This window comes from Streptomyces sp. NPDC020780 (assembly GCF_044334475.1).
Lineage (GTDB): Bacteria > Actinomycetota > Actinomycetes > Streptomycetales > Streptomycetaceae > Streptomyces.
Window position 1 is genome coordinate 1 of sequence record NZ_JBIRTB010000021.1, and the last position, 106,391, is coordinate 106,391.

81 protein-coding genes, 10 tRNA genes, 1 other RNA gene, 1 pseudogene and 2 riboswitches are annotated in these 106,391 nt (G+C 72.0%); of the genes and pseudogenes, 34 read left to right on the plus strand and 59 right to left on the minus strand.

The genetic code is table 11. The annotated features are described in order from the left end of the window. Window positions 1-371 precede the first annotated feature (371 nt). Window positions 372-929: a MarR family transcriptional regulator gene (locus ACH4VO_RS29510; protein ID WP_360995204.1), complete on the minus strand. Its 558-nt coding sequence runs from the start codon at window positions 927-929 to the stop codon at window positions 372-374. 142 nt (window positions 930-1,071) lie between these two features. On the opposite strand from ACH4VO_RS29510, the gene ACH4VO_RS29515 reads away from it, so the two are divergent. Next, the gene (locus tag ACH4VO_RS29515) at window positions 1,072-2,370 is read left to right on the plus strand and encodes an MFS transporter (protein WP_360995218.1); all 1,299 of its coding nucleotides are present in this window, start codon (window positions 1,072-1,074) and stop codon (window positions 2,368-2,370) included. A 19-nt stretch (window positions 2,371-2,389) separates the two neighbouring features. Here ACH4VO_RS29515 and ACH4VO_RS29520 read toward each other — a convergent pair whose 3' ends face one another. Beyond that, window positions 2,390-4,033, minus strand: coding sequence for a SpoIIE family protein phosphatase (locus ACH4VO_RS29520; RefSeq protein ID WP_360995201.1), 1,644 nt, complete (start codon window positions 4,031-4,033; stop codon window positions 2,390-2,392). Window positions 4,034-4,366: 333 nt separating this feature from the next. Next, the gene (locus ACH4VO_RS29525; protein WP_360995198.1) at window positions 4,367-5,857 is read right to left on the minus strand and encodes an NAD(P)/FAD-dependent oxidoreductase; all 1,491 of its coding nucleotides are present in this window, start codon (window positions 5,855-5,857) and stop codon (window positions 4,367-4,369) included. Window positions 5,858-6,189: 332 nt separating this feature from the next. On the opposite strand from ACH4VO_RS29525, the gene ACH4VO_RS29530 reads away from it, so the two are divergent. Both ACH4VO_RS29530 and ACH4VO_RS29535 read left to right on the plus strand, forming a co-directional pair. Beyond that, window positions 6,190-6,987, plus strand: a complete 798-nt coding sequence (locus tag ACH4VO_RS29530) for a helix-turn-helix domain-containing protein (RefSeq protein ID WP_360995195.1) — start codon at window positions 6,190-6,192, stop codon at window positions 6,985-6,987. Window positions 6,988-7,442: 455 nt separating this feature from the next. After that, window positions 7,443-9,476, plus strand: coding sequence for a sigma-70 family RNA polymerase sigma factor (locus tag ACH4VO_RS29535; protein ID WP_360995192.1), 2,034 nt, complete (start codon window positions 7,443-7,445; stop codon window positions 9,474-9,476). 260 nt (window positions 9,477-9,736) lie between these two features. Here the strand turns inward: ACH4VO_RS29535 and ACH4VO_RS29540 are convergent, their stop codons facing one another. Then, on the minus strand, window positions 9,737-11,848 hold the full coding sequence (locus tag ACH4VO_RS29540; RefSeq protein ID WP_360995190.1) for an asparagine synthase-related protein: 2,112 nt from the start codon (window positions 11,846-11,848) through the stop codon (window positions 9,737-9,739). Window positions 11,849-12,933: 1,085 nt separating this feature from the next. Here ACH4VO_RS29540 and ACH4VO_RS29545 point away from each other — a divergent pair. The 4 genes from ACH4VO_RS29545 (at window position 12,934) to ACH4VO_RS29560 (ending at window position 18,257) form a co-directional block, all read left to right on the plus strand. After that, window positions 12,934-14,439 carry a sporulation protein gene (locus tag ACH4VO_RS29545; protein WP_360995187.1) on the plus strand — a complete coding sequence of 502 codons (1,506 nt, stop codon included), beginning with the start codon at window positions 12,934-12,936 and terminating at the stop codon, window positions 14,437-14,439. 123 nt (window positions 14,440-14,562) lie between these two features. Further along, window positions 14,563-15,819: an L-2-hydroxyglutarate oxidase gene (gene lhgO, locus ACH4VO_RS29550; RefSeq protein WP_360995184.1), complete on the plus strand. Its 1,257-nt coding sequence runs from the start codon at window positions 14,563-14,565 to the stop codon at window positions 15,817-15,819. Then, complete coding sequence (trmB, locus tag ACH4VO_RS29555) at window positions 15,812-16,642, plus strand: tRNA (guanosine(46)-N7)-methyltransferase TrmB (protein WP_360995182.1); 831 nt, start codon at window positions 15,812-15,814, stop codon at window positions 16,640-16,642. Before lhgO ends, trmB begins: the two co-directional genes overlap by 8 nt. 148 nt (window positions 16,643-16,790) lie before the next feature. Continuing rightward, window positions 16,791-18,257 (plus strand): PrsW family intramembrane metalloprotease, encoded by a 1,467-nt coding sequence (locus tag ACH4VO_RS29560; protein WP_360995179.1) that lies wholly within the window; start codon window positions 16,791-16,793, stop codon window positions 18,255-18,257. A gap of 290 nt (window positions 18,258-18,547) precedes the next feature. On the opposite strand, the gene ACH4VO_RS29565 is transcribed toward ACH4VO_RS29560, so the two are convergent. The 4 genes and pseudogenes from ACH4VO_RS29565 to ACH4VO_RS29580 form a co-directional block, all read right to left on the minus strand. Next, window positions 18,548-19,588: a M23 family metallopeptidase gene (locus ACH4VO_RS29565; protein ID WP_360995177.1), complete on the minus strand. Its 1,041-nt coding sequence runs from the start codon at window positions 19,586-19,588 to the stop codon at window positions 18,548-18,550. A gap of 11 nt (window positions 19,589-19,599) precedes the next feature. After that, window positions 19,600-19,752: riboswitch (cyclic di-AMP (ydaO/yuaA leader) on the minus strand. 233 nt (window positions 19,753-19,985) lie between these two features. Then, window positions 19,986-21,143: a PP2C family protein-serine/threonine phosphatase gene (locus ACH4VO_RS29570; protein WP_360995174.1), complete on the minus strand. Its 1,158-nt coding sequence runs from the start codon at window positions 21,141-21,143 to the stop codon at window positions 19,986-19,988. Window positions 21,144-21,276: 133 nt separating this feature from the next. Further along, a pseudogene (locus ACH4VO_RS29575) lies at window positions 21,277-21,422 on the minus strand (TipAS antibiotic-recognition domain-containing protein); the annotation flags it as partial. Window positions 21,423-21,610: 188 nt separating this feature from the next. Then, window positions 21,611-21,684: transfer RNA gene (locus tag ACH4VO_RS29580), tRNA-Met, on the minus strand. Window positions 21,685-22,249: 565 nt separating this feature from the next. On the opposite strand from ACH4VO_RS29580, the gene ACH4VO_RS29585 reads away from it, so the two are divergent. Together ACH4VO_RS29585 and ACH4VO_RS29590 are read left to right on the plus strand one after the other, a co-directional pair. Further along, window positions 22,250-22,399 (plus strand): hypothetical protein, encoded by a 150-nt coding sequence (locus ACH4VO_RS29585; protein WP_360995171.1) that lies wholly within the window; start codon window positions 22,250-22,252, stop codon window positions 22,397-22,399. Window positions 22,400-22,561: 162 nt separating this feature from the next. Beyond that, the gene (locus tag ACH4VO_RS29590; protein ID WP_360995168.1) at window positions 22,562-22,783 is read left to right on the plus strand and encodes a hypothetical protein; all 222 of its coding nucleotides are present in this window, start codon (window positions 22,562-22,564) and stop codon (window positions 22,781-22,783) included. Window positions 22,784-23,236: 453 nt separating this feature from the next. Here ACH4VO_RS29590 and ACH4VO_RS29595 read toward each other — a convergent pair whose 3' ends face one another. Beyond that, window positions 23,237-23,875 (minus strand): TetR family transcriptional regulator C-terminal domain-containing protein, encoded by a 639-nt coding sequence (locus ACH4VO_RS29595; RefSeq protein WP_360995165.1) that lies wholly within the window; start codon window positions 23,873-23,875, stop codon window positions 23,237-23,239. A 177-nt stretch (window positions 23,876-24,052) separates the two neighbouring features. Between ACH4VO_RS29595 and ACH4VO_RS29600 the strand changes: the two genes are divergently transcribed. The 3 genes from ACH4VO_RS29600 to ACH4VO_RS29610 all read left to right on the plus strand — a co-directional run bounded on the left by ACH4VO_RS29600 (window position 24,053) and on the right by ACH4VO_RS29610 (window position 28,080). Further along, entirely contained in the window at window positions 24,053-25,534 is a 1,482-nt protein-coding gene (locus ACH4VO_RS29600) for an APC family permease (protein WP_360995162.1), read from the plus strand. After that, the gene (locus ACH4VO_RS29605) at window positions 25,534-26,658 is read left to right on the plus strand and encodes an alcohol dehydrogenase catalytic domain-containing protein (protein ID WP_360995158.1); all 1,125 of its coding nucleotides are present in this window, start codon (window positions 25,534-25,536) and stop codon (window positions 26,656-26,658) included. The genes ACH4VO_RS29600 and ACH4VO_RS29605 overlap by 1 nt, the downstream gene beginning before the upstream one ends. A gap of 87 nt (window positions 26,659-26,745) precedes the next feature. Then, window positions 26,746-28,080 carry an NAD-dependent succinate-semialdehyde dehydrogenase gene (locus ACH4VO_RS29610; protein WP_360995155.1) on the plus strand — a complete coding sequence of 445 codons (1,335 nt, stop codon included), beginning with the start codon at window positions 26,746-26,748 and terminating at the stop codon, window positions 28,078-28,080. 417 nt (window positions 28,081-28,497) lie between these two features. Here ACH4VO_RS29610 and ACH4VO_RS29615 read toward each other — a convergent pair. From ACH4VO_RS29615 to ACH4VO_RS29635, 5 genes are all read right to left on the minus strand, one after another. Beyond that, a tRNA-Lys gene (locus tag ACH4VO_RS29615) sits at window positions 28,498-28,571 on the minus strand. A gap of 93 nt (window positions 28,572-28,664) precedes the next feature. After that, window positions 28,665-30,203, minus strand: coding sequence for an amino acid permease (locus ACH4VO_RS29620; RefSeq protein WP_360995152.1), 1,539 nt, complete (start codon window positions 30,201-30,203; stop codon window positions 28,665-28,667). A 113-nt stretch (window positions 30,204-30,316) separates the two neighbouring features. After that, window positions 30,317-32,539 carry a DEAD/DEAH box helicase gene (locus tag ACH4VO_RS29625; protein ID WP_398441696.1) on the minus strand — a complete coding sequence of 741 codons (2,223 nt, stop codon included), beginning with the start codon at window positions 32,537-32,539 and terminating at the stop codon, window positions 30,317-30,319. A gap of 210 nt (window positions 32,540-32,749) precedes the next feature. Continuing rightward, window positions 32,750-33,322, minus strand: coding sequence for a hypothetical protein (locus tag ACH4VO_RS29630; protein WP_360995146.1), 573 nt, complete (start codon window positions 33,320-33,322; stop codon window positions 32,750-32,752). Between the two features lie 200 nt (window positions 33,323-33,522). After that, window positions 33,523-33,876 carry a metallopeptidase family protein gene (locus ACH4VO_RS29635; RefSeq protein ID WP_360995143.1) on the minus strand — a complete coding sequence of 118 codons (354 nt, stop codon included), beginning with the start codon at window positions 33,874-33,876 and terminating at the stop codon, window positions 33,523-33,525. 125 nt (window positions 33,877-34,001) lie between these two features. Between ACH4VO_RS29635 and ACH4VO_RS29640 the strand changes: the two genes are divergently transcribed. The 4 genes from ACH4VO_RS29640 (at window position 34,002) to ACH4VO_RS29655 (ending at window position 35,909) form a co-directional block, all read left to right on the plus strand. Beyond that, the gene (locus tag ACH4VO_RS29640; protein ID WP_360995140.1) at window positions 34,002-35,543 is read left to right on the plus strand and encodes a metallophosphoesterase; all 1,542 of its coding nucleotides are present in this window, start codon (window positions 34,002-34,004) and stop codon (window positions 35,541-35,543) included. 80 nt (window positions 35,544-35,623) lie between these two features. Next, window positions 35,624-35,696, plus strand: a tRNA-Glu gene (locus tag ACH4VO_RS29645). A gap of 39 nt (window positions 35,697-35,735) precedes the next feature. Further along, window positions 35,736-35,810 (plus strand) — tRNA-Asp (locus ACH4VO_RS29650). 22 nt (window positions 35,811-35,832) lie between these two features. Further along, window positions 35,833-35,909: transfer RNA gene (locus ACH4VO_RS29655), tRNA-Phe, on the plus strand. A gap of 37 nt (window positions 35,910-35,946) precedes the next feature. Here ACH4VO_RS29655 and ACH4VO_RS29660 read toward each other — a convergent pair. From ACH4VO_RS29660 to ACH4VO_RS29670, 3 genes are read right to left on the minus strand one after another with little or no spacing between them, the layout of a single operon-like run. Next, window positions 35,947-36,834 (minus strand): cytochrome c biogenesis CcdA family protein, encoded by an 888-nt coding sequence (locus ACH4VO_RS29660; protein WP_360995137.1) that lies wholly within the window; start codon window positions 36,832-36,834, stop codon window positions 35,947-35,949. Beyond that, entirely contained in the window at window positions 36,831-37,601 is a 771-nt protein-coding gene (locus ACH4VO_RS29665) for a DsbA family protein (protein WP_398441699.1), read from the minus strand. Before ACH4VO_RS29665 ends, ACH4VO_RS29660 begins: the two co-directional genes overlap by 4 nt. A gap of 57 nt (window positions 37,602-37,658) precedes the next feature. Next, the gene (locus tag ACH4VO_RS29670; RefSeq protein ID WP_360995133.1) at window positions 37,659-38,003 is read right to left on the minus strand and encodes a hypothetical protein; all 345 of its coding nucleotides are present in this window, start codon (window positions 38,001-38,003) and stop codon (window positions 37,659-37,661) included. Window positions 38,004-38,406: 403 nt separating this feature from the next. Here ACH4VO_RS29670 and hrpA point away from each other — a divergent pair, with 403 nt between their 5' ends. From hrpA to ACH4VO_RS29685, 3 genes are all read left to right on the plus strand, one after another. Further along, window positions 38,407-42,354 carry an ATP-dependent RNA helicase HrpA gene (hrpA, locus tag ACH4VO_RS29675; RefSeq protein ID WP_360995130.1) on the plus strand — a complete coding sequence of 1,316 codons (3,948 nt, stop codon included), beginning with the start codon at window positions 38,407-38,409 and terminating at the stop codon, window positions 42,352-42,354. Between the two features lie 202 nt (window positions 42,355-42,556). After that, window positions 42,557-42,631, plus strand: a tRNA-Asp gene (locus ACH4VO_RS29680). Window positions 42,632-42,768: 137 nt separating this feature from the next. After that, on the plus strand, window positions 42,769-43,140 hold the full coding sequence (locus ACH4VO_RS29685) for a DUF6274 family protein (protein ID WP_360995127.1): 372 nt from the start codon (window positions 42,769-42,771) through the stop codon (window positions 43,138-43,140). A gap of 616 nt (window positions 43,141-43,756) precedes the next feature. Here ACH4VO_RS29685 and bldC read toward each other — a convergent pair. Together bldC and ACH4VO_RS29695 are read right to left on the minus strand one after the other, a co-directional pair. Next, window positions 43,757-43,963 (minus strand): developmental transcriptional regulator BldC, encoded by a 207-nt coding sequence (bldC, locus tag ACH4VO_RS29690; protein ID WP_003949541.1) that lies wholly within the window; start codon window positions 43,961-43,963, stop codon window positions 43,757-43,759. Between the two features lie 840 nt (window positions 43,964-44,803). Further along, window positions 44,804-45,652 (minus strand): hypothetical protein, encoded by an 849-nt coding sequence (locus tag ACH4VO_RS29695; protein WP_360995124.1) that lies wholly within the window; start codon window positions 45,650-45,652, stop codon window positions 44,804-44,806. Window positions 45,653-45,828: 176 nt separating this feature from the next. On the opposite strand from ACH4VO_RS29695, the gene ACH4VO_RS29700 reads away from it, so the two are divergent. Both ACH4VO_RS29700 and ACH4VO_RS29705 read left to right on the plus strand, forming a co-directional pair. Further along, on the plus strand, window positions 45,829-46,920 hold the full coding sequence (locus tag ACH4VO_RS29700) for a Glu/Leu/Phe/Val dehydrogenase dimerization domain-containing protein (protein ID WP_360995122.1): 1,092 nt from the start codon (window positions 45,829-45,831) through the stop codon (window positions 46,918-46,920). Between the two features lie 452 nt (window positions 46,921-47,372). Further along, window positions 47,373-47,630 (plus strand): DUF3073 domain-containing protein, encoded by a 258-nt coding sequence (locus ACH4VO_RS29705; RefSeq protein WP_069171487.1) that lies wholly within the window; start codon window positions 47,373-47,375, stop codon window positions 47,628-47,630. A gap of 134 nt (window positions 47,631-47,764) precedes the next feature. Here ACH4VO_RS29705 and purM read toward each other — a convergent pair whose 3' ends face one another. The 8 genes from purM to purS all read right to left on the minus strand — a co-directional run bounded on the left by purM (window position 47,765) and on the right by purS (window position 57,079). After that, window positions 47,765-48,838 carry a phosphoribosylformylglycinamidine cyclo-ligase gene (gene purM / locus ACH4VO_RS29710; protein WP_360995118.1) on the minus strand — a complete coding sequence of 358 codons (1,074 nt, stop codon included), beginning with the start codon at window positions 48,836-48,838 and terminating at the stop codon, window positions 47,765-47,767. A 60-nt stretch (window positions 48,839-48,898) separates the two neighbouring features. Beyond that, the gene (gene purF / locus ACH4VO_RS29715) at window positions 48,899-50,425 is read right to left on the minus strand and encodes an amidophosphoribosyltransferase (protein WP_360995116.1); all 1,527 of its coding nucleotides are present in this window, start codon (window positions 50,423-50,425) and stop codon (window positions 48,899-48,901) included. Window positions 50,426-51,063: 638 nt separating this feature from the next. Further along, window positions 51,064-51,900, minus strand: a complete 837-nt coding sequence (locus ACH4VO_RS29720) for an META domain-containing protein (RefSeq protein WP_360995113.1) — start codon at window positions 51,898-51,900, stop codon at window positions 51,064-51,066. 38 nt (window positions 51,901-51,938) lie between these two features. Continuing rightward, a complete protein-coding gene (locus tag ACH4VO_RS29725) occupies window positions 51,939-52,736 on the minus strand; it encodes a sterol carrier family protein (protein ID WP_360995212.1) in 798 nt (265 codons plus the stop codon). Between the two features lie 520 nt (window positions 52,737-53,256). Beyond that, window positions 53,257-53,781: a winged helix-turn-helix domain-containing protein gene (locus ACH4VO_RS29730; protein WP_360995110.1), complete on the minus strand. Its 525-nt coding sequence runs from the start codon at window positions 53,779-53,781 to the stop codon at window positions 53,257-53,259. A gap of 105 nt (window positions 53,782-53,886) precedes the next feature. Next, window positions 53,887-56,136, minus strand: a complete 2,250-nt coding sequence (gene purL, locus ACH4VO_RS29735) for a phosphoribosylformylglycinamidine synthase subunit PurL (RefSeq protein ID WP_360995107.1) — start codon at window positions 56,134-56,136, stop codon at window positions 53,887-53,889. Then, window positions 56,133-56,813, minus strand: a complete 681-nt coding sequence (gene purQ, locus ACH4VO_RS29740; protein ID WP_360995104.1) for a phosphoribosylformylglycinamidine synthase subunit PurQ — start codon at window positions 56,811-56,813, stop codon at window positions 56,133-56,135. The genes purL and purQ overlap by 4 nt, the downstream gene beginning before the upstream one ends. Next, complete coding sequence (gene purS, locus ACH4VO_RS29745) at window positions 56,810-57,079, minus strand: phosphoribosylformylglycinamidine synthase subunit PurS (protein WP_307125834.1); 270 nt, start codon at window positions 57,077-57,079, stop codon at window positions 56,810-56,812. Before purS ends, purQ begins: the two co-directional genes overlap by 4 nt. A 365-nt stretch (window positions 57,080-57,444) precedes the next feature. Here purS and ACH4VO_RS29750 point away from each other — a divergent pair, with 365 nt between their 5' ends. From ACH4VO_RS29750 to ACH4VO_RS29770, 5 genes are all read left to right on the plus strand, one after another. Beyond that, window positions 57,445-57,780, plus strand: a complete 336-nt coding sequence (locus tag ACH4VO_RS29750; RefSeq protein ID WP_360995101.1) for an Lsr2 family protein — start codon at window positions 57,445-57,447, stop codon at window positions 57,778-57,780. Window positions 57,781-57,931: 151 nt separating this feature from the next. Beyond that, window positions 57,932-58,003: transfer RNA gene (locus tag ACH4VO_RS29755), tRNA-Gly, on the plus strand. 79 nt (window positions 58,004-58,082) lie between these two features. Next, window positions 58,083-58,155 (plus strand) — tRNA-Gly (locus ACH4VO_RS29760). Between the two features lie 466 nt (window positions 58,156-58,621). Continuing rightward, on the plus strand, window positions 58,622-58,762 hold the full coding sequence (locus ACH4VO_RS29765; protein WP_398441704.1) for a hypothetical protein: 141 nt from the start codon (window positions 58,622-58,624) through the stop codon (window positions 58,760-58,762). 22 nt (window positions 58,763-58,784) lie between these two features. Further along, window positions 58,785-58,857, plus strand: a tRNA-Gly gene (locus ACH4VO_RS29770). Window positions 58,858-58,902: 45 nt separating this feature from the next. Here the strand turns inward: ACH4VO_RS29770 and ACH4VO_RS29775 are convergent. The 6 genes from ACH4VO_RS29775 to ffs form a co-directional block, all read right to left on the minus strand. Then, window positions 58,903-59,832 carry a phosphoribosylaminoimidazolesuccinocarboxamide synthase gene (locus tag ACH4VO_RS29775; protein ID WP_360995209.1) on the minus strand — a complete coding sequence of 310 codons (930 nt, stop codon included), beginning with the start codon at window positions 59,830-59,832 and terminating at the stop codon, window positions 58,903-58,905. Window positions 59,833-59,936: 104 nt separating this feature from the next. Then, entirely contained in the window at window positions 59,937-61,400 is a 1,464-nt protein-coding gene (locus tag ACH4VO_RS29780; protein ID WP_360995098.1) for a N,N-dimethylformamidase beta subunit family domain-containing protein, read from the minus strand. A gap of 185 nt (window positions 61,401-61,585) precedes the next feature. Beyond that, window positions 61,586-63,568, minus strand: a complete 1,983-nt coding sequence (locus ACH4VO_RS29785; protein WP_360995095.1) for a hypothetical protein — start codon at window positions 63,566-63,568, stop codon at window positions 61,586-61,588. 435 nt (window positions 63,569-64,003) lie between these two features. Then, window positions 64,004-65,257: a phosphoribosylamine--glycine ligase gene (purD, locus tag ACH4VO_RS29790; protein ID WP_360995093.1), complete on the minus strand. Its 1,254-nt coding sequence runs from the start codon at window positions 65,255-65,257 to the stop codon at window positions 64,004-64,006. A gap of 327 nt (window positions 65,258-65,584) precedes the next feature. Beyond that, window positions 65,585-67,870, minus strand: a complete 2,286-nt coding sequence (locus ACH4VO_RS29795) for a DNA polymerase III subunit gamma and tau (RefSeq protein WP_360995091.1) — start codon at window positions 67,868-67,870, stop codon at window positions 65,585-65,587. 79 nt (window positions 67,871-67,949) lie between these two features. Beyond that, window positions 67,950-68,046: signal recognition particle sRNA small type (gene ffs, locus ACH4VO_RS29800), an RNA gene on the minus strand. 131 nt (window positions 68,047-68,177) lie between these two features. Here ffs and ACH4VO_RS29805 point away from each other — a divergent pair. Further along, a tRNA-Ser gene (locus tag ACH4VO_RS29805) sits at window positions 68,178-68,265 on the plus strand. A 90-nt stretch (window positions 68,266-68,355) separates the two neighbouring features. Here the strand turns inward: ACH4VO_RS29805 and ACH4VO_RS29810 are convergent. From ACH4VO_RS29810 to ACH4VO_RS29850, 9 genes are all read right to left on the minus strand, one after another. After that, the gene (locus ACH4VO_RS29810; protein ID WP_360995089.1) at window positions 68,356-68,670 is read right to left on the minus strand and encodes a hypothetical protein; all 315 of its coding nucleotides are present in this window, start codon (window positions 68,668-68,670) and stop codon (window positions 68,356-68,358) included. Window positions 68,671-68,713: 43 nt separating this feature from the next. Next, entirely contained in the window at window positions 68,714-70,576 is a 1,863-nt protein-coding gene (locus tag ACH4VO_RS29815) for a SulP family inorganic anion transporter (protein ID WP_398441717.1), read from the minus strand. 68 nt (window positions 70,577-70,644) lie between these two features. Next, on the minus strand, window positions 70,645-70,986 hold the full coding sequence (locus ACH4VO_RS29820) for a metalloregulator ArsR/SmtB family transcription factor (RefSeq protein ID WP_360995087.1): 342 nt from the start codon (window positions 70,984-70,986) through the stop codon (window positions 70,645-70,647). 247 nt (window positions 70,987-71,233) lie between these two features. Further along, complete coding sequence (locus ACH4VO_RS29825; RefSeq protein ID WP_360995084.1) at window positions 71,234-71,644, minus strand: VOC family protein; 411 nt, start codon at window positions 71,642-71,644, stop codon at window positions 71,234-71,236. A 10-nt stretch (window positions 71,645-71,654) separates the two neighbouring features. After that, the gene (locus ACH4VO_RS29830) at window positions 71,655-72,098 is read right to left on the minus strand and encodes a helix-turn-helix transcriptional regulator (RefSeq protein ID WP_360995082.1); all 444 of its coding nucleotides are present in this window, start codon (window positions 72,096-72,098) and stop codon (window positions 71,655-71,657) included. A 99-nt stretch (window positions 72,099-72,197) separates the two neighbouring features. After that, on the minus strand, window positions 72,198-72,812 hold the full coding sequence (locus ACH4VO_RS29835; RefSeq protein ID WP_360995079.1) for a glyoxalase: 615 nt from the start codon (window positions 72,810-72,812) through the stop codon (window positions 72,198-72,200). A gap of 183 nt (window positions 72,813-72,995) precedes the next feature. Continuing rightward, window positions 72,996-74,276, minus strand: a complete 1,281-nt coding sequence (locus ACH4VO_RS29840) for an LAETG motif-containing sortase-dependent surface protein (RefSeq protein ID WP_360995076.1) — start codon at window positions 74,274-74,276, stop codon at window positions 72,996-72,998. Between the two features lie 530 nt (window positions 74,277-74,806). Beyond that, window positions 74,807-75,508: a hypothetical protein gene (locus ACH4VO_RS29845; protein ID WP_360995074.1), complete on the minus strand. Its 702-nt coding sequence runs from the start codon at window positions 75,506-75,508 to the stop codon at window positions 74,807-74,809. Window positions 75,509-75,936: 428 nt separating this feature from the next. Next, window positions 75,937-76,761, minus strand: a complete 825-nt coding sequence (locus tag ACH4VO_RS29850; protein ID WP_360995071.1) for an alpha/beta hydrolase — start codon at window positions 76,759-76,761, stop codon at window positions 75,937-75,939. A 222-nt stretch (window positions 76,762-76,983) separates the two neighbouring features. On the opposite strand from ACH4VO_RS29850, the gene ACH4VO_RS29855 reads away from it, so the two are divergent. Next, window positions 76,984-77,580: a TetR/AcrR family transcriptional regulator gene (locus ACH4VO_RS29855; RefSeq protein WP_360995068.1), complete on the plus strand. Its 597-nt coding sequence runs from the start codon at window positions 76,984-76,986 to the stop codon at window positions 77,578-77,580. 110 nt (window positions 77,581-77,690) lie between these two features. On the opposite strand, the gene cobN is transcribed toward ACH4VO_RS29855, so the two are convergent. Continuing rightward, window positions 77,691-81,290: a cobaltochelatase subunit CobN gene (gene cobN / locus ACH4VO_RS29860; RefSeq protein WP_360995065.1), complete on the minus strand. Its 3,600-nt coding sequence runs from the start codon at window positions 81,288-81,290 to the stop codon at window positions 77,691-77,693. An 82-nt stretch (window positions 81,291-81,372) separates the two neighbouring features. Then, a riboswitch (cobalamin riboswitch) is annotated at window positions 81,373-81,447 on the minus strand. Between the two features lie 162 nt (window positions 81,448-81,609). On the opposite strand from cobN, the gene cobG reads away from it, so the two are divergent. Genes cobG through ACH4VO_RS29875 form a run of 3 tightly spaced genes read left to right on the plus strand, consistent with a single transcriptional unit; the run spans window position 81,610 to window position 85,129 of the window. Further along, window positions 81,610-82,911, plus strand: a complete 1,302-nt coding sequence (cobG, locus tag ACH4VO_RS29865) for a precorrin-3B synthase (RefSeq protein ID WP_360995063.1) — start codon at window positions 81,610-81,612, stop codon at window positions 82,909-82,911. Window positions 82,912-82,955: 44 nt separating this feature from the next. Next, window positions 82,956-83,582: a precorrin-8X methylmutase gene (locus ACH4VO_RS29870; protein WP_360995060.1), complete on the plus strand. Its 627-nt coding sequence runs from the start codon at window positions 82,956-82,958 to the stop codon at window positions 83,580-83,582. Beyond that, on the plus strand, window positions 83,579-85,129 hold the full coding sequence (locus ACH4VO_RS29875) for a precorrin-2 C(20)-methyltransferase (protein ID WP_360995057.1): 1,551 nt from the start codon (window positions 83,579-83,581) through the stop codon (window positions 85,127-85,129). The genes ACH4VO_RS29870 and ACH4VO_RS29875 overlap by 4 nt, the downstream gene beginning before the upstream one ends. 250 nt (window positions 85,130-85,379) lie before the next feature. Here ACH4VO_RS29875 and ACH4VO_RS29880 read toward each other — a convergent pair whose 3' ends face one another. Then, window positions 85,380-86,135, minus strand: coding sequence for a cobalt-precorrin-6A reductase (locus ACH4VO_RS29880; protein ID WP_398441710.1), 756 nt, complete (start codon window positions 86,133-86,135; stop codon window positions 85,380-85,382). A gap of 15 nt (window positions 86,136-86,150) precedes the next feature. Here ACH4VO_RS29880 and ACH4VO_RS29885 point away from each other — a divergent pair, with 15 nt between their 5' ends. Beyond that, complete coding sequence (locus tag ACH4VO_RS29885) at window positions 86,151-87,269, plus strand: cobalt-precorrin-5B (C(1))-methyltransferase (protein ID WP_360995054.1); 1,119 nt, start codon at window positions 86,151-86,153, stop codon at window positions 87,267-87,269. A 72-nt stretch (window positions 87,270-87,341) separates the two neighbouring features. Here ACH4VO_RS29885 and cobM read toward each other — a convergent pair whose 3' ends face one another. The 15 genes from cobM to ACH4VO_RS29960 all read right to left on the minus strand — a co-directional run bounded on the left by cobM (window position 87,342) and on the right by ACH4VO_RS29960 (window position 102,059). Then, the gene (gene cobM / locus ACH4VO_RS29890; RefSeq protein WP_360995052.1) at window positions 87,342-88,091 is read right to left on the minus strand and encodes a precorrin-4 C(11)-methyltransferase; all 750 of its coding nucleotides are present in this window, start codon (window positions 88,089-88,091) and stop codon (window positions 87,342-87,344) included. After that, window positions 88,088-89,362, minus strand: a complete 1,275-nt coding sequence (cbiE, locus tag ACH4VO_RS29895; protein ID WP_360995049.1) for a precorrin-6y C5,15-methyltransferase (decarboxylating) subunit CbiE — start codon at window positions 89,360-89,362, stop codon at window positions 88,088-88,090. Before cbiE ends, cobM begins: the two co-directional genes overlap by 4 nt. A 480-nt stretch (window positions 89,363-89,842) precedes the next feature. Next, window positions 89,843-90,589, minus strand: coding sequence for a discoidin domain-containing protein (locus ACH4VO_RS29900; RefSeq protein WP_360995046.1), 747 nt, complete (start codon window positions 90,587-90,589; stop codon window positions 89,843-89,845). A gap of 407 nt (window positions 90,590-90,996) precedes the next feature. Beyond that, window positions 90,997-91,563 (minus strand): phage tail protein, encoded by a 567-nt coding sequence (locus ACH4VO_RS29905; protein WP_360995043.1) that lies wholly within the window; start codon window positions 91,561-91,563, stop codon window positions 90,997-90,999. Between the two features lie 4 nt (window positions 91,564-91,567). Further along, entirely contained in the window at window positions 91,568-93,541 is a 1,974-nt protein-coding gene (locus tag ACH4VO_RS29910; RefSeq protein ID WP_360995041.1) for a putative baseplate assembly protein, read from the minus strand. Continuing rightward, window positions 93,538-93,972: a GPW/gp25 family protein gene (locus tag ACH4VO_RS29915; RefSeq protein WP_360995038.1), complete on the minus strand. Its 435-nt coding sequence runs from the start codon at window positions 93,970-93,972 to the stop codon at window positions 93,538-93,540. Before ACH4VO_RS29915 ends, ACH4VO_RS29910 begins: the two co-directional genes overlap by 4 nt. Before the next feature lie 6 nt (window positions 93,973-93,978). Next, window positions 93,979-94,263: a PAAR domain-containing protein gene (locus tag ACH4VO_RS29920; RefSeq protein ID WP_360995035.1), complete on the minus strand. Its 285-nt coding sequence runs from the start codon at window positions 94,261-94,263 to the stop codon at window positions 93,979-93,981. 52 nt (window positions 94,264-94,315) lie between these two features. Continuing rightward, window positions 94,316-96,223: a VgrG-related protein gene (locus tag ACH4VO_RS29925; RefSeq protein WP_360995032.1), complete on the minus strand. Its 1,908-nt coding sequence runs from the start codon at window positions 96,221-96,223 to the stop codon at window positions 94,316-94,318. Next, the gene (locus ACH4VO_RS29930; protein WP_360995029.1) at window positions 96,223-97,026 is read right to left on the minus strand and encodes a peptidase M23; all 804 of its coding nucleotides are present in this window, start codon (window positions 97,024-97,026) and stop codon (window positions 96,223-96,225) included. Before ACH4VO_RS29930 ends, ACH4VO_RS29925 begins: the two co-directional genes overlap by 1 nt. A gap of 4 nt (window positions 97,027-97,030) precedes the next feature. After that, window positions 97,031-97,468 (minus strand): phage tail protein, encoded by a 438-nt coding sequence (locus ACH4VO_RS29935; protein ID WP_360995026.1) that lies wholly within the window; start codon window positions 97,466-97,468, stop codon window positions 97,031-97,033. A gap of 34 nt (window positions 97,469-97,502) precedes the next feature. Then, window positions 97,503-99,242, minus strand: a complete 1,740-nt coding sequence (locus ACH4VO_RS29940) for a hypothetical protein (RefSeq protein ID WP_360995023.1) — start codon at window positions 99,240-99,242, stop codon at window positions 97,503-97,505. A gap of 29 nt (window positions 99,243-99,271) precedes the next feature. After that, complete coding sequence (locus tag ACH4VO_RS29945; RefSeq protein ID WP_360995020.1) at window positions 99,272-99,415, minus strand: DUF6760 family protein; 144 nt, start codon at window positions 99,413-99,415, stop codon at window positions 99,272-99,274. Beyond that, on the minus strand, window positions 99,412-99,858 hold the full coding sequence (locus ACH4VO_RS29950; RefSeq protein WP_360995018.1) for a hypothetical protein: 447 nt from the start codon (window positions 99,856-99,858) through the stop codon (window positions 99,412-99,414). The genes ACH4VO_RS29945 and ACH4VO_RS29950 overlap by 4 nt, the downstream gene beginning before the upstream one ends. After that, window positions 99,858-100,301: a phage tail protein gene (locus tag ACH4VO_RS29955; RefSeq protein WP_360995015.1), complete on the minus strand. Its 444-nt coding sequence runs from the start codon at window positions 100,299-100,301 to the stop codon at window positions 99,858-99,860. Before ACH4VO_RS29955 ends, ACH4VO_RS29950 begins: the two co-directional genes overlap by 1 nt. A gap of 216 nt (window positions 100,302-100,517) precedes the next feature. Next, the gene (locus ACH4VO_RS29960) at window positions 100,518-102,059 is read right to left on the minus strand and encodes a phage tail sheath subtilisin-like domain-containing protein (protein WP_360995012.1); all 1,542 of its coding nucleotides are present in this window, start codon (window positions 102,057-102,059) and stop codon (window positions 100,518-100,520) included. Between the two features lie 274 nt (window positions 102,060-102,333). On the opposite strand from ACH4VO_RS29960, the gene ACH4VO_RS29965 reads away from it, so the two are divergent. After that, window positions 102,334-105,909 carry a hypothetical protein gene (locus tag ACH4VO_RS29965; protein ID WP_360995009.1) on the plus strand — a complete coding sequence of 1,192 codons (3,576 nt, stop codon included), beginning with the start codon at window positions 102,334-102,336 and terminating at the stop codon, window positions 105,907-105,909. A gap of 13 nt (window positions 105,910-105,922) precedes the next feature. Continuing rightward, entirely contained in the window at window positions 105,923-106,270 is a 348-nt protein-coding gene (locus tag ACH4VO_RS29970) for a hypothetical protein (RefSeq protein ID WP_360995006.1), read from the plus strand. Window positions 106,271-106,391 lie beyond the last annotated feature (121 nt).

Sequence of the window (106,391 nt, forward strand, 5' to 3'; positions counted from 1 at the left end):
CGTGTCCGATTCCCGGTCGAAGCGGGTGTGCTTTCCAGTTCTTCGCTTTCGCGTTTCCCTTTCCGGCGATTCCGACTCTATCAGATCCTTTCGGGTCTGATTCCCAGTCAGCGGGGTCCGTCTTCCCGGCCGTTGGGCCGTTCCGACGCTCAAACTCTAGCGGATTCTCCCGGAGGCTCATAATCGGGCCTTCGAATTGAATTCCGGCATGCCGAAATTCTCCCCGGTGGGAGGTCGTGCTGAGTTTTGGTTGCCGCGTTCGCGGCGGGATCGGTCGTCGCGGATACGTACCGAGTCCGTGACAACTCGAAGAACCTTACGGACTGAGGGGAGCGGTGTCAACCCCGTCCTTCCGCCCCACCTCGGGCCGGTCAGTCCAGGTCGGTGAGCCGGCCGCCGGCGTCCGGCTGTGCGTGCTCGACGCGGCGCAGGAGCCTGGTGAGGATCTCACCCAGGGCTCCGCGCTCGTCGCCCGTCAGGTCCTGGAGGAGGTCCTCCTCGAACGCCGTGGCCATGCGCATGGCCTCGAGCCATTTCGTACGGCCCTCGTCGGTGAGTTCGACGATGACACGCACCCGGTTGTTCTCGTCCCTGTCCCTGGTGACCAGGGACTCGCCCGCCATCCGGTCGATGCGGTGGGTCATCGCGGCCGGGGTGAGCCCGAGGCGCTTCGCGAGCTCGCTGGGGCCCATGCGGTACGGAGCGCCGGCCAGCACCAGGGTCTTGAGGACTTCCCACTCGGTGTTGCTGATGCCGAGGGCGGCGAGCTGCCTGCCGTACGCCACGTTCATCCGGCGGTTCAGTCGGCCCAGGGCCGAGACCACCTGCTCGACCTGGGGGTCGAGGTCCTGGAACTCGCGCTGATAGGCCGCGATCTGCTCGTCCAGGCTCGGTTCCGGGAGCTCGGACTGCTCGGAGGTGTCAGACATGGCGGGCAGTATCGCACGCTGCCCGAGGCCATCGAAGTCCTTCAAGCTGTAGTTTTCACCTTCTAATTTTAATGCTAAAGTCTACGGGTTCGTGTTCTTCAACGTTCTTCGAGTCTTGAGGTAGGTGAGTGTGACCAGGGAGATGGGCGCAGCGCTGCGGCGGATCCAGACGGGGAGCGCGCTGAGCGCGTTCGGCCTCGGGTTCACCGTTCCGTATCTGTACGTCTACGTGGCGCAGGTCCGGGATCTTGGTGCGGGTACGGCGGGCGTCGTACTGGCTGTCTTCGCCATGGCAGCTCTGGCCGTTCTGCCGTTCACCGGCCGCGCCATCGACCGGCGCGGGCCGCTGCCGGTCCTGATCGTGGCGGCGGCCGCGGCAGCCGCGGGTGCTGCCGCGCTGGGTGTGGCGAGCAGTGTGACGACCGCCGTCCTGTCGGCCGCGGTGCTCGGCGCGGGTACCGCGGTGATGCAGCCGGCACTGGCGACGATGCTCGTGTGGTGTTCGAGCCCTACGACCCGGACGCGCGCCTTCGCCATGCAGTTCTTCCTGCAGAACCTGGGCCTCGGTATCGGCGGTCTCGTCGGCGGGCAGCTGGTGGACGTGGACCGTCCGTCGAGCTTCACCCTGCTGTTCCTGATCGAAGCGGCGATGTTCTTGGTGCTCGGCGTGGTCGCGGCCACCGTGCGCATGCCGCACGCCCCGTCCCTCACGGACGCCAGGCCCACGGAGGACGGCGCGCCGAAGGCGGGGCTGCGGACGCTGCTCTCCCACAAGGCCATGGTTCAGCTGTGTGTGCTGGGCTTCGTGATCTTCTTCGCCTGCTACGGGCAGTTCGAGTCGGGTCTCGCGGCCTACGGCACCGAGGCCGCCGGCATCGACCCGTCGACCCTGGGTATCGCGCTGGCCGCCAACACGGCGGTCATCGTCGCCGCGCAGTTCGTCGTGCTCCGTCTCGTGGAGCGGCGGCGGCGCAGCCGGGTCATCGCGTGGGTCGGTCTGATCTGGGCCTTCGCCTGGGTCGTGGCCGGGTACGCGGGCCTCGGACACGGCAGTCAGACCATGGCCACCGCCGCGATGATCTCGACGTACGCGCTGTTCGGGCTCGGTGAGGCGATGTTGTCGCCGACGGTGGCGCCGCTCGTCGCCGATCTGGCACCGGAGTCCATGGTCGGGCAGTACAACTCGGCCTTCGCGCTGGTGAAGCAGCTGGCCCTGGCCGTCGGGCCGGCCGTGGGCGGGCCCATGGGGGCCTCGCTGCACGGTCCGTACATCGTGACGTTCGTGCTCTTCTCGCTCGGCATCACCGCGCTGGCCCTCAGGCTGGGACGGCAGCTCACGCCCGTGCAGGACAAGCCGTCGCTCGCGGCCGCTCCCTCACGTGTGGTGGCCGTCTCCCTGCCGGAGAGCGAGCCGGTCACGGCGCCTGCCGCCGTTCACTGAGCCGGCGCTCCCGCGCGGTTCAGTCCGGGAGGGTGAATTCGCACCAGACCGACTTCCCGCCTCCCGGAGTGCGGCGGGAACCCCAGGACGAGGCGATCGTCGCGACGATGGAGATCCCGCGGCCCGCCTCGTCCGCCGGTTCGGCGCGACGGCGGCGCGGCAGGTGGTCGTCCCCGTCGGTCACCTCGATGATCAGCCGGCGGTCCGTGCGGCGCAGCCCCAGGCGCATCGGCGGGGTGCCGTGCTGCAGGGAGTTGGCCACGAGCTCGCTCGCGGCGAGAACCCCCAGGTCGCAGAGTTCCATGGGGAAGCGCCAGGAGGTCAGGACGCCGGTGGCGAAGGCGCGGGCGCGGGGGGCCGCCTCGATGCCGCCGAGCAACTCGAGGGAGGCGTTGTGGAAGAGCTCCGCGCTCGTCCCCGTACGCGCCGGGTGCTGCACCACGAGCACGGCGACGTCGTCGTCGTGCTCCGCGGTCACTCCCAGGGAGCGGATGAGCCGGTCGCAGACGACCTGGGGCGACCCGTTGGCGCCCGACAGCGCGCGCGCCAGGGAGGCGACGCCCTCGTCGATGTCCTCGCTGCGCCGCTCGACCAGGCCGTCGGTGTAGAGGACGGCGGTGGAGCCGGGCGGCAGGCCGATCGTCCCGGAGGTGTGGACCCAGCCGCCCGTGCCGAGCGGCGGCCCCGTCGGGTCCTCGGCCCGGTGGACCGTCCCGTCCTCGTGGCACACGAGGATCGGGAGGTGCCCCGCGGAGGCGTAGACGAGATGCCCCTCGTTGGGGTCGTGGACCGCGTAGACGCAGGTGGCGATCTGGCTGGCGTCGATCTCGGCGGCGAGGACGTCCAGGAGCTGGAGAACCTCGTGGGGCGGCAGGTCGAGACGGGCGTAGGCGCGGACGGCGGTGCGGAGCTGGCCCATGACCGCCGCCGCGCGCACACCACGGCCCATCACGTCGCCGATGACGAGCGCGGTGCGCCCGGCGCCCAGCGTGATGACGTCGTACCAGTCGCCGCCGACCGCCGCGTCCGTGCCACCGGGCTGGTACGTCGCCGCGATCCGCAGGTCGTCAGGCTGTTCGAGGTCCTGTGGAAGGAGGGAGCGCTGGAGAGTGACGGCCGTCTCCCTGTGCCGTCGTTCGCTGGTACGGAGCCGCTCCGCCGCTTCGGCGTGGTCGGTGACATCGGTGGCGTACAGGAGCACGCCCGCCTCGCCCTCGCCGGTGCCCAGGGGCGTGCAGGTCACGGTGTACGAGTTCCCGGCAAGGACCTTGCGGGACTTGACCGTACGGGATGTGCCGCTGCGCAGGACCTGGCCCAGGAGGGGCAGCAGGCTCAGCTCGGCGAGCTCGGGCATGGCCTCGGACGCGGGGACGCCGCACGGGCGGGGCCCGAAGGCCGCCTCGTAGGCGTCGTTGACGTAGGTGATGCGGTGCTCGGGGCCGTGGAGCAGAGCGACCGGGGCCGGAAGCCGGCCGAGGATCTCGTCGGCCGGAAGGACACCGAGGGAGGGGCCTGCCGCCGGGGCGCAGGACGCCGGCGGCGTGGGCACGGTCTTCGGCCGTACGGACTCCGCGCGGGCTGCGGGTACGGAACCCTGGTCGTCCCGCGCGGCGGCTCGACGCTGTGTTCCGGGAAGGCGGGCGCTCCAGCGCGTGAAGTTCACGGAATTTCTGGCCTCGTGTGTCGGTATGGTCCGCTCGGGCGAGCTGCTTCGTCCTGCTGGCGTCGTGCCGGTCCCCCGCCGGTACTCCTGCCGTGCCGGGGCACCAGGGCTGGGTCCCGGGGAGGCGCTGTGGTCGTCGCTGCCGGTCACTGGAGGTGACCGCCGGCCGGGTGACTCTGTGCAGGTGTGGCCACACCAATGGTCACACGCCCAGTGTGGCCGACCGTACTGACAGGTGCCGTACGGGATTCGTCCGGCCGCTGACATCCGGCCGTCGCCACGGGGGACGGGTGCGGGGCCGGGCGCAGGACGAGGACGCCCCCTGGCCGCTGTTCAGCCCGAGGATCTCGGCGGATCCTCCCCGGGTGGTTTGTCCTGCGGGTGCGCCCGGCGCTCCTCGCCCCCGGGGCGCCCCGGGGGCTGCTCGCTCCTGGGGTGCCCCACATGGGTGTGGCCACCGGCCGCGAGGGCGAATTCGGCGCGCGGGTGTTCGAGCGATCCGAGGGAGATGATCTCCCTGGTGAACAGCCCGGCCAGGGTCCACTCGGCAAGGACACGCGCCTTCCGGTTGAACGTCGGCACCCGGCTGAGGTGGTAGACGCGGTGCATGAGCCAGGCCGGGTATCCCTTGAGCTTGCGGCCGTAGACGTGGGCGACGCCCTTGTGCAGTCCCAGCGAGGCGACCGACCCGGCATGGGAGTACCGGTAGTCCTCGGTCGGCCGTCCGTCCAGCACGCGGACGATGTTCTCCGCGAGGACCTTGGCCTGACGCACCGCGTGCTGGGCGTTCGGAGCGGTTTCCGCGCCCTGCTCGGAGGAGGTGAGGTCGGGTACGGACGCGGCGTCCCCCGCGGCCCAGGCGTGCTCGACGCCGTCCACGGAGAGCGCGGCCGTACACCGGATCCGGCCGCGCGCGGTGAGGGGCAGGTCGGTGGCGGCGAGGAGCGGCGCCGGTCTGACACCCGCGGTCCACACCAGGGTCCGGGTCGGGAGGCGGGAGCCGTCGCTGAGTACGGCGATCCGGCCCTCACAGCTCTCCAGCCGGGTGTCGAGCCGTACGTCGATGTTGCGGCCCCGCAGTTCCCTGACCGCGTACTTCCCCATCTCCTCGCCGACTTCGGGCAGGATGCGGCCCGTCGCCTCGACCAGGATCCATCTCAGATCCGTCGGCTTGATGTTGTGGTAGTACCGCGAGGTGTAGCGCGCCATGTCCTCGAGTTCGGCGAGGGCCTCGACCCCCGCGTAGCCCCCGCCGACGAAGACGAAGGTGAGGGCGGCGTCGCGGATGGCGGGGTCGCGGGTGGCGGACGCGATGTCCATCTGTTCGATGACGTGGTTGCGCAGGCCGATGGCCTCCTCGACGGTCTTGAAGCCGATGCCGAAGTCGGCGAGGCCCGGGACCGGAAGGGTGCGCGAGACGGACCCGGGTGCGACGACGATCTCGTCGTACGCGATCTCGAGGGCTCCCGTGCCGTCCTCACCGGTGGCGAGCGTCGTCACTGTGGCGGTGCGCTTGGCGTGGTCGACGCGTTCCGCCTCGCCGATGACGATCGTGCAGTGCTTGAGGACCCGGCGCAGCGGTACGACCACGTGCCGTGGGGAGAGGGAACCGGCCGCCGCTTCGGGCAGGAACGGCTGGTACGTCATGTACGGCTCCGGCGTGACGACCACGACCTCGGCCTCGCCGCTCCTGAGTCTGTGCCCCAGTCTCCGCTGGAGTCGCAGCGCGGTGTACATCCCGACGTACCCGCCGCCCACGACGAGAATGCGCACCTTCGACCGGGTACCGGGGGCCGTCCCCCGGGAATCTGGAGCCATCACCATCCCATGACGCAACGGAGTCCGGTGTTTGTCCACAGGCCCGGCAAATTGTGTGACCGGAGCTCTTCGACGGGGTACGGCGGTCGGATCACCGCGAACCGCGAAGCGGCGCAGGTCAGATGCGGCGGGAGAGGGTGGCTTCGGGGGGCGAATCGGGGTCCAACCGGTCCTTGCTCCGATCGGGGGGCGCTCCGTGCGGAACTACCCTCTTCTGAATTGAGCCGGGCTCAACTATGTTCGTACCCCGTCGGGGTAGCGGATTCGGACGAAGATCCGCACACCGACTCACGCGGCGGGGAAGTCTCCGGGGGGAGACGTCATGACCGGGGGAAGTTATGCACATTCAGGATTTGCATGGGCAGAACGCTGTGGCCTCTGTTCCGGAGGACCACGGACGGCTGAGCCCCATGGGACTGGCCGGGGCGGTCGCCCCGGCGGGGAGCGGGGTGCGCTCGGCGCCGCTCCGGGTGGACGCGCAGCGCAATCTGGAGCACGTCCTGCGCGCCGCGCGTGAGGTGTTCGGTGAGCTGGGTTACGGCGCGCCGATGGAGGACGTGGCCCGCCGAGCCCGGGTCGGGGTCGGCACCGTCTACCGCCGATTTCCGAGCAAAGACGTTCTCGTGCGTCGCATAGCCGATGAAGAGACCTCCCGGCTGACGGATCAGGCGCGTTCGGCCCTGGGACAGGAGGACGAGCCCTGGTCGGCTCTCTCCCGCTTCCTGCGGACCTCCGTGGCGTCGGGTGCGGGGCGCCTGCTGCCTCCTCAGGTGCTCCGGGTGGGGGCCGACCCGGAGGTGCCGGACGCCGCACCGGGTTCGCCCGAGGACGACGGCGAGTCGCGGGTCCCGCTTCAGCGGCAGGCCGGGCAGCCGGAGTTGCCGCCGGTCGGGCAGCGTGCGGGCTCCGGGGTGCCCGACGACGACCCCGGTGCGGCCGAACTGCTGGAGGTCGTGGGAAGGCTGGTCGACCGGGCCCGCGAATCGGGGGAGTTGCGGCGGGATGTGACGGTGGCCGATGTGCTGCTGGTCATCGCCACGGCGGCACCGGCGCTGCCGGACCCCGCTCACCATGCCGCCGCCTCGGCACGCCTGCTGGACATCCTGCTGGAGGGTCTGCGGTCCCGGCCCGTGTAGGAGGGCGAGGCCGGCCGGTGAGCGGGGCGGGAGAGCCCTGGCCGGCCCCTGCCCCGGCCCCGGCCCCGGATCACAGGCCCTCGGTCACTGTCGGAACGGCCCGGCCTTGCCCGGGGCAGGGCGGCTGCGTCGCCCCGGCACTGCGAGCGGTTGCCGTGCCGGCCCACGCCGCTCGCTTCGTGGCGCGGGCGTGCACCGGCCGGTGGCACCGGGCGGCGGCCGGCAGCCGGCGGATGAGCCCGTGCCCGGCAGCGTCCCGGGTCGGTCCGCGGCCGCGTCCTGGGTTGGCTCACGGCTACCTCCCGGGTTGGTCCCCGATGGAGTGACGGCAGGCGCCTCCCGTACAGGAAAACCCTCGGACGAGTGGTTGCCCGGCCGGAGGGTTCGCTGTCGGGAGGCTCTGTGGCACTCTTGGCCGGTATTCGGGTCCGAGGGTGCACACGGGGGCTTCCGCGATGAGCGGTGACGCGCAACAGGAAGAACCGGCCGGTGCCGACGCCGCGGGCGGAGCCGCGGAGGCAGGCGTGCCGACCGCGGGCAGCCAGCCCGCTTCGGCCGGCGGTGGGCGGCCGGACCTCACCGACGAGGGCGGCATCGTGCTTCCGGGCCCCTGGCCGACACCTGGGGACGACCGCGTCGGCGAGACCGACGGAGGGCCCGCGGAGACCGGCATCGCGTACGCCGTGCCTCTCCAGCGGGAAGGGCGCCGGGGATCCACCGATACCGGCCCGTCCGACGCCCAGTTGATCCAGAGGATGCGTGCCGGCGACGACCGGGCGTACGAGGAGCTGTTCCGGCGCCACTCGGACGCGGTGCGCCGTTACGCCCGTACCTGCTGCCGCGACGCGCACACGGCCGACGACCTGACGGCTGAGGTCTTCGCTCGGACGTTGCAGGCCGTGCGCGGCGGGAAGGGGCCCGAGGAAGCCGTCCGGGCGTACCTCATGACCGCTGTCCGGCACGTCGCCGCCGCGTGGGCGAAGAGCGCCAGGCGTGAGCAACTGGTCGACGACTTCGCCGTGTTCGCCGCACAGGCCACGCATACCGCCGAGCTGTCGGAGTCCGACACCGTCGACCTCGGCGCCGATGTCCGGGCGATGCGCGAGGCGGACCGCTCGATGGCCGTGCAGGCGTTCCGCAGCCTCCCGGAGCGCTGGCAGGCCGTGTTGTGGCACACCACCGTCGAGGAGGAGTCGCCGAGCGAGGTGGCCCCGCTGTTCGGCCTGACCCCCAACGCGACGGCGGTCCTGGCCGTCCGGGCCCGGGAAGGCCTCAAGCAGGCCTATCTCCAGGCCCATGTGAGCCGGGCGCTGACCTCCGGCGGCGACTGCGCCCGGTACGCTGACCGGCTCGGCGCCTATGCCAGGGGCGGCCTCCGGAGCCGGGCCGAGCGCGGACTGCGCAAACATCTCGACGCGTGCGCGAAGTGCCGGATCGCCGCCGGAGAACTGGCCGGGGTGAACGCCGGGATTCCGGCCCTGCTTCCGGTCGCCGTCATCGGCTGGTTCGCCGCGGGCTACGCCGTCAAGGCGGCCGGCGTCGCGGCCGGGGGCGCGGCCGGTGCGGCAGGTGCCGGAGCGGCCGCGGCGGCCACGGGCAGCGCCTCCTCCGGGAGCACGGCCGGCGGGGCCGCCGCCGAAGGGCTCGGCGCCCCCGTGAAGGCGGGGATCGCCGCCGCGGTGGCCGTCGCGGTCGCGGCCGGGCTGGCGTGGGCCCTGGTGGGCGACGACCGCCCCGTCCCGGAGGCGAAGCAGTCGGCCGGGCCACCGGTGGTGGCACCCGCCGTACCGTCACCGGTTGCTCCGCCTCGGGAGAAGCCGCGGCGCCCCGCGCCGCCCGCCGCCCCGGCGCCGGAACCACCGCCCGAACCGGCCCCCGCCCCGACGCCCAGCCCCCCGCCCCCGGCCCCGGCGCCGGCCCCCGCGCCGACACGGTCCGAACCGCCCGCACCGGCCCCTCCGCCGGAACCGCGGCCCACGCCGCCTCAGCCCTCGCCGCCCTCGCCGCCCTCGCCGCCCACGCCTCCCGCGCCTCCCGCGCCTCCCGCACCGGAGGTCTTCCAGGTGAACGAGTTGGCGTACTCGGTCGCCGGGGACCACACCGGACCGGAGTTGGTGCTCGGCGAGAGCAGGGGCGTGTTCTGGCAGCGCTCCGGGTTGTCGATCGGCTCCACGACGTACGCGCACGGCGTGAGCATCCACGCCCGCTCGTCGGTCACCATCCGGCTCAACCGTCCGTGTACCCGGTACCGGGCGATGGTCGGCGTCGACGACATGACGAAGGGGCTCGGTGCGGTGCGCTTCTCCGTGTTCGGCGGGGACGGTGCGCGGCTCTGGGTATCCCCCGTGGTGCGGGGCGGCGACCCCGCCGTACCGGTGGACGTCGCCCTCGACGGCCGCCCCTCCGTCCGGCTCGTCGTGGAGCCGGCCCGACCGTTCGGCGGGGTCGCCCTCGCCGACTGGGCGGACTCGGTGATCAGCTGCCGCTGATCCCGCCCGGTGAGGTGGGCCGGAGGCCCGCGACCGCCCGCCTCGCGCGGTCCTGCCCGCGCAGGGCCGGCCCCACGCCCCGCTACCGCCATGGCCGGCAAGGGCACCGGGCGGGCCGGCCCGGCAGCCGCCTCGGGCGGGCCCACGACACCAGGCGCCGGCGGGACGGGGCGGGGCCAGTGCCATGGGCATGGCAATGAAGCACCGCGAGGATGGCCTCGAATGCCTCCGAGTGCCGGCGAGCGAGCGGGGCCCGGTCGTCAGGGCTGCAGGGTCCGGCGGGCCGGGACCACTCCGCCGGCCACCGCCCGTTGGCGCGGCGCCGCGGTGCCCGTCCAGCAGGTGCCTCGGCGGGTGACCAGACGGCGGAGCCACAGCTCGGTGGAGGCCAGTTCGGCCAGCCCGTCCAAGGGGAGGGGTTCGCCCTCGGAGGCCGCCCGCAGGGCCTTGCGTACGACGCGCGCCTCGATCAGGCCCGCGTCGGCCAGCAGCGGGGCGTCGAAGAGTGCCATCAGCTCCGGGAGCGCGGCGCGCAGCCCGGCGCGGCCCGCCGCGGCCGAGGTGGCCTGGGAGGGGGTCCCCCAGCCGGGCGGCAGGTCGTGGATGCCCGCCCCCGCGAGCACCCGGCGCAGGATCGCCGCCCTGGCCCCCGGCTGGACCCGCAGGGATTCGGGAAGGGCCCGGGCGGCCCGCACGACCTGGTTGTCGAGGAACGGGGCGTGCAGCCGCTGGCTGCGGATCTCCGCCGCCTGCTCCAGGATCCGCTGGCCGGCCGCGTGCCGGGCCAGCGCCGCACGGGCGCGGGCCTCCCCCGGCCGCTGTACGGAGGCGGGCCGGATCGCGGCCTCCTGAAGGCGTACCGATACTTCGGCGAGCGCCTCCCCCGTGAGCCAGCGCGCGGCCGGGCCGGGGCGTGACCAGGCCAGGGAGGCGAGCGAGGCGTCCGCGGGGGTGGCCAGGTCGGGTGCGTGGCGGTTGGCGCCGGGCAGCAGACCCGCCGCCGTCTCGAGTCCGGAGCGGTAGGACGTACGGGCCAGCCTGCGGGCGGCGCGGTACACGGCGAGTGGGACGAACAAGGAGTGCGCGGAGGGCCCTTCGGCGCGGGCGAGCGCGGCGACGGGCCGCAGGAGGTGGCGTCTGCGCCGGTCCATGAGGAGGTCGGCCAGGCGCGCGGGGTGCGCGTCGAGCACCTGGCGTGCCCCGTGGCCGACGAAGTGGTCGGCGCTCCCCGCTGCCAGCCGGCGGCGGTGGCGTTCGGCGACGATCAGGGAGGGCGCGGGTTCGTCGGTGAGCGGGCCGTTCTCCAGTGACGCGTAGGGCAGCGCCTCCTCGCCGGCCGCGACGACCACGTGGTGGAGGCGGGGGTTGGACGCGATGACGCGGGCGCGCTCCATCTCGTCCTCGAGGCCCTGTGCGGACAGGTCGTTGAAGGTGACGGCGAGCAGCCGCTCGCCGGCCCCCGTGCCGTGGCCGAGGACGGTGCCGGGCAGTCCCGGCAGCCCGGCGGCCAGCAGGGCGAGCGTGGCGGACGCGCTGCCGCCGGAGAGGTCCGCCCCGATGCCGGGTACGGGCGCTCCGCGGGCCGCGCGGCGGTCGGCGGGGCCCATGCCGGGGACGGGCCCGGGGTCGGGCGGCAGGGTCTCCGGGGCGTGGCGCGGGGCGGTGAGCCTGGCCCGTACGGCTTCGACCAGGGCGTCCCGTACGCCCTCCACGGCGCTCACCGGGTCGGTCTGGGGGGCCGCGACGGCGAGCGAGGCCACCGCCTCGTACCCGGTGACCTCGCGCGAACCCTCCCGGAGGATCAGTGCGTGGCCCGGCGGGACCCGCTTCACCCCCTCGTACGGGGTGCCGTTGCCGAGGGCCTCCGGTGTTTCGGGGCAGGCGAGCAGCGCGGCGAGGTGCCCGATGTCCAGTTGGGCCTCGATGAGGTCGGCGAGCGGGAGTGCGGCGGTGGCGTACGCGGTGCCGTTGGCCCACGGGGTGTGGAAGACGGGGCGGGCTCCGGCGAGGTCCCCGGCGACGGTGACGCGGCGGCCGATCTGGACGACGGCCGTGTAACTGCCCGCCCAGGCCGTGAGATGCCGTAGCGCTCCGCCGCGCGCGGCCAGCAGTCCGACCCGGAGCTGTTCGTCGGTGGCACCGCAGCAGCCGAGGACGGCGAGCCGGGCGGTGGGCGCGCCCTCGGGCGTGGCGGCCGAGATGACGCGGATCTCGTCCGGCCGCCAGTCACCCACGGCCCAGAGCGGATCCGGGTCCCCCCACAGGAGTTGGGAGCCCACGGGATGGACGGTGTGCTCCTCCCCGTGCCGCCCGACCGAGCCGACGGTGCCGAAGCTCGCGGCGATACTGCTCCACCCCACCAACCAACGCATCGCCGCCTCCACAGGCTGTGGACGAACCGGCGCGCCAGGACCCGGGAACGCCGCTGCGGGACATGCTGCCACGACAGCGACGCCCTGGAGGGGGTACGGGCGGCGCACACCGGATGTGCATGCGCCCCTGGCAAAGGCTTGGGTGCGGCACTCCGGATCTGCCGGCAAGAGGGCCGCCGATCCGGCGAGTTGTCCCGCAGGGGCTCTCCACCGGGCCCGTCGCCGTCCGCGCTGCGGAACCGACGTAATTCGGCCATAGTCGGCCGGGTTCCCGGAGCCTCGAACGACCGACGTGATTCAGCCATTCTTTGCTCCGCCGATGACCGCGCGTTTCCCCTCGGACGGGCCCGTCCGGTCCGGGAGAGCTCCGGCGCATCCCGCACCTGCCGGGAAGCCGGCAGGACGTCCGAGGACCCCGGCACGTCGGCCGGGGGCAGGGGGCCGGAGCCCTCGCGCCCGCCCCGCAGCCGGCCGGACACGGTGGTGGCCGGCGCATCCCCCCGGTGCGCCGGCCACCACGTCCGCCCCCTGAGCTGCCCTTCCGCGCACGGTCCGGGAGGTGTTCTTCACCTCCCGGACCGGTTCGCCGCCCGCGGGGATGGGGCGGCGGTCTCCCCCAGCCCACTGAGTCCAGTGCAGCGGGCCGACCCACGCGTCATCCATGGAAGCGCCGCCGCACCGGCCGGGGCAGAGCGCACGGCCGGGCGCACGGCCACACATCAGGTGCATGACGCCGCAGCCCAGCGCCGCGGGCCTCCGGCCCCGTGCCGCAGGCGCCCGCCCCGCGCTCCCGCGCGACTCCGCGACCGCTCCCGTGGACGCTTTCGGCGCGGCGGCCGACGACGAGGGCGCACTCCGCCCAGGTTGACGACTTTCCCGCCATACGGACGTCTGCCCCTTAACGGTAAGGATGCGGCGAACTACGCTGTGTTGACTGATGTTCTCAGCGGTGCGGCATATTCCACGGGGCTCGGCCAAATGCGTGTGCGGCCGGAGTGCCCGGGGCCGTACCGGGGGAGAACACGGTACGAATGCCGCGCGCCCCACGGTGACGCGGCGGCCGTCTGTGTGTCGAGGGGTGGCGCATGTCCAGGGAGCAACGCGGGCCGAACGAGAAGCTCGGCACGGTTCTCGCCCTCGCGGGAATCAGCAACGCCGGCCTCGCCCGGCGGGTCAACGACCTCGGAGCGCAGCGCGGCCTGACTCTTCGTTACGACAAGACGTCGGTGGCCCGCTGGGTCGCCAAGGGGATGGTGCCGCAGGGTGCGGCGCCCCACCTCATCGCGGCCGCGATAGGGGCGAAACTCGGCCGTCCGGTGCCGCTGCACGAGATCGGGCTCGCCGACGCCGATCCGGCGCCCGAGGTGGGCCTCGCCTTCCCCCGCGACGTGGGTGAGGCCGTACGGTCGGCCACCGATCTCTACCGGCTGGACCTGGCCGGGCGCCGGGGCGGTGGCGGCATCTGGCAGTCGCTGGCGGGTTCCTTCTCGGTGAGCGCGTACGCGACCCCGGCCTCCCGGTGGCTCATCACGCCCGCCGACTCCTCCGTCGCGCGGGATTCGACGGCCGCGCGGGCCGCGCTCCTGGGCGGGCAGGGCGCATCCGGGGCGCACGGGGGGACGCCTGGTGTGCCCCTCCAGCCGGGCCCGGAGACGGTGTCCGACGCCTCACTCCTGCGGGTCGGGCACAGCGACGTGGCCAAACTGCGCGAGGCCGCCCAGGACGCGCGCCGCTGGGACTCCAAGTACGGCGGCGGGGACTGGCGCTCCTCCATGGTCCCGGAGTGCTTACGCGTCGACGCCGCACCGCTGCTGCTGGGTTCGTACAGCGACGAGGTGGGCCGGGCCCTCTTCGGCGCCTCGGCCGAGCTGACCCGGCTCGCCGGCTGGATGGCGTTCGACACCGGCCAGCAGGAGGCCGCCCAGCGCTACTACATCCAGGCGCTGCGCCTGGCCCGCGCCGCCGCCGACGTCCCGCTCGGCGGTTACGTCCTGGCGTCCATGTCCCTGCAGGCCACCTACCGGGGCTTCGCCGACGAGGGCGTGGACCTCGCGCAGGCGGCCGTCGAGCGCAACAGGGGCCTGGCCACCGCGCGGACCATGAGTTTCTTCCGGCTCGTGGAGGCGCGCGCCCACGCGAAGGCCTCCGACGCCCCGGCCGCCGGCGCCGCGCTCAGGGCGGCCGAGAGCTGGCTGGAGCGTTCCCGGGCCGGGGACAACGACCCTTCCTGGCTGGGCTTCTACTCGTACGACCGGTTCGCCGCCGACGCGGCCGAGTGCTACCGCGACCTGAAGGCCCCCCGGCAGGTGCGGCGCTTCACCGAGCAGGCGCTGTCCCGGCCCACCGAGGAGTTCGTCCGCTCGCACGGACTGCGGCTCGTCGTGTCGGCGGTCGCGGAGCTCGAGTCGGGCAACCTCGACGCGGCCTGCGCGGCGGGGACGCGCGCGGTGGAGGTGGCGGGACGCATCTCCTCGGCGCGCACCACCGAGTACGTACGCGACCTGCTGCACCGCCTCGAACCGTACGGGGACGAGCCACGCGTGGCGGAGCTGAGGGAGCGGGCGCGCCCGCTCCTGGTCTCCCCCGCGTAGCGGCCCGGCGCTACGCCCCGATATGCCCGGACGGGGCAGCGGGCCGGCCGCCACGCCCCCGCTCCTGCGGGTTTGAGCCCGTTGTCAGTGGGTCAGTGCACTATCGGGGTGGGAGGTGGCGTGATGATGACGCACGCGGCGTACGACTGCGACGTTCTGGTGATCGGTGGCGGGATCGTCGGCCTGTCGACCGCGTACGCCGTCACGCGCTCCGCGCCGGGCACCCGGGTCACGGTGCTGGAGAAGGAGTGGGGCCCCGCCCGCCACCAGACCGGACGCAACAGCGGAGTGGTGCACAGCGGCATCTACTACCCCCCGGGGTCCCTCAAGGCGCGATACGCCGTGCGCGGCGGCGCGGAGCTTGCCCGCTTCTGTACGGAGCACGGCATCCCCTACGCCGTGACGGGCAAGCTGATCGTGGCCACGGAGAGCCGCGAGCTGCCCCGGCTGCACGCGCTGGTGCAGCGCGGCCGGGCGCACGGCCTGCCGGTCCGGGAGCTCGGTCCCGTCCAGATCGCGGGATACGAACCGCGGGTGCGCGGCCTGGCGGCGATCCGGGTCGCGACGACCGGAGTGTGCGACTTCCCGGCGGTGGCCGCGCGGCTCGCCGCCGAGGTGGGCGAGGCCGGCGGCGAGGTCGGATACGGCGCGGAGGTCGTCGCCGTGGACCGGCGCGCCTGGGGGGTGGCGGTGCGGACGGCCGACGGCAGGGTGGTCCGTGCCCGGGTCCTGGTCAACTGCGCGGGGCTGCACTGCGACCGGGTGGCCCGGCTCGCGGGCGACGATCCGGGCGTGCGGATCGTGCCGTTCCGCGGCGAGTACTACGAGCTGGCCCGCCCAGAGCTGGTCCGGGGCCTGGTCTATCCCGTGCCGGATCCGGCCTTCCCGTTCCTCGGGGTGCACCTGACCCGTGGCGTCGACGGCACGGTCCACGTCGGGCCGAACGCGGTGCCGGCGCTGGCCCGCGAGGGATACAGCTGGCCGGTCGTCCATCCCCGGGAGCTGGCCGCGACGGTGAGCTGGCCCGGTTCCTGGCGGATCGCCCGGCGCCACTGGCGGTACGCGGCGGACGAGGTGCGCAGGTCCCTGTCGAAGCGGGCGTTCACCCGGGCCGTCCGGCGGCTGCTGCCCGAGGTGACGGAGGACGATCTGCGGCCGTCCCCCGCGGGTGTCAGGGCGCAGGCGGTGCTGAGCGACGGCACGCTCGTGGACGACTTCCTGATCCGGGAGGCCACGCACACCGTGCACGTGCTGAACGCCCCCTCGCCCGCCGCCACCGCTTCGCTGCCCATCGGGAGGGAGGTGGCGCGGCGGGCCCTGCAGCGGGCTCGCGCGACGGGATGGAAGCCGCCCGCCGTAGAATCGGGTCATTGTGTCTGAACCCTTGAACCCCACCCCCCGGACGCCCGGCCCCGCCGGCACCGACGCCGACGCCGACGCCCTGCGCGAGGCCTCCTTCGAGCGTCAGCGCAGGCTGCGCCAGGAGCCGCGCTTCCCGGGCGGGCCCGCCGCGGACCCGGCGGGCTCGCACCACGAACGCCGGATCCGCAGCTTCCAGCCGCGCCGCAGCCGGGTGACCGCTGGCCAGGAGGACGCCCTGCAGCGGCTGTGGCCTGTCTGGGGCCTCGACATCGACGGTCGCGGCGTACTGGACCTGCCCGCCCTGTTCGGCGGCCTCCCGGTGGTCCTGGAGATCGGCTTCGGCATGGGTGAGGCCACCGCGCTGATGGCGGCCGACGATCCCGCCACCGGCATTCTGGCCGTCGACGTGCACACCCCCGGCCAGGGCAATCTTCTCGGCCTCGCGGAGCGTGCGGGGCTGTCCAACGTCCGCGTCGCCAACGGTGACGCGATCATCCTGCTCCGCGAGATGCTGGAGCCGGCCTCGCTGGACGGGCTGAGGGTGTATTTCCCCGACCCCTGGCCCAAGAAGCGGCACCACAAGCGGCGGCTGATCCAGCCGGAGTTCCTCGACCTGGTGGCGCGCCGGCTGAAGCCGGGCGCGGTCATCCACTGCGCGACGGACTGGGAGCCCTACGCGGAGCAGATGCTCGAGGTCCTGACCGCGCACCCCCTGTTCGAGAACACCCAGGCGGACGGCGGCTACGCGCCGCGGCCCGCCTTCCGGCCCCTGACCCGTTTCGAGGGCCAGGGCCTGGACAAGGGCCACGTCGTGCACGACATCCTGTTCCGCCGTCTCTGACTCCCGCCCGGACCCCGCACGACTCCCGCACACCCCTGCCCGCAGGGCCTCCCCCCGGACCGTTCCGGGCGTCCCTGATCAGCCACCGCCGGGCGCCCGGCCGGTGCACGCGTGGCCGGGTGTCAGTCCCTCTCGTTAGGGTCATCAGGTGTCCCAGGGGTCCGAACAGCACCAGCAGCCGGCCGTCCCGGTTCTCGAGGAGCAGCGGCTCGACGCGTTCCTGGGCGCCGTGCCCGAGCGAGGCCAGTGGCGTTACCGTCCCCGGCGCGTCGGCATGGTCTGGCGCAGCAGGACGTTCCGCGCCGGCGCGGTGATCACCGTGCTCGCGCTCTGCGGGCTGATGATCCTGGCCCTGGTGCGCGAACAGACCGGCACCCAGGGCTTCGTGGTGGGGCTCGGCCTGGCCGTGCTGCCCGTCCCGCTGCTCATGTCGGCGTTCCGCTGGCTGGACCGGGTGGAGCCGGGGCCCTGGCGGAATCTGCTGTTCGCCTTCGCCTGGGGCGCGTGCGCCGCCGCGCTCGTCGCGATCACCGCGAACACGTTCGCGACCCGCTGGATAGCGGCGGCCACCGCCGACCCGGCGAGCGCCGACACCCTGGGCGCCACGATCATCGCGCCGGTAGTCGAGGAGAGCGCCAAGGCCGCCGCCGTCCTGCTGCTCTTCCTCTTCCGCAGAAGGGAGTTCGGCGGCGTCGTCGACGGGATCGTGGTCGCCGGCTTCACCGCCACCGGTTTCGCGTTCACCGAGAACATCCTCTACCTCGGCAACGCCTTCGGCGAGGACCAGCAGCTGGGGACAACGGGGTTCCCCTCGGTGACGGCCGGGACCTTCTTCGTACGAGCGGTCATGTCGCCGTTCGCGCACCCCCTGTTCACGGTGCTGACCGGCATCGGCTTCGGGATCGCCGCCGTCGGCGGCAGGCGGCACCCGGTGCGCCGGATCGTGCTGCCGGTGCTCGGGCTCCTCCTCGCCATGGGCCTGCACGCCCTGTGGAACGGCTCGTCGGCCTTCGGCGCCTACGGCTTCTACGTGGTGTACGGCGCGGTCATGGTCCCGGCCTTCGGCCTGGTGACCTGGCTGGCGATCTGGTCCCGCCAGCGGGAGCTGCGCACGCTCGCCGGCGAGCTGCCCGTCTACGCGGCGGCGGGCTGGCTCACCCCCGCCGAGCCGCTCGCCCTGGCTTCGATGCGGGCGCGTGGCCTGGCCCGCGACATGGCCAGGCACTGGAACAGCCAGCCGGACCGTGCCCGGGGCAGGGCCGCGGCCCGCGCGGTAGCGGAGTACGAGCTGTTCGCGACCTCGCTGGCGATGCTGCGCCGCAGGGCCCGCCACGACGGAGCGGGCCATGAGTTCGCCGTACGGGAGCAGGAGTTGCTGCACCATCTGTGGCAGCGCCGGGACGTCGCGGGCCCGGCCCTGACGTACGCGGCCCACGCGACGGGCCGGATACGCGCCCACCGGATGCCTCCGCCCGGCCCGTTCCCCCGCCAACTGCCCTACGACCGGCCGTATCCGCAGCAGCTCCCACCGCCGCACCGGCACTACGGCGGCCCCAACCCCTATCTGCACACCGGCGGTCAGCAGCCGGGCGGCCACCACCCGCCGCCCCGGTAGGGCCACCCGGCGCGCACGAGCGGGTTCCCGCGGACGCAGACCCGGCACCCGCAGACCAGGCACCCGCAGACCCGGAACAGCCAGGGGCGGTACCCGCACGGGCGGTCCGACGCAGCGGGCGGGCCCCCGGACGCAGACCCGGCACCCGCCCAGCCGGCACCCCCGGACCCCGGACAACCAGGCGCGGCACCCACGCCGCCCCCTGCCGTACGCAGACCGGCGGCCCTGACGTCGGGGGGTGTGCGTCAGGGCCGCCGGGGTTCGGGTGCGCCGTACGCCGGCGCGGGCGGTCAGATCGACAGGCCCTTGCTGCGCAGCCAGCTCATCGGGTCGATGCCCGAGCCGTCCGCGGTGTGGACCTCGAGGTGGAGGTGCGGGCCCGTCACATTGCCGGTGGCGCCGACGCGTCCGATGGTGTCACCCGTGCTGACCGTCTGACCGGCCGTGACGTCCATCGAGGACTGGTGGCAGTACCAGACCTCCGTACCGTCCTCGAGCTCGAGGACCGTGCGGTAGCCGTACGAGCCGGACCAGCCGGCCGACTTCACCGTTCCGCCGTGGACCGCCTTGACCGGGGTGCCGGTCGGCGCGGCGAAGTCCAGCCCGGTGTGGTAGCCGGAGGACCACATCGATCCGGCCTGGCCGTAGGTCGACGTGATCGTGTACGAGGACGTGGGGATGGCGTAGCTGGCGGCGAGCTTGGCGAGGCGCTCGGCCTCGGCCTTCTTCCTCGCAGCCTCCTCCGCCGCCTTCTTCTCGGCCGCGGCCTGGGCCTCGGCCTTGCTCTGCTGCTTGGCGGCCTGGGCCGCGGCCTCCTCGGCGGCGGCCTTCTCCTGCGCGGCCCTGGCCTCGGCATCGGCTCCGGCCTGCTGCTGCTCGGCCTGCTGGAGGATGCGCGCCCGCAGGGCCTCACCGGCGTCGGTGGTTCCCCCCTCCGCCTCGGCGGCGGTGATGCCGGCCGTGGTCAGCGGGGCGGAGGCGGCGAGGGTCTCGTGGTCCGCTTCGGCCTCGTCGGACATGAAAGCGCCCACGCCGGGAAGGGACGTGGCGTCGGGAAGCTTGTCCGCGATGGAATCGGGAAGAGAGATGGAGACCGGCGGCTTGCTCTGCGCGGTGGCCATGCCGCCCGCGCCGACGGCCGCGATGACACCGACGCCGAGGACGGTGGAGCTACGGGCGAGACCTCGCTGCTTGGCTACGCGGTGCCTGCCGCGCACGGGGCGGATGGATTCCTCGGTGGGATTCCACTCGTCCCAGGTCCTCTCCTCGCCACCGAACGAGTCGGTCCTGAAGGGTGACGGGGCCTCGGGGGCAGGCTGATTGGACGCCACGTGGGCGCACTCCTTTCCTTCCTTCTCGCCTACCGGGTTAGCTGACGGGTTCGGAGCAGGAAGGTCTCCTACGGGTCCCTTCGTCTCTCACGAGACGCAGGTGCCCGATTCACCCCATGTAGGTGGTTCCCCGGTTCCCTTGCGGAATTCGGCGCTCGCGCACGGTGCCGCCTCTGGCGACGACTGGGACAACCGCGCTGCGTTATCGAACGTTAATAGAGACCAGGGCCCGATTCCAAGCCGTTCCAGGTGATCATTCACGCCTACGACCTGCATTTTTATGGGTGAAACGGTCACAAACGGACGAGTTGCATATCCCTTTACCGACCATCAGTTTCTGACGGAGTGTCAAACGTTATGCGTAGCGGCGTCCTTCGATCACGGACAGTCGCAGCGGTCATCCCTCGCCCCTCCCCACGATCTTCACCGTCGTCCGCCGCTCCGGCTGCCCCCGGGCGGGCCGCCCGACCGCCAGGAGCGCCATGTCGTCCGTGGACCGGCCCCCGGTGTGCAGCCGTACGTCGTCGGTGAGGGCGGAGAGCAGCTCGTCGGGTCCGGGGAAGATCCGGCCACGCAGCCGGTCCGCCGGGTCGTAGAAGGCACCGTCCGCGTTCCGGGCCTCGGAGAGGCCGTCCGTGAACACCAGAAGCGTCGCCCCGGGCGGCATGGCCCACTCGTCCGACCGGTCCGGCCACACGTCCAGCCCCATGCCGATCGGCAGGGCGGGAGCACTGGGCGACAACACGTCGAGCGCCCCGTCTCCGTGCAGCAGGATCGGCTCGGGGTGACCGCGGTTGACGATCCGCACCGTGTCCGAACCCGCCGGGATCTCGGCGAGTACGGCGGTGACGAACCCCTCCATGGTGTCGAGCCCGCCACGCCGCGTGCCCTCCCGCGCCAGCGCGCGCTCCAGCCGCTGGGCCACGCCCTCCAGCGACAGCTCCTGCTCGGCCGCCTCCCGGAACGCCCCGATCACCACGGCCACCGCCCCCACGGCCTCCAGCCCCTTGCCGCGTACGTCCCCCACGACCAGCCGGACCCCGTGCGGTGTGTCCGCGACGGCGAACAGGTCACCGCCGACGAACTCGTCCGCCTGGGCCGCCTCGTACCGTGCCGCAACCAGCAGCCCGCCGATGCGGTCGTCCGGCGCCGGGAGCACCGCCCGCATCGCGGTGGCCGCGACGGCGCGGGCCGAGGCCAGCTGCTCGTTGCTGCGCCGTACGACGGCGTTGATGACGAGGGCGAGCCCGGAGACGGTGATCAGGGTGAGCAGGTCGGTGACCGGCACGACCCTGGCGAGCGTGCCGTCGGAGAGCCGGATGGCGAGGACGACGAGGACCGCGGCGACGCCGGTACGGAGCGTGCTGGCCATCGAGAAGAAGGGGGCGGCGAGCAGCGGAGCCGCGGCGAAGAACGGGACGGCCGTGACCGCGGCCGGCGTCACGGTGTCGAAGACGACTCCGACCACGATCATCAGGGCCGGCAGCAAGCGCACGAGCCGCCGCGCCCGGGGTGTGCCGAAGGCCGCCCCGCCCCGTTTTTCCCGCTTCCCCACCTGTGCACTCCTACCCGGTCCGCCCACGGCTGCGGACGGTACCGCGCCCCGCCCAGGCTGACCGTCGCCGCGCCGTGCGGCACAACGGCATCGGCCGAAGGGAGGAGCACGCCGGAGCCCCGGCCTCCGGAGGTCAGTCGGAGGGTCGGTGCCGCGCGTACATCGTCAGTGCATCCCGTACGGGACGGCGGTACCGTCCCCCTACCGATCGTAGTTCTTTCCGAAGCGCTCGTCGGCGACATACATCTCGCCGGCGCCGATGACGTACGACCGGGTGACCACCGTCGCGGGCGACGGCCACAACGGCAGCCACCGCCGAACCGGACGAGAGCGCCCTGGCCGTCAGGGGCGTCAAGGTCCAGCGCACCGACAAGAACACCTTGCGGGCGACGGAGGCCCCGGCCGGGTGCGTACGGGCATACGACAGAGGCCCGGATCCTTGGAAGGATCCGGGCCTCTGTCTTCAGTAGCGGGGACAGGATTTGAACCTGCGACCTCTGGGTTATGAGCCCAGCGAGCTACCGAGCTGCTCCACCCCGCGCCGTTGTGATGACAACTCTACGGCATCCGCGAGGTCCTCCTGACCAATTACGGCCGCGGCTCCGCCGGACCGCCTCCCGCCCGGGCATCCGCGCGCCGGGCAATCCCGCTCACCACGGTTTCCAAATACGGCAGTTGACGTGCGCGAGGCCTGTCCCGGCAGAGCGCCGCGTCCCCCGTGATCTCCGCATGACGCCTGTCCGGAGGGCCTGCACGAGGGCCCCACCGCCTGGACCCGCCCACGTCCCGGCGGCCGCGACGACCGCTCGCGGAGACCGAGCAGACGTACGATCCGCACGACCTCTTCCACGCAAACCGGACCATCGAGCCCGCTCCGCCGCACCGACCTTCAGGCCGGGCGGCGTAATACCGGGGGAAAGCCGTGCTGGGAGGGTTACAGTCTGCATGCACCGCATGATGATCCGGCCGCTCGCGAAGCGGCGCGGCACCGGTAGCGGCACATCGTCGCCGTACCGGTCGGGACCCTTCCGGTATCTCCACCGGCGGCCCGGTCACGGGGCTCTTCACCGCACGTACCTACGTCACACCTACGTACAGGACACTCGATGACCGACATGCCCGCATCCACGACGCAGCGGCACCCCGACGGTTCGACCGCGGCCACGGAGACGGGCGCGGCCCCGCTTCCCACGCCCCAGTACGCGGGGCTGTTCGTGGAGCCCGACCTGCCGCCGTTCACCGACGAGACGGAGTGACCTGCGACGTGCCACCGGCCGCCGGCGCGCGGCCGACGGGCGTGTCTCCCGGGAGCCTGTGACGGGGGACATGTGACCGGCCCGGGGGCGACGGGCGCGTCGCCGGCCCCGGAACAGCCGCTCCACGAGTGACCGGCCGGCCCGCCTGCTCGTTGGCAGGCCATGCGCATCCGTATCGGCGTGGTCGTCCTCGCAGTGGCCCTGCTCGTCGCCGCCTTCCTCTCCAGCATCCCGAGCGAGGCGGAGACGGAAGAGGCCTGCCGACGGGCACTCGACAACACCTCGACGCTCACCGAACGGCCCGATGTCTGCCAGGACGTCTCGGCACGGACGTACCGCACGTTCCTCCTCATGTACGAACTGAGGGAGGAGGGCCTGGACTAGGGCCTCGTTCGGCCCACGCAGGGCTCGCCACCGACACGAACCGGTCCGCCACCGCGGCGCGACGGGCGCTGCTCGGACACCTGTGTCATCCGCCACCTGTCCCGCCCTGCCCACCGGCCTGCGCACCGGCCTGTGCCCCGGTACGGGACACGCGGCACGAGGTGGCCGCGCCCGACGCCTTCGCCGTGCCGTGAGCCCTGAGGTTCCCCCCGCACGATGCCGGTCGAGGCGCGGAGTAAGGGCGGACAGGGTTGTCCCACCTGCTTTCACGCAGGCCGTGCGGTACTCGGACCCTCAACCCACGAGACCGCCCGGGCTTGCCTGGTCAAAGACTTGCGCGCCGGTACCTGATACGGATCGGCCGCACCATCCGCTCACGCACGCGGACAGCTCAGGACGCAGCGGAAACCCCCGCTTGACGGCTTCCGCGAGCTTGGAGCCCGCTGCGGCGTGTCAGGGCATGCGCAGGTCGCCGACCGACAGGCCCAGTTCGGCTTCTGCGAGCACGCGGGCAAGGCCGGCGAGGGGCTGGCTGCGGTGGTCGTTGCTGGTGTTGATGTACGCGCTGGCTCCGTCCACGACGGCGAGGATGCGTACGGCGGCCGCCCACGGATCCTCGCAGTGGAACACCTGCTCCCGCACGCCTTGCGTGATGATCTGTTCGATGCGGTGGCACCAGCGCAGCTCCTGGCTGACCACCTGGTCGTGCAGCACGGGACGGTAGCGGGACAGGTGTCGCGCGTTGAGCCAGAGCTTGCTCACGTTGTCGAACTCGGTGTCCGAGATCAGGGCGAAGAAGCGCTGGAAGACGCTCAGAGGGCCGGCGCTTTCGGGCTCGGCCGCCACCTCCGGCAGCAGGCCGTCCAGTTCTGCCGTGGTGGCGCTCGTGAACGCCTCGGCCACGAGTTCCTCGACCACGGGGAAGTAGTGGTGGATGAGCCCGGACTGGACTCCGAGGCCGTCGGCGATCCGCTGCCGGGTGACGCACTCGAGGCCGTCCTCGAGCCCGACCTGCGCGGCCGCTGCCACGATCTCGCGGCGGCGTTCGGCCGCCGATTTGCGGACTTGCCTCTCAGGACCCCTTGACGTCATGGCAGGGATGCTATTGGCTGTGCAGCCAAATGACAATTGGCTCTACAGCCAACAAATGGGTCGCCGCTCGAACGGCTGCCGTGGCCCCAGCCCGTAGCCGGGTAGGAACGGCGAGCCGACGACGACCTCCACCGTGTGAGCGCCGCCGCACGCGCCCAGCAATGCCAGGAGACGAACGTGGACCACAACCGCGCCGATGCCGGTGATCTGGCTGAATACGGCTACGAACAGGAGCTCAAACGCACCCTGTCCGCGTGGGCCGTGTTCGCTCTCGGTTTCGCGACGATCTCCCCGGTGGTCGGCATCTACGCCGTCGCCCAGCTGGGGTTCGTCTTCGCCGGTCCCACGTGGATCTGGGCGGTCGTCGTCGCCTTCCTGGGGCAGCTGCTGGTCGCCACGGTCTACGCCGAGCTCTCCTCGCAGTTCCCGATCACCGGCGGGGTCTACCAGTGGGTCCGCCGGCTGGGCGGACCCCGGCTGGGCTGGCTGGTGGGCTGGATCTATCTCGCCTCTGCGATCGCGTCCCTGACCACCGTGGCCTACCTCGGTTCCAGCTGGCTGTACATGCTCTTCAGCGACTCGGCGCTGTCATCGACGACCCACGTGGTGCTCGGAGTGGTCTTCATCGCCGTGGCCCTCGGCATCAATCTGCTCGGCGTCAACCCGGTCAAGCACTTCCTCAACGCGGGCATCGTCGCCGAGGGCGTCGTCTCCCTCGCCGTCAGCGTGTTCCTGCTGCTCTTCGCACGCCACAACGGCTTCAGCATCCTGTTCGACACCCTGGGCGCGGAGTCCGTCTCCGGCGGGTCCGTCGCGGCCGGTTTCGTGACGTGTCTGGCCGTGGCCGGCTGGGCCTTCCTCGGGTTCGACGCGACCACACAGGTCGCCGAGGAGACCGAGCGGCCGCGGCGCAGCGTGCCCCGCGCTCTGCTGCGCAGCTACGTGTTCGTCGCGTTCACCGTGATGCTGACCTCGATCGCGGTGACGTTGGCGCTGCGCAGCCCCGAGGACGCCGTCTCCGGGAAGACCGTGGACCCCGTCTTCGACGCGGTGACGAGTGGCCTGGGCAGCTGGAGCGGGAAGCCGTTCATCGTCGTCGTCCTGGTCGCGTTCTTCGCCTGCGCCATCTCGATCCAGACCTACATCGGGCGGGCCGTCTACGCCTTCGCAAGGGACCGGCAGCTGCCCTGCTCCGCCCAGCTCGCCAAGGTCGGAGAGCGCCAGATCCCCTGGGTCTCGCTCACCGCGACGGCCGTCCTCGCCGGGCTCGGCCTTCTGCTCGGGCTCAACGGCAACGCGGCGGCCACGCTGATCTCCTTCGGATCCGGTGGCTTCTACTTCATCTTCCTGGCGGTCGCCCTCGTCGCGCTCTTCGCACGCCTCCGCGGCCGCTGGAATCCGGCGGAGGGCGAATTCCGCCTGGGCCGGGCCGGCCTGGTGATCAACGTTCTCGCCGTGGTGTGGCTGCTGTTCGAGGCGGTCAACATCGCGTGGCCCCGCGCCGAACTCGCCCCGCCATCAGGCAGCTGGATCCAGGTATGGGCCGTGGTCCTGGTCTTCTCCGCGCTGCTCGTCATCGGCCTGGCGTACGTCGCCATCGCCAAACCCCACACCCGGCTCTCCCCCACCCTGTCGACCGACGAAGTCAAGGCTCTCTGATGTCCGCGAACCTCTCCTCCGCCATCGCCCCCGTCCTCTCCCCGGCCCTCACCTACGACCCGGTCGCAGGACTGCACACCCGACAGATCTCCCACCGCCCCGCCGGACCGGGCGAGGTCGAGATCGACATCCGCGCTGCCGGGGTGTGCCATTCCGACCTGCACATCCTGACAGGCGACTGGCCCAGTGACCGCCCCCTCGTCATGGGCCACGAGGCCGCCGGCGTGGTCACGCACACAGGGGAAGGCGTCGCCGGGGTGAAGCCGGGCGATCATGTCGTCCTGTCTTGGTTCGCCCCCTGCCGCCGCTGCCGAAAGTGTCTGGCCGGCATGGCCTGGCTGTGCACCGGCACCCAGGCCGTCGCGAACACCCTGCCCGACGGCACGACACCCATCACCGACGCCCGAGGCGGCGAGGTCTGGCCCTTCCTGGGACTCGGCGCGTTCACGAGCCGAGCCGTCGTTCCCGAATCGGCCGTGGTCAAGGTCCCCGACGCACTGCCGTTCGGCATCGGAGCCCTCCTGGGCTGCTCCGTCTCCACCGGCATCGGCGCGGTTCTGAACACCGCCGGCGTGCGGGCCGGCGAGTCCGCTGTCGTCGTCGGCGCCGGAGGGGTGGGCCTGTCCGTGGTGATGGGCCTGCGGCTGGTGGGAGCCGATCCCATCATCGCAGTCGACCTCTCGCCCGAGCGTCTGATCGCCGCCGAACGGTTCGGAGCGACCCACACGCTCGACGCCGCCACGACCGACGTGGCCGCCTGGTGCCAGGAGGAACTCGGTGGGGTCGACTACGCGTTTGAGGCCATCGGCAGCCCCAAGGTCATCGAGACCCTCCCAGGGATGCTCACCTCCGGCGGAGCGGCCGTCCTGGTCGGCATGGCCGCCGCCGACGCGACGGGCGCGTTCAACCTCTTCGACCTCGCCGACCAGGGAAAGCGCATCCTCGGCTGCAACTACGGCTCCAGCGTCGGCGCGATCGACATCCCGAAGCTTGCCCGCCTCTACCTGGCCGGCCGGCTGCCGCTGGACGAGCTGATCGGCAAAGTCCGCCCGCTCGACGAGGCAGTCGCCGCCTTCGAGGACCTCAAGTCCGCCGTGGGGGCCCGCACCATTCTCGAACCGTAGGACTCCACGACGTCGGCCTCGCGGCACACCTGCGAGCGAGGCCGCCGCGACCCCCCTGCCACCGCCCCCGCACTTCCTGGAGACCTGATGTACGCCGTCACCGACCCAACCACCGGCACGACCGTTCAGACCTACCCGACCGCCACCGACGCCGAGGTGGCCGCGGCCGTCGACGCCGCCCACGCGGCCACCGCCTGGGGACGCGGCACCTCCGTGGCCGAGCGGGCCGCGCTGCTGCGCTGGCTCGGGAATCTGCACGCCGAGCACCGCGCCGAACTGGCGGCGGGCATCGTGCGCGAGATGGGCAAGCCGCTCGAAGAAGCGGAGGGTGAGATCGACTTCTGCGTCGACATCTACCACTACTACGCCGACCACGCCGAGGAGTTCCTCGCCGACGAGGAGCTCCCCGTCACCTCCGGCCCCGGTCGCGCCGTCATACGGCGCGGCCCGGTGGGTGTGCTGCTCGGCATCATGCCGTGGAACTTCCCCGCCTACCAGGTTGCCCGGTTCGCCGCCCCGAACCTCGCCCTGGGCAACACCATCGTCCTCAAGCACGCCCCGCAGTGCCCTGCCACCGCGGCACGGCTCGAGCGGCTGGTTGCCGAGGCGGGTTTCCCCGTCGGCGCGTACGTCAACGTGTACGCCACCAACGAGCAGATCGCCGAGGTCATCGCCGACCCGCGCGTCCACGGCGTGTCCTTGACCGGCTCGGAACGGGCCGGTGCCGCTGTCGCGGAGATCGCCGGGCGGCACCTCAAGAAAGTCGTCCTCGAGCTCGGCGGCTCCGACCCGTTCATCGTGCTGTCCACCGACGACCTCGACTCCGTCGTGGACGCCGCCGTCGCGGCCCGCCTCGACAACACGGGCCAGGCATGCAACGCCGCCAAGCGGTTCATCGTCACGGCCGATCACTACGACACGTTCGTGGAAAAGTTCACCGCCGCGCTCCTCGCCCGCCAGTCCGGGGCTCCCCTGTCCTCGGTCGCCGCGGCCGACACCCTCGAGCGCCAGGTGACCGCCGCCGTCGCGGAAGGCGCAACACTGCACACCCAAGGCGCACGCAGCGGCGCCCACTTCCCTTCCGGGGTCCTCACCGGCCTCACCACCGAGCACGCCGCAGCGCGCCAGGAGCTCTTCGGCCCGGTCGCCATGGTCTTCCGGGCAGCCGACGAGGAGGACGCGCTGCGGATCGCCAACGACACCCCCTACGGTCTCGGCTCGTACGTCTTCACCACGGACGCCAGCCAGGCCGCCCGCGTCGCCGACGGCATCGAGGCAGGCATGGTGTTCATCAACGGCGTCGGCGCCGAGGGCGCCGAACTGCCCTTCGGAGGCATCAAGCGCTCCGGCTTCGGCCGCGAGCTCGGCCGCCCGGGCATCGAGGAGTTCGTCAACAAGAAGCTCATCCGCACGGTGGCGTAGGCAGCGACGCGCCAGGGGGCCGTGGTCGTGTACGGCATTTGCTCCTCCCAGGACCTCTGAGGCTGGGGAGCGGTCCGGCCGCGTGGTTAGGGAGACACCTGGTCGGGGCCAGGGACGGCGGGCGACCACCCGTAGTCCGCTTCGCGACGGGCGGGATCATGGTGGGCGGCGGCGTCTGCACGATCGCCGCGGAACAGCATCGATGTCTGCTGCCCGAGGTCGACAAGGCTGCCGCCGAAGCCGCCGCCGCCCTGGTTCCGCGTGCCCGTAAGGCTGCCTCCGTAGCACCTGCTGTCGGACCGTCCGCTCACGCATCGCTCACGCAAGAGGCCGGGAAAGACGAAGCGCCCCGACCGGCCGAAGCCGGTCGAGGCGCTAAGCAGCAGGTCAAAGGGGATTACCCCTCCCTGCGCCAGGTAGGCCGTGTGGGACTCGAACCCACAACCAACGGATTAAAAGTCCGCTGCTCTGACCAATTGAGCTAACGGCCCCTGATGGATCACCCCCCGAGCATAGCTGCCCCGGGCCCGGCAGCCGATCGGGTATCGGGTGCCGGGCCGGGCGCGCCGGGGCCGGGGCGGGTGTCAGTGGGTGGACGGGCGCTCCGGGGCGGCCGGTTTCAGGAACCAGTGGCGGGCCGAAGCCAGCCACCATGTGGCGGCGAAACCGAGGACGACCAGGACGGCCAGCGGGGCGTAGTTGAACGTCTCCCAGGTGACGGGCGCCACCTGAGGCAGCATGAACAGGACCGTGATCACCGCGACCCAGGTCACCGCGACGATGCCGATGGGCCGGGACCAGCGGCCCAGGTGCCAGGGGCCCGGGGTGAAGTCGTCGCCCCGCAGCAGCCGGAGCAGGGTGGGGATGACGTAGGCGATGTAGAGGCCGATGACGGCGATGGACGTGACGGCGGCGTACGCGGTGACGTTGATCAGGTACGGAAGGCCCAGCGCCAGTGCGCCGAGTGCGGCCAGCCAGACCGCCGCGACGGGGGTGCGGGTACGGGGGCTGACCGTGTGCCAGACACGGGAGAAGGGCAGGGCTCCGTCGCGGGAGAAGGCGTAGATCATGCGGCTGTTGGCCGTCACCGACGCCATGCCGCAGAACAGCTGGGCGCCGATGACGACGAGCAGCAGCAGTGTGCCCGTGGTGGCGCCGAGCCCGTCCAGGAGGATCTGGGCGGGCGGGGCCCCGGTCGGGGAGGCGAGGGCGCCCTCGTAGGACTGGATGGCGAAGGTGAAGCCGAGGAGCAGGACGAAGCCGGCGATCCAGGAGGTCCAGATGGACCGTACGATGCCGCGCGGGCCCGCCACGGCCGCGTCGTGGGTCTCCTCCGTCATGTGGGCGGAGGCGTCGTACCCGGTGAAGGTGTACTGCGCCATCAGCAGGCCGATCATCACCACGTAGAAGCCGCTGCCCCAGCCCGTGTTGTTGACGAACTCGGTGAAGACGAACGACGCCGACCGGTGCGAGTCGGGTACGAACGTCAGCGCGCCGACGATGACCGCGACACCGACCACGTGCCACCACACACTGATGTTGTTGAGCACGGCGACGATGCCGACGCCGAAGGTGTTCAGGAGGCCGTGCAGCACCAGGATCGCCGCGAAGAGCAGGATCGTACGGCCCGGAGTGACCTCGAAGCCGAACTGGAGGTTCAGGTACGCCCCGAGGAAGGACGCCGCCCCGAAGTCGATCCCCGCGGTGACGGCCACCTGACCGAGCACGTTGAACCAGCCGGCGAACCAGGCCCACGCCGCCGCCGAGCGCGGTGGGGCGAGGCGGTGGGCCCAGAAGTACAGTCCGGCGGACGTCGGGTACGCCGAACAGATCTCCGCCATCGCCAGGCCGACGAACAGCGTCATCAGGCCCACGCCGACCCAACCCCAGGTGATGACGACGGGACCGCCGGTGTTCATGCCGAACAGATACAGCGTCAGGCAGCCCGAGAGCACCGAGATGATCGTGAACGAGACCGCGTAGTTCGAGAACGCGGACATCCGGCGTGCGAGGACCTGGGTGTAGCCGAGCTGGGCCAGCCGTTCCTCGTCGGAGGCGGGTACGGGTGAGCCCTTCAGGGCATCGGGCGGCGGCTCTGCCGCCACGGCTTCGTCGTTTGTCATGCCCCCAGCGATGCCCGGGCAGGGACGCCGGAAACGCCGCGGGGCCCGTACGCCACCGAAGTGTCGTACGGGCCCCGCGGGTCGGTCGGCGGTCAGCCGGCTTTCAGCCGGTCTCAGCCGTTGCGCTTCCAGCGCGGCTTGTCGTCACGGCGGCCGAAGGTACCGGTGCCGGTACCCGTGCCGGTCGTACCACCGCGGTGGTCGTCACGACGGCCGGTGGGACGGTCGCCGCCGGCGGAGCGGAAGCCGCCCGTGGGGCGGTCGTCACGACGGTCACGGTTGAACGGGCGGTCGCTGCCGCCCGAGCGGAAGCCACCGGAGGGACGGTCGTCACGACGGTCGCGGTTGAACGCCGGGCGGTCGTTGTCACGGCGCTCGAACGGACGGCCACCACGGTCGTCACGACGGTCACCGCCACCGGAACGGAAGCCACCGGAGGGACGGTCGTCACGACGGTCGCGGTTGAACGCCGGGCGGTCGTTGTCACGGCGCTCGAACGGACGGCCACCACGGTCGTCACGACGGTCACCGCCACCGGAACGGAAGCCACCGGACGGACGGTCGTTGCTGCCGCGGAACGACGGGCGGTCGTTGCTGCCGCGGTAGCCGGAGCCCCCGGACGGACGGCCGCTGCGCTCGCCGACACGGTCGTTGCCACCGCGGTAACCCCCGCGGTCGCCACCGCGGTCGTCACGGCGGTTGAAGTTGCCCCGGTCGTCCCGGCGGTCGTCGCGCGCGGCGGGCTGCTCCGGGACGGACACCGCGGCGACGAGCGCGGCCTCGGCCTCGGCGGTGACCTCGGCCACCGCCGCCTCCGGGTCGTCACCCCGCTCGCGGGCGGCACGGGCGACCAGGCGGTCGGCCTCCTCGCGCAGCTCGACGGCACGGCGCTGGACGCGCTCCAGCTGCTTGGTGAGGTCGGCGGCCTCGCGCTCGGCCTGCTTGGCCGCGTTGTTCGCGGAGTCGGCCTGGACCTCGGTCAGCGAGCGGGCACCGGTGATCTCGGCGACCTCCGGCTCGAAGACGCCCGCGCCCTGCACGATGTGACGGGAGGCGTCGACGCCCGCGTCCTCCATGAGACGGAAGATCTGACGGCGCTGGTGCGGCAGCGCGAGGGAGACGACGACACCGGACTTGCCGGCGCGGGCGGTACGGCCCGAGCGGTGCAGGTAGTCCTTGTGGTCGCCGGCCGGGTCCACGTTCAGGACGAGGTCGATGCCGTCGACGTGGATGCCGCGCGCGGCGACGTCGGTGGCGACCAGGGCGTTGACGTAGCCCTTCTTGAAGTCCTCGAGCACGCGGGTACGGGCGCCCTGCGTCATGCCGCCGTGCAGCGCGTCCGCCTTCACGCCGGACTCGATGAGCTGCTCGGCGATACGGTCGGCGCCCAGCTGGGTGCGGACGAAGATGATCGTGCGGCCCTTGCGGGCGGCGATCGCGGCCGTGACCGGGGCCTTGTCCTTCGGCTTCACGACGAGGACGTGGTGCGACATGGTCGTGACGTTGCCCTGGGCGCTGTCGACCTCGTGGGTGACCGGGTTGTGCAGGTACCGCTTGACGAGCGTGCCGATCTCGTTCTCCATGGTGGCGGAGAAGAGCATGCGCTGGCCGCCGCCGGGGATCTGGTCGAGCAGCTCGGTGACCTCGGGCAGGAAGCCCAGGTCGGACATCTGGTCGGCCTCGTCGAGGACCGCGACCTGGACGTTCTCCAGGGAGCAGGCGCCCCGGTTGATGATGTCGCGCAGTCGGCCCGGGGTGGCGACGAGGACGTCGACACCGCGCTCCAGCGCGTAGATCTGGTTGCTCATCGACGTACCGCCGCAGACGACCTTCATCTTCAGGCCGAGCACGTCGCCGTAGGGCTGAAGGGCGTCCGCGACCTGCATCGCGAGCTCACGCGTCGGGGTGAGGATGATCGCGCGGGGCTTCTTCTTCTCGGTGTGGCCGCCGGCCAGCGTGGCCAGCGTCGGCAGACCGAAGGAGAGCGTCTTGCCGGAGCCGGTACGGCCGCGGCCGAGGATGTCCTTGCCGGCCAGGGCGTCCGGGATGGTCGCCGCCTGGATCGGGAAGGGGGCGGTCACACCGTTCTGCGCGAGCTTGCGGACGATGCCCTCGGGCAGTCCGAGCGAGGCGAACGTGACGGTCGGCTCGGCGTCCTCGGCCTCGGGGGCCTCGGTGCCGGCGGCCTCGACGGTGCTCTCTGCGGGGGCGAGGGTCTCCGCGACCGTCTCGGGGGCCGCGGCCGCGACGGCTTCGGCGATCTCGATGACGGCGCTCGTCTCGGCGCTCTCGACGTTCTCGGGCAGGACGGTGTGGTCAGAACTGGAAATTGACATGCGAAATGCGAAACCTTCCGGAGTCTCGGCACGCGCCCGTAACTCCGTGTTTTCGCAATGTCGACCGCCTCAATGCGGTCCAGCCACGGCAAGAGAGAGTACGCGCCACACGGCGCTCTTCTGTGTCGGCGCCGGGCAATGGGATCAAACGATCTACTACCATACGCACTCTCCCCCCATTCGCGCAAACCGGCTCCGCCGGGAGGCCCCTCACACCGGCGCGACCTGCGGCGATGCCTCGGGAGTCGCCCACACCTCGACCCGCTCCGAGGGCCCCGCCGCAGCACTGCGGAACTGCCCGGCCGGCGAGGCCGAGGGCGGCTCGGGAGGCGGCTGCGAGGGCTCCGGGGAGACCGGTGGTGGAGACGGGGGCGGCTCGGGGGACGACGGCGGGGGCGGCGGCTCGCCCGGTTCCGGAACGCTCGGTTCCGGAAGGGGCGGCTGACCGCCCCGGGTCGGCTCCGGCTGCCCCGGGGCGGACTCCGGGAGGCTGCCTGCCGGGGAGGCCGGGGCGGCCGGGGACCCGCCGGGGTGCGCATTCGCCTCCGGCCCGCGGGAGACGTCCCGCTCCGACTGTGCCTCCGCACGGCCGCCGCCGGAACCGGCCCGCCCGGTACCGCGCCCGGTCGCACCGTCCGGGTGGGCGGACTCGCCCCGCTGCCCGGAGGGGCGGGGCGGGGCCGGCTGCCCGGCGTCGTGCCCGACACTCATGCAGCCGGTGGACACGGCGATGGTCAGCGCGGTGACGGCTGCCCGGCGGACGCGGGCGGACAACTGGCGCACGGAATGGCACCTCCAGGGGCGGGGAGACGGCGGAACGGCGTAGAGAGCGATGTGTCCAACTCCCGCGCACCTGCCGGGGACACGCCCCGACACAACTCCCGCACACACCACCGGCCGCCCGCTCACGCCCCCGGGCCGGCGGTCCGTCGGTCCGTCGGTCCGTCACGCCCCCGAACGAGCGGCCCGCCGTCCCGGCCGCCTCAGCCGTACCCCAGCGCGTGCAGCCGTTCGTCGTCGATGCCGAAGTGGTGGGCGATCTCGTGCACGACGGTGATCTCCGTCTCGGCGACCACGTCCTCCCGCGTCTCGCACATCCGCAGGGTCGGCCCCCGGTAGATCGTGATCCGGTCCGGCAGCACCCCCGCGTACCACTCGCCGCGCTCGGTGAGCGGGGTCCCTTCGTAGAGGCCGAGCAGTTCCCGGTCCTCCGGGTCCTCCGGTTCCTCCTCGACGAACACCGCGACGTTGTCCATCAGCCGCATCAGCTCCGGCGGGACCCGGTCGAGGGCCACGCTCACCAGCTCTTCGAACTCCTCGCGCGTCATCTCCAGCACTCCGCCATTGTCCCGTACGCACGGCCGGAGCGGGCGGCCCGCGCGGGGCCGGACGTGCCACCCACCCGGGCCACTCCTCCCCGGACGTCCGCATGTCCCCCACCCGGGCGGGGCATACGCGCCCAATGGCCCGCGATCCGATCCGCGCCGCACTCGTCCGTGTCCGGCACCCCCACCGCTCCCGCTTCCGCTCCACCGCGCCCGACGGCTCCCTCACCGCTGCTCCCGCGCACCCGTACGCACGCGCGCTCGGCCTGCTCGCGGTCGTCGTGCTGGGGGCGTGGCTCGGTCTGCTGGCCGTCGGCAGTGTGCGTACGCCGGTGGGGCCCATGGACACGACGATGACCTTGCGGCCCTCGCTGAGCGGCGGCACCAAGATCAACGTGTCCCCCCTCGGCGCGCTCGAACTGGACTCCCACACGGCCCCCGTCCGGCTCGACGTGGACGTCGACCAACTGGATCCCGAGCGCTCGCAGGCCCTGGTCAAGCACCCCGAACGGCTTTCCGGGCTGCAGGGTGAGGTGACCGGCGACGTCGCCTCCGGCACCCGCGAACTCGCGGTGCGCTCCTGCGTCGCCGTCGTCTCCGGCGCCACCGCCCTGGGGCTCGTCGTCTACCGCCGCCCGCGCCGCGCCCTGGCGGCCGGCGGTCTCGCACTCGCCCTCCTGACCGCCTCGGGCGTCAGCGCGTACGCCACCTGGAACCCGAAGTCCGTTCTGGAGCCGAAGTTCTCCGGGCTGCTCTCCAGCGCCCCCTCGGTCGTCGGCGACGCGCGCTCGATCGTCACCGAATTCGACGTCTACCAACAGGAACTGGCCCGGCTCGTCACCAACGTCACCAAGCTGTACGACGCCACGTCCACGCTTCCCGTGTACCAACCCGACCCGGCGACCATCCGGGTCCTGCACGTCTCCGACATCCACCTCAACCCGGCTTCCTGGCACATCATCAGCTCGCTCGTGAAGCAGTACGAGATCGACGTGATCATCGACTCCGGTGACACGATGGACCACGGCACGGCCGCCGAGAACGGTTTCCTGGACCCCGTGCGCGACCTCGGCGCCCCCTACGTGTGGGTGCGGGGCAACCACGACTCCGAGGTCACCCAGGCCTATCTGAAGAAGCTCGGCAACGTGCACGTCCTCGACCAGGGAAGCGCGGTGGACGTCGCCGGGCTGCGGATCGCCGGCACCGGTGACCCGCAGTTCACCCCGGACCGGTCGCGGGCCCCGGGCGGGAAGGCCTCCGAGCAACTGGCGGGCATGCGGCTCGCGTCCGCGCTGCGCGACCAGAAGCGGGCCGGCACCCCGGCCGACATAGCGGTGGCCCACGACCCGGAAGCTGCCCGCCAGACGGACGGAACGGTTCCCCTCGTCCTGTCCGGACACGTGCACCACCGCGTGAACGAGCTGCTGAAGTTCGGTACGCGGCTGAAGGTCGAGGGCTCCACCGGCGGCGGCGGGCTGCGCGCCGTACAGAACGAGAAGCCGGAGAAGGTGCGGGCCTCGGTCCTCTACCTGGACCGCTCCACCCGGCGCCTGCAGGCCTGGGACGAGATCACCCTGGGCGGTCTCGGACTGACGACCGCCGAGGTCGGCCGCCATCTGCCGGAGGAGAAGCCGACGGGCCGCTCCCCCTCGCCGACCGGCTCCCCGACCTCCCCGTAAACCGTTTTGGCGATACCTCCTGCCATCACATATGCTTCTCACGTCCCCGACGCGCTGCAAAGTGCGCAGGTGGGCCCTTAGCCCTCATCGTCTAGTGGCCCAGGACGCCGCCCTTTCAAGGCGGTAGCACGGGTTCGAATCCCGTTGGGGGCACGCTTTATCGTGTGCGAGACTTGTCTCGCACATGAGCTTGGTCCTGTGGAGCAGTTTGGAGTGCTCGCCACCCTGTCAAGGTGGAGGCCGCGGGTTCAAATCCCGTCAGGACCGCTGCAGCCCTTGTGAGCTGCGTGGCTGGGTAGCTCAGTTGGTACGAGCGATCGCCTGAAAAGCGATAGGTCGCCGGTTCGATCCCGGCCCCAGCCACCACCCGAAGGCCCCGTCCACGGACGGGGCCTTCGCCATGTCAGGCCGCTTCCTCCTCCTGCGCGCGAGCCTTCGTTTCCGTCCCGTCCTCCCGAGTGCGGGGCCCGCCGGACCGGCGTCGCCAGGCCTGCACCCCGATACCCAGGAGCACCACGGCCACCGCAGCCGTCAACGCGACCGCGTCCGGTACCCGCCCGCCGAGGCGCTGGGCCCACTGCTCGACGGCGAACGACGCGTCGACGTCCAGCAGTCCGGGCAGTGCCGTGGTCCCGTCGTACGCGAGGAAGAGCGCCCCGAGCCCGACGAAGAGAAGGCCGGAGAGCAGCGAGGTGGTGTGGAGCTCGAAACGGCCGGCACGCAGGGTCCGGCCGCGCAGCCAGGCCCGGCGGCCGAGGTCGAGGCGTTCCCAGAGCAGGGCGAGCACGAACAGCGGTACGGCCATGCCGAGGGCGTAGACGGCGAGGAGCAGGCCGCCGTAGACCGGGCTGCCGCTGACGGCCGCCACCGTGAGGACACTGCCGAGGATGGGCCCTGCGCAGAAGCCGGCCAGGCCGTAGACGGCGCCCAGGGCGTAGACGGAGAGGGCGGTCGTGGGACGGATCCGGCCGCTGAGGGCGGCGATCCGGCGGGAGGCGAAGCCCTTTCCCGCGATCTGCGCGAGGCCGAGCCCGATGATCAGCCAGCCGGCGCCGAGGACGAGGGCGTCACGGTGCCCGTAGAAGAGCCGTCCGGCGTACGAACCCGCCGCACCCAGCGGGACGAGGGTGGTGGCGAGGCCGGCGTAGAAGATGCCGGTGCGGGCCAGCAGCCGGGAGGCGGAGTCGACGGAGTACGCGAAGAAGGCCGGGAGCAGGAGGGCGCTGCAGGGGCTGACCAGGGCGAGCAGACCGCCGAGCAGGGCCGCGACGTAGCCGATGTCGGGAGTCACCGCGCGTCCTCGCCGGCGCTGCCCACGTTCGCCGCCTCGGCGGCCGCCGCCTCGATGGCCTGGGTGAAGACGGCCGTGGGCTGGGCGCCGGCCAGGGGGTGCCCGTTGACCAGGAAGGACGGGGTGGAGGTGGCGCCGATCCCGTACGCCTGCTCCTGGTCGCGGCTGATCGCCGACGCGGCCTCCTGGCTCTGCGTGTCGCGTGCGAAGCGGTCGAGGTCCTTGACCCCGGCCTCCTTCGCGAGGGCCCTGAGCCGGGCCTCGCCGAAGCCCTTCTCCTTGGCGCCGTCGGCGTAGGCGGCCCGGTGGAAGGCCCAGAAGCGGTCCTGCTGCCCGGCGGCCCAGGAGGCACGGGCGGCGGCCTCCGACTCCTTGCCGAAGAGCGGGAAGTTGCGCCACTCGATGCGCAGGGTGCCGTTCCGGACGTACTTCTCGACGAGCGCGGGTTCGGTGTCCCGGGCGAACTTCCCGCAGTAGCCGCACTGGAAGTCCGCGTACTCGATGAGGACGACGGGGGCGTCCGTACGCCCCTGGGCCAGCTTGTCCCCGGCTTCGCGCCTGGCGAGTTTCGCCAGTTCCGGGTAGACGTCGTCGTCCGGTCCGGTGGTCCCGGCGACGGCGGCCGGTGTGTCGGACGCCGGAGCGCCGGGGGCGGTGGCGCGGTACGAGACGAAGCCGAGGAGACCGGCGGCGAGGACGACGACGGCGCCGAGGGCGAGCGGCTTCTTCGAGGAGGACCGGGACGAGGGACGGGTGGGCATGGGCATGCGGTGCTCCGTGCTGAGGAGGGTGGATTCTGCGGTGGGCGGGGGAGGCGGGGCCGCCTACACCCTCAGCACGGACAGCTCTACGGGCGTGGGTGTGGCGGGTCGGGGACCGTGCACGGCGAGGCGCGCCGGCAGCGGAGCCGGCCCCCGGCCGGTGGCGGCGGGCAGGCTCCACGGGGCGGGCCCCGGCGCCTGGTCCTGCGCGGTACGCGCCCGGACCGGCAGGGCGGGGCCGGTGCCGTCGTGGTCCCCGGTGCGCTCGCAGCCGGGTATGCCCGTGTCCCCGGCGGCGGCCACCACCCCGGGGGCAGCGGTGCCGGCCGCGGCGGACGCCGGTGCGCAGAGCAGCCCCAGCACGGCCGCGAGAACGGCCATCAGGCTGCACCACTGCGTACGGGACACGAGACCGCCTTGCGTGCGGGGAACGGGTGATCAGTTGCCCGGAATGGTACGTGCTGTGATCCCGGGCAACCGCTCGGTGACCGCCGCCGCGGCCGAACACACGCGGTCAGGGCCGGAACCGCCCGGCCGTGCCGGGACGGGCTTCGCAGGACCGCCACGGTCCGGGGCCCGCACCCACCCCACCGCGCCGGGGTCCGCACCAACCCACCGTGCCGGTCCGCACCGGCCTCTCCTGTTCAGGACCACAGGACCACCACCGGACCGGACCCCGCAGACCACCGCGGGCACGGCCCGGCGGGCCGCTCAGGGCGCGTCCGACCGCGTGGGCCCGCCGGCACCGTGACGCACCCCGCGTGAAATACGTTCGCCACTCCCCGCGCCCGGGTGAGATCCTGGGGTCCGTATGTCTACTTCCTTCGCCGATCTCCAGACCACGCTCGGGCAGCTCTCGCTCCGCGACGCGCAGCGGCTCGGCCGTCGTCTCGAGGGCACCCGCCGCATCCGCAAGCCCGAGGCCCGGCAGTCCGTGCTGGACGAGATCGCCGCCGAGGCCGGCAAGGCGGCCGAACGACTGGCCGGGCGTGCCGGGCGGGTGCCCGCTCTGTCGTACCCGGAACAGCTTCCGGTCAGCCAGAAGAAGGACGAGATCCTGGAGGCGATACGCGACCACCAGGTCGTGATCGTCGCGGGCGAGACCGGCTCCGGCAAGACCACGCAGATCCCCAAGATCTGCATGGAGCTGGGGCGCGGCGTCCGGGGCATGATCGGGCACACCCAGCCCCGCCGGATCGCCGCCCGCACGGTCGCCGAGCGGATCGCCGACGAGCTGAACACCCCGCTCGGCGAGGCCGTCGGCTGGAAGGTGCGCTTCACCGACCAGGTGAACCCGGACGCGACCTTCGTGAAGCTGATGACGGACGGCATCCTGCTGGCCGAGATCCAGACGGACCGCGAACTCCTCGCCTACGACACGATCATCATCGACGAGGCCCACGAGCGGTCGCTGAACATCGACTTCCTGCTGGGCTACCTCGCCCGGCTGCTGCCCAGGCGCCCCGACCTCAAGGTCGTCATCACCTCGGCGACCATCGACCCGCAGCGCTTCGCCAAGCACTTCGGCGAGGCGCCCGTCGTGGAGGTCAGCGGACGTACGTATCCGGTGGAGGTGCGTTACCGGCCGCTCCTGGAGGAGGACAGCGAGGACTCCGACCGCGACCAGATCACCGCGATCTGCGACGCGGTCGACGAGCTCGGATCCGAAGGCCCCGGAGACGTCCTGGTCTTCCTCTCCGGGGAGCGCGAGATCCGCGACACGGCGGACGCCCTGAACAAGCGCGGCCTCAGGAACACCGAGGTGCTCCCCCTCTACGCGCGCCTCTCGCACGCCGAGCAGCACCGCGTGTTCCAGCGCCACACCGGACGCAGGATCGTTCTGGCGACGAACGTCGCGGAGACCTCGCTGACCGTCCCCGGCATCAGGTACGTGATCGACCCGGGTACCGCCCGCATCTCCCGCTACAGCCACCGGACCAAGGTCCAGCGGCTGCCGATCGAGCGGATCTCCCAGGCCAGCGCCAACCAGCGCAAGGGCCGCTGCGGCCGTACGTCGGACGGCATCTGCATCCGGCTGTACTCCGAGGACGACTTCCTGACCCGTCCGGAGTTCACCGACCCGGAGATCCTTCGGACGAACCTGGCCTCCGTCATCCTCCAGATGACCGCGGCCGGTCTCGGCGACATCGAGAAGTTCCCCTTCATCGATCCGCCGGACCACCGCAACATCCGGGACGGCATCCAACTGCTCCAGGAGCTCGGCGCGCTGGAGACGGCCGAGAAGACCCCGCAGGAGGGGAAGCGGGGCCAGCGCCTCACCCCGCTGGGCCGCAAGCTCTCCCAGTTGCCGGTGGACCCGCGCCTGGCCCGCATGGTCGTGGAGGCCGACCGCAACGGCTGTGTCCGCGAGGTCATGGTCATCGCCGCCGCGCTCTCCATCCAGGACCCGCGCGAGCGGCCCGCGGAGAAGCAGACCCAGGCCGACCAGCACCACGCCCGCTTCAAGGACGAGACGTCCGACTTCCTGGCGTTCCTGAACCTGTGGCGCTACATCCGGGAGCAGCAGAAGGAGCGGGGTTCCTCCAGCTTCCGCCGGATGTGCAAGCAGGAGTACCTCAACTTCCTGCGCATCCGCGAGTGGCAGGACATCTACGCGCAGCTGCGCACGGTCGCCAAGCAGATGGGCATGCAGCTCGAGGACTCCTCGGCGGACCTGGCCGCCCCCGAGCAGTCGGTGCACACCTCCCTGCTGGCGGGCCTGCTGTCGCACATCGGGCTGAAGGACACCGAGAAGAACGAGTACCTGGGCGCCCGCAGCGCCAAGTTCGCGATCTTCCCCGGGTCCGCGCTCTTCAAGAAGCAGCCGCGTTTCGTGATGTCGGCCGAGCTGGTGGAGACCTCCCGTCTCTGGGCGCGGGTCAACGCCAAGGTCGAGCCGGAGTGGATCGAGCCGCTGGCCCAGCACCTGCTGAAGCGGACCTACAGCGAACCGCACTGGGAGAAGGACCAGGCGGCGGTGATGGCGTACGAACGGGTCACTCTCTACGGAGTACCGATCGTCGCCCAGCGCAAGGTCAATTTCGGCCGGATCGACCAGGAGGCGTCCCGGGATCTCTTCATCCGGAACGCCCTGGTCGAGGGTGACTGGCGCACCCCTCACCAGTTCTTCCATGACAATCGCAAACTCCTCGGCGAGGTCGAGGAGTTGGAGCACCGCGCTCGGCGCCGCGACATCCTGGTGGACGACGAGACGCTCTTCGATTTCTACGATCAGCGGATCCCGGAGCACATCGTCTCCGGGGCGCACTTCGACTCCTGGTGGAAGCACAAGCGCCGCGACGAGCCCGACGCGCTCGACTTCGAGCGCTCGATGCTCATCAACGAGAAGGCCGGGGCCGTCACCAAGGACGACTACCCGGACTCCTGGCGGCAGGGGAGGCTCACGTTCCGGGTGACGTACCAGTTCGAGCCGGGAGCGGACGCCGACGGTGTGACCGTCCACGTCCCCCTCCAGGTGCTCAACCAGGTCACGCCGGAGGGTTTCGACTGGCAGATCCCGGGGTTGCGCGAAGAGGTGGTCACCGAGCTCATCCGCTCGCTGCCCAAGCCGATCCGCCGGCACTACGTCCCCGCCCCGAACTACGCGGCGAAGTTCCTGGACCGGGCCGTCCCGCTGCAGGAGCCGCTGCCGCTGACACTCGCCCGGGAACTCCAGCGGATGGTCGGCGTGCCGGTCACCGCGGAGGACTTCGACCTGTCCCGCGTACCGGACCACCTGAAGATCACCTTCCGGATCGTCGACGAACGACGCCGCAAGGTCGCCGAGGACAAGGACCTGGAGGCACTGAAGGTACGGCTGCGCCCCAAGGCCCGCGAGGCGCTCTCCAAGGCCGCCGCGGCCACCGCCGGTCCCTCGGGCGGGTCCATCGAGCGTTCGGGCCTCACGGACTGGACGATCGGCACGCTGAACCGGGTCTTCGAGACCCGGAGGGCCGGCCAGCCGGTGAAGGCGTACCCGGCCCTCGTCGACCAGGGGGAGAGCGTCGCCGTACGGCTCTTCGACACGGAGGCCGAACAGCAGCAGGCGATGTGGCGGGGCACCCGGAAACTGATCCTGCTGAACATCCCGGTCAATCCGGCGAAGTTCGCCTCGGACACGCTCACCAACCAGCAGAAGCTGGCGCTGTCGCGCAATCCGCACGGCTCCGTCCAGGCGCTCTTCGACGACTGCGCGACGGCGGCGGCGGACCGGCTGATCGCCGCGCACGGCGGCCCGGCCTGGGACGAGGCGTCGTACCGCACGCTGTACGAGAAGGTCCGCGCGGACCTGGTGGACCTGACCGTCCGCACGATCGGGCAGGTGCAGCAGATCCTGGCGGCCTGGCAGGCGTGCGAGCGCCGGCTGAAGGCCACGAACAGCCTGGTCCTGATCAACAACGTCACGGACGTCCGCGATCACCTGGCCCGCCTCGTACCGCCCGGGTTCGTCACCGCGACCGGGCTGCGCAGGCTGCCCGACCTGATGCGCTATCTGGTCGCGGAGGACCGCCGGCTCCAGCAGATGCCGACGAACGTCCAGCGCGACACCACGCGTATGGAGAAGGTCCACGAGATGCAGGACGAGTACGCCTGGCTGCTGGAGCAGCTGCCGCAGGGGCGGCCCGTCCCGCAGGAGGTCCTGGACATCCGGTGGATGATCGAGGAGCTCCGGGTGAGCTACTTCGCCCACGCCCTGGGGACGGCCCAGCCGGTCTCGGACAAGCGGATCGTGAAGGCGATCGACGCGGCCGCACCGTGATCCGGACGGGCGGCACCGTGCCCCGGTCCGGCGGCGGCCCGGTTCTCCGTACTGCCCGTGCGGTGATCCGGGCCGCCGCCGGACCGCTGCGGGTCCTCCGCCGGCTGTAGCGCACCCGCCACCCAGAGTGAGTTCGACCTGGCCCTCAGACCTCCTGTAGAGTCTGTCTTCGCAGCCAGCCGCAAGGCAGCAGCGAAAACCTGGTCCTGTGGAGCAGTTTGGAGTGCTCGCCACCCTGTCAAGGTGGAGGCCGCGGGTTCAAATCCCGTCAGGACCGCAGTAGACGGAAGCCCGGATCCCCTGGATCCGGGCTTCCGTGCGTCTTGACGGCCGGATCCGTCGCGGGTACCCCATAGAAGAGGCCGCCCCTGGTTCCCGGTGCGGGACGGCCGGGCTCTCCGGGAGGTCGCACGGATGTCTGCGTCCACGGCACGGCACGAGACCCGCGCGCTGCTGCGCGCCCATCTGGCGGCCGCGTCCGACTACCGCCACCTCACCCGCGACTGTCCGGTGTGCCATCGCCTCCAGGCGCTCGCCAGGGATCCTCTGACGCCCACTCAGCTTCCGTACGTGCACTCAGGGCCTGGCGGGGCTCCCAAGCCGCCACCGGCCCTCCGGACGCCTGCCGCAGCGCCGGAAGGGCCGGCCGTCACACCGGACGGGCCGGCCGAGGCGGCTTCGCACCCGTCCAGCGCCACCGCCGAGGCCGAGAACGAGAGCATGCGGGGGTACGACGACCGGAGCGGGGCCCGGGGGCGACCACCCCGTCCGCGACCCGCTCGGTGACCAAAGTGCCTCCACGACATGACGATCAGCCCCAGCCGTACGCCCCCGCGGAGTGGCAGGCTCGGAAGCGACAAGCCCACACCGGTGTGACGGGAGTCACCGAACTGGTTTTGCCCGAGGGGCACTTTACGCACTTCCTACAACGGGCGAATTTAATATGTGCAATTGCACTCCTTTGAACACACATCCCGGATCGTTCCTCCCGAGCCCTCCCACGAGACCCGGGCCCCGGACGAACAGCCCCGAACAGGCACACCCAGACCCGCACACGGAGCCCTGTGGAAACCGACCCGTCGGCCTGTTGTCGGCCTGTCAGGAGGGCGCCGGGGCCGACTGCGGAGCAGCCACGCTGCGGCGCACACCGGCTACACGGCGGCGCGCGGCCGCCGAGGGGGCCGGAGTCGCACCGTCGCCGGACGTCCGCGGGAGGGCGCCTGGAGGCCACAAAAAAAGATCGCGCTGGACCCGGCGGAGTCCAGCGCGATCGAACGACGCACCCGTGAGTCACAGGTATGACGCCCGTTGGGGCAGGCGTCCGTCATGTGGAGCTATGAGTGGGTACCGAGGACTGGGGGGCCCATCGGCAACCCTGTTGTGCTGCGGCGACAGGGGTGTGTCAGGCCTCGCTGCGCTGTTGCGGAATACCCGCAAGCAGTGCGCGGACCTCTGCCTCGCGGTACCGGCGATGTCCACCGAGCGTGCGGATGGACGTGAGCTTGCCAGCCTTGGCCCAACGGGTGACCGTCTTCGGGTCCACGCGGAACATCGTGGCGACCTCAGCCGGGGTCAGCAGCGGCTCGGCATCAGGGGTGCGAGCGGTCATGAGCGGCCTCCTCGGGAGAACCGAACCATCTCGGTTCTTTCCTCTAAATTCTGCACCTTGACCCGCGTTGCCCGAAATGGCGGACGCGGGCCGAGTCGGTTATAGGACGAACGGCTTGTCCTCGGCACTACAACTACACCATCCGTCCGACCACGTCGGCCAAACCGATGGAATTGCCCTCCCAGGTGTTCATCAGCGACGGAAGCCGATGGACCATGCCATAGCGGACAGTCACGCTCCAGTGACGATCAGTCACAGAGCGATCAGGAGTCGTCAGAAGTCGTCAGACCCCCCATAGCGTGCAATGCTGAGCATTCCACCCATAGTTGGGCGGACAGAGTCTCCCCAGGACCCCTTGTCCTATTTTGGCATGAGGAGTAGGGAAGGACGCAAGGGCCCCGTTAGTGCTATCCGTCACGCTTGAGGCAAAGGCCCGGTTCGGGACGTAGGTCCCGAACTCCGCCGAGCGACCTCCCGCCTCACCTGTCACACGCGTCACACAGGGCGTTCGGTTCACTGGCCGTCAATTCCGCTCAGGACATTTCCGTTCACCTCCGCCCGGCACTCCCGTCGCCCCCAGGGGTCTCCCGGGGCCCTCCCGGGCACCCGAAGAATCCCGGAAGCCGCTCGGCGCCCTGGATGCCGGACACCGCACAGGATGTCTCTTCCCTCCCGATCGCCGGTCTATGCGGCGGTTACAGGCACTTCACACTGCTTTCCGACCAGGAGCTGTCCCGTCGTTCCCGGTGGATCAGCGCACGGCTCGGCCGCGGGGTACCGCACGGAGGGCCGACGCGCCGAGGTGACGTAGCTGTACGCCCGCCCGCCGGAGGGTCGCCCTCAGTTGGCCGACTGCCGGTCCCGTACGGCCCGCCACCGCTCGGCGAGACGCCCGTACGCCACCCCCGCCGCCTCGGTGTCCCCGGCCCGGAGTGCCGCGATGCCCTCGGCCACGTCCGCCGCCGAACGGTCCCCCGCCAGCTGCTCCCCGGGCAGCGCGTACACCAGGCCGCCGTAGTCCAGCTCGACCATGGCGCGCGGGTGGAACTCCTCCAGCCAGCGCCCCACGTCCACCAGCCCCTCCACGAGGGGCCCCTCGTCGGCCGTCTCCCGCAGCGTCTTGAGCGTCCGCGCCAGCCGGCGCCGTGCCTGCACCATCGGCGTGCGGTAGCGCAGCAGGGGGCGGACCCCGCCCCCCGCGTCGCCCGCCACGTACTCGCGCTCCTCGTCGCCGAACAGGACGAACCAGCGGACCGGGACATGCCACACCGTGGTCCGGATCCAGGGACGGGCGTCCGGGTTCCGCTCCGCCCAGCGCTCGTAGTCCGCGACCGCCTGCCCCCGCACCACCGGCGGGAGTACCGCGTCCAGCACCGTGGCCGGAAACAGACCCCCCAGTTCGTCCAGCGCCATCCAGCCCCGCATCCGTGTCCGCCAGGGGCAGACGCACACGACCCCGTCCACGTCCGCGACGAAGGCGTCCCCGCTCTCGTGCACGGGCACGCCCACGGGCGGCGTGGGCACCAAGTCGGCCAGCGAACGGCGGAGTTCGTCCTGGGCCGTAGGCAGGTCGGTCCGCCGGGCGTAGCGCGTCCAGTGGGCGCGTTCGGGCTCGGGGAAGGCGGCGAGCGGCTCGTACACCCGCAGGTAGGACGCGTAAGGGACAACCAGGGAGGACACCAACGGCATGCGGCAGATCGTGTCACGCCCGTACTCCGCAGGGGGGTGATCCCGGGCACTCCCACGGATCTACGGGCGCGTAGGACTTACAGTCTTGCCCAGTCGGACCGGCCGTGCCGGCCGGTCCGAGGCCCTCCCCACCTTCAGGAGGGTCTTCCGCCGCTTCGTACTTGGGAGTCACCACAGTGACCGATGTGACCGGCGTGCCTGGCGATGTACTGCGAACCCTGTTCCACTCGGATCAGGGGGGTCACGAGCAGGTCGTGATCTGCCAGGACCGTGCCACCGGCCTCAAGGCCGTCATCGCCCTCCACTCCACCGCCCTGGGCCCCGCCCTGGGCGGCACCCGCTTCTACCCCTACGCCACCGAGGCCGAGGCCGTCGAGGACGCGCTGAACCTGTCGCGCGGCATGTCCTACAAGAACGCCCTGGCCGGCCTCGACCACGGCGGCGGCAAGGCCGTGATCATCGGCGACCCCACGCTCATCAAGACGGAGGAACTGCTGCTCGCCTACGGCCGGTTCGTGGCCTCCCTCGGCGGACGCTACGTGACCGCCTGCGACGTCGGCACCTATGTCGCCGACATGGACGTCGTCGCCCGGGAGTGCCGCTGGACCACCGGACGCTCGCCCGAGAACGGCGGCGCCGGCGACTCCTCCGTGCTGACCGCCTTCGGCGTCTTCCAGGGCATGCGCGCCTCCGCCCAGCACCTGTGGGGCGACCCGACCCTGCGGGGCCGCAAGGTCGGGGTCGCCGGCGTCGGCAAGGTGGGCCGCCACCTGGTCGAGCACCTGCTGAGCGACGGCGCCCAGGTCGTCGTGACCGACGTCCACGAGGAGTCCGTACGCCGGATCACCGACCTGCATCCGGAGGTCGCCGTCGCCGCGGACACGGACGCGCTGATCCGCACGGAGGGCCTCGACATCTACGCCCCGTGCGCGCTCGGCGGTGCGCTGAACGACGCGACGGTCCCCGTGCTGACCGCGAAGGTGGTGTGCGGCGCGGCCAACAACCAGCTCGCGCATCCCGGTGTCGAGAAGGACCTTGCCGACCGCTCGGTCCTGTACGCACCGGACTACGTCGTGAACGCCGGTGGCGTGATCCAGGTCGCGGACGAGCTCCACGGTTTCGACTTCGACCGGTGCCGCGCCAAGGCCGCCACGATCTTCGACACCACGCTGGCCATATTCGCACGTGCGAAGGCCGACGGCATTCCGCCGGCCGCCGCCGCCGACCGGATCGCCGAGCAGCGGATGGCCGAAGCCCGCGGCCGCTGAGGCGTCACCGCCGGCGAGACCCTTGCGGGACACCACCGGTCCGGGCGCCTGTCACCGGGCCGTCGCCCGGACCGGAGTCCGAGCCGGTGACAAGCACGCCCCGGACTCCTGCCGCGCCCGGCCGGCTCCCCCGCCCCCGCCGGGCAGGTGCGGGGGAGCCGGACGGAGGCCCGGGAGGGTCCGGCGGGGGTGGGAGCGCGTGGGGAGACAAGACTCACTCCGGTCGGCGGGTCGGCCACCGGCAAGAGGTTAAAATCGCTGTTGACCAGCGAGGACGGGCTCCTCCACGGTCCTGCGGCACGGCACGTGATGCGGGCGGCGTACCGTATGGCCGAGGAAGCAGGTACCGTTAAAGCCACGGGCGCGGTCTCTCAGCCGAGAGTCCGTCCCGAAACATGAACGCGTGTCAAGACTCTGGGGCCGTCGAGCCCCGTCACCGAGGGGGTCGAGCCATGGGGCGCGGCCGGGCAAAGGCCAAGCAGACCAAGGTCGCCCGCCAGCTGAAGTACAGCAGCGGCGGGACTGACCTGTCGCGTCTGGCCAATGAGCTGGGCGCATCGCCTTCGAGTCAGCCACCGAACGCCGAGCCGTTCGAGGACGACGACGAGGAAGATGACCCGTACGCACAGTACGCGGATCTGTACAACGACGACGAGGACGCGGACGAGGACGGCCGGTCCGGTCCGTCGTCACAGCGCCGCGGCGCTTGACCTCGCGCTGACACATGAACCCGGTCCGGGCCTGCCCGGACCGGGTTCTGTGCTGTCCCGGTACGGACGGGTGGTGCGGGCCCCGCGTCCGCCGGCCCGATCGGTACCGGGCCGGCGGACGCGTCGTCAGCTGTCTACCGGGCGTAGTCGCCGGTCAGGGCCGCGCCCGTGGAGTGGTCACCGCGGTCGGTGATCTCACCGGCGACCCAGGAGTCCACCCCCCGGTCGGCCAGGGTCGTGAGCGCCACGTCGACGGAGTCGGCGGGCACGATCGCGATCATGCCGACACCCATGTTGAGCGTCTTCTCCAGCTCCAGCCGTTCGACCTTTCCGGCCTTGCCGACCAGATCGAACACGGCTCCGGGCGTCCAGGTGGACCGGTCGACGGTGGCGTGCAGCCCGTCCGGTACGACGCGGGCCAGGTTGTTGGCCAGACCCCCGCCCGTGACGTGGCTGAAGCCGTGCACCTCGGTCGTACGCGTCAGGGCCAGACAGTCCAGGGAGTAGATCCGCGTGGGCTCCAGAAGCTCCTCCCCGAGCGTCCTGCCGAACTCCTCGACCTGTCGGTCCAGGGTCCAGCCGGCCCGGTCGAAGACCACATGGCGCACCAGCGAGTACCCGTTGGAGTGAAGACCGGAGGACGCCATCGCGATCACGGCGTCACCCTTACGGATACGGTCCGGGCCGAGCAGCCGGTCGGCCTCGACCACGCCCGTGCCGGCGCCCGCCACATCGAAGTCGTCCGGGCCGAGCAGGCCCGGGTGCTCCGCCGTCTCGCCGCCGACCAGGGCGCAGCCGGCCAGGACGCAGCCCTCGGCGATGCCCTTCACGATGGACGCGACACGCTCGGGGTGCACCTTGCCGACACAGATGTAGTCGGTCATGAAGAGCGGCTCGGCACCGCAGACGACCAGGTCGTCGACGACCATGCCGACCAGGTCGTGGCCGATGGTGTCGTACACGCCCATCTGCCGGGCCAGATCGACCTTCGTACCGACACCGTCGGTGGCGGAGGCGAGCAGCGGGCGCTCGTAGCGCTTGAGCGCCGAGGCGTCGAAGAGGCCGGCGAAGCCACCCAGGCCGCCGAGGCCCGCGACCTCGGGGCGCTGCGTCTTCTTCACCCACTCCTTCATCAGCTCGACGGCGCGGTCTCCGGCTTCGATGTCGACGCCCGCCGCCGCGTAGGAAGCACCTGTTGTCTCAGACATTGCCCGGGATCTTTCGTGTGGGAATACGGGGCTGGTGGGGACGGAGCCGGCCGGTCCGCGTCACGGACGGCGCAGCGCGTCGGCCGCCGCGGTCCCGGCGGGGCCTGCCGCCAGCTCGGTCTCCAGCAGCTGCTTGCCCAGCAGCTCCGGGTCGGGGAGCTCCATCGGGTACTCGCCGTCGAAGCAGGCGCGGCAGAGGTTCGGCTTGGCGATCGTCGTCGCCTCGACCATCGCGTCCAGCGAGATGTACGCGAGCGAGTCCGCGCCCATCGAGGTGGCGATCTCGTCGACCGTCATACCGTTGGCGATCAGCTCGGCGCGCGTCGCGAAGTCGATGCCGAAGAAGCAGGGCCACTTCACGGGCGGGGACGAGATCCGGATGTGGATCTCGGCGGCGCCGGCCTCGCGGAGCATGCGGACCAGGGCACGCTGGGTGTTGCCGCGGACGATCGAGTCGTCGACGACCACCAGGCGCTTGCCCTTGATGACTTCCTTGAGCGGGTTGAGCTTGAGGCGGATGCCCAGCTGGCGGATGGTCTGCGACGGCTGGATGAAGGTCCGGCCCACGTAGGCGTTCTTGACCAGTCCGGCCCCGAACGGGATACCGCTCGCCTCGGCGTACCCGATGGCCGCGGGGGTGCCCGATTCCGGCGTCGCTATGACCAGGTCGGCCTCGACCGGGGCTTCGGCGGCGAGCTTCCGGCCCATCTCCACGCGGGAGAGATAGACGTTCCGGCCGGCGATGTCGGTGTCGGGGCGGGCCAGGTAGACGTACTCGAAGACGCAGCCCTTGGGCTTCGCTTCTGCGAATCGAGAGGTGCGCAGGCCGTTCTCGTCGATGGCGATGAGCTCGCCGGGCTCGATCTCGCGCACGTAGCTGGCGCCGCAGATGTCGAGGGCGGCGGACTCGGAGGCCACCACCCAGCCGCGCTCCAGCCGGCCGAGGACCAGGGGGCGGATGCCCTGCGGGTCACGGGCAGCGTAGAGCGTGTGCTCGTCCATGAAGACCAGGGAGAAAGCGCCCTTGACCTCGGGGAGCACCTTCGCGGCGGCCTCCTCGATGGTGAGCGGCTTGTCGTCCTCGTCCCGCTGGCCGGCGAGCAGAGCGGTCACCAGGTCGGTGTCGTTCGTCGCGGCGACCCGGGTGGTCCGGCCGTCCTTCCGGGGAAGGTCGGCCACCATCTCGGCGAGCTGGGCCGTGTTGACCAGGTTGCCGTTGTGTCCCAGGGCGATCGAGCCGTGCGCGGTGGCACGGAACGTCGGCTGCGCGTTCTCCCACACCGAGGCACCGGTGGTGGAGTAACGGGCATGACCGACCGCGATATGGCCCTGGAGCGAACCCAGAGACGTTTCGTCGAAGACCTGCGAGACCAGTCCCATGTCCTTGAAGACCAGGATCTGGGACCCGTTGCTCACTGCGATGCCCGCGGACTCCTGTCCACGGTGCTGCAGGGCATACAGTCCGAAATAGGTGAGCTTGGCGACCTCTTCGCCCGGAGCCCAGACACCGAAGACGCCGCAAGCGTCCTGGGGGCCTTTCTCTCCGGGGAGCAGGTCGTGGTTGAGTCGTCCATCACCACGAGGCACGCCACCGAGTGTAGGCGAGATCGACCACCGGTCCGAATTGGGTGGCCGCCCGGCAGGCACCCTGGGCGGCGGGGCGCGACGCTTCTCCCGGTGGTCCGACCCGGCACCGGTGCGTCACGGGGAGTGATCGCGGCTCGGTTCTGGACGGCACTCCCGGAAGGGTGAGGGCCCTCGGCGCCCGGTGGAAAGGCGTTACCGGCGGGTCGGGCCGGCCGGTGGCCGCGCGGCGGGAACGGCCCGCTCGTGGCACTCCGTGAGCCGGGATGCCCGGCAGCGGGAGCCGCGGCCGTCCGCCCGTTCCGTGGCGAGCCTCACACCGCACGGCCACGGGCGGAGGGCCTGCGGGCCGCTCCCGGCTCCTGACCCTGTCCCGGCGGAACGGGCGGAACGTGCACAACGGGTGGAAAGTGCGGAACGGGCGGTACGGCGACGAGAGGCGGGCGCAACCGATTCCGCACCGACCGCGGACAGCACTCCCGCCGACCCGGCATCCTGTCTGTCCCCGCTGCCGGCCTGGCCCTCGACGACGGCCATGCGCGGTGCCCCGCCCCTGGCCGCTCACCGGCAGCCACGAGCTGGGCCTGCTCCGCATCCGGCGGGTTCCCGGCACACCCGCGGGCCGAGGGCCGGTCCGGCGATCAGTCCTCGTCCGCCGGGGCGGACGCGTGGAGCCCCTTGCCGTCCTCCGCCTCGATCGACAGGGAGCGGTGATCGATCACGTACGCCGTCCTGCCCTCCAGGACGCCGAGCAGGGCGCGCTCCAGTTGCATCTGCGGCCCCGGGCACATCTTCCGGGTGGAGGCGAGCGATCCGAAGGTGATCGTGGAGCCGGCGACCGCCGCCCGGCCGTGGAAGGAGTTGCAGCCGAGGCTGCCCCGCACGGTGCCGTCCTCCCCGAAGGTGAGGTGCGCCGCGTCGTCCGTGCCCGCGGGCAGGGAGGTGGCGGTACTCCCGGAGATCAGCCCGGTCACCGTCCAGGCGGTGCCGGCGAGTGGGGCCGGTGGTTGCCGGACGAGGGCGATGGAGTCGCCCCGCGCCCTCGTCAGGGCCAGCGTCCTTCGCTCGCCACTGCCCGTCACATCCGCCCGGAGCTCGCCGCGGAAGGCGCGGCCCAGTGCCTCCTCGAAGCGCTGGACACCCTTCTCGCAGCCCATCTCGGTGGTGGTGACCGGGCCGACGGTGATCCTGGCGCCGTCGACGCGGGCGTCGGCGGTGAACCGGTTGCAGCCCAGACTGCCGGTGGCTTTCCCCTTCGTGTCGATCACGACATGGGCGCCGGCGGGTGCGGGCGTCTTCTTCCCGTCGACGGTCACGGAGGTCACCTCCCAGTGGACACCGATCAGGGGCGGCTCCGTCCGCACGGTGCCGCTGCCGCCCCCGGAGTCACCGGAGCCCGCTCCGGATCCGGACTCCGTACCGCAGGCGGCCAGGGTGAGGAGGGCCAGGACACTGACAGCGATGCGTGGTGTGTGCATGGCGATGGGACGGACCGGCCGGGCGATCCGGTTCCCTCTCAGCCCATCAACGGGAGCAGCGGGCCGAGGTCGGCCCGCTCGCCGCTGGCACTGACCTGCGCCTCTTCCCGTGCCTGCGCCCACCCCGTACGGCCGGTCGCCAGCCGGGCCCAGGTCAGCGGGTCCGTCTCCACCACGTTGGGCGGTGTGCCCCGGGTGTGCCGGGGACCGCCGATGCACTGGACGACGGCGAACGGCGGGATCCGCACCTCGACGGAGCCGCCGGGCGCCCGGTCCGCGAGCGCGTCGGCGAGCAGCCGGGTGCAGGCGGCGAGGGCCTGACGGTCGTACAGGATGTCGAGGCCGGTCGCCCGGTGCAGATCGTCGGTGTGGACGACGAGTTCGACGGTGCGGGTGACCAGGAAGTCACCCAGCCGCATCGTCCCCGCCCGGGTGGCCACCAGCCGGTCACCGGCGGCGGGGACCAGCTCCGCGAACCGGGCTGCGGTCTCCGCGTACAGTGCCCCCAGGTCGGGCCGGGACGTGGCCAGGGCGTGGGTGTGGCCGGCGATCTCCGCCGCGTCCCCGGCGGTGGAGAACGGCCACTCCAGCAGGGTGACCTCCGGCTTGGGACCGCCGGCCGGCTCCGGCTGCTCCATGGCCCGGCTGACCCGCTCCAGGGCCGTCGTGATGTGCGCCGCGAGCTCCCGTACGGTCCACTCCCCCAGCCCCGGCAGGGCCAGCTGCTCGGGCGTCAGGGTGGCGACGCCGTCCTGTACGTGGGCGAACTGCGCCAGGACCGCGGTCCGGACCTTGGAGACGTCGTAGGCGCGAGGGCGTTTCTTGGCCGGAGGCATGGGGGCGAGACTAGCCGTCAGCCGGTCCCCAGGGGCCTCCTCCGGCCGTGACTCCTCGCCTCCGGCCGGCAGACCGATGCCCCGCCGGGCGAACGGGACGTCCCGCACCACGCCGGGGTCAGGGTGGTCTCTCACCTGGAAGGGCACGTGCGGCTGGGTGGAGTCGCCACGTCGCGTGAGCCGCCGACGGGCCCAGACCTCCGAGCCGGCGGGTGATGATGTGCGGGTCCGGCCGGGCACAGTCGTGCAGTAGCGTCCGTTCCCGAGCTGTTCGATCAGGGTGTGTTCGATGAACCGTCCGGTGTCGATCAGGTTCATGTTCCGGCGGCGGGCGTTGCGGCAGGCGGTCACGAGCCCGGCGGTGACTGCGCCCGCCGCCGGCACGAAGGTCACCCCGTACGGACCCGGCGGACCGGCGGGGAGGCCCGCCGGCACCAGGGTCAGGGGGGTGAGCCGGCAGCAGGGGACAGGCCCGCCGCGGCGCTGCGTACGGACATGGGCCCCGGTCTCGGCGGGGGTCTCAGGGCCGGGCGGCCGTGAGCACCACCAGCAGCGGCACGACCCGGGCACCTGGCACCTCGTACCGCCCCCGGCCCGCCGTCTGCAGCCAGCCCGCGGCCGTGAGCAGGCGCAGGTGGTGGTAGATCTGACCGGTGGTACCCGTCTCGTCCAGCCCGGCCAGTTCGGCGGCGGTGCGGCGGCCGCCGAGGATCTCGCGGAGCAGCCGCAGCCGTACCGGGTGGCCGAGGGCGGCCAGCGGCTCGGCGGCGTCGGACCAGTCCGGGCGGTCCTCGTCGGAACCCAGCAGCCCCGCGGTGAGAGCGCCGTACTGCCATTCGTACCGTTCACCGGCCGGGAGCCGGACGGCACCCGTGAACAGCACCCCGCCGTCGGCGGCGGCGTCCCCGACCCTGCCGAGCTGGTCCTTCAGCCCGTCCAGCGCCCAGAAGTCGCCGTCCCCCAGCTCCGGGGCTCCGCGCTCCCCGGCCGATTCGAGTGCCGCGATCCGGCGCTCCAACTCGGCCACACGGTCCTCGAGCTCCATAACCACCACCTTACGTAATCACGTAATCATCATCAACAGGCAGCGTGCCGCACGTCGAAGCCCCCGCCCGGTTCGACCCGGGCGGGGGCTTCGGAGCAGGTGGAACTAGGCGAACAGACCCTTCAGGGTCCCCTCGTGCGCCGTGCGCAGCTCGCCCAGCGGAATGCTGAACTCGCCCTGGACCTCGATCTCCTCACCGTCCACGACACCGATCCGGGTGACGGGCAGACCCCGCGCCCCGCACATGTCGTTGAAGCGGAGCTCCTCGCTGCGGGGAACCGAGACGACCGCGCGCCCCGCCGACTCGGAGAAGAGGAAGGTGAAGGCGTCGAGACCGTCCGGGACGAGCAGCCGGGCACCCTTCCCGCCCCGCAGGCAGGACTCGGTGACCGCCTGGATCAGGCCGCCGTCGGAGAGGTCGTGCGCCGCGTCGATCATGCCGTCGCGCGAGGCCGAGATCAGGATCTCACCGAGCAGCTTCTCGCGGCCCAGGTCGACCTTGGGCGGCATGCCGCCGAGGTGCCGGTGGATCACCTCGGACCACGCCGAGCCGCCGAACTCCTCGTGCGTGTCACCGAGCAGGTAGAGGAGCTGGCCCTCCTCCGCGAAGGCGACAGGCGTACGGCGGGTGACGTCGTCGATCACACCGAGCACGGCGACGACCGGCGTCGGGTGGATCGCCGTCTCACCGGTCTGGTTGTACAGCGAGACGTTGCCGCCGGTGACCGGGGTGCCCAGCTCCAGGCAGCCGTCCGCGAGGCCGCGGGTGGCCTCGGCGAACTGCCACATGACGTCCGGGTCCTCGGGCGAACCGAAGTTGAGGCAGTCCGAGATCGCGAGCGGCCTGGCTCCGGACGCGGCGACGTTGCGGTACGACTCCGCGAGCGCGAGCTGCGCGCCCGTGTACGGGTCGAGCTTCGCGTAGCGGCCGTTGCCGTCGGTCGCCATGGCCACGCCCAGGTTCGACTCCTCGTCGATCCGGACCATGCCGGCGTCCTCGGGCATCGCGAGCACGGTGTTGCCCTGCACGAAGCGGTCGTACTGGTCGGTGATCCAGGACTTGGAGGCCTGGTTCGGGGAGGCCACCAGCTTGAGGACCTGCTCGCGCAGCTCGGCGCCGTCCGCCGGGCGGGCCAGCCTGCCGGCGTCGTCGGCCTGCAGCGCGTCCTGCCAGGAGGGCCGCGCGAACGGGCGGTGGTACGTCGGGCCCTCGTGGGCGACGGAGCGCGGCGGTACGTCGACGATCTGCTCGCCGTGCCAGAAGATCTCCAGCTGCGAGCCCTCGGTCACCTCACCGATGACGGTGGCGATGACGTCCCACTTCTCGCAGATCTCCAGGAAGCGGTCCACGTGCTGCGGCTCGACGATGGCGCACATACGCTCCTGCGACTCGCTCATGAGGATCTCCTCGGGCGAGAGCGAGGAGTCGCGCAGCGGCACGGTGTCCAGCTCGACGCGCATCCCGCCGGAACCCGCGGAGGCCAGCTCGCTGGTGGCGCAGGAGAGCCCGGCGCCGCCGAGGTCCTGGATGCCCGCGACGAGCTTCTCCTTGAAGATCTCCAGGGTGCACTCGATGAGGAGCTTCTCCTGGAACGGGTCGCCCACCTGGACGGCCGGGCGCTTCGCCGGGCCGGTCGACTCGAAGGTCTCGGACGCCAGGACGGAGACACCGCCGATGCCGTCGCCGCCGGTACGGGCGCCGTACAGGATGACCTTGTTGCCGGGGCCGGAGGCCTTGGCGAGGTGGATGTCCTCGTGCTTCATCACGCCGATGCAGCCGGCGTTGACGAGCGGGTTGCCCTGGTAGCACTCGTCGAAGACCACCTCGCCGCCGATGTTCGGCAGGCCCAGGCAGTTGCCGTAGCCGCCGATGCCCGCGACGACGCCGGGCAGGACGCGCCGGGTGTCGGGGTGGTCGGCCGCGCCGAAGCGCAGCGGGTCGACGACCGCGACCGGGCGGGCACCCATGGCGAGGATGTCGCGGACGATGCCGCCGACGCCGGTGGCGGCGCCCTGGTAGGGCTCGATGTACGAGGGGTGGTTGTGCGACTCGACCTTGAAGGTGACCGCGTACCCCTGGCCGACGTCGACCACACCGGCGTTCTCGCCGATGCCGACGAGCATCGCGTCGTTGGCGGGGACCTTCTCGCCGAACTGCTTGAGGTGGACCTTGCTGCTCTTGTACGAGCAGTGCTCGGACCACATCACGGAGTACATGGCGAGCTCGGCGCCGGTGGGACGGCGGCCCAGGATCTCGCGGATCCGGGCGTACTCGTCCTCCTTGAGGCCGAGTTCCTTCCAGGGCTGCTCGGTGTCCGGGGTTTCGGCCGCGTGCTTGACCGTGTCCAGGCTCATGCGTTGACCAGCTTCTTGATGATCGAGGTGAAGAAACCGAGGCCGTCGGTGCGACCGGTGCCGATGAGCGGCTCGACCGCGTGCTCGGGGTGCGGCATCAGGCCGACGACGTTGCCCGCGGCGTTGGTGATGCCTGCGATGTCGCGCAGCGAGCCGTTCGGGTTCCCGTCGAGGTAGCGGAAGGCGACGCGGCCCTCGGCCTCGAGCTCGTCGAGCGTGTGCTCGTCGGCGGTGTAGCGGCCGTCCACGTTCTTCAGGGGTACGGAGATCTCCTGGCCCGCGGAGTAGTCGGACGTCCAGGAGGTCTCCGCGTTCTCCACCCGCAGCTTCTGGTCGCGGCAGATGAAGTGGAGGTGGTTGTTGCGCAGCATGGCGCCGGGCAGCAGGTGCGCCTCGGTCAGGATCTGGAAGCCGTTGCAGATTCCGAGGACCGGCATCCCGGCCTTCGCCTGCGTGATGATCGTCTCCATCACCGGCGAGAAACGGGAGATGGCTCCGGCGCGCAGATAGTCACCGTAGGAGAAGCCCCCGGCGAGGACCACCGCGTCGACCTGGTGCAGGTCCTTGTCGCGGTGCCAGAGCGACACGGGTTCGGCCCCGGCGAGCCGGACGGCCCGCAGGGCGTCCCGGTCGTCGAGCGTGCCGGGAAAGGTGACGACTCCGATACGAGCGGTCACTTCGGCTCCTCGGACTTCTCGTCCGTCTCGACCCTGACGGTGAAGTCCTCGATGACGGTGTTGGCGAGGAAGGTCTCCGCCAGCTCGTCGATGCGGGCGAGGGCCGCGGCGTCGACCGGCCCCTCGACCTCGAGCTCGAAACGCTTTCCCTGACGTACGTCCGCGATTCCGTCGAAGCCGAGACGGGGCAGTGCGCGCTGCACAGCCTGTCCCTGCGGGTCGAGGATCTCCGGCTTGAGCATGACGTCGACTACGACGCGTGCCACTGGCACTCCCGGTGGTGTGGTGCGGCTGTGTCTCCGAGGGGTTCCCCAGATCCCCGCGGGTCCACTCAGCGTACCTGGCCAGAAATTCTACGCGGGTAGATATCGAAGGGCCACGATCACGCCGAGATATCGACAGCCACACCGCGAAGGAAAAGACCTGGAAAAAATCTTCACCCCGATTGCACACGGACACGCGGATGCAATTGGCCGGGCTTCACAATGCGGCTCCCGCCGCTGTACAAATGATTAGCGGGGAAAGCAGGATTGCCCCGAAAACAGTTGACACCAGTCGATCCGCATCCTCAGCGGCCGGAAGGCCGGTCGCATCCCGGACGCGACGGTGCCGTAGGAAAGGACCCATATCCGTGGCTCAGCGCGTAGTGGTTACGCTCTCCGACGACATCGACGGGGGAGAAGCGGCGGAAACGGTCATCTTCGCCCTGGACGGGAAGTGGTACGAGATCGACCTCAATCCCGCCAATGCAAAGAAACTGCGCAAGGCCCTCGCGCCCTACATGGCGGCCGGCCGGAAGCAGACAGCCGCCGGCAGACACGGCAGGGCCCCCGTGGCGTACCACCACACCTCCGTCGCGCCCGACCCCGCGGCCGTGCGCGCCTGGGCCCGCTCGCACCGCATGGAGGTGCCGGCCCGCGGCCGGATCCCCAAGAAGGTCTACGAGGCGTTCCACGCCGCCAGTTGAGGGCCGCGCCCGGTATGCGCCGTTCCGGTACGCCTCGGACGGTGCCGGAACGGCGCCGCCGGAGAGCCGACTTGCACAACACCCCTGCAGGTCGGCTAGAGTCTGGAGCACGCCGAAGGGCAAGGCCGAAAAGCCGGGCCCCACGCAGCGTGCGGGTGTAGTTCAGTAGTAGAACATCCCCCTTCCAGGGGGAAGGCGCAGTGTGCAATTCCTGTCACCCGCTCTGCACTGCCTTACCGGATCACTTCGGGGATCAGGTAGAGTAGTGACCGCTCCACCGGTGAAGGCCGAGTGGTAGCAATGCGGACGTAGCTCAGTTGGTAGAGCGCAACCTTGCCAAGGTTGAGGTCGCCAGTTCGAACCTGGTCGTCCGCTCTTGTTCCGGAGGCCCCGGTCGGATATCCGACCGGGGCCTCCGGCGTGCTTCCCCACCGGCAACCCGGACGTGGTGCGGCATGAGCCGCACGATGACGTCGGGGCTGCCCCGTCCTCGGAGTCGAACGGCGTCCATGGGCCTTGCGCGGCCGGCTGCGAAGCAGTGACCGGAATCCTCTTCTCCAGGCACAGAGCTGCGCTGTGAAGGTCGCCACACCCCTGCGGACCGCGCTGTCCGTCCGCCGGACCGTGACCGCGGCAGGCGACGGCAGGCCCGGTCGTCCCTGGCAGGCGCCGGCGGTGCCAGGGGGTTCGTACCGAAGACAGCCGGCGGCCGGCCGGGACCGTCAGGGCGTCGTACGCGGAAACCGCGGTGCGGACCCGGAGTTGGACGCCGAAGCGATCCGCGCCGAAGCCCCGCCCCTCGCCGCGGCAGGCCGGGGAACGGGCGTGGGCGGGGGAGGACGTGCCCGTCGCGGAGATCGCGGAGCGGGCCTCGCTCTCGCAGGGGACCGTCCGCGACTACCTGTCGTCGGCCGTCACCAAGCCGGGTGCGGAGAACCGTCATGCGGCGGTGCGTCTCGCGCGCGAGCGAGGTTGGGTATAGTAGGGACCGCGCCACGGCGCATGCGAACGTAGCTCAGCTGGTAGAGCGCAACCTTGCCAAGGTTGAGGTCGCGAGTTCGAACCTCGTCGTTCGCTCCGCACAGGAAGGCCCCGGTCACCACGACCGGGGCCTTCCTGCTGTCACCTCTGCGGTGCGGCGGACCAGCTGATGCCCGTCAGGTGGGCGTAGGCGTCCAGGTACTTGGCCCGGGTAGCGTCCACGATCTCCTGCGGCAGCGCGGGCGGCGGCTGCTCGCCGTGCCGGTCCCAGCCGGAGGCCGCCGAGGTCAGCCAGTCCCGCACGAACTGCTTGTCGTACGAGGGCTGCGGCTTGCCGGGCTCCCAGGTCTCGGCAGGCCAGAAGCGCGACGAGTCCGGGGTCAACACCTCGTCCGCGATGATCAGCTCCTCACCGCCGTCCGCGGTGGGCGCGAAGCCGAACTCGAACTTCGTGTCGGCGAGGATGATGCCGCGCTCGCGGGCGATGTCGCGGGCCCGGCTGTAGACGGCGAGCGTGGTCTGCCGCAGCGCCGCCGCCGTCTCGGGGCCGACCTCGCGGGCGACCTCCTCGTACGAGACGTTCTCGTCGTGGTCGCCGACGGCGGCCTTGGTGGCCGGGGTGAAGATCGGCCCCGGGAGTTCGGAACCGTCGACCAGGCCCTCGGGAAGGCCGAGACCGCAGACCGTGCGCGACGCCTCGTACTCGGCCAGGCCCGACCCGGTCAGGTAACCACGCGCCACACACTCGACGGGGACCATGCGCAGTGAGCGGCAGATCAGGGTCCGCCCGGCCCAGTCGGCGGGGGCACCGGCGGGCAGCTCCGTGGACAGGACGTGGTTCGGGACGAGATCGGCGAGCTGGTCGAACCACCACAGCGACAGCTGGGTGAGGACCCTGCCCTTGTCCGGGATCTCGGTGGGCAGGACCCAGTCGTACGCGGAGATACGGTCGCTGGCGACCATGACCAGGTCACCCGCCTCGTTCCGGTACAGGTCGCGCACCTTGCCGGTGTGCAGGTGGGTGAGCCCCGGCACCTGCACGGGCTCGGGCTTTTCTACGAAACCGGACACGCTGCCTCCGCGTAGGTTGATCCAGGAGTCGTTCCGATTGTCCCGCATGGAGCCGGTCCGCGCCGCCAGGGGTCGCCGTCGGCGGCCTCCGGGCCCCGGCTCACTCAGTCCCGCTTGCAGATCCGGTCGAGCAGGTTGGCCGTGGCCCGCTGGATACGGGGGTCGACATGGCCGGGGCGGTCCAGGGCCGGGGACCACGCGAAGGTGCCCGAGGCGAAGACGAGGGCCCCCGAAGGGGCCCGGTACAGCGAGGTCTCCTGGTGCCGGGTGACTCCGTCGCCGTCCTGGTAGGGGGAGTGGGCGAGCAGTAGGCGGTTCTCGTGCTCGGGCAGCGTCGTCCGCGGGAAGTACCGGTCGGCCTCACCGGCGACCAGCCCGTCGATCTCGTCGCCCTCGGCCGCGCCGGTGGCCTCCCAGAGCCAGTGCCCGGCGTTGCGTACGACCAGGGGATGGGGTTCGGGCACCCGTCCCGCGTACTGGATGCCGAGGAGTTGCTGTTCGGCGCGGTCGACCTCGCGCCACAGTGCGGACTTCCCGGGGCCCTGGCGCTTGCGGCAGGTGAGGAGGCGGTCGGGGACACCCGGGGCGGACGGGGAGAGGCCGACCTGCCAGTACATGGTGTTCGCGGAGAGGAAGACGAGCGAGGTGCCGGTGTCCCGGGCGAGCTCGGCGGTGCGGCGCATGGGCAGCGACCAGTACTCGTCGTGGCCGGGGAAGACCAGGCCCCGGTAGCGGCTGGGATCGACGCGCCCCGCGTGCAGATCCCGGGCGTCGGCGTAGGCCAGGTCGTAGCCGTAGCGCTCGGCCCAGCGGATGAAGTCGTAGGCGTGGCCGACGTGGAGGGGGAGGCCCGCACCCGCGTAGGGGCGGTCGAAGGAGATGGTGGCGGCCGCGTCCTCCTCGCCCAGCAACCGCCCCCGCTCGTCCCACGCGTGATAGAGGCTGGCGCCGGTGCGGCCGTCCTCCGGGTAGAGGTTGTAGGCCTGCCAGGTGATGTCGGGGAGCAGGAGCAGCAGGTCCGCCGGATGGCCGTCGCGGACCGTGAAGGGGATGTGCGAGCGGTATCCGTCGGCGGTGGTGAGGACGGCGACGTACGCGCCGACCGACCAGTAGCCGGGGATCTGCAGGCGCCAGGAGAGCCACCAGTGGTGGCAGGAGACGGTCCGCTCGGCGGTGAGCGGCGCCGGCTGGACGATGCCGGACAGGCGGGGGCTCGTGGTGATCTTCGCGGCGCCGTCGCCCGCGTAGTGGCCGATGCGGTAGACGTCGACGGAGAACTGCTGCGGCGGGTCCACGGTGATGTGGAAGTCGATCGCCTCGCCGGGCCCCGCGGCGCCCGGGGACGCGAAGCCCTTGATCTGCTGGTGGACGTCGTCCGCGGTACGGGTGCCGCCCCCGGCTCCGCTGCGGCCGAGGTCGGGGTCGGCGTACCAGGGGACGACCTGGCCCGTGTCGTCGAAGTAGTTCTCGCTGCCGCGCAGCCAGGGCAGGGGGCCCTGCCCGAAGGGGTCGCTCACGGCGTGCGCCAGGGCACCCGATTCCCATCGCCGGATCTGCTCCGCCCCCATGCTGCGCCCCTCCCTCGTCCCCCGGACTTCCTGACGCGCCGGGTCCCGGCGTCGGCCACCAGCACATCACATAACGCGTGCAGTCCGTCACCGTTCGTTGCGAATTGGCGGGCACGGAACCGTTTCTTCCGCGCCATTGGTGCCGAATCGGGCATGTCTCGCCATCAGAGTGAACGGCCGGTCGTTCAGATCAGGCGTACGGGTTTGTCCGGGCGGACGCCGACCGAGGCGAGCCAGACGCGCAACGGCTCCGCGTCGCCGTCCTCGACGAGGCTGAGGACGGGACCGCCGAGATCCGACCGGCGGCCCCCGTCCACCAGCAGCGCGGGGCCGTCCAGCCAGTCCAGGCCGGGCGCCGCCCCCGCGGTGTCGACGGCGGCGCAGCAGACCATGGCCACGACGTGATCGGCGAGGAGTTCCGTGCCCGTGCGGGGCGGCTGGAGCGGGAAGACGGGGAGGGGGGCGGAGCCCCAAGGGTCGAGGGGGTCTGCGGCGTCCGCGCCTGCCTGCTTACCGCTTGCCTGCCTACCGCCTGTCTGCTTCCCGCCTGCCCCGGTGCTGTCGGCCTGGGAGCTGTCCGCCTGAGCGCCGTCCGCGTGCGTTTCGCCCGCGTGCCTTTCGTCCGTGCGGCGGGGTTCCGGGCCGGAGGTGCCCGCCCGGCCGGCTTTCTTCCGGGCCGCGTCCGTGGGCCTGCCGCCCCCGCGCCTGCCGTCCTCACGCGTGCCGTCCCCGCGCCTGCCGTCCTCACGCGTGCCGCCCCCGCGCGTGCCGTCCGTGCGCTCGGCCGAGGCGTCCGTGCGCGACCGCGGGCCCGAGCCGGCCTCGTCGCGGGCCACGGCGGCGCCGAGAGCGGCCGCCAGCTCCTCGGTGCTCGCGCCCGGCCCTGCGAGGTGGTCGATGACGCGGGCCAGGGTGGGCACGGCGGAGCCGTCCGGCACCGGTGCGCCCGACGCCCCGACGGAGACGCTCGACGCGACCCCCATGGCGTCGAGGACGTGGTTGAGGCGGGCGGCCTCGGTACGCCACTTCAGGTCGACGACCTCTTCCGGGTACTGCTGCCAGTCGACGGGGGACCAACCGGGGCCGGCTGCCGCCGGACCGCCGTGGAAGAGCCGCGCGGCCAGCAGGGAGGCAGCCTCGTCGGCCGCGCCCGGCGCCTCGATGAGGTCGCAGGCGGGGCGCTCCCCCAGCCGTGAGGCGAAGCCCTCGGCCAGCCGGTCGCGCCGGGAGAGCTCCGTGAGCGCGGAGACGACCCCGGCGTCGAGTGCGGAGGGCCAGCGGCCCATCCGCCAGGCGGGCAGCGCCACGCGGGTCAGGAGCCGGTCCCAGCCCGCGTAGGCGAGGCCGACCTGCTCCTGGGCGGCGATCCGCAGCCCGTAATCCACCTCCTGCGCGCGCGCAGAGGCGGCGACGGCGACGCAGCGCTCCATCTCGGCGGCGTGGCCTCGGCAGCCGCGCAGCAGCGTCCGGGCGATCCGCCCGACGAAGGCTGCCGGAACACGGCCTACGGACCGCCCGCCGGCCGTGGAGGCGTCGGCGACCGCCGCGTCCAGACCGCGTACGAAACGGCGGGCGGCGGCTATGTCGGGGTGGGCGGACGGGCCGGTGCCCGCGACGACCGGGGCGAGTACCGCGCGCAGTTCGGCGACTCGCATCCACCACAGGAACGGGGAGCCGATGACCAGCACGGGGGCGGGGCGCGTGCGGCGGCCGTCCCGGCCACCGGCCGGCCCCTTCGCCCTCGGCCGGGCGGCCGGGTGCGTACGGTCCTCCAGCCAGCTGTCGCAGTCGGGGGTCAGCGCTACGGCCGACGGCGCCGGTACGTCGAGCCGGTCGGCCAGGTCCCGGACGAGCCGGTAGAGGTCGGGCGCCGCGTCCTCGGTGAGCGGCACCGTGGGGCTGACCGCGGGTCTCGCCCGCGCCACCACCAGGGCGACCCCCGCGGCGACCAGCAGCACGACGACGGCGCACGCCGTCACCGCCCAGCGGGCCGCGTCCCACCCGGCGCCGCTGATACGGCCCTGGGCGCCCGCGACGAGCAGCACGACGGCCACGGCCGCGGGCAGCACGGCCACGGCCGCGGCTCTGCTGCGGATGCGCAACAGAGCCAGGGCCCGGGCACGCGCCGCGTGCGCACCCTGCTCCTCAACCGAACCGGTACCGGACACGACCGGACGTCACCCCCTCTGCCCCCGCGACGGTGTTGGTCACTCCCCCACTGTGGCACCGAGCACCGACATCGCAATGCCGGTGGGCCAAGTGCCGGAACGCTTGCGCCGCACCCTAGTTGGGGCCTCGGCGGACGTCATCCGGATGGCCGAGCCGTCACCCGATGGAATGGCTTTGGGTAAAGCTGCTGACGAGCCGGGGTGGGGCGGTCCGGTGATACGGCGGAGAGGTCCCGCCGGGGAGGGGAGGGCGGGTCCGTCACCAGGACGGAGGCCGAAGTACCAGGTCACCACGGCCGGGCACCGCCCGGCCGTGGGCGGCGGATCCGTACACGGCCGCCTCCTCCACCGCCGGGCCCGGACGTGACTGTGCCCGGCCCTCCGGAGAGGGCCGGGCACAGGAGCCGTAGGACCCGTCAGGAGCCCGTGAGGGGCTCAGGCCTTCCCGGCGGCCTTGCGTGCGATGTCGGTTCGGTACTGGGAGCCGTCGAGCCTGATCCGTCCGACCGCCGCGTAGGCCCGCTCACGGGCCTGCGCGAGGTCCTTGCCGGTCGCGGTGACGGACAGGACGCGGCCGCCGGCGCTGACGACCTCGTCTCCGTCCTGCCGGGTGCCCGCGTGCAGGACGAACGCGTGCGGAGCGTCCTGCGCGACCACGTCCGCGAGGCCCTCGATCGGGTCTCCCGTGCGGGGCGTACCGGGGTAGTTGTGCGACGCGACGACCACCGTGACGGCGGCGTCCTCGCGCCAGTGCAGCGGGGGGAGCACCTCCAGGGTGCCGTTGGCGGAGGCGAACAGGACACCGGACAGCGGAGTCTTCAGCCGGGCCAGGACCACCTGGGTCTCCGGATCGCCGAAGCGGGCGTTGAACTCGATGACCCGTACGCCGCGCGACGTGATCGCCAGACCCGCGTACAGCAGACCGGAGAACGGCGTGCCCCGGCGGCGGAGTTCGTCGACGGTCGGCTGGAGGACGGTCTCCATGACCTCGTCGACCAGCTTGGGGTCGGCCCACGGGAGAGGCGAGTACGCGCCCATGCCCCCGGTGTTCGGGCCCTCGTCGCCGTCCAGGGCGCGCTTGAAGTCCTGGGCCGGCTGGAGCGGGACCACCGTGGTGCCGTCGGTGATCGCGAAGAGGCTCACCTCGGGGCCGTCGAGGAACTCCTCGATGACCACCCGGTCGCAGGCGAGCGCGTGGGCGCGGGCGGCCTCGACGTCGTCCGTGACGACGACACCCTTACCGGCCGCCAGACCGTCGTCCTTGACCACGTAGGGGGCACCGAAGGCGTCGAGTGCCTCGTCGATCTGGGCGGGCGTCGTGCAGACGTAACTCCGGGCGGTCGGGACGTTGGCCCCGGCCATGACGTCCTTGGCGAACGCTTTGGACCCCTCCAGCCGGGCCGCCTCGCGCGAGGGGCCGAAGCAGGGGATACCGACCGCCCGCACGGCGTCGGCGACACCGGCGACAAGCGGTGCCTCCGGGCCGACGACCACCAGCTCGGCGCCCAGCTCACTGGCGAGGCGCGCGACGGCGTCGCCGTCGAGCGCGTCGACCGGGTGCAGTTCGGCCACCTCTGCGATTCCGGCGTTGCCGGGGGCGCAGTACAGAGCGGTGACATCGGGGTCGAGGGAGAGAGAGCGGCACAGGGCGTGTTCGCGGGCGCCGCCGCCGATGACGAGGACCTTCACGGGGTGCAGCCTAGCCGCCGGGGGCCGCGGGCCTCACCGGGCGCCGCTCCGTGGACAGGGCCGGAGGCCTCACCGCGGGCTGCTCGGTGACCAGGGCTCGGAGGGACGTGCCGGGCGCTGCTTGGTGGCCAGGGTCCTGGGGGGTCTTACCGGACGAGGCTCCGTGGACGGACATGCAAGGGCCTCACCGGGAACTGCTCCGTGGACTGGGCCTGGGGCCCACCGGACGAGGCTCCGTGGACAGGCTCCGGGGACAAGCTCCGGAGACAGGCTCCGGGGTCCTTGCCGGGTGAGGCTCCTTGGCCAGGGCCCCGGGCCACACCTCCCCTATTCGTTGGTGAACTCCTCGACCACCGTGGCCCCCAGCTCGCGGACGATCAGGTCGTGACCGGAGAGAGCGGAGTCCACCAGATCAGGGTCGTCCGCCTCTGCGGTGTCGTCCTCGGGCGCGACCGCACGCGGCGGCTCGGCTGCGGACCTTTCGTATCCCTGCCGTTCGTATCCCTGCCGTTCGTGGGCCTGCCGTTCGTGGGCCTGCTGCTCGGGCCGCCCCGGCTGCGGGGACGGCGGCTGCTGGGCCGGTGGCTGCTGCTGCGCGGGGGCGGGCCGGGACGGTTCGTACGGCGCGGCCTGCGGTGCGGGCGCGGGCTGGTACGGAGCGGCTGCCGGGGGACGACCCCCTCCTCCGCCGCCGGTCTGCGGGGGCAGGCCGCCGCCGCCCGACGGATCGACGATCGCGTCGACCCGCCATGTGGCGTTGAACTGCTCGGCGAGGGCCTGCTTGAGCACCTCCTCGCTGCCGCTGCTCGAGAAGGTGTCGCGGGCGCCGGCGTTCAGGAACCCGATCTGCAGTGTGGTGCCGTCGAAGCCGGTGACCTGGGCGTTCTGACTGAGAAGGATCCAGGTGAACCGGCGGCGGTTCTTGACGGCCTCCAGAATGTCCGGCCACATGGCGCGGACCTGGGCCGCGCCCTGCGCCATCTCCTGCCCGCCCGCCGCGGGCGCCTGGGGGGCGGCCGGGGCCGGAGCGGGTGAGACCGGTGCGGCGGCCTGCGGGGGCGCGGGCGGTGTCCCTCCCGGTGCGGAGGCGGTGGGCCATCCACCGGGCCGGCGGCCCGCGTCCGAGCCGTTCGCGCCACCGCCCGGGCCCGCCGCTGCGGGCCAGGCCCCGGGTCGCTGACCTCCGGCCGGGGCCCCGGCCGGAGACTGCTGGGCGGGCGCTGTTTCCTCACGGGGCTGCTGCACGGGCTGCTGGGCCGGCGGTACAGCAGCCGGCACCTCGGGGGCGGGGGCCACGTCACGCGGCAGGCCGGCAGGGGCGCCGGCGGGCGCCTCGCCGCGCACGGCCGCACGCGCTGCGGCGGGACCGCCGCCCGGCAGCCCCGCACCGGCCGCGTGGCCCTCGGGCCCGGGCACGTATCCCATGGCGGGCCCAGCCCCGGCGGCGGCGAAGGACGCCCCACGCTCCAGGCGGTCCAGCCGGGCCTGGAGCGAACGCTCGTCGTCGAAGGCGGCGGGCAGCAGCACCCGGGCGCAGATCAGCTCCACCTGGAGCCGCGGTGAGGTCGCCCCGCGCATCTCCGTGAGTCCCTCGTTGACCAGGTCGGCCGCCCTGCTCAGCTCCGCGGCGCCGAAGACGGCCGCCTGGGCCTGCATCCGCTCGACCACGTCGGCGGGGGCGTCGATGAGCCCCTTGTCCCCGGCATCGGGCACCGCGGCCAGAATCACCAGGTCGCGCAGGCGCTCCAGCAGGTCGGCGACGAAGCGCCGCGGGTCGTTGCCGCCCTCGATCACCCGGTCCACGACCTCGAAGGCCGCAGCCCCGTCACCCGCCGCGAAGGCGTCCACGACGGAGTCGAGCAGGGAGCCGTCCGTATATCCGAGGAGCGAGGTCGCCATGGCGTATGTCACACCGCCGTCGCCCGCCCCGGCCAGCAACTGGTCCATGACGGACATCGAGTCACGCACGGACCCTGCACCGGCACGCACGACGAGCGGGAGCACCCCGTCCTCGACGAAGCTGTTCTCCTTGCCGCACACCTCCGCGAGGTAGCCCCGCAGCGTCCCGGGCGGAACCAGCCGGAAGGGATAGTGGTGCGTGCGCGACCGGATCGTGCCGATGACCTTCTCGGGCTCCGTGGTCGCGAAGATGAACTTGAGATGCTCCGGCGGCTCCTCGACCACCTTCAGCAGGGCGTTGAACCCGGCCGGGGTGACCATGTGCGCCTCGTCGATGATGTAGATCTTGTACCGGCTCGAGGCAGGGCCGAAGAACGCCTTCTCCCGCAGGTCACGGGCGTCGTCCACGCCACCGTGGGAAGCGGCGTCGATCTCGATGACGTCGATCGAACCCGGGCCGTTGCGCGCGAGGTCCCGGCAGGACTGGCACTCCCCGCACGGCGTGGGTGTCGGGCCCTGCTCGCAGTTCAGGCAGCGGGCGAGAATGCGCGCGCTGGTCGTCTTCCCGCAGCCACGCGGCCCGCTGAACAGGTACGCGTGATTGACCCGGTTGTTCCTCAGGGCCTGCTGCAACGGGTCAGTGACATGCTCCTGACCGATGACCTCGGCGAAGGACTCGGGGCGATAGCGGCGGTACAGCGCAAGGGACGACACATCTACGAGGTTATCGGGGCGGACCGACAACCGGCCCCGCCCTGGATGTGATACCGGACGGGACCCGCACCCCCGGACACGCAAGGGCCCCCCACGCACCCGCCAGAGCCGACCTACCCTTGCTGCCTTCCGGCCCTGGGGGAGTTCAGTCAGATAGCGCCACGTGAGGGGCTGACGCCCACCTTAACCGATCCCCGCCCCCCGCCGTCCACCCGCTCCCCGCCGGAACCGGCCGGCGAAGCCCCCCGGAACGATCTCCGGGGAAGGTGTTCGCGAGCACCCTCCAACGTCTTGTATTGTTTGCGGCGGAGGATTCGCCTAGTGGCCTAGGGCGCACGCTTGGAAAGCGTGTTGGGGGCAACCCCTCACGAGTTCGAATCTCGTATCCTCCGCCATTGCTCTCACCGGGCAATACGTCGAAGGGCCCCGCAGCTTGCTGCGGGGCCCTTCGACGTATGTGGTTGCAGTTTTGGTTGCAGTTCCGGCTATCGCCCGTTGAGGACGGACCGGCACACGTTGCAGTACATGGCGGCGTTCAGCCCGTAGCGCCGCATCATCTGGCCGCAGCCAGCGCACAGCCCGAGCTCCCACGGCGGGCATCCCAGAGCGGCAGAGGCGGCGGCGCGTTCCACGATGGTGATCTGCAACGGGTCGCGGGAGCGCTGGACCGGCATGCGGGGAAGCGTGAAGCCACCGGTCGGCTGGTCCAGGTCACGGATGGGCCGGCCGTCGCTGACGAACCAACCCTCCTCCCCTGCTCGGCAGGCGCGGTCGATTTCCTGCTCGGCGAAGCTGATCACATCGTCCTCCTCTTCGGCCGGGGCCGCGGGCAGAGGCGTCTTCTCACCGATGAGCTCCTGCCACAGCGCGCAGTCCCGAGACCCACATGTGCCGACCGGCACGGCCGCTTCCTCGGTTGGGCACGTAGACCGGGACGCTCTCACCAGTGGCGCTCTGCAGGACTAAGTCCTCGATGAAGACCGGCTTCTTCTCCGGGAGGCACAGTGCGGGCACGAACCAGTCTGCGTGAATCGCGCCACAGTGGCCGGCACCCTCACTGATGAGGCAGTGGCGTTCGTTGCTTGGTACGCACTTCCAGACTTCGAGGTGCCGGTACCCACCGCGGATCACCCCGGCGATCGCCTCCGGTGTCGTGGCGTACTCCCGGCCCTCCCGGCCCAACAGGTCCAGCGCGCCGACCGAGGCGAGGGCACGCCGCTGGCCGGGTCGTATGCCGGAGGCCAGTACGGCGATGCCGCGCCGGTTCAGCTTCTCCACGGCGTCCTTGAGGACCAGGGCCCCGGTGGCGTCCATCGTCGTGATCCGCGACATCCTCAGGATCACCACGCGGACGTCGGCGACCTCGGCCAGCTCCAGGAGGAAGCGGTGGGCACCGGCGAAGAACACCGGCCCGTCGATGCGGTAGGCGACGATGTGCTCGGCCAGCAGCGCGTGTTCTTCCTCGCTGTGCTCGCCCGGCAGGTCGGCCGTGAAGTCGACACGGTCCATCCGGGCCTGCTGGGCGACCGCCCTCAGCGCCAGTGCGCCCGCGACGACCAGGCCGATGATGACGGCGCGGACGAGGTCCAGGGCGAGCGTGGCGACCGCGGTCAGCACCAGCACGATCGCGTCCGGGCGGGTCGCCCGGACCATCGCCCGCAGAGCGCCGACCTCGACCATGCGGATCGCCGTGGCCAGCAGCACCCCGGCGAGCGCGGCCAGCGGGATCCTGGAGACGAGAGGAGCAGCGGCGAACACGATCACCGCGAGGACGGCGGCATGACTCAGGGCGGCGAGGCGGGACCCCGCGCCGCTGCGGACGTTGACGGCGGTGCGGGCGATCGCCGCGGTGGCGGGTACGCCGCCGAACAGCGGGGCGACCAGGTTCGCGATGCCCTGCCCGAAGAGTTCCCTGTCCGGGTCGTGCTTCTGCCCCACCGTCATGCCGTCCGCGACCGTGGCCGACAGCAGCGACTCCAGCGCCGCGAGCGCGGCGACGGCCACGGCCGGGGCAAGCAGCGAACCCAGTGCGGACAGGTCGAGGAAGGCCGGCGACGGCGCGGGCAGCCCGGACGGCAGGTCGCCGATCGGTACCGCCGCGTCCAGGTGGAAGAGCTGGGCCGCCAGTGTGGCGGCGACGACGCCCACGATCGAGAACGGGACGGTGGGCCGCCACCGGGCGCCGAGCAGCATCACGGCCGCCACGGCGAGCGTCAGGGCGGCCGCGGTCCAGTTGGGGGTCCGCGCGAACTCCTCGACGGCCCGCCAGGCCACCACCAGGACCGTGTCGCCGTCGGGTGCGGCGACCCCGAGGGCGTTCGGGACCTGCTGCAAGCCGATCACGCACGCGATGCCGAGGGTGAACCCCTCCACCACGGGCGCCGGGACGTACCGCATGTACCGGCCGGTCTTCAGCAGGGCCAGCGCGATCAGCAGCACACCGGCCATCAGCCCGACCGTGAGCACCCCGCCGGGGCCGTACCGGGCAACGATCGGCACCAGCACCACCGTCATGGCGCCGGTCGGACCGGAAACCTGGAGGTTGGAGCCGCCGAACAGCGCCGCGAGCGTACCGGCGACGACGGCGGTGGCCAGTCCCGCCGCGGCGCCCAGGCCCGAGGAGACCCCGAAGCCGAGCGCGAGCGGCAACGCCACGATCCCGACGGTCAGGCCGGCGAGCACGTCACGGCGCGGATCGCGGGCCATGAGGGCGAAGTCCGCACGGACGGGCAGCAGCGACCGCACCCGGCCCCACGACCGGGCGAGCGACCCGCTCACCGCGCCGGCACCTCGGCTTCCCGCAGTTCGGCGAGCAGCTCGTTCTGCCCGGCCAGCATGTGGGTCAGGATCCGTCGTGCCGCCCGCATCAGCTCTGCCACGTCCCCGCCCGCCAGCTCGTACACCACCGTCGAACCCTCACGCGCGGAGGAGACGATGCCCGAGCGACGCAGCACCGCCAGTTGCTGGGACAACGCCGAGGGCTCCACCTCGATCGCCGCCAGCAGCTCACGAACCGGCTTCGGGCCGTCCTGGAGCAGCTCCAGGACCCGTATCCGCACGGGGTGCCCGAGCATCCGGAAGAAATCGGCCTTGGCCTGATACAGCGGAACCGGCATGGTCACGGCTCCCTTCACCGCCCCCGACAGCCCGGGGCTTCGCTCGGCACCGCGCCGGGCCACCTGCCCGCGCAGCCCTCACAGCATGTAGTGAATTGCTGAATTTCGCAATTCACTACATGCTGTGGAGACGTGGTCACGCGAAAAGGGGCACCGGCGCAGCGGCCCGGAAGCGTGTCGCAGGGCCCGGGGCGTATGCCGTCGGCCGCTCACGCCCCGGGCGCCGGTCACCGCCGCGGCGGAGGGCTCAGCGCAGTTCCTGGATGCGGATCTGGTTGCCCGCGGGATCGCGGAAGGCGCAGTCGCGCACGCCGTACGGCTGCTCGGTCGGCTCCTGGACCACCTCGGCGTCGCCTGCCTGCACCCGTTCGAACGTGGCGTCGAGGTCCTCGGTGGCCAGCAGGATCCAGCCGTAGGTGCCCTTGGCCATCATCTCGGTGATGGTGCGGCGCTCGTCGTCGGTGACCCCGGGATCGGCGGCCGGGGGCGCGAGGAGGATGGACGTCCCGGGCTGGCCGGCGGGGCCGACCGTGATCCAGCGCATCGCGCCGGACCCGACGTCGCTGCGGACCTCGAAACCGAGGATGTCGCGGTAGAACGCGAGGGCGGCCTCAGGGTCGTCGTGCGGAAGAACGCTCGTGTGAATGGTGATGTCCATGGCAGTCACGCTAATCCGGCTGCGCGGCGCGCGCTTCTCGATTCCTGACCGGTCTGGTGACCTGCTTCGCCACACAGGACGGCAGCCCCTCGGTCGCCTGCGCCGCCAGCCGCCGGTAGGTGCTGGGCGGCATGCCGACCAGCTCGGTGAACCGCGTGCTGAACGTGCCCAGGGACGAGCAGCCGACCGTGAAGCAGACCTCGGTGACACTGAGACCGCCCCGGCGCAGCAACGCCATCGCCCGCTCGATACGGCGGGTCATGAGGTAGCTGTACGGCGACTCGCCGTAGGCCTGGCGGAACTCCCGGCTGAGGTGCCCCGCCGACATGTGCGCGCCCCGGGCGAGGGCTTCGACGTCCAGCGGCTGCGCGTACTCCCGGTCGATCCGGTCGCGGACGCGGCGCAGCCGCGCGAGGTCGCTCAGGCGCTGCGCGGTGGCGGGTCTGCTGCTCACCTGTGCGATCGTGCCACGTGGCACCGGGGTTGCCCAGTCGTGCCGGACGCGTGGGCCGGTCCGGACGACGGCGGCACGGCGCCCCTCAACGGGCCCGTGTCACCGCGCGTCCCTCTCCCAGGCGAATCCGTCCGGGTCGGTGAACGGCCCGCCGTCGGCGCCGATCGCCAGGCGGTGCGATCCGGTGCCCTCGGGGTCGACGCCCGCGTCCTTGGCGAGCGCACGTCGGCCGTAGAGCGCCAGCTTGACCGAGTCCGGTGGCGTCGCGAACTCGACGTACTTACGGCCGAAGCTCTTTCCCACGACGAACCCGCGCCCGGTGTAGAAGCGCTTGGTCGCGATCACGTCCTCGACCCCCAGCAGGAGCACGAACCGGTCGGTCCGCCGGGTGGCCGGGCCCGTGTTCCTCTTCGCCGAGGTCGCGATCTTCCAGAGCGCGCCGTCGGGGGCCCGTAGGACACCCCCGTAGCCCCAGAACGACTTCTTGGCCGGCTTGACCGGTGTGGCCCCGGCGTCGAGGGCGGCGCCGAGGATGGCGTCGACATCCGCCGGCTGGGACGCCGTGAGAGAGAGCGTGAAGCCGCGGAAGCCGGTCGTCGGTGACTCGCCCGCCCGTACGCGTACCTGGGTGTCCAGGCCGAAGGCGGTGCGGTAGAAGCGGTCGGCGGCGTCGGGGTCGGCCGCTTCGAGGATGACGGAGTTGAGGGAAGCCATGCGACGAAGCTATGCGCGACCCACCGGGCGCGCTTCTTGATTCCTGACCGTTCCGGCCGAGGCGGGGGCCCACGTCGCGCACCGCCCGCGCACATGCCTGCGGGCCCGGCACCGTTCGGTGCCGGGCCCGCAGAACGGTCAGCGCGCGGGGCGGGGTGCCGGGCCGGCGTCCCGCCCCGTGCGTCAGGCCTGGGAGCCGGCCTTGCGGCGACGCACGACGAACATCGCGCCCGCACCGATCGCCAGGGCCGCGCCACTCGCGAGGGCGATCTGCGACGTCGCGGAGGACGAGCCCGTCGCGGCGAGGCTGCCGCTCACCGGGCGGGGCGACGCACCGCTCTGCGGCTTGACGCCCGAGGTGTTCGGCTTGGTCGTGCTGGGCGTCGCGTCCGGGACCTTGCCGGGCTTGCTGCCCGCGGCGGCGATCAGGAACTCGTAGCCCTCGAGGTCCGGGGTCCCGCCGCAGGTGCCGTTGTCGTTGAAGTAGTCGCCGGCGACGAAGGTGATGCCGTTGCCCGCGGGGGCGGAGGCGTCGATCGCGAGCCGCATCTTGATGTCGGCGTGGGCGCCGGCCTTCAACGGGCTGATGGCGTCCAGGTAGTTCTCGTTGTCGACGGTCTTCCACGCCGAGGAAGAGCCGTTGGACCACTGCAGGCGGACCAGCTTGTCCAGGTCCTTGAGTCCGCTCTTGTCCGTCGCGTGGACGTAGGCGAACGGGAGCACCTCGTCCATGGTCCTGTCGGTCCCGTTGGTCACCCGCATCGTGAAGTTGACCTTCGTGCCGGCGACGACGGTGGACGGGAGGCCCGTGACGACCGTGGTGAGCTTGGCCTCGGGGACGCAGTCCTGCTCCTCGCCGCCCTCTGCCTCCTCTTCCTTCGCCTTGGCCAGCGCGGCGTCGGCGGCGGTCTTGTCGGCGAGCGCCTGCGCTGCTGCCTTCTTCGCCCCGTCCAGTGCGCGGACCGCGGCGACCCGGTCGTCGTCGAGCGCGGTCTGCGCTTCCTTGGCCTTGGCGTCGGCGGCGGTCTTGGCCTCGTCGGCCGCCGTGGCGGCGGTCTCCGCTTCGGTGACCTTCGTCTGCGCTGCGGTCTTCTCCTCCTCGGTGGCCGTCTCCGGGAGGCCCTCGAGCGCAGCCTTGGCGTCGAGGACCGCCTGGTCGGCGGTGGTCTTCGCGGTGTCGGCCGCCGTGGCCGCTTCCTTGGCGGCCTTGGCGGCCAGGAAGAGGGGCGCGGTCGCCGACGCGGCTGCGTCCACAGCCGCCTCGGCGGCCTTCTGGGCCGCTACGGCGGCGTCGTACGCCGTCTGTGCCGCGGCGGCGGCCTTCTCCAACTCCGCGATGGAGGGCTTGTTCTGCGTCTGCGCGGCCGGCTTTTCGTCGGCGAACGCGGGGGTGACCGAGAGCAGGAGCGCGGGAGTGGTCACAGCGGCGGCAACTGCGGTGGCGAGAATCCGGCGAATCTTCACAAGAGCCCTTCGGGGTCCGAAAAAAGAGAAGAAGGGGCCGCAGCGGAGTGGGACACGCATGGGCGGCCTGAAGTGATCGTATGGCCGGAGCAGCGGCGGCCCCCACGGTTTGTTCACCCGTTCCGCCCGATACCACACGCCCGGCACAGACAGAAAAGACGAAAGGGTGCAGTTGCCTTCGACACCTGTGTTTTGCCTGTGAGGAATGCCACATGGGCCACCTTCCGGTGTTCCGCGCCTCCCTCTCGGCGACGCGCGGGCCCGGACCCGCGCGTACGCGTACGTCCGGCCGATCACCGGGCGTCCCGCGCGGACGTCCGGGCCCGCGCCACGGCGGCACAGGCGCGAGGGAGCGGAGGAGCGGAGGAGCGAGCCGATGCTCGTCCGGCGACGCCCACGCCGCCACGTCCCGCGCGGTGAGGCCGTCGTGGGAGCACAGGACGTTCGGCGTGACCGCGAGTCCCCGGCGAGGCGCCGTAGCTGTCGTGGCGCGCACGGGTATCGCCCGCCGGGTATCGCGTGACGGCCTTTCAGTTGTTCGGTCGACCACGTTCGTGTGCGGCGGGCGGGAGTTCGCCGAGGGCGTCGGCGTAGTAGGCGGACTCCGCCACGTGGAAGGCGAGGGCGCGGAAGGTCCATCCGGTGCCGGGCGATCGGTCGAGCTGCTCGGCGGTCAGGGAGCCGAGGCGATCGGCCCAGATCCTGGCCAGCCTGGTGAGCCGGCTGCGCGCCTCGTCCAGGTCGTCCCGGGTGAAGGGGGCGAGGTCGGCGGGGGTGGTGACCGCCGACGCGTGCCAGTGGTCGGGCTGCGTCTCCTCCCCCGCGAGGCGCGCCTCCAGCTCGGCGAGGTGGTCGATCAGGTGGTCGGCCACTCTGCGGATCGCCTTGTGCGGGGTGTAGGCGCGGCCGTCGGTGTGGACGGGGTCTCCGTCCCACCCGGTCCAGGTGGCGGCCAGGGCGAGTACGCGGTCGACCATGGCCGTGACCACCTCTGCGGGGGCGCGGCCGTCGGTCACCGGAGTGCCGTCGTCGGGCCCTGCGGCATCCGCCCCCGCGACATCCGCCGTGGTGACACCCGTCGCCGGGGTGTCCGTCGTCAGGCTGTGCGCGGCCCTGCTGTCCGGGCCCGGAGCGGGGCCGAGCGGGGCGGCCGGGCCGAGCGCGGGGCGGGGCTCGTTGAGGGCTGCGCAGGTGTCCGCGTTCGGGGTGACGTCGTCAAAGGTGCTGGTCATGCGGGCGACGCTAGGGGTGGGACCCTTCGGCCAGCGCCGAAGCGTCGGTCCTGCGGACCGGCGAGGGTGGGCCGGACACCGGTGAGCCCGCCCTTCTCGCGGCTCACCGTCGCGGCCGCTCGAGCCCGCCGCTGCCGTCCAGGTGTACTGCCCCCAGGCATCCGTCCCGGGGAGCGTGCCGCGGGACCTCGTCCGCGACGGCCGGCTCGCTGCCTTCCTCGCGCGCCGGCCGTCCCGGAGGGACCCGCTCCCCTGGGACCACTGCGGCTCCACCGGACGGAACGCCCGCTCCCACGGACGCCCGGCGCGAGGAACCAGACCGGTCACCCGTGCGCCGAGCGTGGATGCGGTGCGGGGAGGCGGCTACGCAACGTCCCTCCCCGCACCGCGCGGGCCCGGCGGCCCGGACCCGAACGGCCCGTGGACGCCTACTGCTTGATGAAGTCGAGCAGGTCGGCGTTGAACGCCTCCTCGAACGCGCCGGTCAGACCGTGCGGGGCGTTCGGGTAGACCTTCAGCGTCGCGTTCGGGACGATCCGGGCCGCCTTGTGGGCGGAGTCGGCGATCGGCACGATCTGGTCGTCGTCACCGTGGGCGATCAGCGTGGGGACGTCCCCGAACCGCTCGAGGTCCTGGGTGAAGTCGGTCTCCGAGAACTGGGCGACACAGTCGTACGCCGCCTTGAGCCCCGCCTGCATGCTCATGAGCCAGAACGCGTCGCGCGCACCCTGCGAGACGGTGGATCCGGGCCGGTTCGCGCCGTAGAAGCTCTCGCTCAGCGCCTGGTAGAACGCCGAGCGGTCGCTCCGTACCCCTTCTCGGATGCCGTCGAAGACCTCGATGGGCAGGCCCTCCGGGTTGCTGTCGGTCCTGAGCATCTGCGGAGGTACGGCCCCGAGCAGGACGGCCTTCGCGACCCGTGCGGTCCCGTGCCGTCCGATGTAGCGGGCGACTTCGCCGCCACCGGTGGAGTGGCCGACGAGGATCACGTCGTCCAGGCCGAGGTGGTCGATCAGCTGCGCCAGGTCGTCTGCGTAGGTGTCCATGTCGTTGCCCTGCCAGGGCTGGTCGGAGCGGCCGTGGCCGCGCCGGTCGTGGGCGATCGCCCGGAAGCCGTTCTCCGCGACGAGCCGCAACTGGCCGTCCCAGGCGTCGGCGTTGAGGGGCCAGCCGTGGCTGAAGACGACGGGCCGGCCGCTGCCCCAGTCCTTGTAGTGGATACGTGTGCCGTCGGTGGTCGTGAAGTCGCTCATGGGACGGGCCTCTTTCGGTCGGTAGCGCTGCGGAACAGGAACGGGGGACAGAACCAGGGGCCGGCCCAGGCGACCCCGCGGGACCGGAGTACGTCACCGAGGGGACGCGGGGCCGGCGGACGGGAGCTGAAAGACAGACCGTTCTGTCTCCCACAGAGTGCGGCTGCCCGAGACCTTTGTCAAGGCCGCAAGGAGACAGATCGGTCTGTTAACGTGGCGTCCATGCCCGCGAAGCCGACACCGCCCGCAGCACCCCCGCGCTCAGCGGCTCGCGACCGGCTCGTCGCCGCCGCGGCCGACGTCTTCTACGCGGACGGCATCCACGCCGTGGGCGTGGACCGGCTGATCGCGGCGGCCGGAGTCACCAAGGCGACGTTCTACCGGCACTTCCCCTCGAAGGAAGACCTCGTCCTCGCCTACCTGCGGCTGCGCGACGACGCCATCCGCGCCGACATCGAGCGTGCCGTCGCCGCGGCCGACGACCCTCGCGGCCAGGTGGGCTCCGTCATGGGATGGCTGGCCGACGAGGTGTGCGGCCCCGGGTTCCGGGGCTGCCCGTTCATCAACGCGGCGGCCGAGTACCCGGACCCGGACCACCCGGTCCGGCTGCTGGTGGCCGAGCACCGCACCTGGTTCCGCGACACCCTCGCCGGGCTGCTGCGCGCGGCAGGCCACCCGGACCCGGGCGCCGCCGCGGCCTCACTGCTGCTGGCGCGTGACGGGGCGATGGTCGGGGGATACCTCGACGGCAGCGACGCCCGCGCCGTTCTTCTGCGTACGGCCGACGCGCTCATGGCCGGCATCGGCGACCACGGCTGACCTCGGGACGGCACCGGCGTACCGGCGCGTTCCCGTCCTCGCCCCGACCCCGTCGGTCGCGGCCGTGCGGGACGGGGGTACGACCGGAGGCCGGCCCCCGCCCCCGGCGCTCAGTCCTCGCCCTCCAGGTCGCCTTCCGTCTCCAGGAAGACCTGGCGCAGGGCTTCGAGCACGGCCGGGTCGGGCTTGGCCCACATACCGCGGGACTCGGCCTCCAGGAGGCGCTCGGCGATGCCGTGCAGCGCCCACGGATTGGCCTGCTGGAGGAACTCGCGGTTCTCCGGGTCCAGTACGTACGTCTCGGTCAGCTTGTCGTACATCCAGTCGGCGACCACACCCGTCGTCGCGTCGTACCCGAACAGGTAGTCGACCGTCGCGGCGAGTTCGAAGGCGCCCTTGTACCCGTGGCGGCGCATCGCCTCGATCCACTTCGGGTTGACGACCCGGGCGCGGAAGACTCGGGACGTCTCCTCGACCAGGGTCCGCGTGCGGACCGTCTCGGGGCGGGTCGAGTCGCCGATGTACGCCTGGGGGGCCGCGCCCTTGAGGGCGCGCACGGTCGCGACCATGCCTCCGTGGTACTGGAAGTAGTCGTCCGAGTCCGCGATGTCGTGCTCGCGGGTGTCGGTGTTCTTCGCCGCGACCTCGATCCGCTTGTAGGCGCTCTCCATCTCGTCCCGGGCGGGGCGTCCGTCGAGCTCGCGTCCGTAGGCGTAGCCGCCCCAGACGGTGTAGACCTCGGCGAGGTCGGCGTCCGTGCGCCAGTCGCGGGAGTCGATGAGCTGGAGCAGCCCGGCCCCGTACGTACCGGGCCTGGAGCCGAAGATGCGGGTGGTCGCCCGCCGTTCGTCGCCGTGTTCGGCGAGGTCGGCCTGGGTGTGGGCGCGCACGAAGTTCCGCTCGGCCGGCTCGTCGAGCGAGGCGGCGAGGCGTACGGCGTCGTCGAGGAGGCCGATGGTGTGCGGGAACGCGTCCCGGAAGAATCCGGAGATGCGCAGGGTGACGTCGATGCGGGGGCGGCCGAGTTCCTCGTACGGGATCGGTTCGAGGCCGGTGACACGGCGGGAGGCGTCGTCCCAGACGGGGCGTACGCCCAGCAGGGCGAAGGCCTCGGCGATGTCGTCGCCCGCGGTGCGCATCGCGCTCGTGCCCCACAGGGAGAGGCCCACGGAGGTGGGCCAGTCGCCGTTGTCGGCGCGGTAGCGCTCCAGGAGCGAGTCCGCGAGGGCCTGGCCGGTCTCCCAGGCGAGGCGGGAAGGGACCGCCTTCGGGTCGACGGAGTAGAAGTTGCGGCCGGTCGGCAGGACGTTGACCAGACCGCGCAGGGGGGAGCCGGACGGGCCCGCCGGGACGAAGCCGCCGTTCAGCGCGTGGACGGCGTGGTCGAGCTCGTCGGTCGTCGCGGCGAGGCGGGGGACGACCTCCCGGGCGGCGAAGTCGAGGATGTCGGCCACGGGTCCCGGGTGCCCGGCCGCCACCCCGGCGACCGCCGCCGGGTCCCAGTCCGCGTCCTCCATCGCCTGTACGAGTGCGCGGGCGCTCTCCTCGACGGCGTCGGCCGCGGTGCGGGTGGCCGCCGACTCGTCCAGGCCCAGTGCCTCCCGCAGACCGGGCAGCGACGCCGTGCCGCCCCAGATCTGACGGGCCCGCAGGACGGCGAGGACGAGGTTGACGCGGTCCTTGCCCGCCGGGGCGCCGCCCAGGACGTGCAGACCGTCGCGGATCTGGACGTCCTTGATCTCACAGAGCCAGCCGTCGAGATGCATGATGAACTCGTCGAAGCCCTCGTCCTCCGGCCGGCCCTCAAGACCCAGGTCGTGGTCGAGCTTCGCGGCCTGGATGAGGGTCCAGATCTGGGCCCGGACCGCCGGCAGCTTCGCCGGGTCCATGGCGGCGATCTGCGCGTGCTCGTCCAGGAGTTGTTCGAGGCGGGCGATGTCCCCGTAGCTGTCCGCGCGGGCCATCGGCGGTACGAGGTGGTCGACGAGGGTGGCGTGCACGCGGCGCTTGGCCTGGGTGCCCTCGCCCGGGTCGTTCACCAGGAACGGGTAGACCAGCGGCAGATCACCCAGGGCGGCGTCGGGGCCGCAGGCGGCGGAGAGGCCCGCGTTCTTGCCGGGCAGCCATTCCAGGTTGCCGTGCTTGCCCAGGTGGATCATCGCGTCGGCGCCGAAGCCGTTGTCGTCGGCGGACGCCGCGATCCAGCGGTACGCGGCCAGGTAGTGGTGCGAGGGCGGCAGATCGGGGTCGTGGTAGATCGCGATCGGGTTCTCGCCGAAGCCGCGCGGGGGCTGGATGAGGATCAGCAGGTTGCCGCGGCGCAGGGCGGCGAGCACGATGTCGCCCTCGGGGTTGCGGGACCGGTCGACGAACATCTCGCCGGGCGCCGGGCCCCAGTGCTCCTCCACGGCCTCGCGGAGTTCGGCGGGCAGGGTGGCGAACCAGCGGCGGTAGTCGGCGGCGGGGATGCGGACCGGGTTGCGGGCCAACTGCTCCTCGGTGAGCCACTCCTGATCGTGGCCGCCGGCCTCGATGAGCGCGTAGATCAGCTCGTCGCCGTCACCGGAGACCAGCCCCGGGATCTCTTCCTCGGGGCCGAAGTCGTAGCCCTCGGCGCGCAGTCTGCGCAGCAGGGCGATTGCGCTCGCGGGGGTGTCGAGCCCGACCGCGTTGCCGATGCGGGAGTGCTTGGTCGGGTAGGCGGACAGGACGAGCGCGATCCGCTTCGCGGCGGCCGGGATGTGCCGGAGCCGGGCGTGACGTACGGCGATCCCGGCGACCCGGGCGGCCCGCTCGGGATCGGCGACGTACGCGGGCAGGCCGTCCTCGTCGATCTCCTTGAAGGAGAACGGGACGGTGATCAGGCGGCCGTCGAACTCGGGGACGGCGATCTGGGTGGCCGCGTCCAGCGGGGAGACACCCTCGTCGTTCTCCTGCCAGGCGGCGCGCGGGCTGGTCAGGCAGAGCGCCTGGAGGACCGGTACGTCGAGGCCGGTGAGGGCGCCCGCGTCCCAGGACTCGTCGTCCCCGCCCGCTGAGGCCGTGGCGGGCTTGGTGCCGCCCGCCGCGAGCACCGTGGTCACGATGGCGTCGGCGGCGCGGAGCCGGTCGACGAGTTCCGGCTCGGGGGTGCGGAGCGAGGCGACGTACAGCGGGAGGGGGCGGGCGCCCGCGTCCTCGACCGCGCTGCAGAGCGCCTCGACGAACGCGGTGTTGCCGCTCATGTGGTGGGCGCGGTAGTAGAGCACCGCGACAGTCGGCCCCGTGACCTCCCGGGCGGTCCGCTCCAGCGGCCCCCAGGCGGGGGCGGGGGCGGGCGGCTCGAAGCCGTGGCCGGTGAGCAGCACGGTGTCGGAGAGGAACCGGGCCAGCTGCTCCAGGTTGGCGGGCCCGCCGTGCGCGAGGTAGGCGTGTGCCTCGGCCGCGATGCCGATGGGCACGGTCGACGCGGCCATCAGCTGTGCGTCGGGGGCCTGTTCACCGGTCAGGACGACGACGGGGCGGCCGGTGGCCAGCACCTGGTCCAGCCCGTCCTGCCAGGCGCGTACGCCGCCGAGGAGGCGTACGACCACGAGGTCGGTGCCGTCCAGCAGGGGCGGGAGGTCTTCGAGGGGGAGCCGGGAAGGGTTGGCGTAGCGGTAGCTGACCGGGCCGCCGGAGGCGCGGGCGCTCAGCAGGTCCGTGTCGGACGTCGACAGGAGCAGGATCATGCGGCGTCAGCCCTCCTCGGGGTGTCCACGCCCCGGGCAGTGTCGGTTCGGCGCTCGGACGGGACCGAGCGCCTGGGAAAGGGAGTTCCTGACTCGCACGGCCGGGGGGCCGGGCTCACAGTGGCGGGACCGCGCCGGAATCTCACCGGGCTTCCTCCCAGGTCGCCGTACGGCGATGGCGGACCGAACGGACCGCCGCTAGGCATAGTAGGCGGGGGGAGGGGGGTCCTGACCAGACGGCCTCCGCCCCGGGCCGGCACGGCGGCGGATGTCCCGTAGGTCACAGTGACCGTAGGGGTGCGCTCCGGTCACGGTCGGTATGCTCGCCGCCATGTCCGTCTCCCCCCTTCCGTCCCGTTCTCCGGGCGACGCGAGTGCCCGGAGCAGCGGTGACGCATGCCCGGGCGCCCTGCGGCTGCACCGGGCGGACGACGGCGCACTGGCACGGATCCGCATACCGGGCGGCGTGCTGACGCCCCCTCAGTCCGCCGCCCTGCTGGAGGCCGCCGAGCGGCTGGGGGACGGTGAGCTGCATCTCACCTCCCGGGGCAACGTGCAGGTGCGCGGGCTCTCCCCGGACTGCGGCGCGGAGTTGGCCGGACTGCTCGGTGCCGCCGGGCTGCTGCCCTCCGAACGCCACGAGCGGGTACGCAACGTGGTCGCCTCCCCGCTCTCCGGGCTCGACTCCCTGGGGGCCGTCGGCATCGGGCCGTGGCTGACCGCGCTGGACCGCCTCCTCTGCGCGAGCGACCGGGCCGCGGCTCTCTCCGGACGCTTCCTCTTCGCCCTCGACGACGGCCGCGGCGACGTGGACGCCCTCGGCGCCGACCTCACCCTCCTGGCCCGGGAGGACGGTGGCGCGCTGCTGCGCGTCGGGGCCACGGACGCCGTCCTGCGCGTACCCGCCCCCGACGCCCCCCGCGCCGTGCTCCTCGCCGTCGAGGCCTTCCTGGACGCGGCCCCGGAGACAGGCGCCTGGCGGATCAAGGACCTGCCGGACCGTGCGGCGGCCCGCCTGCCCGGTGACGTCCGACGCCGACTCGGACAGGCCGGCATCGACGTCTCCGAAGAGGTCCTGCCCCGCCCCCCTGAGGCCGTGCCCCCGGCTCCCGGACCCGTCACCGGCCGCCGTGGTGAGGCCGCCCTGTCCGTCGGCGTACCGCTCGGACGGCTGGACCGGGCGCAGTGGCGCCTGCTGTCGGGCTCGGGCGGACTGCGGCTCACCCCGTGGCGGGGCGCCGTCGTCACCGGGGTGCCCTCCCACCGGGTGGACAGCCTGCTCGACGACCTCTCCGCGGCCGGCCTGATCACCGGGCCCGGCTCCCCGTGGACCGGAGTCGGAGCTTGTATCGGGCGGCCCGGCTGCGCGAGGTCGCTGGCCGACGTACGGGCCGAGGCGGGGGCCGCCGTCGGCCCCGCAGGACGGCTCCCTGTGTACTGGTCCGGGTGCGAACGCCGCTGCGGCCATCCGCACGGGGAGTGGATCGACGTGGTCGCCACCCCCGGCGGACACCGGATCTCCCATGTACGGGGAGACCGGACCACCGGGGCGGCGACGGTCGGGCCCGACCCGGCCGCGCTCGCCGCCGCCGTGGCGGCCGCCCGCGGCACCCGCACCTGACCATCACGTATCACCCCCCGTTCGATGAGGAAAGCGACAGCACTGTGCACCAGTACGAGAAGGACGGACCGGCGATCTACCGCCAGTCCTTCGCCACCATCCGCGCGGAAGCGGATCTGGCAGGGCTGCCCGCCGACGTGCGCCAGGTCGCCGTCCGCATGATCCACGCCTGCGGCATGGTCGACCTCGTACGCGACCTCGCCTTCTCACCGAACGCCGTGGCCGACGCCCGCGCGGCACTGCGCTCCGGCGCGCCGATCCTGTGCGACGTCGCCATGGTCGCCAGCGGTGTCACCCGCAAGCGCCTGCCGGCGGACAACGAGGTGATCTGCACCCTCTCCGACCCCTCCGTGCCCGGGCTGGCCGCGGAGCTCGGGACCACCCGCAGCGCCGCCGCCCTGGAGCTGTGGCGGGACCGGATGGAGGGGGCGGTCGTCGCCGTCGGCAACGCGCCCACTGCGCTCTTCCGGCTGCTGGAGATGATCGAGGAGGGCGCGCCACGGCCCGCCGCCGTCATCGGCGTGCCCGTCGGCTTCATCGGGGCCGCCGAGTCGAAGGAGGCCCTGGCCGCCCACCCGTCGGGACTGGAGCACCTCGTCGTGCGGGGCAGGCGGGGCGGCAGCGCCCTCGCGGCCGCCGCCCTCAACGCGATCGCCAGCGAGGAGGAATGAACGTGCCCGAGCAGCAGCGGTCCGGGACGGCAGGAACCACCGGGGGCAGTGCGGGTAGCGGGCGGCTGTACGGGGTCGGGCTCGGCCCGGGCGACCCGTCCCTGATGACCGTACGGGCCGTGCAGGTCATCGGCGAGGCCGACGTCGTCGCCTACCACTCGGCCCGGCACGGCCGCTCCATCGCCCGCTCCATCGCGGCGTCGCACATCCGTGCCGACCACATCGAGGAGGCGCTGGTCTACCCCGTCACGACGGAGACCACGGACCACCCGGGCGGCTACCGGGGTGCGCTGGACGAGTTCTACGCCGAGGCCGCCGGCCGCCTCGCGGCACATCTCGACGCCGGCCGCACCGTCGCCGTCCTCGCCGAGGGCGACCCGCTCTTCTACGGCTCGTACCAGCACATGCACAAGCGGCTCGCCGACCGGTACGAGACCGAGGTCATCCCCGGTGTCACCTCGGTCAGCGCCGCCGCGGCCCGGCTCGGCACCCCGCTCGTCGAGGCCGAGGAGGTGCTGACGATCCTGCCCGGCACCCTGCCGGAGGAGGAACTGACGGCCCGTCTGGCGGCCACGGACTCCGCGGTCGTGATGAAGCTGGGCCGTACGTTCCCCGCCGTACGCCGTGCGTTCGAGGCGTCCGGGCGGCTGCCGGAGGCGCGGTACGTCGAGCGCGCCACCATGGCGGGCGAGCGCACCGGAGACCTCGCGGACACCGACGCGGACTCCGTGCCGTACTTCGCGGTCGCCGTGCTGCCCAGCCGGATCGACGCCCCCAGGCCCGAGCGGGCCCCGGGTTCCGGCGAGGTCGTCGTGGTCGGCACCGGGCCGGCCGGGCCGCTGTGGCTGACACCCGAGACGCGGGGTGCGCTGGCCGCCGCCGACGACGTGGTCGGCTACACCACGTATCTGGACCGGGTGCCGGTCCGTCCCGGGCAGCAGCGCCACGGCTCCGACAACAAGGTGGAGTCGGAGCGCGCCGAGTTCGCGCTGGACCTGGCACGCCGTGGGCGCCGCGTGGCCGTGGTGTCCGGGGGCGACCCCGGGGTCTTCGCGATGGCGACGGCCGTGCTCGAAGTGGCCTCGCAGGAGGCGTACACGGACATCGCCGTACGGGTGCTGCCCGGGGTGACCGCCGCGAACGCCGCCGCCGCCCGTGCGGGCGCCCCGCTGGGCCACGACTACGCCACCCTCTCGCTCTCGGACCGGCTCAAGCCGTGGGAGGTCATCGCCGAGCGGCTACGCGCGGCGGCCACGGCCGACCTGGTCCTGGCGCTGTACAACCCGGGCTCCCGCAGCCGGACCTGGCAGGTCGGCAAAGCCCGCGACCTGCTGCTGGAACACCGCTCCCCGGACACGCCCGTGGTGCTCGGCCGCGATGTCGGCGGACCTGCGGAGAGCGTGCGCACGGTCCGGCTGGCCGACCTGGACCCGATGGAGGTGGACATGCGGACGATCCTGATCGTGGGGTCCTCGCAGACCCGCTGGGTGCACCGGGGCGACGGCCGGCAGATCGTCTGGACGCCGCGCCGCTATCCGGAGGCCTGACCGGGCACCGGGGAGGACAGGGGCGGGCCGGGAGCGGCACGGCGGGTACGGGCCCGGCAGGGCAGGGCAGGGGACGACGCGGCGCAGGGACGGCACCGGATCCGGTGGGCGCCGACCGCCGGCGGCCACCACCCGCCCCGGCTCCCGCAGCCCACGGACAGCGACTGCCGCCCCCGCCCCTGTCCGCGCCCACCAGCGTCGGCGTCGGCCGCAGCGTCGGCGTCGCAGGCCCGGCCCGGCAGGCTGCCCGCTACGCGCGGGCTCCCGTGATGCTCCGCAGCCAGGCGAGGGCGTCCTCGGGCGTTCCGGCCACCGGTACGCCTTCGGGGACGGGCGGCCGGCGCACCACGACCACCGGGATTCCGGCCTCCCGGGCGGCCAAGAGCTTGGGGGCGGTCGCGGCACCGCCGCTGTCCTTCGTGACCAGGACGTCGATGCCGTGGCGCCGGAGCAGCGCCCGCTCACCGTCCAGGGTGAACGGGCCCCGGTCCAGCAGGACCTCCATGCTCGCCGGATACGGGGCGTCGGGGGCGTCCACCGACCGCATCAGGAACCACAGCGCGTCCAGTCCGGCGAACGCCGCCAGCCCCATGCGTCCCGTCGTGAGGAAGACCCGACGGCCCAGTCCGGGCAGCAGCTCCGCCGCGCCGGCCAAGGAGTCCGTGGTGTGCCACCGATCGCCGTCCGAGGGCACCCAGCCGGGCCGGCGGAGAGCCAGCAGGGGAACATGAACGGTAGCGGCGGCCGCTGCCGCGTTGAAACTGATCGTCCCGGCGAAAGGATGGGTGGCGTCGATGACCGCATCCACTCGGTGCGCACGGAGCCATTCGGCCATGCCGTCGGCTCCGCCGAAGCCCCCGACGCGTACCTCGCCCGGTGGGAGCCGGGGCCGGGCGACGCGTCCGGCGAGCGAACTGGTGACCTTGATCCCCTTCTCGGCCGTCAGTGACTCCGCGAGCCGACGGGCCTCCGTCGTGCCGCCGAGGACGAGCAGGTGCAAGGGCATGGGACCGGTCCATCCATGAGCAGTGAGGCGCTGGGCGGGCGCACCGCCCAACTCAAGCACACCGGTCTGCGGCCGGGCTGGACGACCGGTGCCTGCGCGACGGCAGCGGCCACCGCCGCGTACACGGCGCTGCTCACCGGGGAGTTCCCCGACCCGGTGACCGTCACGCTGCCCCGGGGCCAGACTCCGGCCTTCGCGCTCGCCGTCGAGGAACTGACCGACGGCCGGGCCATGGCGGGCGTGGTCAAGGACGCGGGCGACGACCCGGACGTGACGCACGGCGCGCTGGTGCGCGCCACCGTTCGGCTGCTGCCGCCCGGCTCCGGAGTGGTGTTCCGGGCAGGCCCGGGTGTGGGGACGGTGACCCTCCCCGGGCTGCCTCTGGAGGTCGGGGAGCCCGCGATCAACCCGGTCCCCCGCCAGATGATGCGGGACCACATCGCGCGGGTGGCGGCCGGGCACGGGGGCACCGGCGATGTCGAGATCACGGTTTCGGTGGACGACGGCGAGGAGATCGCACGTTTCACGTGGAACATTCGCCTCGGCATCCTGGGCGGGCTCTCGATCCTCGGCACGACGGGCGTCGTCGTGCCGTACTCCTGCTCGGCCTGGATCGACTCGATCCGCCGCGGGGTGGACGTGGCACTGGCGGCCGGCCACCGGCATGTGGCGGGGTGCACGGGCTCGACCTCGGAGAAGACGGTGGTCGCCGAGTACGGGCTCCCGGAGATCGCCCTGCTGGACATGGGGGACTTCGCCGGGGCCGTACTGAAGTACGTACGCCGGCATCCCGTGGAGCGGCTGACGATCTGCGGCGGGTTCGCCAAGCTGTCCAAACTCGCGGCGGGCCACCTGGACCTGCACTCGGGCCGCTCCCAGGTCGACAAACCGTTTCTGGCGCGGCTGGCGCGGCAGGGCGGGGCGAGCGAGCGACTGGCCGCGGAGATCGAGGTGGCCAACACCGGTCTGGCGGCACTGCAGTTGTGCTTGGCGGCCGGGGTGCCCCTGGGGGACCTGGTGGCGGTGGCCGCGCGGGACCAGGCGCTGTCGGTGCTGCGGGGTGCACCGGTGACGGTGGACGTGATCTGCATCGACCGGGCGGGAACGGTGGTGGGGCGAAGCTCCGTGCGGTGACGCGGGGCGCAGCTGGAGGGACCGCCCCCAGGCCCCGGCGGCCGTCCCCGACCCCGGCGCCGCCACCCGGTTTCAGCAGGAGTGGCGGTCCCGGTGCGGGGAGTACAGGTGGCTGTCCCGGAACTGCTCCGCGCCCAGGGTCCGGCCCACCATGATCACGGCGGTCCGGATCACCCCCGCCTCCTTCACCTGGTCCGCGATGGAGTCGAGCGTCCCGCGCAGGACGATCTCGTCCGGGCGCGAGGCCATCGCCACGACGGCGGCCGGGCAGTCGGCCCCGTAGTGCGGAAGCAGCTCGTCGACCACCCGGTCCACGTACCGCGCCGCCAGGTGCAGCACGATCAGCGCGCCGCTGCGGCCGAGGGTGGCGAGGTCCTCGCCCTCCGGCATCGCCGTCGCCCGCTGGGCGATCCGGGTGAGGATGACCGTCTGGCCGACCGTGGGGACCGTCAGCTCCCGCTTGAGGGCGGCGGCGGCAGCGGCGAACGCGGGGACCCCGGGCACGACGTCGTACGGCACGCCCGCCTCGTCGAGCCGCCGCATCTGCTCGTTGACGGCGCTGAAGACCGAGGGGTCGCCGGAGTGCAGCCGTGCGACGTCGTGGCCTTCCCCGTGCGCGCGCACCAGTTCGGCGGTGATCCGGTCGATGTCCAGCTGGGCCGTGTCCACGAGCCGGGCGTCCCGCGGGCACGCGTCCAGGAGTTCACGCGGCACCAGGCTGCCCGCGTAGAGACAGACGGGGCTGGCGGCGAGGATGCGGGCACCGCGCACCGTGATCAGGTCGGCGGCACCGGGGCCCGCGCCGATGAAGTACACGGTCATCTGTTGTCTCCTGAGGGGGTCGAAGGGGCCTTGCGTACGGACCACTGGGTGACGGGCATGGCCTGACGCCAGCCCGTGAACCCGCCGACCGGCACCGCGTGTGCCACCGCCAGCCGCACGAGCTCCCCGCCGAGCCGCCGGTACCACTGCGTGAGCAGCGCCTCGGACTCCAGCGTGACCGTGTTGGCGACGAGCCGACCGCCCGGGGGCAACGCGTCCCAGCAGGCGTCGAGCAGTCCGGGTGCGGTGAGTCCGCCGCCGATGAACACCGCGTCGGGCGCGGGCAGTCCGGCCAGGGCGTCCGGCGCCCGGCCGGTGACGACGCGCAGGGCGGGGACGCCGAGCCGGTCCGCGTTGCGCGTGATGCGGGCGGCGCGTACCGGGTCGCGTTCGACGGTGAGCGCACGGCAGGACGGGTGGGTCCGCAGCCACTCCACGGCGATCGACCCGGAACCCCCGCCCACGTCCCACAGGAGCTCACCGGGCGCGGGCGCGAGCACACCGAGGGTGGCGGCCCGCACATGGCGTTTGGTGAGCTGCCCGTCGCTCTCGTACGCCTCGTCGGGAAGCCCCGGTACGGCTCCGAGGCGCACGGTGTCCGGGGTGCTCCGGCACTCCAGGGCGATGACGTTGAGCGGGTCCCCCGGCGGGTGGTCCCACGTATCGGCGGTGCCGTCCAGGCAGCCCTCGTCCGGGCCGCCCAGTTGTTCGAGCACCCGCATCCGGCTGGGCCCGAAGCCGTGGCCCCGGAGCAGGGCGGCCACCGCGGCGGGCGTGGCGCCGTCCGCGCTCAGGACCAGCAGCCGGCGCCCGTCGTGGAGCGCGGCGGTCAGCCGTGCCGTGGGGCGGCCGACCAGGGTGACGGTCTCGGTGTCCTCGACCGGCCAGCCGAGCCGGGCACAGGCGTACGACACGGAGGAGGGGTGCGGCAGCACCCGGAGCGCCCCGGCACCCAGCTCCTCGGTCAGGGCCCGGCCGATGCCGTAGAACATGGGGTCGCCGCTGGCCAGCACCGCGATCCGGTGGCCCGCGTGGGCGGCGAGCAGACCCCGCAGGGCGGGCCGCAGCGGCGATGGCCAGGGCACGCGCCGGCCCGCGCACCCGGACGGGAGCAGACCCAGGTGGCGCTCACCGCCCAGGACCACGTCGGCTACCAGGAGCGCGGAGCGCGCCGTGTCCGGCAGGCCCGCCCACCCGTCGGCGCCGATGCCCACGACGGCCACGGCCGGAGCCGGTATCGGCGCCGGTGGTTCGGGGAGTGCGGAAGACACGCGGCTACCTCGGAGTTGGTGGGACGACGCTCCCGAACTTTACTGTCCGGCCCGGCCAGGACCCAGGCCAGGTCGGTACCCAGGCCGGCCAGGACCCAGGCCAGGCCGGGACCCAGGCCAGGCGGGACCCGGGCCAGGCCGGGCCCCAGGCCTGCCGGGACCCGGGCCAGGTCGGGACCCAGGCCTGCCGGGACCCAGGCCTGCCGGGACCCAGGCCTGCCGGGACCCGGGCCAGGCCGGACCGCACGCCGGTCCGGAGGTCGGCACCGCCACGGCAGGGGGCAGCCCGTCCTAGGGCGTGTGTCGAAAGTCCCGCCTGCCCGGCGGCGCCCGGCACGCACACTCGCCGCGTTGTCGGGATCGCCCCGATACATCCAGTATCGGGGCGACCCTCCGCCTTGCGATCGCACGCACCGGACACCGCCGAGCCTGCCCTTCGGGCAGACGGCGCTACTTTCGACACAACGCCCTAGCCGTCGGTCAGGACCTGCGCCCGAAGAACTCGACCTCCGCGACGGCCGTCCGGCGCCCCTTCCCGGTGCCGTACGCCGACTCGACGACGAGCCGGGCGCGGACGGTTCCGGAGCCCCGGACGTCGAAGGTCTGCTGCCCCGGCTGGTCCCGCAGCCGGATCGGCCTGCTCGTCTCCTCACCGTCCTTCGAGGTCAGGACGACGGTGATCCTCGCCGGGCGGGCCTGGGTGAGGAACTCGTCCTTCCGTGCCGAGGTCCCGGAGAACACCACCATCTTCGTCAGTTTCACGGGCTGCGCGAAGTCGCACTCCAGGTACTCGCCCGTGCCCTCGCCCGGTTCTTTCGGAGCCCAGTACCGGTTGCTGAACCCGTCGAAGGCCGCACCCGGGGGATGGCCGGACACCGCGCTCGAACCGCGGGACGCCGAGGGAGGCACCGACTCGGGCGCCCCCGTCTCCTCCTTGGCGAGACCGAACAGGCCGCCCAGATGGGGAAGGGCGAACCAGACGCCCGCCGCTGCCAGGAGCAGTACAAGGGGCAGCCCGAGCCTCGGCCTACGCCACCCCCGTCGCGGTCGCGACCCGGCGGCGGGAGCCTGCCGGGGGCCGTGGCGGAAGATCCAGCGCCACCAGGGCGGGCGGAGGGCGGGCTCCGGCCCCGGGTCGAGGAGCAGGGCGCAGCGGACGCAGAGTGCGCGCTCAGGCGCGTTCTCCGTACGGCAGTTGGGACAGACGACGGGGCCCGGGCCGGCCACCGGGCCCGGTGGCCCTGGTTCGGACGGGCGCGGCCCTGGGTCGGGCCATGCCTCGGGCCCGGGAGCGGGCCCGTCGGCACAGTCCCCGGGACGCCGGGGAGCGGCCCCGGCAGGCTGCGACGGCACGGGTGCCGGGACCGCTGGAAGGGGTGGCGTGGACGGAGGGGGTGTACGGGATGCGGTGGCCGGAACGGCGGCAGTCGGTGGCGAGGCCAGGGGTACGGGGCGGGGGGCGGGACCGGTCTCGGGAGCAGCCGGCAGGACAGGGCCCGTCCCAGGCCCCGCCTGGCCCGTCCCCGTCTCCGTCCCCGTCTCCGTCCCCGCCTCCGCATCCCACGCCAGGAATGTTTCGCAGGAAGCGCAGAACTCCCGCCCCGGCGCGTTCCGATGCCCGCACGCTTCGCAGATCACGCCGCACCACCCCCCGCTCCCCCTGCCGCCGGCAGCAGCTCCAGCGTGAACCCGACATGCGCGGGGATCTCCGTACAGATCAGCTCCTCCAGCCGTACGCGATCGAAGGCGCGCCCCGCCCCCGACCGGACCCGGATCGTCACCCAGGGGCGTGCCCCGCCCGGCAGGGCGTTGTGCGGCCGGGTCGACCAGGCCGTGCCTCCGCTCTCCACGAGCTCCGGCTCCTCGCCGGTCTCCAGGGCCACCGCCTCGGCCAGCCCCCGCAGTGTCCCGCGCCGTGCGTGCCGGGCCACCGCTCCGCGCAGGGCGTCACGCCGGTGGGCGGGCGGACTGTCCTCATGCGGTTCCACCGCCACCCACTGGGCCAGCCAGCCCAGGAAGTCGTCGGGGGCGGTGCGGGGGTCCAGATGGGCGGGGAGGTTGTCGATCGTGAGCAGGACGGGGGCGAGCACGTCGTCGAGCGCGCCGAGGAACCGACGGAGGAAGTCCTGCTCCAGGTAGACGGCGGGCAGTTGCTCGATCAGCGGGTGCGGGGTCGGGAGACCGGTGACGCCGGTGCGCATCGGATCAGCCCTCCCTGACCCGCAGCTGGTGTTCGTAACTGAAGACCAGTGCGTGCCGGTCCAGCGCGATCTTCGCGGTGGGATCGGTGCGTTCACCGGTCACCGGGTCGGCCGGGTAGAGCCGTACGTCCTCGACGAGGTCCACTCCCGGCACCTGCTGGAGCACGGCGAACGCCTCGCCCGACTGGACCGGCCGGCCGAACGGCCAGCCCTGCCCGTTCGGCCCGCCGGTCAGCGGATTGAAGTACCCGTACAGGGCGGCCAGCGCCGCCTCACGGATCTGTTCGGCCGGGACCCCGCGCTCGGCCTGTACCGAGGCGACGACGGTGACGCCCTGGTAGAAGGGCGGCTCGACGACCAGTCGGGCTCCGATCGGGCGCCGGGCGTCCAGATGCCCGGCGATGAGCGCCAGGGTGTGTGCGGGCGGGATGAGCTCGTCGAAATCGATCCGGCCCTGCTCGTCACCGCGCCCGGCCGGTACGACGAGCAGCCGCACCCCGCCCCCCGGGTCTCCCTCCCCGTCGACTTCCCCGGAGCCGGCGGCGCGGATGCAGTGCACACGGGCCGCGTCGGGCGCGATCTCGCGGGCCAGTAGTTCGTAGTCGTGCGGGACGACGGCACGGTGCAGGGTGCGCAGCGTCATCGGCCCGCGCACCCGCGCGCTGCCGACGCTCTCGCCGTCGACCCCGCCGAGCGCGGGCCGGCGGTTCTCCACCCGGGCCACGTAAGGGATCGCGCTGCGCAGGACCTTCAGCGTCGAGCGCGCGACGTTGCCGCGCAGTCCGCCTCCGGTGCGGTAGGCACGCACCCGGACCGTGGCTCCCTTCACCGGGACGCCGCCGTAGTAGCGGATACCGCCGTCCCGCTCCCGGACGGCCGGTCCGAACTCGACCCGGCCGGAGTTCGGGTCGAGGGTCACGTGGCGGTCCTCCGGCCCGGAGTGCGCGAAGTCGTCGACCCGGGTCCACCGGGTGAACTCGGCACCGTCCGACGGATCGGACACCTCGACGACGAACTCGCCGGGCACCACGGGCGGACGGGCGAGCGTGAACACCTGACCGGGTACGCCTTCCGCTGCTCCGAGCACCTCGTCCGACACGGTCTCCGCATGCTCGGCGGCCACGGTCGCGCCGATGGTGAACGCGGTGATCCGTCGGACCACGGGCGGCGCCACGTACGTCGGCCGGCCCGGTTCCGCCTCGATCAGGCGGCAGCGCAGCCAGCCGCCGGTACGCCGCACCACCGCCGCCGGGGTGTGCGTCCTGGGCAGATGCAGGATCAGCTCACCGGACCGGTTGAAGCCGCCGGTGTCGTCCTTCTCGATCTCGCAGACCGCCCAGGAGGTGCCGTCCCACGCCTCCCAGAGCAGCGGTGGCCGCAGCGGGTCGACGCCCACCCCCTCGACCTTGCAGTCCAGCCGCAGGACGACGACACCGGCGGGTACGGCCGCCGACAGGCCCACATAGAGGCAGTCACCGGGCACGGGGGTGGCACCGAAGCAGGCCACGTCCCGGCCGAGCGCGAGTTCCTCGGTCCGGTCGGTGGCCTGCCCGGCCGACGGCCAGGTGGCCAGATGGGCGAACGCGCACGGCACGACGGCCAGAGGTTCGGACGTCGTGAAGACGACCGCCTCCTCCGTCTCCGTACGGACGGTGGCGATCTCCGTGCCCGCCCGCACCAGCACCGGTTCGGGCTGTGGCGCGGACAGCCGGAACGTCACGTCGGTGTGCGCGGCGGTGGGCGGGTGGAGCTGGACCCCGATCAGGTCGAGGAAGCTCAGATAGCTTTTCTCCGGCACCCGGTTCACCCGGTAGACCAACTGGTCGACCATGGTCGCGAACGCCTCGATGAGGGTGACGCCGGGGTCCGACACGTTGTGGTCGGTCCATTCCGGGCAGCGCTGCTGCACCAGTCGCTTGGCCTCGTCCACCAGGCCCTGGAAGCGGCGGTCGTCCAGATGCGGACTGGGCAGCGTCACGTGCCGGCCTCCTCGTCGTCATGGGTCGCTTCCGGCGTGTGCTGCGGGATCACGTAGAACGGGAAGACGAGATTCCGGGGGTCGTTGGAGCCGCTCACCGCATAGCCGATGTCGATGTAGAGAACACCGTCGTCCGCCTCGTCGAAGCGCACGGTGACCTCGATGACCTCGATCCGGGGCTCCCAGCGCTCCAGCGCGAGACGGACCTCGTACGCGAGCTGCCCGGCCGTCCCCGCGTCGGCGGGCGCGAACACGTAGTCGTTGACGGCGCAGCCGAACTCGGGCCGCATCGGCCGCTCCCCCGGCGACGTCGCCAGGATCAGCCGGATCGACTCCTCCAGCTCGTGCTCGCCGCGTACCAGCGCGATGGACCCGGTGGCGTCCGTACGCGGCGGGAACGCCCAGCCGGCACCGATGAACTGCTGTCCCATACCGTCTCAGCCCCCGATCAGCACCGTCGCACAGCCGGACACGACCGGCGATCCGCAGCCCGCCAGGTCCCCGACGCGGGCGGCGGGCCTCGAGCCGATCAGCACGGTGGAACTGCCGGGCGGCGCGATCGTGGACGGCGGGTGGGCGAGGGGAGAGCCGCACGTGTGCGCGGTCCCCACCGTCGCGGCGGGCCTGCCGCCGATGAGTACGGACGGCACCCCGGGTGGCCCGACCGTGCCGGGGTGTCCGGTGGGATCGCCGACCCGTGCGGCGGCTGCTGATGCCGGCATGCGGTCCAACTCCTGTCCTGGGCTGGTGCGGGGTGGGACGTGCGTGGATGCGTCAGTTGAGCTTGATCAGGGGAGCGTCGACCGACACCGAACCGCTGCTCCTGATGGCGGTGCGGCGGTTGCCGACCACGGTGACCTCGCCGCCCTGGACCTCCACCGTTCCGCCGGTGGAGAGCGCCACCTTGCCGTTGCCGCCGTCGAGGGCCACGCCGCTGCGGGAGGTCAGCGAGACGCTGTCACCCGCGAGTTCGAGAGCCCCTCGGCCGGCGTCGAGCGCGACCCCGTCGGCCGCCGTGATGGAGACCCGCTCCTTGGCCTCGATCGTCACGCTGCCGTCGCTGTTGACGACGATCGCGGTGCCCTTGCGGTCCAGGTCGATCGTGAGTTTGCCGTCGCCGGTGCGGAGCCTGACCCCCTGCGGGCCGTTCGCCGCGTCCAGCAGCTCGAGTTGGTTGCCGCTCCTGGACGCGAAGGCACGGCGGTTCACCGCGCCGGTGGTGGGATCGACCAGTGCATCGCCGGGGGCGGAGGCAGGGGCCGTGCCGTCGCCGGACCCGCCCCCCTGGCCGGGCCGGTCCTTCCCGTTGTACAGCCCTGCCAGCACATACGGCCGGTCCAGACGCCCGTGCTCGAAACCGACCAGCACCTCGTCGCCCACCTCGGGAATGAACGCCTCGCCGCCCCCGGTACCGCCCGACTGCGCCGTACGTGCCCAGTCGCTCGCGTACTCGTCCGACAGCCAGGGGAAGCGGACCTTGACCCTCCCGGATCCCTCGGGATCCTGGGTGTCCGTCACCGTCCCGTTGACCAGCCCGGCACAGCGCGAACCATCGCCCGGCGTGCCCGCGGCTCCCGGCCCGCCGCCCCCGGTCAGCCCGAACAGCGATCGCTCCTGCTGCCCGGACACCGTGATCCAGGTCTCGTATCCCCTCACCGCGTCGAAGACATGGCGTGAGGAGGTCACCGTGTACCGGCCCTCGAACGGCGCTCCCACCGCGTTCAGCGCCACGGCAGTGCCCGCCCGTACCTCCGGGTTGCCCCGGATCACCGCCTCCAGCTCCGCGAAGGATCCGGCGATCCGTTCTGCCAGGGCCTTCGCCGCCCCGTCCACCTGGGCCTGCGTCCCGTACACCGCGTCGGTGACGACGAACCGTGCCTCGCCGAACGGCGAGGACACCTCCGCGGCCGTCACCCCGAGCTCCAGCGTCGACGACTTCCCGGCCGGGGCTCTGCCCACCAGCGGCTGCTTGGCCCGGACGTCCCAGCCGCGCACCTCCACCTCGGACACCTGTTCGGCAGCCGAGACCCCGGCGCGGCAGCGCAGCAGGTTGCTGCCCAGTTCCAGGACCAGCGGATCACGTTCGGCGCGTGCCGAGGCGCCCGGCGCCCCGCTCGCCTCGGCGGGCCGGGTGACGTGCAGTCGCCCGTCGCGTACGTAGGCCTGCGCACCGGCCTCCTCGGCGAGTCCGCGCACGAATTCCCAGTCGGTGACGTTGGGCTGGGCGATGTGTTCGAGTACGGGTCCGGCCACGTCCACCGTCCCGGGCTTCAGCCCGGCGCGCCGGGCGACCTGACCGCAGATGTCGGCGAGGGTCACGTTCTGGTAACTGGCGACCCGCCGCCCTCTCAGCAGCCGGTGGGACTCGTCGAGACCGCGTACGACGGTGAACGTGCCGGTCTCGTCCAGCTCCACCTCCAGGGCGGTGACCACCCCCTCCAGCAGTGGCTGAGGTACCGTGTCACCGCCCGCGCGGGCCAGCAGCCGGGCCTCGGTACCGATCCTCAGGCCGGTGTGTTCCAGCAGGACCCGGCCGGGGTCCCGGAACCGCAGCAGGAACAGGTCCGGAAGCAGGCGGCTGTCGTCGACGTATCCCTCGACAAGGGTGTTCACGAACTTCACCGGCAGCGGTGTCCCGCCGAACTCCACGACCAGTGCGGTCGCCACGCCCTGCTGCGCCATCAGCCCAGCCCCCGGTCGGTGCCCGAGTCGTCCCGGAGCCGGTTCAACTCGTCGGGTGCGGGCAGCAGGAGCTGCGTCCCCGGCGCGAGCCGCATCGGATCGTCGATGCCGTTGGCCTCGGCGATGATCCGCCAGGCACCGGCGTCCCCGTACTCCCGGTGGGCCAGTGAGGGCAGCGAGTCCCCGGCGTCCACCCGGTGCACGCGCCGGGCGGCCAGCGCGCCCGACGTCGGGTTCTGGCCCGGCGTCTCCCCGCTGATCTCCTCCATCGTGACCTGGCAGACGGCCCGGATCGGCACCCCTGACGTCGTGAACAGGGTGTACTTCGCCGCCACCTGGCTGACGTATCCGGGAAACCCGGTGAGCCCGCCCCAGTGGAAGACCACCCACGGCGGCGAGGACCGCTGCTGCTGCCTGGTCTCGTTGGTCGGCACACAGCACGCGAACAGCTGCTCCACCGAGGTCACCACCCTGGTGTCCTGGGTGTCGCTGGCGTCGAAGAACATCTCGACGGTGAGTTTGCTGGGTTGCGACCCCTGGTACTCCGGCGGTCCCGAGCTCTTCGCCCCCTTGGCCGGCGTCCGCTTCCAGGACGCCGCCTTCGTGAGGCTCAGCTCCTTCGGGTTGAACTGGAAGTCGATCCGCCCGCACGGCCCGCCGGGCGTGAGTCCGCCACCGGTGGGCGGGGTCCGCAACTCCAGGTACGCGTGCTCCAGCTTGGGCCTGGCCGAACCGCCCTTGGCCGCGGACACCGGCCCGGACGTACCGGCTGCGCTGAAGGCGATGGGTCCCGCTCCGCTCACGCCGTCAGCCCTCCATCACATAACCGTGGTGGGCGATCTCGATGGTCTCCATCGCGACCTTGGGCGACTCGGGCGTGAACGACGGGCCGGTCCAGCGCACCGGCACCACCTCCAGCAACCCCCACCGGGCCACCTTCCGCCCGTCCCCGGTCCGGGCCTCGATGTGCGCCGTCCTGCGGCTGAACCCGGTCGTCATCGTGGCGAACCAGCGCGCCACCTTCTCCGTCTCGCGGGTCAGCGGACGGGACAGCTTCACGTGGGAGTACTTCAGCCGGGTCGGCAGCTGCCACAGGTGCCCGTTGTTGCCGCCCTCCTCACGGGTTTCCAGGACGACCTCGCAGCCGAGACCGTCACACGTGTTGAACGACCCGAGCTCTATGTCGTCGATCGTCACGACGAAGCAGACGCTGACGGCGGGGTCGCTGTCCTGGGCGGTGGCCATGGCACGTGCCTCTCGGTCGGTGACTCTCGATGGCTCAGTGGCGGGTGCTGATCAGGAAGCCGGCCCGTTCGCGCTCCAGGCGGAGGTCGGCCTTGAGGAGCCGGCTGAGCGGCGCGTACAGGGCCCGGACCAGCTCGTCCGTCACCGTCGGCGCAGCCGCCTGATCACCGGTCGCCGGTGCGGTCCGGGACTCGGCACCGGCTCCCCCGTCGGCCGACACGGCGTCCGATTCCGGTTCCGGTACCGGATCGGGCCCGGTGTCCAGCTGGGGTCCGGGCAGCGGCGAAGGCTCCTCGGCGCTCTCCACGTCACGCTGGACGACGGGGCGGGACAGGTCCCCAGGAGGCGCGGCCCCGAAGACGACGCTCCCGTCGGCCATGCGCTGGGCAACACCGGCCGCCACGGCGAAGGCGCCGGCGGTCGGCAAGGGGGCGCGACCGTCGGAACCGTGAGCCGGTCCCGGCGCCGGAGGCCGCCCACCCGACTGCCGTTGCAGGGAGGCGACGGGCGGTGTCCGGGTCGCGGGAACCGCAACCGCTCTCTGCAGGGGCGCGGCTGTGGGAACGGAGGCGGAGGCCCCCGCAGCGCCTGGAGTCATCGGGGTCCACCGCACGGGGACGGCGGCGGTCGTGCCCTCCGGTGGTTGCGTCCACGGTGCCCGCCCGTCCCCGGCCGAGCGCTGGACGGTCGCCCCGTTCACGGAAGCGGGACCGGCCGTCTCCGGACCGGCGGTACGCAGGGTCAGCGGGCGCTCGCCGAGCAGGGGGGCGGTGGGCCCGGTGACCGGTGGGGACACAGGGAGGTCACCCGGCAACGGGTTGCCGGGGGGCACGGCGGCGGCTCGCTGGACCGAAGCACCCGGCACCTCCGTCGCCGGCTCTCCTGCGGGCGGGGCCCCGGCCAACGGCCGGTCCCCCAGCAACGGGGCGGCGGGCAGGTCCGCTTCCTCCGCCGGACCCCCTTCGGGAACTTCCGGGACGGCGGGGCCGGTGAACGCCAGGCGTGCGTCCCCTGGCGGGGGAGCGTCCACGGGCGCTCCCCCGCCACCGCTGCTGGCACTCCCCCTACCGCTTCCGTCTCCACCCCCGTCCCCGGGCACCACTGCGGCCGCCTGCCGCTGAGCCGTCGGCGGCAGACCCGGCAGGGGCGCGCCGATCCCGGGTGCGCGCCGGGGCGGCCGCGCCGGGCCGGGCTCCACCGCTCGCTGCACGACCCCGGCATCCGGGGCGACGGCCGCCGCCGACTTCGGCTCCGCTTCTGCTTCCGCTTCTGCTTCCGCTTCTGCCTGCGTCTGTGCCTGCGTCTGTGCCTGCGTGACGAGGGGTTGCTCGCCCACCAACTGCCGTACGGGGAGGTCCGCGACCGCCCCCGCCGCCCCGGCTGACGTCAGGGCCGGAGCACCACCCGCCACGGCGCGCTGTACGGGCACAGCTGCCGATCTGCCCCGCACGGGCATGTCGGCAGTCCGCTGCACCGGTGCCGGGACGGGACTCCCCGGCACCGCACCTGCCACTCCGTGCACCAGCCCGGCCGGTGCCTCCGGGCTGATCAGATGGCCCAGCGGCGCACCGAGCGTCGTCTGCTGCCGGGTGGTCAACGCCTCCTGGAACGCGGAGGGATCGATGACGAGATCCTGCCCGGCCACGGTCCGCTGGATGGGCACCAGCCGGTCCACATCGACCCGGTCACTCCGGTCCCGCCTCGGCGACTCCGCGGCCTCGGGCCCGGCACCACTCGTCGAACGACCGCCGCGCAGCCAGGACATCAGCCCCATGGATCCCTCGTCCTCCCCTGCGCTACTCGCTACCGCCCGTTCAGGCGAGCGACCTGTGCGACGAAATTCAGGCGTTCCGGGTGTTCCAGATCCAGCAGGTCATCGAGCGGCCAGTGGAAGTGATAAGCGAGGTACGCGACCTCCTCGTAGAGCAGGTCGGCCGCGTACGTCACGATTCCCCCAGGCGCCCACCACCGGCGAGATCCACCGCGAACTCCTCGTGGCACGACGGACACGCGACAGCGGCCCGGGTGTGCCCCTCCGCGTTGATCCGGCGGTAGAAGTCCTGCAGAAACGCCAGATCAGAGGCGAAAAGATCCTCGATGACGCCCGGGTGGATGTCCTCGACCGTTCCGATCCGGGTCACGACCCGGGAGATCAGGACGACCGACAGGTACGCGGAGTTCTCCCGCACCCGGTCGTCCCGCAACGGCACCAGCTCGTCACGCGCGGTCGCGAGCCGCATCACCCCGGTGCGGTGGACGGTGCCGGAATCGTCGACGTATCCGCGGGGCAGCTCGAAGCCGAACTCGGTGCGCAGGGGCTCGGGCCGCCCGGCCCTCCCCTGCTCCCCGGGTTCCCGGTCAGGTGCCTGGAACTGGACCGTCCGCCGCATCAGTCGAGCTCCATGCTTTCGTACGTGATCGCCAGCTTCTCCGTCAGGACCGAGGTGTCACCGGCCTTGAGCGTGCCGATCTCCAGCGATTTCGGCCAGGCGTTGATCAGCTTGTACCGCTTGATCGGCAGGCCCTCGTAGTCGTAGACGATGACCGCGCCGTTGCGACGGGCGTCCGTCATGCGGCCGAACCGCGAGTCCTTGATCCAGCGCTCGAAACTGTTGTCCTCCGTGAGGCCGCGCGTGACGGTGACCTCGCCGGCCTTGGGCCTGCCCGGCAGCTTCTTGATGGCGTACTTGCCGTCGGCGGTGTTCTGCTTCAGCTCGATGACGTCCTGCTCCATCTTCAGACCACTGACCTCGGTGATCTGCTTGATGATGACGCTGTCGAACTCCAGGCCGAAGGAATGCCCGACGGAACTGTCGAGATCGGGAAGTGGCACAACAGACTCCTTACGCCATGCTCAGAAACGAAGCGGTCCCACGTCCACCGGTCCGGGGTCGTCCGGTCACTCGTCGTCCGGTCGTGGGGTGCCCGGTCGAGAGGTGCCCGGTGTGGGGCGTCCGGTTGCTGGGCGTCCGGTTGTCGGGCGTCCGGTTGTGGGGCGTCGGGTCACTCGTCGACCGGTCCGGGGTCGGCCCGATCCTGGGTCGTCCGGTCATTCGTCGACCCCTCCGGTGCCGCCGGTCAGCTGGGAGAGCCGGAACACCACGAACTCGGCCGGCTTGACCGGTGCGACCCCGACCTCGCAGATGACCTGACCCGCGTCGACGCTCTCGGGGGGATTGGTCTCGCGGTCGCACTTCACGTAGAACGCCTCGTCCGGGGTGAGTCCGAACAGGGAACCCTTGCGCCATTCGTTGACCAGGAAGGCCGAGACCGTGCGCCGGATGCGGGCCCACAGCGCGTCGTCGTTCGGTTCGAAGACGACCCACTGGGTACCGGCGAGGATCGACTCCTCCAGGTAGTTGAAGAGCCGCCGCACGTTCAGGTACCGCCAGGCCGGGTCCGACGCGAGCGTCCGCGCGCCCCAGACACGGATGCCGCGCCCGGGAAAGGCGCGGATGCAGTTCAGCCCGATCGGGTTCAGCAGATCGTGCTCGCCCTTGGTCAGCTGGGTCTGCAGGGCGACGGCCCCGCGCACCACCTCGTTCGCCGGCGCCTTGTGCACCCCGCGTGAGTCGTCGTTGCGCGCCCAGACGCCGGCGACGTGCCCACTCGGCGGTACGAGGGTGGCGCGGCTCGAGGCCGGGTCGGCGACGCTGATCCAGGGGTAGTAGAGCGTGGCGTACCTGGAGTCGAAGTTCGCCCGGTCCGTACGCCAGGCCCTGACCTGCTGCGGCGAGAGCCCCGGCGGTGGATCGAGGATGGCGACCCGGTCGCCCATCAGCTCGCAGTGGGAGATCAGGCCCTGCTGGACGGCGATCACCGACTCCAGGTCGAGCAGCCCTCGTTCGTAGGCGCTCATCAGGTCGGGCACGGCGACCATCGTGATCTCGTCGACGGCTTCCAGACCGCCCAGGCCCGTACGGCGGTCGGCGTCACCGACGTACACCTCGGGTGCCAGCGCACCGGAACTGCCCGCGGCGGGCGCGGCCGGTGCGAGCGTGACCGACTGGGCGGCGGGCCTGGCGGGTGCGGCCCCGCGCCCCGTCTCCCGTACCTCGATCAGCTCGGACTTCGCGTTGACGCGGGTGGCGACGTTGTCCTTGCTGCGCTTGGTCGTGACGGACGGATACGTCTCCACGACCTGCCCGTCCCGCCGCACGATCAGCTGGAAGACGTCGGAGGGCGGATCGTCGCCCTCCGCGTCCGCCACCTCCACACTGATCTCGCCGACGACGCCCGGCCGGGGCTTCACGGCGTAGGGCCCGACCTGTACCTCGGCGCCGACGGCCGGCTCCCCGGCCCTCTCTCCCTCGTCCCCCGTACGCGGCCCCTCACCGATCCGCACCACGTAACAGACACCGCCTCCGTTGGCGAAGAAGCCGTAGACGGAGGAAGCGAGGTACGTACCGTCGACGAAGTCGCCGAAGGTGCTGACGAACTGGCTCCAGTTCGTGATCAGCGTCGGCTCGTCGTACGGCCCCCGTTGGGCGAAGCCGACGAAGGCGGCGACAGAGGTGCCCACCCCTTCGATCGGGCGGGACCCGGACTCGACCTCTTCGACGTAGACGCCCGGGGACAGGTACGACGGCATATAAGCCTCTCCTTGACGCTCTCCTTGGCCCGGTCGCCCCATCCGATCCTCAACCGGGGAACACCGGCGATTCTCGCCACTCGTTCGATCACCGGGAACGGATAGTCGGCCGCCCCGCCGTGCAGCGGAGGCTGCCCGAAAAGGCAACGCCACGGCCCGTACACACCAACCGGATGTGCCCCAGATCCGACCCGTCCGCCCTCCGGCCGCCGACTGCGCGCCCGGCACCGTGACACATCACGTCCGGGCGAACTGTGGCTGGCGGGAGGGACGGATGAAGGCGGTTCCGGAGAAGGCCCCCGCCGCACCGACCCGTACCGACGCCCCCCGCGCGGGCTCGTCCCCAGCGCCCGCGGCCCCGTTGCCGGCCGACCGTCGGAGCATCCAGCACCTGCAACGGTCGGCCGGCAACGCGGCGGTCTCCCGCCTGGTCGCCCAGCGCTACACGGCCCCGGTCACCCCCTCCCCCGCCCAGGCCCCCGGCTTCCGCACCGTGAAGGCGGACGTGGCGGCGAAGAAGCAACGGCTGTCCCACCATCCCCCGGCGGCCGCCGAGTCGAAGGCCGCCCAGGACGCGGCGGTCGCACCCCCGGACGACAAGGAAGCCCAGGGCAAGGCGGCCAACGCCGAGAAGATGAACGCGGCGAAGCCGGGCGAGTTCGACAAGAAGGCGTTCATCGACGCGGTCGGCAAGGCGATCGACGCCCAGGCCCCGAAGAACCTCGACGAGGCCGACAAGTTCTCCGGGTCCGGCAAGGCCGACCGGGTCAAGGCCGAGGTCGACGGGAAGGTCACGGACGGCAAGGAGTCCTCGGCCAAGGACATCGACACCGCCACGAAGGCCCCGCCGGACACCTCGGCCGCCAAGGACAAGGAGGTCACTCCCCTCACCCCGGACCAGCCCCCGGGCAACCCTGGCTCCCCTTCCGCCGAAGCAGCGATCCCGGCGAAACAACCCGCGGCCGTCACGGACTTCTCCGAGGGCCCTGCCGCCAACGACCAGGTGCTGGCGGACGCAGAGGTCACCGAGGAACAACTGGCCAAGGGCAACGAGCCGGAGTTCAACGAGGCCCTGTCGGCGAAGAAGACGGCCGAAACGGACTCCGCCAAGGCCCCGGCCAAGGGCAGATCCGCGGAGGACCAGCAGCTCTCCACCGCCAAGGCCGGCGCGGCGGCCTCCGGCGCCCAGGCCATGACCGCTCTCACCGCGACCCGCGCCCAGGCGGGCCGGCAGGTGGACGGCGGCAAGGGCGAGACGAAGTCGAACGACGAGAAGAAGCGCGCCGAAGTCACGGCGAGACTCCAGAAGGTCTACGACGGCACCAAGAAGGACGTCGAGACCACGCTCTCCGACCTGGACAAGAAGGTCGACACGGCGTTCACCTCGGGCGAGAAGGCGGCCCGGGACGCGTTCACGGCGGACCACAAGCGCCGGATGAAGAAGTACAAGGACAAGCGCTACTCGGGCCTGATGGGCAAGGGCCGCTGGGTGAAGGACAAGTTCGCCGGCCTCCCCAAGGAGGCGAACAGCCTCTATCAGGAGGCCCGCAAGCTCTACGTCTCCCAGATGCAGACGGTGATCTCCTCGGTCGCCGACATCATCGGGACGGAACTGGGCAAGGCAAAGGCCCGCATAGCCAAGGGCCGCGCGGAACTCAAGTCGGAGGTCGACAAACTCCCCGCGGACCTGAAGCAGTTCGGCGAGGAGGCGGCCAAGGACTTCGCGGGGAAGTTCGACGACCTGGAAACCACCGTCAACGAGAAGTCGGAACAACTGGTCCAGGACCTGGCGTCGAAGTACACGGCGGCCCTGAACAAGATCGACGAGGAGATCAAGAAGCTCCAGGAAGCCAACAAGGGCCTGATCGACAAGGCGAAGGACGCGATTGTCGGCGTCATCAAGACGATCAATGAACTGAAGAACCTGCTGCTGGGAATCCTCGCCAAGGCCGCCTCAGCGATCATGAAGATCATCAAGGACCCGATCGGCTTTTTGGGAAACCTGGTCAAGGCGGTCGGAGCAGGCCTCAACCTCTTCATCACGAACATCGCCGACCACCTGAAGACCGGAGTCGTCTCCTGGCTGCTCGGCACCGCGGTCAAGGCGGGCCTCGAACTCCCCCAGAAGTTCGACATGAAGGGCATCATCCAGCTCATCGGCTCGCTGCTCGGTCTGACCTGGGACAACATCAGGGCCCGCGTCACCCGAAAAGGCGTCCCCGACGAGGCGATGGCGGCGGTCGAGACCAGCGTCCCCGTCGCGAAGAACATCGCCCGCGAGGGCCCGGCGGGCGCGGTCAAGGAGATCCAGGCCGAGGCCGGCGACCTCAAGTCCACGATCCTCTCCAAACTCACGACCTACCTGATCCCGACGGTCATCATCGCGGGCATCACCTGGATCCTCTCCCTCCTCAATCCCGCCTCGGCGTTCATCCGCGCGGTCAAGGGAATTATTGACATCGTCACGTTCATCGTGACCCAGGGCGCCCAGATAGCGGACTTCGTCAACGCGGTCCTGGACGCCGTCATCGCCATAGCCAACGGCGGCCAGGCGGGCGTCCCGAAGCTGGTGGAAGCCGCCCTGGCATCGAGCGTGCCGCTTCTCATCGGCTTCCTGGCCTCACTGCTGGGCATCGGCAGCCTGGCCAACAAGGTCAAGAGCGTATTCCACGCGGTGGCCCGTCCGGTGAACCGGGCCATCGACAAGATCGTCGACTTCATCGCCAAGCAGGGCAGGACCCTCTGGCAAAAGCTGAAGCGTCCGAACCGCGGCGGCCCGGAGCAGGCTGATGGGCCGGGCGGGCGTGAGAAGAAAATCTCGGACTCGGAACTGAACGCGCGGGTTTCCAGGGAGCTTAAGAACCGGAACCTCGAAAGCGCTTCGGCGGGCGAGGTTCGTCACATCCTTGATGCAGCGGCTCGGAAGTTCAAGATTTTTGCCCTCAAGGAGATATCTATCTCCTCCACGAGGGAAGGAAAGTCGAAGGTCAGCATTACTGCGAGCCCCTCTCGAGTAATTATGGCGCTCCACTTTCTTCGCGCTCTGATCAATGGGCTCAGTTCCCGGTTCAGGCTGAACGACTTGCGCGGTGAAGCCTATGGTAGCAAAAAATCTAAGCCCAAATACGGATGGATTACCGCCCGAGTGCCTACGGTGGCCATCGGCGCACTGAAACGGTCCGATGAGTTTCGGGAGTACATTCGAGGGGAAAGCAAGAGCAGTACCAAGGCGTTTAAGAAGGCGGTGGAGTCATACTTCAAGGTGCATCCGAACGGCGGTAAGCCGATACCGGACATCATCGCTGATGCGAACCATCGCGGCTGGCATGCGGAGGAACAGGTACTCACATTGTTCGCCGGCAATCTAACGTCGTATCTGTCTTCGCCAGCCGAGGTCGCGGCTAGGTCACCGAACCAGGATCCGTGGGCACATTTGATGATCAAGGTGACCCGTAGTCCCTGCCCGTTGTGTGCCACGCTGATGGATGCCACGCAGACGAAGGTCCGTCAGGATTGGCATAAGAACTTTAAGATAGTCACCAGTTCCATCGGACTCTACGCCGGGGGAGAGCAGGACTTCACCTTCCGCCGCCCGGTTCCCACGACAGGCTCCAGGGACGGCGGAAACGCAGGCATAGGAATTCTCCAGAATGCAGGAATTGAACAGGAGGTTCTCACTCTCCATGACGCTTCGTTCGATGACATTTATGCAGCATATGAGGCCGGGAGAATATCACATGCCGATATGACAGGATTCACGAAAATGATGTTCGGCCGGAACGATAAATATGCAGATGCCTTGAGGAATGCACTGGGGCAAGTCAACTACACAACGCGCAATTCTTTCTGACGAGTGAGGTTTCATGTCTGGAAAAGATATTTCTCTCGCCCTCAAATCGAAGGGATGGCAGGGCGCTTCGGGCGTCTCCGAGATTCTTGGCTTCCTTGATCTACTAGCAATCTGCCCGGGGTGGATGGTCCGCTTGACCGAGAATCCCAGTGCCGAACTGATACTGATGACGATGACCCGCATGTCTGCAGAAACGGAAGAACCTTCCTATCTATGGGTCGATTTTCCCGACAAAAGCCAGGAGCGGGCATTCTGTGAGGCTCTCGACAGTCTGCGGCAGCGTGACGACGTAGGCCCAATATTGATTCTTGAGAGCCTTCGAGCAGAAGGATTCTCCGTCCACACTGAATACCCGAACTGATCGCATTCCAGGTCGCCAGACACCAACTAACCTCGATCTTTCGTGACGGTCCGCCGACGGAGTCGGTGGACCGTTTTCGTGCTGTGGGCTGAGGGCGGGCAGGGCGAGGGCCCGAGTGTCG

Coding starts and splice junctions, on each gene's coding strand:
- ACH4VO_RS29530 (WP_360995195.1), top strand. CDS start 6,190: ATGCACATTCAGGATTTGCATGGGCAGAACGCTGTGGCCTCTGTTCCG.
- ACH4VO_RS29590 (WP_360995168.1), top strand. CDS start 22,562: ATGCGCATCCGTATCGGCGTGGTCGTCCTCGCAGTGGCCCTGCTCGTC.
- ACH4VO_RS29540 (WP_360995190.1), bottom strand. CDS start 11,848: ATGCGTTGGTTGGTGGGGTGGAGCAGTATCGCCGCGAGCTTCGGCACC.
- ACH4VO_RS29850 (WP_360995071.1), bottom strand. CDS start 76,761: ATGAGCGACTTCACGACCACCGACGGCACACGTATCCACTACAAGGAC.
- ACH4VO_RS29920 (WP_360995035.1), bottom strand. CDS start 94,263: ATGCCGGCATCAGCAGCCGCCGCACGGGTCGGCGATCCCACCGGACAC.
- ACH4VO_RS29545 (WP_360995187.1), top strand. CDS start 12,934: ATGTCCAGGGAGCAACGCGGGCCGAACGAGAAGCTCGGCACGGTTCTC.
- ACH4VO_RS29695 (WP_360995124.1), bottom strand. CDS start 45,652: ATGCCGTTGGTGTCCTCCCTGGTTGTCCCTTACGCGTCCTACCTGCGG.
- ACH4VO_RS29640 (WP_360995140.1), top strand. CDS start 34,002: ATGGCCCGCGATCCGATCCGCGCCGCACTCGTCCGTGTCCGGCACCCC.
- hrpA (WP_360995130.1), top strand. CDS start 38,407: ATGTCTACTTCCTTCGCCGATCTCCAGACCACGCTCGGGCAGCTCTCG.
- ACH4VO_RS29965 (WP_360995009.1), top strand. CDS start 102,334: ATGAAGGCGGTTCCGGAGAAGGCCCCCGCCGCACCGACCCGTACCGAC.
- ACH4VO_RS29535 (WP_360995192.1), top strand. CDS start 7,443: ATGAGCGGTGACGCGCAACAGGAAGAACCGGCCGGTGCCGACGCCGCG.
- ACH4VO_RS29970 (WP_360995006.1), top strand. CDS start 105,923: ATGTCTGGAAAAGATATTTCTCTCGCCCTCAAATCGAAGGGATGGCAG.
- ACH4VO_RS29705 (WP_069171487.1), top strand. CDS start 47,373: ATGGGGCGCGGCCGGGCAAAGGCCAAGCAGACCAAGGTCGCCCGCCAG.
- ACH4VO_RS29780 (WP_360995098.1), bottom strand. CDS start 61,400: ATGGGGGCGGAGCAGATCCGGCGATGGGAATCGGGTGCCCTGGCGCAC.
- ACH4VO_RS29915 (WP_360995038.1), bottom strand. CDS start 93,972: ATGGGACAGCAGTTCATCGGTGCCGGCTGGGCGTTCCCGCCGCGTACG.
- ACH4VO_RS29940 (WP_360995023.1), bottom strand. CDS start 99,242: ATGGGGCTGATGTCCTGGCTGCGCGGCGGTCGTTCGACGAGTGGTGCC.
- ACH4VO_RS29585 (WP_360995171.1), top strand. CDS start 22,250: ATGACCGACATGCCCGCATCCACGACGCAGCGGCACCCCGACGGTTCG.
- ACH4VO_RS29905 (WP_360995043.1), bottom strand. CDS start 91,563: ATGCGCACCGGCGTCACCGGTCTCCCGACCCCGCACCCGCTGATCGAG.
- ACH4VO_RS29885 (WP_360995054.1), top strand. CDS start 86,151: ATGAGCAGTGAGGCGCTGGGCGGGCGCACCGCCCAACTCAAGCACACC.
- ACH4VO_RS29925 (WP_360995032.1), bottom strand. CDS start 96,223: ATGGCGCAGCAGGGCGTGGCGACCGCACTGGTCGTGGAGTTCGGCGGG.
- cobN (WP_360995065.1), bottom strand. CDS start 81,290: ATGATCCTGCTCCTGTCGACGTCCGACACGGACCTGCTGAGCGCCCGC.
- ACH4VO_RS29510 (WP_360995204.1), bottom strand. CDS start 929: ATGTCTGACACCTCCGAGCAGTCCGAGCTCCCGGAACCGAGCCTGGAC.
- lhgO (WP_360995184.1), top strand. CDS start 14,563: ATGATGACGCACGCGGCGTACGACTGCGACGTTCTGGTGATCGGTGGC.
- ACH4VO_RS29825 (WP_360995084.1), bottom strand. CDS start 71,644: ATGGACATCACCATTCACACGAGCGTTCTTCCGCACGACGACCCTGAG.
- ACH4VO_RS29875 (WP_360995057.1), top strand. CDS start 83,579: ATGAACGTGCCCGAGCAGCAGCGGTCCGGGACGGCAGGAACCACCGGG.
- ACH4VO_RS29515 (WP_360995218.1), top strand. CDS start 1,072: ATGGGCGCAGCGCTGCGGCGGATCCAGACGGGGAGCGCGCTGAGCGCG.
- ACH4VO_RS29620 (WP_360995152.1), bottom strand. CDS start 30,203: ATGACAAACGACGAAGCCGTGGCGGCAGAGCCGCCGCCCGATGCCCTG.
- ACH4VO_RS29720 (WP_360995113.1), bottom strand. CDS start 51,900: ATGCACACACCACGCATCGCTGTCAGTGTCCTGGCCCTCCTCACCCTG.
- purM (WP_360995118.1), bottom strand. CDS start 48,838: ATGTCTGAGACAACAGGTGCTTCCTACGCGGCGGCGGGCGTCGACATC.
- ACH4VO_RS29605 (WP_360995158.1), top strand. CDS start 25,534: ATGTCCGCGAACCTCTCCTCCGCCATCGCCCCCGTCCTCTCCCCGGCC.
- purL (WP_360995107.1), bottom strand. CDS start 56,136: ATGAGCCTGGACACGGTCAAGCACGCGGCCGAAACCCCGGACACCGAG.
- ACH4VO_RS29725 (WP_360995212.1), bottom strand. CDS start 52,736: ATGCCTCCGGCCAAGAAACGCCCTCGCGCCTACGACGTCTCCAAGGTC.
- cobM (WP_360995052.1), bottom strand. CDS start 88,091: ATGACCGTGTACTTCATCGGCGCGGGCCCCGGTGCCGCCGACCTGATC.
- ACH4VO_RS29685 (WP_360995127.1), top strand. CDS start 42,769: ATGTCTGCGTCCACGGCACGGCACGAGACCCGCGCGCTGCTGCGCGCC.
- ACH4VO_RS29855 (WP_360995068.1), top strand. CDS start 76,984: ATGCCCGCGAAGCCGACACCGCCCGCAGCACCCCCGCGCTCAGCGGCT.
- cobG (WP_360995063.1), top strand. CDS start 81,610: ATGCTCGCCGCCATGTCCGTCTCCCCCCTTCCGTCCCGTTCTCCGGGC.
- ACH4VO_RS29880 (WP_398441710.1), bottom strand. CDS start 86,135: ATGCCCTTGCACCTGCTCGTCCTCGGCGGCACGACGGAGGCCCGTCGG.
- ACH4VO_RS29835 (WP_360995079.1), bottom strand. CDS start 72,812: ATGGCTTCCCTCAACTCCGTCATCCTCGAAGCGGCCGACCCCGACGCC.
- ACH4VO_RS29625 (WP_398441696.1), bottom strand. CDS start 32,539: ATGTCAATTTCCAGTTCTGACCACACCGTCCTGCCCGAGAACGTCGAG.
- ACH4VO_RS29820 (WP_360995087.1), bottom strand. CDS start 70,986: ATGCCGGTTCCGCTGTATCAGGCCAAGGCCGATTTCTTCCGGATGCTC.
- ACH4VO_RS29935 (WP_360995026.1), bottom strand. CDS start 97,468: ATGGCCACCGCCCAGGACAGCGACCCCGCCGTCAGCGTCTGCTTCGTC.
- ACH4VO_RS29665 (WP_398441699.1), bottom strand. CDS start 37,601: ATGCCCATGCCCACCCGTCCCTCGTCCCGGTCCTCCTCGAAGAAGCCG.
- ACH4VO_RS29730 (WP_360995110.1), bottom strand. CDS start 53,781: ATGGAGCTCGAGGACCGTGTGGCCGAGTTGGAGCGCCGGATCGCGGCA.
- ACH4VO_RS29845 (WP_360995074.1), bottom strand. CDS start 75,508: ATGACCAGCACCTTTGACGACGTCACCCCGAACGCGGACACCTGCGCA.
- ACH4VO_RS29610 (WP_360995155.1), top strand. CDS start 26,746: ATGTACGCCGTCACCGACCCAACCACCGGCACGACCGTTCAGACCTAC.
- ACH4VO_RS29815 (WP_398441717.1), bottom strand. CDS start 70,576: ATGGCCCGCGATCCGCGCCGTGACGTGCTCGCCGGCCTGACCGTCGGG.
- bldC (WP_003949541.1), bottom strand. CDS start 43,963: ATGACCGCTCGCACCCCTGATGCCGAGCCGCTGCTGACCCCGGCTGAG.
- ACH4VO_RS29595 (WP_360995165.1), bottom strand. CDS start 23,875: ATGACGTCAAGGGGTCCTGAGAGGCAAGTCCGCAAATCGGCGGCCGAA.
- ACH4VO_RS29525 (WP_360995198.1), bottom strand. CDS start 5,857: ATGGTGATGGCTCCAGATTCCCGGGGGACGGCCCCCGGTACCCGGTCG.
- ACH4VO_RS29950 (WP_360995018.1), bottom strand. CDS start 99,858: ATGCGGCGGACGGTCCAGTTCCAGGCACCTGACCGGGAACCCGGGGAG.
- ACH4VO_RS29960 (WP_360995012.1), bottom strand. CDS start 102,059: ATGCCGTCGTACCTGTCCCCGGGCGTCTACGTCGAAGAGGTCGAGTCC.